Source organism: Paenibacillus rhizolycopersici (assembly GCF_014947195.2).
Taxonomy (GTDB): domain Bacteria; phylum Bacillota; class Bacilli; order Paenibacillales; family Paenibacillaceae; genus Fontibacillus; species Fontibacillus rhizolycopersici.
Genome location: NZ_JADCNN020000008.1, coordinates 56,177 through 171,519 on the forward strand (window position 1 = coordinate 56,177; position 115,343 = coordinate 171,519).

The window sequence follows — 115,343 nt, forward strand, 5'->3', positions numbered from 1 at the left end:
GCACGGCACAGATGCTGCATCATTACCAACCGGAGAAGCTGGCAGCCGCAGAAGGCTTGTTCGAGACGCAGGCCTACGCACCCTTGGCGATTGGCGGTGTTACGGACAAAGAGAATCGCACGATTCGCGGGGCGATCGAAATCCCGTGGGCCCTCAGCGTTCTGGCGGGCAATCGCTTCGATACGGTGGTGCGGGGGCTAAACGATTTCCCCGAGGAGGAATGGCCGCCGTTGTTCATCCATACGCTGTTTAATCTGATGGTCGGCATCGGCATGCTGCTGTTGGCGGCCGCGGCCGGAACGATCCTCTACCGGCTCGTCGGAAAACGCGATTATCCACGTTGGCTGCTTCAGGCGCTGCTTCTCGCCGGGCCGTTGTCGCTGATCGGCATTGAGACGGGGTGGATTTTTAGCTGCACGGGTCGGCAGCCATGGACGATCTACCATATCCAGACTACGGTGGAGGCGGCGACGAAATCGCAGAACCTCGGAACCCTGTTCGTCCTGTTTATCGGATTGTACGTATTCTTGCTGATCGTGACGGGATTGGTGTTGCGGTATTACTTCAACCGACATCCGGTGACGCCGGACATGCTGGAGGTCCGTTATGGATAAGGAGGCTATCATGTTATGAGCGACGCTACCATCGCCATCTCCATCTTATGGGGGTTTCTGTTCATCTATTCAATCATCGGCTCGGTCGACTTCGGCGCGGGATTTTGGTCTATGGTTTACAGTCGGAGAAATCCCCAGGCCGCCGGGATCGCAAACCGCTTTCTGTCTCCATCGTGGGAAGTGACAAATGTTTTTCTGGTGCTGCTGGTTGTGGCGTTGGTTGGTTTCTTCCCGCGTGCCGCCTATGTCCTTGGAACATTGTTGCTCGTCCCGGTCAGCCTCGTCATGATTCTGCTTCTGTTCCGCAGCGCGTTTATGGTTTACGCCTACTCCGTACAACGGGAGGTCCGGAGCCTGCGCATCGTGTCCGGCATCACCGGCTTATTAATACCGGGGCTGCTCGTGAGCGTGCTGCCGATTACGTTAGGCGGTTTTATTCGTCAGGAGAGCGGGTATCCGCAGCTAAAGTACGGCGATTTGCTGACTAGTCCGGCATTGTATGCCTATTTGGGCTTCGGTATCGCCACGGAGTTGTTTCTGTCTGCGCTGTTCCTCTCCGATTTCTCCAACGAGGCGGGGGATGAGAGCAGTTATCGTCAATACCGCCTGATAGCGGTGATCACCGGGCCGCTCGCCATGCTACTGGCTGTCGTCGCGACTTTCTCCGTGAATGAGGAGGCGATGTGGATGGTCCACCGGATGAAGGAGCAGGGACTGTGGTTTATGCTGTCGAGTGCCGCATTTCTTGCAGGGTACGGTTCCCTATGGGTTAGACGAAACGGCAGGCTTGGCTGGCCCCGTATGGCCTTTGTATTCGTGGTGCTTCAATTTGCAGTGGCAAGCTTTGCCTATGGGAAAGCGCATATGCCGTATATCGTGTACCCGTATTTGACGGTGACCGAAGGGATAACCAATCACTCGATGTTTATCTCCTTATTATGGGGTTACGGCATTGGAACGGTCATTTTGCTGCCGGTCTTCATGCTGTTTTGGTGGCTGTTCCTGAAGGACAAGCGTTATTTGCGCACAGAGTAGCTCACCCTGGCTAGAATGACAAAAGCCGCCCTTGAGAGGGGCGGCTTTTTGCTGCAATTGGATTCGCTTAAATTAACTTATGCGCGTACCATTTCTTCCCGCGGAACCGCCAGAGGAAGAGGGCCCCGCGCACGCCCCATTCGCTGCACATCGCCAGCCAGACACCCAAGATGCCAAGGCCAAGCACGATGCCGAGAATGTAACCGAGAATGACTCGGAACAGCCACATCGTCAACATCGAGGTGATTGAAGTGAAACGTGAGTCGCCCGCTGCCCGCAGTGCGGATGGCAAGATGAAGCTGATCGGCCAGAGAGGGATCTGGGCGATGGAGCTCACCAGGAGCACAAGGAAGATGTCGCCGACAATTTCGGTTGGCGGAGCGAAGATGCTTACGAGCGGTCGGAACAATGGCAGTAGAATCAAGCTGATGATAGCCAGCGACCCCGAGCCGAGCCAGAGGAAGGACTTGATGAACTTCCGCGCGTCGCCTACGCTTCCGCTGCCAATGCATTGGCCAACCACGGTTACGATCGTAAGCGACAGGGCGCTGGCGGGAATTTGGAACACCCCAGCAAGTGAACCGCCGATGGCATTTGTCGCAATGGCGTAGGTGCCTAGACTAACGATAAATACCTGAGTTAGCAGTTTACCGCCATTAAAGAACAGTTGCTCGGCTGCGAACGGAATCCCGATGAACATGATTTTGCGCAGCATTTCGAGCGGGAAGTGGAATAGGTCGCGTAGTTGCAGATGCAAGGAGGCTTCCATTTTGAACAGATAATACAGCGCGCAGATCGCGCCTGCAAACCGGGCGATATTGATCGCTAGCGTCATGCCGAAGACGCCCATATCCAGAAGGGTAATCAGCAGGATGTTCAGCAGCACGTAGAGCAGGTTCATGATCAGCGACAGGGTTAAAGAAGCCCGAGTTTTGCCGATGCCCCGCAGGGCGGAGCAGACGGCCTGGACCACAGCTAATCCCGTGTAGGAGATACTGCTGCCGATCAAATAGACGCGGGCGTTGTCGAATACATCCGCGGACGCGGCGCCGAACAGAAGCTTCAGAATCGGATTATGAAATCCGATCAGGAGCAGGGCGATCCCGACGGCAAGCAGGGACACCGAAGTGACCGTTGCCGCTGAAGCGCGGGAGACATTACGGTCGTTGCGGCTGCCTTTGTATTGAGCGACCACCACCGTACCCCCGGTCGCGACGGCGACAAACACGCTGATCAAGAAGATATTCAGCGAGTCGACGATGTTGACCGCGCTGACGGCGGCGACGCCGGACGAGCTGATCATGGCGGTATTGACTAAGTTGAGGCCGATGATAAATGCCTGATCGATCAGAATCGGTAGAAACAGAGCGAAGATCTGCCGGTAGTCCATGGACTCGCCGGACAGATGCTTTTCCAGGAAGACGTTATTTTGTAGACGCGCGAAAATGGGCTTCAATAGACATCACTTTCTTTTCTATATAGTTAGAAAACAGTTTACCCCTATTATCGGACATTTCGTCACAAGGCTAAAGCAACAAAGCAACCCCGGCTTTCTTGACCGGGTAGGGTTGAAGATACCATTATCGGAAGAACGATGTCAATGCGATTACGCATCCTTCTGGCGGGGCGGCAGCTGCAGGGCATGCGATTTGGAAAATGCGGTGGTAGGTGTTACCATGGAGGGGATTGGGCGAATTTGATTTGGGAGGGGATTGTTTTGAAAGCGCTATTTATCGGAGGCACCGGGACGATCAGTTCCGCGATTACGAGACAGTTGGCGGAGGACAGCTCCTGGGAGTTGTACCTGTTGAATCGGGGGAACCGCAGTAAAGAGTTGCCGTCCGGCGTACATGTCATTGAGGCCGATATCCATCAGGAAGCTGAGGTGGCTGCAAAGCTCGAGGGTCATACTTTCGATGTGGTGGCGGACTTCATCGCCTTTGAACCGGCGCAGTTGGAGCGGGATGTTCGATTATTCGCTGGGAAAACCAAGCAGTTTATGTTTATCAGCTCGGCTTCGGCGTATCAAACCCCTTTGTCGGATTACAGAATCACCGAAGGGACACCGCTGTCCAATCCTTATTGGGCCTACTCCCGCAACAAAATCGCTTGCGAGGAATATTTGATGCAGCAGTATCGCGAGCAGGGATTCCCGATCACCATCGTGCGGCCGAGCCATACCTATGATGAGCGTTCGATCCCGCTGGGCGTTCACGGCAACAAGGGTTCTTGGCAAGTGGCCCAGCGCATGCTGGAGAACAAACCGGTCTTGATTCATGGCGACGGTTCGTCGTTGTGGACGTTAACGCATAACAGCGATTTTGCCAAAGGCTTTATCGGGTTGATGGGCAACCTTCATGCCATCGGCGAATCGGTCCATATCACGTCGGACGAAAGCGTAACTTGGAACCAAATTCATGAAATCATTGCGGATGCCCTGGGCGTGAAGCTGCGTACGGTGCATGTCGCTTCTGACTTTCTTGCGGACAACGGGCCTTACGATTTCCGCGGTGGGCTGCTGGGCGACAAGGCGAATACGGTCGTTTTCGACAATGCCAAGCTGAAGCGGCTGGTACCTGGCTTTACGGCGACGGTTCGTGTGGATCAAGGCATCCGACGGACGGTGGAGCATATTCTGGCGCATCCTGAGCTTCAGGTAGCGGATCCTGAATTCGACGCTTGGAGCGATCGAGTTGTCGGAGCGATGGAAGCGGCAACGAAGCTGATGAGGGAATAGGCGGGAGGCCCCGATAAGCATGGCACGGCAACCCACGTTCGTGTTGGCGCCGGATTCTTTTAAGGAGAGCATGACGGCCAAGGAAGTATGTCTGGCGATGGAAGAAGGGCTGCGCAAGGCGTTTCCGGACGCGCGTTATGTTCATGTTCCGATGGCTGACGGCGGAGAAGGAACCGTTCAAGCCTTGGTTGACGCCACAGGCGGGCGGCTGTTCTCGCTGGAGGTGGTGGGGCCGCTCGGTGAGCCGGTTACGGCGCAGTACGGGCTGCTGGGCGACGGGGAGACGGCGGCCATCGAATTGGCTTCGGCCAGCGGTCTCCAGCAGGTGCCGCCTGATCGGCGCGACCCGCTGCATACCACAACGTACGGCACCGGCGAGCTGATCCGCGCTTGCCTCGATCAGGGCGTACGCCGGATCATCGTGGGGCTTGGCGGCAGCGCCACGAACGACGGCGGTGCCGGGATGGCCGAGGCGCTAGGCGCGCGGTTCCTGGACACGTCGGGCCGGTCGCTGCCGCGCGGCGGGGGCCGCCTCGGGGAGTTGGCGCGGATTGACGTATCCGCGCTCGATCCGCGGCTGCAGCAGACGCGCCTGATCGTGGCTTGCGACGTCGACAACCCGCTCTGCGGCGAGCGCGGCGCGTCCCGCGTGTTCGGGCCGCAGAAGGGCGCCACCGCCTCGATGGCGGAGCAGCTCGACGCCGCGCTTGCGCACTACGCTGAGACGGCGCGGACGCGCTGTACGCCGAAGGGATCGACGCGATCTTCGGCATCGCCCCCGGGGCGGCCGCCCTGCCGCTGGGTCCGGCCAGGCCAGCCCCGCTGCGCCCGCTTCGCCGCCCAAAAGGGAGAAATGTTGTATTTCCTACAACATTTCTCCCTTTTTTCTTGCCCCTGCGGGGCAAATGTTGCAAAAGCTGCAACATTTAAGCCCGCCCCGGGCCGTACCGCTGATAAATGTTGCACTTTATGCAACATTTCACTCCCCCGGCCTGCCAAGCAGCCCGAAATGTTGCACTTTATGCAACATTTCAGGCTGCGGGCACTGCCTCCGGCTGGCGCACCCGGCCGCCGCAAACTACTGCCGCCGCATCATGCCCTATTATGCTTAGGCCCAGGACGCCCACCACGCACCTCTCCACGCATATGAGGAGCCCGAAGCGTACAGTTTATGAACGACGGCGTCGCCGCGACGAGCTTTTCTTTTGCTCATATAACAAAAGTATAGTAAAATACAAAAATATAGTTAACTAGATGAAGCGGAGGAACAAATCATGGAAATCGGAATCAGCACGTTCGTGGAAACGACACCGGATGTCGTTACTGGCGAATTGATCAGTCATGCGCAGCGGCTGCGTGAGGTAGTAGAGGAGATCGTCCTAGCCGACAAGGTCGGGCTCGATGTGTTTGGCGTAGGGGAGCATCACCGCAAAGATTATGCCGCTTCTTCGCCGACGTTGGTGTTGGCCGCAGCTGCGCCGCAGACGTCGCGCATCCGGCTAACCAGCGCCGTTACCGTGCTGTCTTCCGATGATCCGGTTCGGGTGTTCCAGGACTTCGCGACGCTGGATGGCCTATCGAATGGGCGCGCGGAGATTATGGCCGGTCGGGGTTCTTTTATCGAGTCCTTCCCGCTGTTCGGGTACGATTTGAATGATTATGAGGAGCTGTTCGAGGAGAAGCTGGATCTGCTGCTAAAACTGCGTGATTCGGAAAAAGTAACCTGGCAAGGCAATCACCGTCCAGCAATCCATAATCTGGGCGTCTATCCGCGTCCTGTGCAGAATCCATTGCCGGTATGGATCGGCAGCGGCGGCAACACGGAATCTGTCATCCGTGCAGGGGTGCTTGGTTTACCGCTAGTCCTAGCGATTATCGGCGGTCGCCCGACTCAATTTGCCCCACTTGTCAAGGTCTACAAGCAAGCCGCTGCACAGGCTGGGCATGACGTCTCGAAGCTGACGGTCGCCTCCCATTCGCATGGCTTCGTTGGCGACCGCAATGACGTGGCGGTGGAGAAGTTCTTCCCCTCGACACAGGCGGCCATGAACGTGATCGGACGGGAACGCGGCTGGGGCCACTACGGCCGGGCCAGCTACGATGCCGCCCGCAGCCTGGAAGGTGCGCTGTACGTTGGTGACCCGGAGACGGTGGCGAACAAGATCATTTACCTTCGCAAGAATGTCGGTATCACCCGCTTCATGCTGCATTGCCCGCTCGGGACGATGCTGCATGAGGATGTCATGCGGTCGATTGAACTCCTCGGCACCGAGGTGGCACCTCGAGTACGGGAAGAAATCGCCCGTTGGGAAGCTGCCGGAGAGAAAACGGAATAAAGGACATGGCGTAGCGGCGTTAGATATACTGCCAAAACGGTGCATGATTTGCACCGCCCCGGGCCTGATCCTAGCGCGAATGGTGTGGCTCTTACTTGCAGCCCCCCTCACACCTCCGCCCGGAACGTCTTCCCTAACGGTTCGCCGAGGCCGAAGTAGTGGCGGAAGTTATAAATGAGCGGGCTCCACAGGCGAGGGTCGATATGATGTTCGCCGATGATGAGGTCACGGTGGGCGTGGACGGCCACGGCCCGGGTTTCGACGATCGCGAAGAAGGGGGCATAGGCTGGCGCTCGGAAGTCCTCCACGACCGCTTCGATTTGCAGCGGGCACTCGCGGATGCGTGCGGGCCGCACTTGCTGGGAAGGGATCGATGCCAACCCGCTGGCCGCAAATTTATCGCTTTGATACGTAAAACCCTGTGCTGCTTTTTCAGTTGGCACGGGGTTTTTTCCGGTTGTGGGGGCTAGCCGCTCGACTTGCTCCCACAAGGAGGGATCGGGTAGATTGATCACGCACTCTCGGTAGCGCTGCAGGTTTTCGGCGGCTTTTCCGCCTAGCCCGATGCCAAGAACAATATGGTTGCCGAGCGCCCAAGAAGAAGAGATCGGGCTAATATTCGTGCTTCCGTCTTCATTAAGAGTCGTGAGCAGAACGACGGGCGTACCGTAATACAAAATTTTTGGCTGAATCAGCAGTGTGTCGTCGGCTGACGGACTCGCCGCTTTCGAAGTTTGCATCGAAATGACCTCCCCGGTTTTATGTGTTTCCCGCTCATTGTATAATGGCAACAATACCATGGGGATCGAAATATGGATGACATCCTCAAAAAGGGGGAGTGAATCGTTATGGAAACACCGATGCATACGTCAGCGGCGGTCATCGCCTCGCTTGTCAGCGACCCTAGTCGGTCGGCGATGTTAACGGCCATGCTGGACGGAAGGTACCATGCCGCCGGGGAGTTGGCGCAAGCGGCCGGAATCCAGCCGCAAACAGCCAGCTTTCATCTGACCAAGCTGACGGAAGCCGGCCTCATTGCCGTCGAGAAACAAGGTCGCCACCGCTACTACGGAATCGCAGGCCCGGAGGTCGCCCGGGTGATGGAATCCCTGTTGTCCATCGCGCCGCCGACACCGATTAAGTCGTTGCGGCAGGCCACGGAGGATCAGGCACTGCGGTATGCCCGAACCTGCTATGACCATTTGGCGGGGAGTTTAGGCGTCCGGCTGACGCAATGCTTGGTTGGCCGAGGAATCCTCGCCGAAGGTGACGGAGGGTTTGATGTTACCACGGAAGGGGAAGCGTTTCTGGGTCGGTTCGGGGTCGACATCGACGGAGCCAAGCGCAAACGCCGCTCTTTTTCCCCCAAATGCCTGGATTGGAGTGAACGGCGCCATCATCTGGCCGGGGCGCTCGGCCATGCGCTGCTAGAGCGGCTGATGGAGCTGGGATGGGTAGAGCGAAATCCGCATAGCCGGGCCGTCAAGTTGACCGCGAAAGGGCGAGTAGGGTTAAGGGAAAGCTTGGCTTTGGACATGGACGTTGAGGAAGGAGTCGGCTAACTTCCGAATTCAAAGTTCAGGCATACGAAAAACCATCTCTCACTTGCAAGAGATGGTTTTTTGCCATTCTGCTATAACCGGCTGCGTCGCCGTTGTCTTCTTCGTCCGCGCAGCGTGACGTGAAGCGATCGGGCGCTCCGCCGCTTGGCCTTGCTGCGGGCATGAGCGGCCGCTTTACCAATGGAACTGCGAACCCAAGTTCGTGCCCCTTTCTTGCGCAGCGCCCCTTTGCGGATCGAACGTTTGCGACGCCGGCGGGACGAGGTTGGTTTCACCGAGTCAGGCCATAGACTCTGGCAGGCTTGCGTCAAGATTGCCTTGATTTGCTCCTGTTTATGCGGAGCATCCGGCTGGGTATAGATCTGGGTAGCCGCCATCAGCGCCGGCTTCAGCCCGTTCTTCAAAGCTCCGTATTCGGGAGCATCCGGCTGCAGATGAAAGAGGCGGGCGCCGTGAGCTAACGTACGCCGAACTTGTCGCGCGGCAGCACGCTCCGAAGCGTTCTTGCTGCTGCGCCACGATTTGAGGATACGCAGCGTATTTTTATACGCTTCCATCCCCTCGGAAGGGGGTAGGATGGCGAACAAGCTGATTTCCGGATCGGCGTAGCCATGGTTCTGGTAGATGATCCGCAGGTTCTCTCCTTGGGAATCCTCGCTCCGATGAAAGGACGGGTGCTCCTGGTGATAACCGACCACTTCCTCAATGCTAACGAAGGTGCAGCCGCGAAGGTGCAGTCGGTAGCCAAGTTCCCAATCTTCAAGGCCATGCTTCTGGAAGTTCTCATTAAAACCGCCGACCTCTTCAAATAGCCGTTTGGACAAAGAGAGGTTGCGGGTGACCGCCATGAGCCAAGGCGCCACATCGGTGGTCGGGAATTCGCGATAATTCCCCTGAACCGGCTCCCAAGGGGCGACGACCTTTTCCAGTTGGCCGGTTTGGCGGAGAATATCCTCGCGGGTAACGATCTCGATCAGATCCGGTGCTTGCCAATAGTCATTGTTCCACAGCCCGGAAGCTTGCAGAACCTCAGAGGCAGCGAGCTTCTCCTCCCCAGAGAAATCAGGGTACAGGTGGGGATACGCCTTGATGAACAAGATCGGAACCCCGGAGACGACAGCGTTTCGGTGCAGTTGATGATAGGTGTCGTGCGTCTTCACGAAGTCGGGAGTGACCAGGTAATCGGGATCACAAAAAATCAGGAAGTCGCCGGAAGCGGCCTCAACCCCGCGGTTCCGAGCCGCCGACCTCCCGGCCGTTTCCTCCAGGGTGACGGGAACGAGCTGGTAAGGGGGGCGGTACCGGCTTAGACGCTCCAGGGTGTCATCTGTGGAGCCGTCGTCGACCACCACCACTTCAAATTGATCAAGCGAATAGGTCTGGATTTCAAATGCCGTTAACGTCAGCATCAAAGACAACGCCTTATTATAGCTGGGGATGATGACACTATATTTCATTGGACAGGGATCACCTCGGGCATCATGATTTCGTACCCATTATACGAATCCCCAGCGGCGGCGAAAGGGACAAAGAACCACGCCCGGTTACTTTATTTTGATGCGCACTCTTTTTATCGTGGCCCATAGGATTCCCAGCGCAAGACCTGCTAGCAACAACGTACCCAGCAACGAACCCCAAACCGGCAAATGGCCTATATAGACGACGTTGTTAAGGAGGTCCTTGAGCTCCAAATCCCACATGGCCTCGGAAGCAAACAGAAGAATCAGGGCCAGAACGATATACAGCATGCCCCCCAGCTTGCCGAACCGGTAAAAGCCGGCACCGATCACATAACCCGCCAAATAATAAACGAGGGCGTTCAGGATGTAGACGATTACAGTAAGCAACCAGGAAGCATTCTCCCCCAGGAAGGATACCTTCTCAGGTGCAGGAATCAGCCAATGCTGCAAGCTGCCGAGGACGCCTGCACCCCCCATCAACACCAAGGCCACCATAGCAGCAGCCAGTGAGGACCCGCAGAAATAGGCTTTTCGCGTAACCCCAAATCTGGCGTAGAAGCTGAGGAAGCCGGACACCGAAATAATTCCGATGACGAGCATAAACACCTTGGACGGTTGAAAAGCGAACGTGATAAAGTTTTGCGCATTCACTTCAATTAGCGCATACGCCAGGGTGACGAAGCAGATAAACCAGGCGGCCCAGGTCAGCTGGAGCCAGGACATATCCGCAGCAACTCGAAGCGCGCGGCTTGTGTTATTGATCGGCTGGTTCTTAAAGCTCGGATTGGACTTCATGGGAACCCCCCTCCCCGGTTAAATGGATGAACAAATCCTGTAGCGGAACCGGTCCGATGTCGAGACCTTTATTCGCAGCGGCTCTGCGCCGAGCCTCGTCAATCTCCCCGTAGACCATCGCTGCCTTCGTGCTGCCAAGCTGTTGGACATTTAGCACCTTCATGCCGCGCACGAACTCGTCGACATCGGCAGCTGCTCCGGTGATAGATGCACCCCGTTCCAACAACTGGTCAATGGGCTCCTTCAGCAGCATCCGTCCTTTGTGCAAAATCACCACATCCTCGAACAAATAATCCATTTCCGAAACGAGGTGGGTGGATAGGATGATCGTACGCGGGTGGTTGGCATGATCCTCTAGCAGCTGCTTATAGAAAATCTCCCGGGTTGGCGCATCCATTCCGCGATACACCTCATCGAAGATCGTCACCGGTGTTCGGCTTGCCAGCCCGATCACGGCATTCAGCGCCGACTGCATCCCGCTGGAGAGCTTCTTCATCGGTACATCCGTCGGTAAACCGAACAACCGGACCAGTTCTTCGGCATACGCCCGGTCAAAATAAGGGCGGTATCGCTCGGCAACCTTCAGCATGCCGTTCACTTTTTCGCTTTCTTCACTGTAATTGGTCTCATAAACGAAGCTGACCTGGGCCATCGTCTCGGCATGCTCAAACGGGGGATGGCCGCCAATCCGCACCCGTCCTGCCGTTGGCTCCATATAGGAAGCCAGGAGGGAGAGCAGGGTGGTTTTGCCCGCGCCGTTTCGGCCCAGCAGCCCATAAATTTTCCCGGCCTCCAGCTCTAAAGTAATATCGATCAGTGCGGGGTGGCTGCCAAAATGGACACTCACCTGCTCAAGCGTAACGTCAAGGCTCATGTTTAATCCCTTCCTTTGCTTTAATGATCAGCAGATTCATTTCCCCTTCGGCAATGCCCAGCTTTGCAGCTTCCCGCATCATGGGAAGGACATATTCATCGAGAAATCGATCTTTACGTTCCGTCAGCAGCATTTCCTTTGCATTTTCGGCCACAAACATGCCAACCCCCCTCTTCTTGTACAAAATACCGGCGTCCACCAACAGATTGATCCCTTTGGCGATCGTCAGGTGATTGATTTTGTAAAATTGTACGAGCTGCGTCGTCGACGGAATTTGCTCATGCTCCTTCAGTTGTTCGTTCACGATCTGGTCTTCAATGAGCTCTTTGATCTGCAGAAAAATCGGCTTCTTGTCGTCAAAAGACGGACTCAACGGGAAATCACCTCCGTATCCCTTTGTTGTTAGTTATATGGTTATATAGTCTTGTATATAACTATATAAATAAAATTTCATCTCGTCAATCTTCTTTTCGCCTGGAGCGAGGAACGACGGCTTAGCACCTAACGCTTGCCACACGGCTAATATCCGCTAAAATCGCCGTTTTGCGGATCTAACGCGGATCACAGAGCTTATTTGCCATCTTCGGGGGTGAAATCGGGGGTTTTCCCCGAAATAGTGTTGCTCAGCGTCGTTAGAATTTCTAGAACGCCGAATTTGCCACATTAGCGTTCCTGGTCAGCGTTAGCGCTGGCACAGTATCCGTACAGCAAGAACCGCAAGCACTCCAAGCACTCAAAACACAAAAAAACGGGTCGCCCCAGCCAGTAACGACCGGGACAACCCGCTTCCATTTATTTTTTCTCCTGCAAAAAACCCTTAATCTTCTCCAGCGTTGCGGCGGGATCGATATTTTGCAGCAAATAGTCGGACTCTTTCTTGTAAACGACCTGCTCGGAGTAGTTCCTTAAATACTCCTCGATCACCTCGGGCGGGGCCCCCTCCCGTTCCTCGCGCAGCCGAATGTCCTCCTTTGTCACATAGAGGAAAATCCGAATCGCCTGCGACCCAAACCGTTTCCGGAACGCCTGCAGGCCATCATGATTCACGACGACGACCGCCGCACCATGTTGTTCCAGCGCCTCGTTTAGTTCATGCTCTGCGATTCCGTAGCTGCCGCGCTCCAGGCGTACGCTTTGGGTAAACGCCTGCCTGCCGAGCATCGCTTGAAAATCCGCATCGGAGATAAAACGGTAGTGCTCACCGTCCTTCTCCCCTGGGCGTTTCGCTCGCGTGGTATAAGGAAGGACATAAGGAAGGCCCAGGTCGGTGCTGAGCTGCTTGGCGATACTTTTGCGGCCCGAACCGCTCGTGCCGGTAATGACGATCACTTTGGGCTGCGGAGTGCGCTCCTCCTCCAGGCCCGCGTCATTGGGCTTGTCAGAAGATGCTTCAGCCTCGTTGCGGGCAAGGCCTTGGGTTGTTTTCGAGCCTTTCAGCCATTTCCACATCGCGTCTCCATGCGCGTTATCCGGGTTCGATTCCTATCCTCGCCGGCAGAACCGCACGGATTCACCTCCTTCGCCATGTCTATACTTCCTATGTCGGCAAAAAGAGGAAAAAATTGAATGATCCCGATTCGCTCCACCATTGATCTAAGCAGCTACCTCAAAACACCCGGCGTGCGGTCACGAACCGCTTTTTCCACTGGCCATCAAACGCCTCGATATGGACTCCTTGCTCTTTGGAATAGGTGTGCAGAATCTGATTGTCGCCAATATAGATGCCGACGTGGCCGATATCCAGACCCCGCGCGCTGAAGAACAACAGGTCTCCCTTGCGCAACTGATCCAGGCTGACTTCCGTACCTTCCTTGGCTTGATCATACGAAACGCGCGGAAGCTCGATCGAAAGAATCTCCTCGTACACCCGATTCACAAAAGAGGAGCAGTCGAACGTTTTCGTTTGGTTGGGAGATGCTCCGAATTCGTAAGGCGTACCTTCAAACGTTTTGCCGTAAGCGATCAGCTCGTCCGCCTGCTTGTCCGCAAGGGTGTCGCTCCGATAGTCGGTGTATTTCGGCTTGGCCGATACATAACCGGAGCGTCCGTCCGGGGTTCGCACCTCCAGCCAGAGCGCACCGGCTTCGCGAACGACATGTAGCTTGCTGCCGGTGGGCAGCAGCTCCTCACCGACCGTTTCGCTCCCGGCATCCGGCGCACTGCGCAGATTGACGCCCCAAGCGATGGTGGTTTCGTATGTAAACGCCGAAGTGATTCGCACCGTGTGGTGATCGCCGTCCCAGACGACATCGCTGCCGAGCGCTTCGCTTACGAACCGTAGAGGAACCAGCGAATAACCGTCCGCGATCTGCCCGGGTACCGGCAGCGTGAGGAGCTGGCCGTTCAACTGAGCCGTGGGGTCGCCAATGCGGTAAACGAGCGTCATTTGGCCTCGGGTGGCCGTGACGGTCTTGCTGGTATCGTCCCAGGCCAGCTTGGCGCCCAGCGCTTCAAACACGTCACGGATAGGGAGCAGGACGCTGCCGTTCACCAGCAAGGGGAGCGTCTCCGTTTGCAGCGGCCGCCCGTCGAGCTCAATCGTGATGCCGCCCTTAGAGGCGGTTTGGATCAACGGGGCCGCAGCCACCGCCCCCGAGGCTCCCAAGGCCGGATCTCCCACGGGCTCCGCACCGGCCGTTCCCGCTTGGGCGGACAATACGAGGGAGGCTGCCAACAGCCAGGTCAGTCCGAGTGTTTTATTGTTGAATGGTTTCGTCATTCTAAATCACCTATTTTCTGGATGGATTTATACTATTGGACGAAATCCAAGCAGATTTGTTGTGTGGAAAATGTTTCCTACCCCTCTGGATTCAACGAGGTCAACCGTTCCAATCCGTTCATATACTTACGCAGCGCATGAGGGATCCGGATGCTCCCGTCTTCCTCTTGATGATTCTCCAAGAGCGGGATCAGGATGCGCGGCGAAGCGACCATGGTGTTGTTTAACGTGTAGCAGTATTGCAGCTTGCCGTTTTGGTCCTTGTACCGGATATTCGAACGGCGGGCTTGGAAGTCGAGCAGTTGCGACGACGAATGGGTCTCCCCGTAGGCCCCACGGCTCGGCATCCACGTTTCGATGTCGTATTGTTTATACGTTTTTTGCGACATGTCTCCGGTGCACACCGCCATTACCCTGTATGGCAGCTCTAACAGTTGAAGCAGTTCCTCGGCGTTTTGGGTGATTTCCTGAAAGAGCTGTTCCGACAGCTCCGGGTTGTTTTCGCACAGCACCACTTGCTCGACCTTCGAGAACTGATGCACGCGATACAAGCCATGAACATCCCGTCCGGCCGAGCCAACTTCGCTGCGGAAACAAAGCGAGGCCGCGGCCAGCTTGATGGGATGGGTGACATCAACGATCTCATGGTCGTAATACGACACGAGCGGAACCTCGGCGGTTCCGACCAGCCAGCGATCGTCCTCGGCCATCCGGTACGTCTGATCCACGCCCAGCGGGAAGAATCCGGTGTTCACGAGCGCCTCCGAGCGTACCATTAAGGGAACCTCCAGCAGGGTGAATCCTTTCGCCGCAAGCAGATCCACGGCCAGCTGCTGTACCGCCCGGTGCAGCAGAACCCCTGTGCCGCTCAGGTAGTAGTTGCGGGCGCCAGCCGTTTTGACCCCGCGGGGAATGTCGATCATCCGATGCTGTTCACCGAGGGCGACGTGATCTCGCGGCGTAAATTCAAACGCGGGCGGTTCTCCGATCTGCTTCACCACGACATTGTCGAGGTCCGACAGGCCCTTGGGCGTATCCGGCGAGACCGGGCTCGGAACAAGCAGCATCAGTCGCCGATACTCGCGCCCCGCCTCCTCAAGCTCCTTCTCCAGTCCGCTCAGCCGCCGGTTCAGCTGTTTCACCTCTTCTTTCAAAGCGGCGGCGGCGTCCGGCCCTTGCTCCCGGATCTGTACCTCAATCTGAGGGGTAAGCCGGTTACGCTCCTGCCGTATCCGTTCCACTTCCTGCAGAAGGGCCCGGCGTTGGTCGTCCCAATGCAATAGCTCCGGGACCGATAACTCGATCCCTTTGTCCTCCGCCACCTGTTGAACTTGTTCTTGATGCTCCCGAATCCATTTACCGTCTAACATGGGTGATCCGCTCCTTTTTCGATGAGAATACAAAAAGCGCCCTTCGTCCGATTGGGACGAGGAGCGCTGTATGCTCGCGGTGCCACCCAAATTGATCAAACCGGCCGGGCCGGGTTGATCCCCTTTAGTTCCGCGGTAACGGGCGGACCCGGTTAGCTTAGGAGGAGATGATTGCGCGTTTGGCGCGCGGGTTCCCCTTGACGAAAACGCCTCCGAGTTGGATGCTCTTCATAGGCATGATTCCGAGATATGATTTGTAAAGCAGTATAACGTATATGACGTAGAATATTCAAGTGGGAGGGGACAGGAAAATGAGAAAATTGCTGCTCACCGGGTTTGAACCCTTTGGCGGTGAATCGATCAATCCGGCAGTTGAAGCGGTGCACCGGCTGCAGGGACGTGTGATCGGTTCCTATGAGGTTATAGGCTTGGAACTACCGACGGTGTTTGGCCAATCGATGGAGCGCCTGCTGGCCGGTATCGAGGAAACGGAGCCGGAGGTGGTGATCGCGTTAGGGCAAGCCGGCGGACGAAGGGGGATTTCGTTTGAGCGGATCGCCGTCAACCTAAGCGATGCCGCCATCGATGACAATGCGGGGAACCGGCCGGTGGATGTTCCTGTCGTGCCGGAAGGCCCGGCAGCGTATTGGACCACGCTGCCGGTCAGACGCATGGCCGACCGGCTGCAGGTCGAGGGGATTCCCGCGTCGCTATCGCTATCAGCCGGTACCTTCGTATGCAACCACTTGTTTTACGGGTTGATGCATCATCTCGCCGTCAGCGGCAAGCCCATCCGGGGTGGGTTCATCCATATCCCCTACCTCCCGGAGCAGGCGGAGCGACATCCCGGCGCCCCGAGTATGGCGTTGGAGCAGCTGGTTGCCGGCCTGGAGTTGGCGATCAGGGTGATGGGGGAGTAACAAAATGTTGTACTAATTACAACATTTCTCTCATAGGGCAGAGCCGCTAAGCGAACGCACCCCCTTCATGCTTCAGCAGCCAGCTTTTGCGGGACAATCCGCCGCCGTAGCCTCCAAGGTCGCCATTCGCGTTGATGACGCGGTGGCAAGGGATAACAAGGGCCAGTTGATTGGCCCCATTGGCCTGGGCGACAGCGCGAAAGGCCGACGGACGGCCAACTTCGGCGGCCAGCTCGGCATACGAGCGCGTCTCCCCTGGGGGGATTTGCCGCAGCCGGGCCCATACCTGCTGCTGAAACGGCGTGCCCAGCAGGCGCAGTGGGGTAACGAACTCGGTCAACCGCCCTTCGAAGTACAGGGCGAGTTCCCGCTCGATCGAGCGGATCGGGCCGGTGAATCCCGGGATCACCGCGGATTTTGTCCGCTTGCGGAGCCGCTCGACTTCGCGCTCCAGACCGCGGCGGTCCACGAACTCCAGCAGGTACAACGCTTCCTCATCGGCGATCGCGATCATCGGCCCGAGCGGGGTGTCGAGCCACGCCGCCCTTAGCACTCGGCTCTCTTCCAACCGGGTTGGTGCAGCCCCCATAATCCGGGAGAAGGCATCCCGGAATCCGCTGCTCGACTCATACCCCATAGCGAGCTGGGCGTCGATGACCGGTCGGCCCGAACGGATGTTACCGAGCGCCAGACCCATCCGGCGGGCGCGGGCGTATTCCACGAAGGTCATGCCAAAGCGCTTCTTGAACTGGCGGCGCGCCGTGGATGCATCGACGGACAGCTGCCGGAAGTCTTCGTCCTTCCAGCGCTTCTCCGGATGAGCCTCGACGGCTTCTACCAACTGCCGGACCAAATCGGACACGCGGCTCGGGTGGGATAACGGGCGACAGCGTTGGCACGGCCGGAACGAGGCGAGCAGCGCTTCTTTGGCTGTTTCGTAAAATTCGCAGTTTTCGAATTTCGGTTTTCGTGCCGGGCAGGTTGGTCGGCAGAAGACGCCGGTGGTTTTGACGCCAACGTAAAATACCCCTTCATACTCCGTTTTTTTCTCCAATAAAGCTTGATAATACTCTTCCTTCCGTTCGGCGAGAATCATTAAGGGAGGGTCCTCCTTGTCTTCAACTTTGTGTCCCCATTATATCGTTTGCAGCAAGGCGGTGCCGCCGAAAATCAGGCATTGATTTTCCGGTCAAGACTTCCATTGTGGGCAAGGGAGATTTGTTATATGATATCATGGTAAATTGGGTGAACGCGCTAGTATTTGGGGGCCATCCGCAGGTCTAACGCTTACCACAGCGCTTAAGTCGGCTCAAATCGCCGATTTTACATTTTAACGCTGCTCACCGTGCTTAAATCTTATTTTTGAGCCGGAATCAGGTGGTTTAATGGAAATAGTGATCCACAGCGTCGTTAGAAACGGTACAACGAGGAAATCCTTCAAATAGCGTTTCTCATCCGCGTTAGAGCAGTGGGAACATCCTAAGGGCATCCATGACATGGAGAATCACTAGGAGGCTGCCCCGAAATCTAGTTTGAAACGATAAATAAATCATATTTTTGAGCGTGGAGGAAACGATGTATCCTAAAGACTTCAACTATAAAATGCCAGCCGAATGGGCGGCACATGAACGCACCTTTATCTCCTGGCCGGTACAGGAGTCGATGGTTTATCCCGACCGGTACGCCGAAGTGTGCGACGGGTATGCCGAATTCATTACGGCGATCGCTGAATTTGAACCGATCACGGTGGTCGTGAATCCGGACGATTTACAAAAGGTGAAGGCCCGCTTTGAGCAGGATCCAAACACGGGTCGCATCTCTTATCTGCCGATTGAGCATAACGACGCTTGGCTGCGCGACAACGGCCCGACGTTCCTCGTCAATCCAGAAGGGGAGCTGGCCGGGGTTAACTGGGGTTTTAACGCCTGGGGCGGCAAATATTCGCCGTGGGATCTGGACGATGCGGTCGCGCCGCAAATCCTTGAAGCCCTCAAAGTGAAACAATTCGACGCGCCATTGGTGCTCGAGGGCGGCTCCATCCATGCGGACGGAGAAGGTACGCTACTGACTACCGAGGAGTGCCTGCTGAACAAGAACCGCAACCCGCACATGAGCCGGGAAGAGATCGAGGCGGCGGTCAAGAGCTTTACGAACGTCGACCAAATCATCTGGCTGAAACGCGGTCTGAGCGGGGACGAAACGGACGGACATATCGACAACGTGGCTTGCTTCGCCGCGCCGGGCAAGGTCATCCTGCAAGTATGCGACGATCCCAGCGACGAGAACTATGCCATTACGCAGGAAAATATCGCGATCCTTAGCGAAGCAACGGACGCCCAAGGCCGCAAGCTGGAGATCCTTCCGATCCCGCAACCGCCGCAGGCGTTCTACGAAGACAGCCGTCTGACGCTGAGTTATTTGAACTTTTATTTCGTCAACGGCGGCATTATTTTGCCGGTCTTTGGCGGGGCTGCGGCGGAAACCGACCGCCAGGCCGTGAAGGTGCTGAGCGAGGCGTTCCCGGATCGCAAGATCCGTACCGTCGACGGCATGGCCATCATCCGCGAAGGCGGCAACGTGCATTGCACGACGCAGCAAATGGCGGCAAGACGCCCATAAACTTTTAGCGAAAGGGGTTCGATCAACGACATGAGAAACGTCAAAGTGGCAGCAACGCAAATGAGCTGCTCGTCCAATAGAGAAGAGAACATCGCCAAAGCCGATCAACTGGTTCGACAAGCGGCGGCGCAAGGGGCACAGATTATATTGCTGCAGGAGCTGTTCGAAACCCCTTATTTCTGCCAAAAAGAAAAGTCCGACTACTACGTCTATGCGACGGAGATGGAGGAGAACGCAGCGATCCAGCATTTCCGTAACGTGGCCAAGGAGCTGGAAGTGGTTCTGCCGATCAGCTTCTATGAGAAAAAGAACAACGCCCGTTACAACTCGCTGGCCGTGATCGACGCCGACGGCGAGGTCCTCGGACGTTACCGCAAGAGCCATATCCCGGACGGACCGGGGTATGAGGAGAAGTTTTATTTTAATCCGGGGGATACCGGGTTTAAAGTGTGGAAGACGCGTTACGCGAAGATTGGCGTCGGCGTCTGTTGGGATCAGTGGTATCCGGAGGCCGCCCGCTGCATGGCGCTGATGGGCGCCGAGCTGCTGTTCTATCCGACGGCGATCGGCTCCGAACCGCAGGACGGCTCGATCGACTCCAAGGATCACTGGCAAATGTGTATGCTGGGGCATGCCGCTTCCAACCTGATGCCGGTGATCGCTTCGAATCGCGTCGGCACGGAAACCGACGAAGAGTCGAGCATCACCTTCTACGGCTCGTCCTTCATCGCCGGGCCGCAAGGCAACAAAGTCGCGGAAGCCGACCGTGCGGAGGAGACCGTGCTGGTGGCGGAATTTGACCTCGACCAGCTGGAGATCCAGCGGATCGAATGGGGGATTTTCCGCGATCGTCGGCCGGATCTCTACAAGATCATCACCTCTTACGACGGCGAGCTTCGCATCGACTAAACCGCATAAGCAACGCCAGATCGTGAAGCCCCCAATTCCACCGTATTTTGTGATTGGGGGCTTTTGCCGATGAGGCGAAGCCGGCGGGTCAAGGCGAGCCGGGTTGAGTGATGTCCGGGTTGGCATCCATGATGGCTTGCGCGATCCTCATCAGACGGGGCAGATAGCGATGTACCTCGTCCGCCCGGCGAAGCAATGCCGCCATCGATGAGACGCCAAGATCGGACAGCAAGGCAAGGAAATCCGGGGCGAGCTGCTCCCCGAGCTCCGGGGCGTCAGCCGCTAGAATCTTATGGCAGCGCGCAAATGTGGCGGTGATCCAGAACACCGCCTCCTGATGGCGCCCGTTCTGGATCAGTTCGCGGCTGCCGTCGATGGCGACCGGACGCGCGCCGGGAGTAATGTCGCTGCGGAAGGGGAACGGCGTTACGGCCCTCGCCGCAGCCATGTCGAATGTGAGGGCCAACGCTTCCAGATGTGACAGCGTCTGCGCAGCGGTGAGTTCCTCGCACCCGAGGAGCTGAAGCAGCTTGGCATATACCTCGCTGTGCCCATACGCCTCAAGCACCTCTCGGGCAGCTAGGTAACGAAGCCGCACCGTCGGATTGCGAAGGGCGGCGGTCAGCAGGACGTGGGTCGTGATCCCGGTCGGGAACAACCATCCCAAGATCTGATCTTGCCGTGGCGCATCGGGATCGATACTGCGAAGTCCGCGTTCGATTCGGTCAAGCGCATGCTTGCAGCGCCGCAGGACCCAAGGCTTCTCGGTGAAGCGAGAAGCCACTTCGGCCTGCAGTTGGCGAAGCCGACCTGTCGGGTCGGCGATGATCGTATCCGTCCGGAAGCTTCCGGCCAGATGGTAATCCGATAACACGGTTTCGGCCGAGGACAGCTGGTTCCAGGACAGATAGGTGACCTCAAGCAGCACCTGATCGACATGGAATTTCCCCGGTTTGGCCGGAGGTTCCTCTAAATCGGTGACGATGATGAGATCGACGTCGGAACTCACCGGCAGATCCGCTTCCTCCGGAAGTCCAACCGTTGAACCGCTGAAGTAAGCTCCCAGGAAATCGGCTTCCCGGCTGACATTTTGGCCGACCCACCGGGCCGCGGCCTTACGGGCTTCTACGATTTTCATCCGTACCTCCTCGTAATGATGCATGCATGTTTCGATGAGGCTCGAAGCATCCCCGTGATACAATCAGGATCACTAGAGTTCAGGGTGACTTTATTCATATGCCCGGACGTTCAAAGAAAGAAGGGATAAGAGTGGCACGATCGCTGTATTTTGCATTAATTCTACTTAGTTTGATTTGGGGAGGCTCCTTTTTCTTCATCAAAGTCCTGCTGCCCGACTTTGGTCCCTGGACCGTCGCGTTCCTGCGTTCTACCTTCGGGCTCGCAACAATTACGGGTGTGATGCTCGTCCTGCGCAAGCCGTTTGGGTTCCGCGCGATACCCTGGGTGGCCATGATCATTATGGCGCTGGTCAATACGGCGATTCCATGGGCGTTGATCGGATTCAGCGAGACGCGGCTGACGAGCAGCCTAGCGTCGGTGCTGAACGCAACAACCCCGCTTTGGACGCTGGTGGTAGGCGTCGTGTTCTTTCGCGTCGCCACGACCCGCATGCAGTGGGCGGGGATGGGCATCGCCTTCCTCGGCTTGCTCGTGCTTGTTGGTGTCAGCCCAACCGCACTCGCCTCGGTGGATCTGCTTGGGTTCAGCTGCATGCTGGCGGCAACGTTATGTTATGCCGTCGGCACGCATCTGTCGAAGCGACTGTCCGGCGGACTGTCGATGTATCAGGTCACCTTCGGCACGTTGATTAGCGCGATGGCGGGCAGCGGGCTCATGGCGCTGACCCTCGAGCGGGACTCGCTGGCGCCGCTGGCTTCCCTTCCCACGCTTGGCGCGGTGATCGGGTTGGGCGTGTTTGGTTCGGGGGTAGCCTATATTCTGTTCTACTTTATGGTGCAAAAAGGAACCCCGCAATTCGCCACTACCGTCACGTATCTCGTTCCGGCCAGTGCGATTATTTGGGGGTTCACGTTGCTGAACGAACCGGTAAGCTGGCGTTTGCTGGCCGGACTGGTGTTTATCCTCGGCGGGGTGTACCTCGCGAACCGGAGCGGCTCGCGCAGCGCCAGACAGGCAGCCAAGCGGTAGGAGAGCCCGGCTGGTTCTGGTTCTGGCGTTGGCGCCGAATCGGAAGCGGCAGTCCTCCCGGCCAAGCCGTCTCGTTAGCCTCCGACCCGCAAGGCGTGAGGCTCCGGCAAGCGAAACCATTTGTCCAGGTCGATCCGGGGTTCTCCACGTCGATGGTACCACTCGTTGGTTCGTGGATCATAAGTATAGTCCCTGGCCCAATTTCGACCTTGGGCGGCTACCTGACCAAGCGCATATCCAATATAGGCGACTTCGCCCGTCGTCATCATCGGATGCAAGGAGATTCGCACCCAGCCAGGTTTTACCGTGAAATCGCCGCCGGCGATTCGCCGGGCGATGCGCTGCGAGACGGTCTGATCGAGTCCAAGCAGATAATGGCCATACGTTCCCGCGCAGGAGCAGCCGCCGCGCGCCTGGATGCCGAAGCGGTCGTTCAGCAGCTTGACGGCCAGGTTATAATGGATCGGCTCCAAGGTGAAAGAGACAATGCCAAGACGCTCACGGCTGCTGCCGCCTAAGACGTTCAGGCCCGGGACGGCTTCAAGCTCCGTCAGCAGCCGATTCGTCAGCTCCCGCTCCCGGCGCAGCAGGCGGCCGATGCCCATCTGCTCCTTGAGTCGCAGACTTAATGCCGTACGGATCGCCTGCATCACCCCCGGCGTCCCGCCATCCTCCCGCGTTTCGGCGTCGGACAGATACTGGACTTCGCCCCACGGGCTGGTCCAGGACACGGTACCGCCTCCCGGGCGGTCCGGCGACGCCTCTGCGCACAGCCCCGCATCCATCACCAGCACCCCGCCCGTGCCGGGGCCGCCCAGGAATTTATGCGGGGAGAAGAGGATGGCGTCGAGCCGTTCCCCCGGCGCTCCCGGCGGGTGCATGTCGATCGGCGTATAGGGCGCGCTGGCGGAGTAGTCCACCACGCAGATGCCGCCATGCTGATGCATTACCCGGGCGAGCTCGTGAACCGGCGTAACAAAGCCGGTCACGTTGGAACAGGCGGTGAATGCGCCTATCTTGACGGGTCGGTCCCGATAGCGGCTCAGCAGGAAGTCTAGCCGGCTGGGGTCGACGCGTCCGTCCGCCCCTGGCGGGAGGCATACGACTTCGCCAATCGTTTCCGTCCATGAGATGTGGTTGGAGTGGTGCTCCATGTGTGTGACAAAAATAACCGGCCGTTCCCGCTCAGCCTTCCCGCTCCGGAATGGTTCACGCCACGGGGCAGGGGCCTTCAACCCAAGCAGGCGCTGCAGCTTGTTTACTGCTCCCGTCATCCCCGTCCCCTCGAACAGCAGGATGTCGTTTGGACCGGCGTGGACTTGGTGTTTGACGATCCGCTTGGCTTCTTCATAAGCGGTGGTCATGGCGGTGCCGGTAAAGCTGGCAGCGGTGTGGGGATTGCCTGCAAACGGACCAAACTCCTGGGCCAGCTTCGTTTCAATTGGCCGATACAGACGGCCGCTGGCTGCCCAATCGGCATACCGCAGCGTTTGGATCCCGTACGGCGTCACAAATGGATGCCGGTAGCCGATCGTATTTTCCCGGTAAACCTCGAATTCCAATTCCTCTGTCTCCAGCAAGCCGAGTCTCCCCCTATAGGTAATTGTAAATAATCACGCTTTAGGGTATGTGCATTCGCCTAGGGGCGTTAGGGGAAAGGGAGAGAGTTCGGAAAACGTCCACAAAGGGGACGGGCGGCTCGCAGAAGACAGCCTCGCATTCAAATAAACAGCTGTATGTCCGATTCCAGTGCATCGCGCAGGTACGTTTGCGCATCGATGATCTCCAGCTCTGGGAGGAACTCCTCCGGCTTGAAGCCCATGATGTCGACCGACAGCTTGCAGCCGTAGAACTTGATGTTCTTCTTACGGGCTCCTTTCAAGAAATGGATCAGCCGGGGGGCTTCCTGGTCTTCGATCATCTCGTTCAGCATCCATTTGCCCAGCCCGCTGTAATTCATTTTGGAGAGGGGCAGCTCCTCCGGCCCTTTGGGGGTCATCCAGGTCATCAGCTTTTCGTACAGCGTCTTGTCCTCCAGCGTCATTTTCTCCGGATCGCGCACGAGAAACAGGCCCCAGAAGGCAAAAAACATCGTCACCTCTACGCCGATATCCCGCGCGCTATTCGCCAGAATCAGTCCGGCCATCGCCTTATCGTAATCCCCGCTGAACATGAGCAGGTTCATCCTTCTTTGCGCCATCGCAACCAAGCCTCCATTATTTATTGTTTGGATAAAGCTGGTATTAGTATGGTTCAGGGGAGGCCGTCTATCCTTGGTTCATAAATCGCTCAAAATTTACTGCAATTTGGGGTCCACCGGGCGATGGCTGATTTCCAAATCCAGTCGTATTCCAAGGGATCAAACCCTCCATTTTTTTCTTGTTTTTCGTAACTTGCACATTCCTCGGCTTTTTATGCAATCCCCTTTTACTCTTGAGCCACTTCCAAAATCCACCGCTTATCTGTCCTCCTCATTTCCTGTACGATGGAAGGAGTCCAACTATTACATCTGCTAGGGGTTGACATCATGAGTAACAAGAAGTGGACACTGGGCATCGCTGGGGCAATCGCCGGCACCTTGTTATTTAGCAGCATATCCAGCGCAGCGCCTTACACGGTGAAATCAGGGGACTCCCTGTGGAAAATCGCAACAGCCTACCAAATCAGCACAACACAGTTAAAATCGATGAATCAGTTAACCAACGATTGGATTTATCCGGGTCAAGTGCTGCAGGTCCCTGGACCAACGGCTTATACAGTGCAAAATGGAGAAACACTTTGGTTGATCAGCTTAAAATTTAAGGTTTCGTTGAATTCGCTGATTTCAGCAAACCCGCAATTATCGAATCCCAATAATATCTGGGCCGGATTGCAAATCAATCTCCCGGCGGAAGCGAAATTATCCAATACCGTATCCAAGCCAGACCGGTTCGAAAATGGCTTCTTCCCGCTCGCCAAGGGGACGTATAACCCGATGACGAACAGTTATGGCGATGGACGGGCATGGGCTGAAGATGGTACTGCTCAGCGCACGCACGAGGGGATCGACATTTTCGCTGATGAAGGGACCCCCGTCTACAGCGCGATGGCCGGAGAAGTCATGAACTACGGCTGGAGCGAGCTTGGCGGCTGGCGGTTGACCGTGCGGGTCGACGGTTCTACCGCATTTTATTATGCGCATCTGTCGCGTTATGCGAAGGGGATTGGAACAGGCAGCAAATTAACGAAAGGTCAGTTGATCGGTTACGTTGGCAGCACGGGCTACGGCCCGGAGGGGACATCCGGTCTATTCCTGCCGCATCTGCATTTTGGTATCTACCAGACGTCGCCGTGGAAAGCCCTCAACGCCTATCCGTACCTAAGCTGGTGGGAAGCGAATCGTTCCTAGCAGGGCCGAAGGCCCTTGATTCCCGGGGTGCCTTTGAGGTACCCTTTCTTTACGCCGTCTACAACCAAACCGGCGAGACATGTTTTTTAGTTTGAGGTGATCGTTTATGAAGAAATCCGTCTTAGGATTAGCGGCGGCATTAGGACTGCTCTTGCTTGCCGGATGCAGCACGTTTGATCCGGTCGACCAGGCGCTGACCCGACTAAGACCGGCTGAAACCAAGGCGACCTCCGAGCATGCGGACGGCCCCTTCACTGTAGAGCTATCGGTTCCGAAACGCGCTGGTTTAGACGCGAAGTTTACGCTGATCGCTAGCCTGCACAATCTGTCAAAACAACGGTTTGAACTGCAGAGCAAGCCACGGGTGTTTCATTACCTGATTGTAGACAGTGCGGGGAACCGGGTGAACACGATCACCGAGGTGGACCGTGCGGTAGCTCGCAGCATGGGGGGCGAAACGGATATCAACGAGTTTTTCGAAACTCGAATCGATCGGATCGGCACGTATGAAATTTATGCGGTCGCTGAATTTTCGGTCAAAGAAGATGGCGTATACAAGGACCTCACGTACGAGACGGAACATCACCGCATCAAAATCGGCCCCTACAGCTGAAAAAGAGCAGACCCGAAGGATCTTAAGGATCCCCGGCATCTGCTCTTTTTGGTATGCTTAGAAATCGAAATGGTCGGGGTCCGGCCCGATCCGAAGGTTCTGGTTCAAGGCGCTGATCCGCGCCATATCCTCGGCCGTCAACTCAAAATCGAATACGCTCGCGTTCTCGGCAATGCGGTGCGGCTTGGTCGATTTCGGAATGGTGACCACACCGTTCTGCAAATCCCAACGGAGGATGATTTGCGCCACCGATTTCCCATAATGGCGGGCAAGCTCAACCAGTAAAGGATGGTCCAGCAATTGCCCTTGCATCAGCGGGGACCAGGCCTCCATTTGAATGCCGTGCTCGCGGCAAAAGGCTTGCACTTCTTGCTGCGTCAGACGCGGATGGTATTCGACCTGGTTGATCATCGGTATCGTCTCTGCGTCCGCCATTAAGTCCTTCAGATGATGAGCCTGGAAGTTGCTGACGCCGATCGCCTTGACCTTACCGGCTTGGTAGAGCGTCTCCAGCGCCCGCCAGGCTTCTTTGTATTTACCAGCCACAGGCCAGTGGATCAGGTACAGATCGAGATAATCCAAACCAAGCTTACGCAGGCTCGTTTCATAAGCGGCCAGCGTCTCTTCGTATCCGAGGTCGGCATTCCATACCTTCGAGGTGACAAACAAGGCTTCACGCGGGATACCGGTTTGCCGCAAGCCTTCGCGAATACCTTGTCCAACCCCCGTTTCATTCCCGTAGATCGCTGCCGTATCGATGCTGCGATAACCGTGGGCGATGGCGGATTTGACCGCGTTTACGAGTTCGGGTCCCTCCTCGACCTGGAATACGCCAAGACCCATCCTAGGCATCTTCACTCCATTGTGCAGCGTAGTGGTATCTTGTAAGTGGGTGATCATAATAGTTGAACCTCCTGTTGAAGTTTAGGATGAGCGTGCGTTTCTTGCCGATCTTTCTGTTCCAGAACGCGGCTCCAGCCGGTGAGAAGCACGGCAGCCGCGACCATTAGCGCGCCGATCCACGAGGTGTGGATGAGGCCGATCGAATCGGCGATGACCCCGCCCAGGTAAGACCCAAGGGCAATTCCGGCGTTGAAAGCCGCGATGTTGATCGCAGAGGCAACATCGACGGCGGACGGGACGAACCGCTCCGCTAACATGACGACATACACCTGCAACCCCGGTACGTTCATAAAGGCGAGCAGTCCCATGAGGAAAATGGTGACCAAGCCAGCGGCCTTAAACGGTGCCGTAAACAGTAAGGCGAGCAGGATGAGCGCCTGGATCATAAACATATAGAACAAGGCTCGGACCGGCTGGCGATTCGACAGCTTGCCGCCAACCATGTTACCGATGGCGATGGCGACACCGTAACCGAGTAAAATGACCGCAACGGCGCTTTCCTTAAATCCGGTAATCTCCAGCAGAATCGGCGACAGGTAGGTGTAGACGACAAAGGTGCCGCCATAACCCAAAGCCGTAATGGAGAACAACAGCAACAATCGGCCGTTCGTCACCAGCTTGACTTGATCGCGGAACGCGGTTTGTCCCCCTTTCCGCAAGCCGGATGGTATCAGCAGACTATTGGCGATGAAGCCAACCAGCCCCACGGTGACAATGACGATAAACGCGGCGCGCCAGCCGAGTTGTTGTCCAATAAAGGTGCCCAGCGGCACCCCGGTGACTGTCGCGACGGTCAAGCCGGTGAACATGATCGAGATCGCACTGGCTCGGCGGTGCTCGGGTACCAGATCGGCGGCGATCGTAGATCCGATCGACATGAACACGCCGTGCGAGAAGGCGGAGACGACCCGGGCAACGAGTAACATGCCGATGCCGGTCGCTGCAGCTGCCAGGGCATTGCCGATCATGAACACGACCATGATCCCTAGCAGCAGCGTTTTGCGTGACAACCGTGCCGTTAGTGATGTGAGAACCGGCGCCCCGAAAGTGACGCCCAAGGCATATAAGGAAACGGTCAACCCTGCCGTGGTTGTGGAGATGTGCAGATCCTCGGCGATCAAGGGTAGCAGCCCCACGCTAATAAATTCGGTAGTCCCGATCGCAAAGGCGCTAATCGCCAAGGCAAGCAGCGCGAGGGTACTTCGTTTTTTATCCATAAACCTGTCTTTAACCTCCCAGTGATGATGTTGATTTAGAGCGGCTGGCGTCTGCGAGATTTCTGCAGAAGCGAGCGACAAATGCTATTATGGGAGATAGGGTTTATTTTGAGAAGTACGCACTTTGAAGTGATATAGGTACCAAAAAGTAGGGTAGGCACATTTTTGTGCCTATGAAAAGGAGCAAAGACGATGAAAGAGAAGAAATACAATATTTCCGTAGAAGCGACGCTGGAGGTGATCGGCGGGAAGTGGAAGTGTGTAATCCTGTGCCACCTGACGCACGGACGGAAACGGACCAGTGAATTGAAACGACTGATGCCCGACATTACGCAGAAAATGTTAACCCAGCAGCTGCGCGAGCTGGAGGCAGACGGGGTTATTCGCCGGATGATCTACCAGGAGGTCCCGCCCCGGGTGGAATATGAGCTAAGCGAATATGGAGAGAGCTTACGCGGGATTCTGGATGCGCTCTGCGCTTGGGGAGAGCAACATATCTGCAAGGTATATGGCAGCTATGATGTTCTGGATGAGAACGTCTTAAACGAACATTTGAAATCGTGAAGCGTCATCGGTTATGCTGTCCATGAAAAGGAGCGATGGATCGATGAAACCCATCACGGTATTGATTGCAGACGACGAGGCGGAAATCGCCGACTTGATTGAACTGCACCTGGCCCGGGAAGGATACCGCTGCATCAAAGCGGCCGACGGACAGGAGGCGCTGGATGTCATCCGGACACAGTCCGTGGATCTGGCCATCTTGGATATTATGATGCCGAAGATTGACGGGTACGAAGTGACCCGGCAAATCCGCGAACAGCATCATCTCCCGATTATTTTCCTCAGCGCCAAAGCAACCGACCTTGATAAAATCACCGGCCTGGTTCGCGGGGCGGACGATTACATGACTAAGCCGTTTAATCCGATGGAGCTGGTGGCCCGGGTGAACGCCCAACTGCGGCGTTTTATTCAGCTGAATCCCTCGGTCGCCGCTCAGGTGGACGAGCCGGTGCTGGAGGCCGGTGGGCTCGTGATCCACCCCGAGCAGCGAACGGTGTTCCTGTACGGCGAACCGGTGGAGCTTACGCCAAAGGAGTTCGATATTTTGGTGCTGCTCGCCAGCCATCCGAAGAAGGTGTTCAGTTCGGAGCATATTTTTGAGAAGGTCTGGGGCGAGGCTTATTATGAAGGCGGGAATACGGTCATGGTGCATATCCGGACTCTGCGCAAGAAGCTGGGCGAGGATCAGCACAAGAACAAGTTGATCAAAACCGTCTGGGGAGTAGGGTATACGTTCAATGGATAACCACATGGATAAACCGAAGTTTCGCAGCTTCCGTTTTCAAATGATCCGGTTGTTCGGGCTGAGCATGCTGCTCTCCGCCGGGACGACCTTTCTGATTTACCTGGCGCTGCGGGGGTACTACCACACGCTGCTTCGCGAGGACCCGCTGTATGATGTCCGTCGGATCATGCGTGAGATCGGCGACATCAACGTATTTTTGATTATTTTCATCCCGCTCTCGTTCTTATACTTCTATCTGCTTACCCGGCGTTACGTCGCTTACTTTCGGGAGATTTCCCGGGGCATCAACCAACTGGCGGGAGGAGATTTCACGAATCGGGTCCATGTTCCTTCCGGCGACGAGTTCGGAGAGATTGCACGGGACATCAACCTGGCCAGTGAGAAGCTGCAGCAAGCGGTGGAACGGGGGGATTTTGCCGAGAACAGTAAGGAACAATTGGTGCTGAACTTAGCCCATGATCTTCGAACCCCGCTAACCTCCGTCATCGGATATCTGGACTTCATCTTGCAGGGCAAGGATTTAACCGCCGAGCAGATGAAGCATTACACGACGATTGCTTACACCAAATCGCAACGGCTGGAGAAGCTGATCGACGAGCTGTTCGAAATCACACGGATGAATTACGGCAAGCTGAGTATCCACCGCCGGCCGCTGGACTTGAGCGAGCTGCTGACTCAATTGACCGAAGAGATGTACCCGGTATTTGAAAAAAATCAGCTGACCGCCCGTCTGGAGACGGAGCCGCAGCTGATGATCTCCGGCGACGGCGATCTGCTCGCCCGCGTCTTCGAGAACCTGCTGTCCAATGCCGTTCGTTACGGCAAAGACGGTGAATACCTCGACGTCCGCGTGGCGCTGGACGGGGGAGAGGTTGTCGTGCGCGTCACCAACTATGGGGATTCCATTCCGCCGGACGAGCTGCCTCACGTGTTTGACATGTTCTTCACCGGCGATCGGGCGCGCACGCACCAGGAAGGCAGCACCGGGCTTGGCCTGTTCATCGCCAAGAATATCGTGGAGCAGCATGAAGGCACGATCTCGGTGCAAAGCGATCTGATCCGCACGGAGTTCGAGGTGCGTTTGCCGAAGCTTGGATCTCACGAAAAAACGCTTCGTCATGAAAAGCTGACTTAAGAAAAAGTTTAGGTTTACCCCACTTTTGATTTTAACAGTCCGCCTTATGCTTAAGAGCAAGAACGGCAGGAGGATTGGGAAATGAAAAAGTGGGGTTTTTTGCGTGCGCCAAAAAGCCAAGCCTCCTCGGGATTCGCGAGGTGGCGACGCGGGGATGCCGCCGCAGCCGGGTTGTTCCTGGCGCCGAGCGTGGCCGGGTTCGGGATCTTCTATCTGATCCCGTTTGGGATGAGTCTCTTGTATTCCTTCCAGAGCGGCATCCCCGGCGGAGGCTTCGCCGGATTGGCGAATTACCGCGAGCTTCTGGCCAGCGATTCGTTCCGGGAGGCAGCGGCCAACACGCTTTATTTCAGCGCGCTTGGCGTCCCCTTGATGCTGGTGCTGTCCTTGATTCTCGCACTGTTGTTAAATCGGCAGATCTACCTGCGGAAGTGGCTGCGCACTTCGTACGTGCTCCCGCTGGTTGTGCCGGTAGCGTCGGTCATCCTCATCTGGCAGATGATCTTTGACTGGAACGGCGTGCTGAATTATGCCCTCAGCCGCTTCGGGATGGAGCGCGTGGACTGGATGAAGACCGGGGCCGCTCGGTATGTCGTCATCGTGGTGTACTTGTGGAAGAACATCGGCTATAACGTGATTTTGTTTCTGGCCGGCCTGCAGCAAATTCCGAAGGACTACTACGAAACGGCACAGGTCGAAGGCGCAGGGCCGGTCCGCCGATTCTTCGGCATCACGCTCGTTTATTTGACGACCACCACGTTCTTCGTGGTCATCATGTCCATTATCAACTCGTTTAAGGTATTCCGGGAGACGTATTTGCTTGCAGGCGATTATCCGCACGACAGCATCTACATGCTGCAGCATTACATGAACAATATGTTTGTTTCGATGGACATTCAGAAGCTGACGGCTGCGGCGGTGTTAATGGTTGCCGCCATTCTGGCGATCGTCCTGGGCTTGTTCGGGCTAGAACGCCGATACCGACAATTCATGGAATAGAAGGTCGGCTTATCAGGACGAAGCGTCTCGGTCCTGCAAAGCCGACAAAAACGAGCATATTTAGGAGGTGCAGGACGTGCAGGCGTTCCAAACGATACGTAAGGTGTTGTTAACCGGGGGGATGAGTGTAGTCGCTGCGATGCTGCTGTTCCCGATCATCATTACGTTCACCAACTCGCTGATGAGCGAACAGGAGCTGGTCATCGATTACGGCAATATCGGGAAATTGACGGAGGCGACCTCAACCGGGGCCGAAACCTTCGTCAATTTGAAATGGGTGCCGGACCAGGTCACATTGGAGCAATACGGTCAACTGTTGGTACATACCCCCAACTATTTGCTGATGTTTTGGCATTCCGTGGGCCTGGTGCTGCCGATCATCGCCGGACAAACGGCGGTGGCCGCGATGGCGGCTTACGCGCTTTCGAAACTGCGGTTTCGCGGTCGCGACGCGGTGTTTCTGGTGTATTTGCTGTCGATGTTGATGCCCTTTCAGGTCACGCTGGTCCCCAACTATCTCATGGCCGATAAGCTGGGGCTGCTGCACCATTCGGGAGCGGTGATTTTGCCGGGGATTTTCGCCGCATTTGGGGTTTTTATGCTGCGCCAGTTCATGCTGCATATCCCGTACGCCTATATCGAAGCCGCCAAGATGGACGGCGCCGGTCATCCGCGGATCTTTCTGACGCTCATCCTTCCGATGGTCAAGCCGGGTCTCGCCGCGCTGGTGATTTTGCTGTTCGTGGATTATTGGAATATGGTCGAGCAGCCGTTAGTTTTCTTGGATCCGCTCCAGCAGCCTTTATCGGTTTTCTTGTCGAGATTAAGCGGCGAGTGGGGGACAGCTTTTGCTGCTTCGATGTTGTATATGTCGCCGATGGTGCTGCTGTTCCTTTATGCAGAGACGTATTTCATCGAAGGCGTGCAGCTGTCCGGGATCAAGGGGTAAGGAGGAGAAGCTTACGTCATGGAGCTTACGAAAGAACAAACCGATCGCAATAGGAAAAAGATGATTTTAATCGCCTTTATGGCTCTGATGGGAGGACTGCTGTTTTTCACCTTGTTCAGCAACACGCTACAATCGGTGACGCTACCGAAGGTCCGGACGGGCCAAGCCCAGCTCGGCGGACTTACCTACAAGCTGGAAGCCAGCGGCGTATTGCAGCCGGCCAAGCAAGCGGAGCTTCCCAATCCAGCGGGCTGGAAGGTTCGGAAGGTGCTTGTGAAGGAAAGCGCCCGTGTGAAGAAAGGTCAACCGCTGGTACTCTACGACAGCGCCGCTGCTGAGCGGGAGATGGAAGACGAGTCGGATCAACTCAAGAAGCAGCGGATTGCGCTGCAGACGATCCAGGACCAGTTCATTGAGGCCACGGTTGGCGGTGACGAGACCGGTCTTCGGGAAGCGAAACGCGAGATGGAAACGCGCAAGCTGGATCTCTCCATGCAGGAGCGAAAAATCGAGGGCCTAAAGGAGCAACTCGACCGCCAGCGCGAGCTCGTCGCCCCGTTTGATGGAGTCGTTGCAAAAGTGAATGCGGTAGAGGGTTTGGCTTCGGCCGGACAACCGGACGTGGTCGTATCGAGCGACATCGCGGGCTACCGCTTGGAGATGACCGGCGATGCCGAGCTGATCGGCCGCCTGCAGGTTGCGACCGGGCAGACGCTTGAGATCGCGGTTGCCGCCTCAGGCGATCAACCCGCTCGTACGCTAAATGGAACGGTTGAGGAAATCGCTGACGCAGGATCACGTATCGCCGGATCAGCGGAGGATCCTGCCGGAACGACGGCGGCGGTTCCGCTGAAACGGCTGCGCGTCCAGGTGGCCGATCCCGTACTGAAAGGGGGTGAGCAGGTCTCGATCAAGCTGGATCAGACTTCCGCGGACCAAGGTTGGCTCCTTCCGAACGAAGCGATTCATCGCGACGGCGATACGCGGTTTATTTTCAAGGTGGAGGAGCAGCGCGGGGCCTTGGGTAACGAGTTTATCGCTCGTAAGGTGACGATTGAAGCAAGCGCAGGGAATGAAGAAGAAACGATGATTCCGGCGGACCGCCTGTATGAGGGGGACCTAATTATTCTGGAAAGCAGTGAACCGCTGCAGGATGGGAACCGGGTTCGTTTGCAATAAATTTGATCTAGGGAGGCTTGACCCATGCAGAAACGGATGGGAATGACAATAGGATTGGCAATCATGATAATGATCGCATTAACCGCTTGCGGCTCCGGGACGGAGAGCGCCGGGGGGAAGACGGCTTCGGAAGGAGGGAAAGCCGCCCTTATCTTATCGGTTCAGGAGGCAACCCCGTTTTACGAGGCGTTGGAGCGAAAGTTCGAAGCGAAATACCCGGATATTGATTTAACCGTCCAAGCCTACAAACAGGCTGGGGAACAGTGGAAACCCGGAGAGATGGAGGAGTACAAGAAATCGATCAATACGGCGCTGCTCTCGGGGCAGGGGCCGGACGTCATTGAGATGAACAGCCTGCCGATCGGTGATTATGTCGCCAAAGGTCAACTACAGGACATGGATTCCCTGCTTCGCGAGGATACGTCGATTCAGAAGGAGAATCTTCAAGCGAATATCTTGGAGGCCACCAGGGTGAACGGCGGGTTGTACGCCATCCCAGGCGGATACTCGCTGCGGGCATTTATCGCTGACGGCCAAGTATTGAAAGACGCCGGCATTGCGGAAAAAACGTGGACTTGGCAGGATTTTGCGGAGAAAGCGAAGACGCTGACGCAGGGGAAAGACAAAGTGGTTGCGATGGCGGAGTATCCGCCGGATATGCTGATGCAAGAAATGACGGTAGATAACTATGAGACCTATGTGGATACGACAGCCAAGCAAGCCAAATTCGATTCCCCGGAATTCGTGGCCCTGCTGCACCAAGTCAAGCAAATGTACGACGATGGCGTGATGACCGCCGAATCGGCCGGCCCCGGGAAGCAATTGTTTTATTCCGCCGTGTTATTCGAGCCGGCTGACGTGATTAAGGTGCCGCATATGTACTTCGAGCATCCGATGCTGATGCAGAAGCCGCATCAACCGGAACAATCGGGCACGATGCGGATCGTACCCTCCTCCCAGTTTGGCATCCGCGCGAACACAGCGGTTCCGGACGAAGCGTGGAAGTTGATTAGCTTCCTCTTATCGGAGGAGGTACAAAAGTTGCCGGAGCACAGTGGATTTGCGCTGCTGAAATCGGTGAACGAAGAGAAGCTGGACGAGATCCAGAAGCAAGTCGCGGACGGCAGCTACAAGCTGCCTGACGGAACAACCGTGCAGGCGGGGGATGAAGAATTCGTCCGGTTCGGGCAGATGCTCGATACGGTCGACCAATTCTCGCAGCTTGACGGGAAAGTGATCGCTATCGTAGGCGAGGAGTCGTTAGCTTACTTTAGCGGGCAGAAATCCGCAGAGGAAGCCGCCAAGCTGATTCAGAACCGCGTAACTACCTTTTTGAACGAATAATACCTGCTTGAAGTCTGTATCTCTTGAACATTCTGGAATCCCTGCCTCGGAAGGAGGTGGGGATTTTATTGTTAATATTGTTTGTTGCCTATTGCTGGCGAATAAATAATAGTGTATGATGCATAGTATAAAACATATTGTATGACACACAGTATACGACAAATAGGATCAGACAATGAGGTGAAAGGATGAACGCCTTACTGAATTCATTGATCACGGAGCTCCGTCGCGGAACGTTGACCTTGGCCGTGCTAAGCCAATTACGGACGCCGCAATATGGGTATTCGTTGGTTCAGCGGTTGGAGCAGTCAGGGATCGTCATTGATCAAAGCACACTTTACCCGCTGCTGCGCCGGTTGGAGAAGCAGGAGCTGGTGACCAGCAGTTGGGACACGTCAGAGAGCCGACCGCGCCGCTATTATGTGCTGAGCGCATTTGGTTTGGAGATTTTCGAGCAGTTGAAGCAGGAATGGGAGAAGACCTCCCAAGAACTGTACACATTGTTAAAGGGGGAGAAGGATGATGAGTCCGTCGGAACTGATTGAGCTTTACATTTACGAAGTTACTCGCCGGTTGCCGGAACAGAGCCGGGGAGATATCGCGCTGGAGCTGCGCTCCACGATCGAGGATATGCTGCCGGAGGATTACGGCGAAGCCGAAGTGAAGGAGGCGTTAAGCCAATTAGGAGATCCGGCAGCGCTGGCCGCACAGTACCGGGATCAGCCGGCGTATCTGATCGGGCCGCGATATTTTGATTCCTATGTTCAAGTGATGAAAATGGTTATCCCGATTGCGGTCGTTATTGCCCTCCTTTCGTTGATTGCGAACCAAATCATCACGTATTCAGGTGAAGTGGCTCCGGTGGATGCCGCGGCGAGCTTGCTCAGCAAGGCCATACAGACGGTGCTTGGCATAGGTGTACAGACCGTATTTTGGATTACCCTGGTGTTTGTCATTCTAGAACGTACGGGAACCGGCAAGGAATTGCCGCTGAACGGCAAATTCAAGGCTTGGACGCCGAATGATTTGAAGGATGCCCGCTATGTCCCTAAGGAGAAAGTGATCAAGAAAAGCGAGGTTTTCTTCAACCTCATGTGGACGGCGATCTGGGGGTGCGTGTATTTTAATGCGGATAGGCTGATAGGCGTGTATGAGAACGGCCGGTTTGAAATGACAACGCCAGTCTTTAATCAGGAAGTGCTGCTATCCTATTGGCCGTTTATCGTACTCATTCTAGTTCTCGATGTCGCCTTGGCGATCTATAAATGGGTTGTCTCCCAATGGACCGTACCCATCGCGTTCTTCAACGTGGCGAATCATGTCCTCTCCGCTGTTGTGTTCGGGGTGATGATTCGCAATGCCGAACTGCTTGCCCCTGGTTTTGTTACGAAAATGGAGGAGATCTTCGGTCCGCAATCCTTAGGCGTGTCCGGCTTCAATTCCGAATGGGTCATGTGGTTGGCGTTGTTCGCCTATCTGTTAGCTGCGGCGCTCGACAGCTACCAAGGGTTCCGTAAAGCCAATATCTCCAAACCGGTGAAATAACACGACATCAAAAATCCCCGCTCTCTATGGTAAAGAGGGCGGGGATTATTCATTTGTGAGCTTGGCTTAAGCCGATGTTTTTCGGGATCGATAAAGCAGTATGCCTAACAGGACGGCGAAATACAAGAACAGTGCGGCGAAGGTGTATAAGTACATCACCGGCTGCTGTTGCAGGTACCCGACGATCGGGATGTTCAAAATCAGCAGCAGCGGGAACCCAAACATAATCGCGGTTGCGCTGCCCATAACCAAATTATCGGTCGTATTCGACTGGAATTTCGGATCGACGGCTTTGACAAGCGCGAGGCCCGTGGAGATCGTTCCGGTCAGCATCCCGTAGAAACCGAGGATATTCGGCAGCTTATCCTCCGGCAGTACACGCGGCACTAACCACACCATAAACCACACGGTGATTAACCCGCCTACGGTCGTCAGGATGAGCACCGGCGTCAGGTATTGCTTCAGCGAGTAAATCGAGATCGCGGCGATCGAAGCGGCGATCATGTAATCGAAAGAGAACCCGGAGATCCGCTGCAACAGGTAGTTGTTGGGCGAATGCTCCAATTGGAAGCCCGCCCGCTTCCAGCGATTCAGGATCCACCGGAACAACATCGCATACAGGCTGCCGATCAGGAAGTGGAAGCCGATCAGCAGTTGGGCCAGCGTCTCGCCGTACGTTCCAAGAGGCGTCAACACCGCTTCGAGCCCGCGTATCGTCAAGTAGGTGACGAGATAAATGAAGCCGATGAGCGCGATTTGGTACGTCAGCTTGTCAATCGCGTCGCTGAGCGGAATTTCGCCTTCCTCCGACTTTTCCGTAACCTCGGTTCGTTCTTTGCGGGAATGGAAGGCATTCTGCTTGTATTTGGGATGGCGGATCAAGTAATTCATCAGGATGATCCCCGGAATGACCGCCCAAATAAAGCCGAACCCGGCAATCGTCAGGCCAAGGTTTCCGCCGCCTTCGAGTCCGAGCGCCTCCCAGCGGCTGCCGATCGAATAGGCTTGTCCCGGACCTTGCCCGTAGCCCAGAGGAAGCAGCAGGCCGATGCCTGGGAACATGCCGGGATAGAAGAATTCCGTCAGCAGCAGGAAGAGCCCGAACCCCACCAATCCTTGAATGAGGTACGTTGATACGATTAACATGCCGGATTTCATGACCGCCGGACTGTTGGACACCTCCCGCTCTTTGAGGGAGAGCGCAATGAAGCCGATCGCCATTAAGTGGTAGACGAGCTGACCCAGGCGGTCGATATCAAATCGGAGCCAGTCGAGCAGCTCCGGGCCGACGATCAGACCGAGGATACCGGCGACCATAGAAGTCGGCACGATAATTTTGCGCAGCAGCGGAATACGGGCCTTGAGGATGGCTGACACGACCATCAGCAAAGAGAGAAGCGTAAAGTCGATCACGAAAGACCATGAATGATCCAATGGGGAACCTCCTAGTTGAGCCGTGGTGTACGCTGAACCAGCGCGGTAATAAATTTGAGCCATTTATAGGCTGAAGTTCTCGGTTGGTAAAACAAGAATCGGTACAGCTTGTCCCCCAAGTAAAATTCGAATTTGTGGTGAAGCTGCACATTCAAGCCCTCCAACTCGGCAAACGGAAAGGAATAGGTCTGCCCTCTCTCTCCCTGAAAGGAAAGGGCAGCTTCCTGATCTGCGCTCCATTGCAGTTGTCCCGTTCCCAGCGATTGAAAGGGCAGCTCCCCTTCCGAAACATACAGATGTACGGGATCGCGCATGACCTGCTCCCAGATTGCCAGATGTCCCGGTTCTTGTATCGCTTGCTCCAGGCGTTTCAGTTGCCAGCGGTTCCAGTCCCGAGTAGTTGAAAAACGTAAAGAGTGGGTGAACGGGGCTAACTTGCCCTGGTGCGTGTAACGCACGGTGTAGCCGCAATCCGTACAGCCGAACAGATCTTGTTCGGAGCGGAGGTGGCCTGGGGCCTCGCAGTGCGGGCAGATAAACAGCAGGCGCTCCAGATAATGTGCCGGAGCTTTGCCGTAATAAGCGGCTCCGGTATGAGACTGCCATTCCGCATCGTCATGAGCCAACGCCTCGGTCAGCATCTCATGAATCTGCTCCGGCGTGTGGTTCGTGAACGTGCCGGCTTCCCATTTTTTCACGAGGGATAAGCGAATGGGTCCCCTGCGGTGGCTTTCCGCCCAACGAGGGAACGAGAGATGCCCGCCGGAAATGGTCGCGACGACCACCGGAAGATCCAACAGCTTTACCAGCTTGGCAGTGGAGAAAATCAACGGTTCCGTCGTCCCATCCCAGTTCCGATTGCCTTCCGGGAACAAGCCGATAACCCGTCCGTGCTGCTTGGCCTTCAGCATGCCGCGGATCGTTCGCGTGTCGTTTTTATATTTGGTTTTGGGGATCGCCCCGGTATAATTCAGCAGCTTGGCGAGCATCGGGTTGCGGAACAGGGACGCTCCGGCCACAAAGCTGATGGGCTCATCCACGTAGCAGTTGATGTACAGCGGGTCCCAGTTGGTGACATGGTTCGCCAAAATCAGATAAGGCGGCTTCAGACCCACCGTGTCATTTCGCTCGATTTTGATCCGGGAACGGCTCCGGATGATCGCGTGCGCCACGGACAGCAACACCCGTTGCACGAGTTTTGCCGGTTTTTTCTCTATGCTCACTGGTTCACTTCCTGAAGGGTCATTTTCGAATAAACGCATTAATATTGTTATATCATATTTTGGTTTCATTCGTCGGCGAGAACCTATCGGCGCAGAAAAAAAGAACGGCCGGGGGCCGTTCTCGGGGGGAGGCTTAAATAGATGGGATTTGGATGCCCCCGTTTAGATCGATTGGATTGCCGGCATAATCGTTTGGTGCCAATGCAAGGATGCGGAACTTTCCGACGGAAGTCAGCTTAGCAATGGCGGAAGGCGTGAGGTTAATCCGGAATTGCTTGCTATTCAACACGGTTACGGTATAAGCGGCTTCAGAAGGGAAGGGCTCGCTATCGGTGAAGTCCCCGATTGCAGAATAATCCAGCGTGATGCTCGGCGCATTAATCTCGATAGGCATGTCTTCACTGAAAGTCAAGGTGATCGATCCATCTGTATAGGTGGCAGCGGTTACGGTTGGCTTGATTTTGTCGAATATAATGGGAACCTGTACACTGCCTAAGTTACCTCCGTGATTATCCCAGAGCGTGAAATCAAGGGAGGCGACACTATGCTCATCCGCGGCCGCTACGGGTATGACGATGGGGCCTAAATTGTTCGGATCTTCGCTCCATTGAAGCAAGTCGCTTGATGAATCGATAACAAGGTTTGCTACCGGATTGTTATTTGAATCCACAACGGTGAAGCAATTTGAGCCTAAATAGTTACCAATCTGCAAAGGGGTTGATCCATTCGTAATTTCAATCAAATTGTTCATATTCCGAGTGTTTGGGCTAGAAGAGTCAGATGTACTATCCAAAAGGGTAGCTCCGCTGTTCAGCCAAAGCTTCGCTCCCGATTTCAGCGACAGGGTTAAGGGGGAGGAAGCTTCAATAAGTTCAATTCCAGAGGAGGGAGCGGATACATTCCCTGCAGCATCAACCGCAAAAATCCGATAATCGCCTGTAGCCAGTCCGGTTGTCGGAATATTTGTGTTGATATTGGCCGAAGCGGCAGCGACACCCCGACCGGAGCTGAGAGAATCCAACTCTGACTTCGTCCGCGGCGTGTAGTTCGCAGAAATGAGATAGAGCGTACCTGACTCACTGCTTCGGGCAACCACAGTATCACCGATCGTAACGGGCGAAGAAGACACGAGTGTCACCGTCGGTGCAGTCGTATCAGGCTGAGGAGAACTGCTTCCTCCGCCGCTGCTTCCTCCAGAACTAGGTGTCGATGGTGTCGTTGGTATCGTTGGTATCGTCGGCTTGTCCGGCTGGGTTGGAGCGGGCGTATCGCCCGGGGAAGCTGGATTGCCGCCTTCGTTTTGCTTCTTGATTTCTTCCGATTTCTTCAGGAAGTTGCTGGCGACCAAGGCAACGGCTTGTCTTTCCGCCGTTCCGGTTGGGTTAAACTGACCATTCCCAGCGCCTGCAATTAAACCGAGTTCTACCGCTGCGGCAACCGCGTCCTTGGCATAATCAGCAATCTGGCCAGCATCGGAGAACTCCAGGTCGGCACCCTTGCCGGTGGCATCAACACCGAGGGCACGCACGAAAATGACTGCCATATCCTGCCGCGACAGACTATTCCCAGTCCCAAATACACCATTACCATAACCGGTGATTAAGCCAGCTTTCGCAGCCGCTTCGACATAATTAAATGCATAGTGACTTGTAGGAACATCCGTAAATGTCGTAGATGCCGGGACTTGATCCAACTCCAAACCCAGGGCTTTAGCAAGAATGATCGCGAAATCCTGTCGCTCGATCTTCCCTGAGGGATCGAATTTTCCATCCCCTTTTCCATTTAGGATTCCTGCGTTGACCAGTTCTTGGATGGCATCCTTCGCATAAGAACCATTGATGTCCGTCAAATCGGTTGCTGCTTGGGTTGGCAACGCGATTGCACTGAGCAAGGCGGCGCTGGTCATGACTTTGATGTAAAGCTTTTTGTTCATTAATACTCCCCTTTCATTCCCTGGAAATGTACAATGATGTCTCGGTTTTTGTCTAAAATTAATATATATTAAATTTGAAATCATGCAATCAAATTTTGATCCATCTATTTGCGAGTACTAAAAAAGCCCTACTGCGAAAGGCAGAAGGGCATAAAGGGGAAGAAGAAGGAGAGGGTGCCTCTAACGAACTATCGTTATCGGAAATCCGGCGGAACCCTCCGGGCCACGCCGGTGGCAATGGCCGCGTCAATGACCGCTTTACGCACAAGCGGAACGACCTGATCGTTAAAAATACTCGGGATAATATACTGCTCATTCCGCTCTTCATCCGTGACGGCGGAGGCGATGGCTTCCGCAGCGGCCAGCTTCATCGCTTCGTTGACCACACGCGCCCGGCAATCCAGAGCGCCTCGGAACACGCCGGGGAACACGAGCACGTTGTTGATCTGGTTCGGGTAATCACTCCGTCCGGTCGCGAATACAGCTGCATGCGCCAACCCTACCTCGGGATCCACCTCGGGCTGCGGGTTGGCGAGCGCAAACACGATGGGCTGCTCGTTCATGGACCGGAGGTGTTCACCGTTCAGCAGGCCGCCTGCCGAAACGCCGATGAACACATCGGCACCGGGCAAGATGTCTTGCAGCGAGCCGGGCTGACTTTCCACCTGCGGCTGCTCGGCCAGCCATTGCCACATCGGGTAGCGGTACGTTCCGCCTCGGACAATCGCCCCCTCCTTGTCCACCGGGGCGAGCTTCGTCACGCCGGCGGCGAGCAGCATTTTGCATATGGAGACACCCGCTGCGCCGACACCGCTCACCACGACCCGAACTTCGGATATCGACCTACCGATGACCTTTAGCGCGTTGATCAACCCCGCGATCACGACAACCGCCGTTCCGTGCTGATCGTCATGGAAGACCGGGATGTCCAGCTCTTCCGCGAGCCGCTGCTCAATTTCGAAGCACCGCGGTGAGCTGATATCCTCCAGATTAATTCCGCCAAAAATCGGGCTAACCGCTTTAATGGTACGAATGATCTCCTCCGTATCGCTCGTATCGAGGCAGAGCGGGAACGCATCAACCCCGGCGAGCTGCTTGAACAGCATCGCCTTGCCCTCCATCACCGGCGCAGCCGCATACGGGCCGATATCGCCGAGCCCCAGCACGGCAGTGCCGTCCGTGATGACCGCCACGGTGTTGCGCTTGATCGTCAGCGAGAACGCCTTATTCTGGCTCTCGTGGATCGCCGTGCAGACTTTGGCGACCCCTGGCGTGTACACCTGCGACAGATCGTCACGGTTACGAATGGGCATCGTTGGCTCAATCGTGATTTTTCCGCCGAGATGCATGAGGAACGTGCGATCGGAGACGTTGATCAGCCGGACGCCATGCAGCTTGCGCAGCGCCTTAACGAAATCCGTTTCCTCACGATCTCCGGTATCGACGGTAATGTCGCGCACCGAAGACCCTTTGGCCGAGGAGATGACATCGATCGACGTAATATCGCCTCCTGCACCGCTCACCGCAGCGGCGACATCGCCGAAGCTGGCCTGCTTATGGTCGAGCTCCAACCGGATAATAATTAATGTACGTGCCATTGCTTAAATCCACCCCCGCCATTTTACCGCTTCGGTCATTCGCTTCAGCCCGACGATATATGCGGCAAGACGCATGTTCACCCGGCGAGTTGCCGAGGTCTGATAGACCTTGTGAAAAGCGTCCACCAGCAGTTGCTCCAGCTTCGCGTTCACTTCCTCAAGCGGCCAGTAGTAACCCTGATTATTTTGCACCCATTCAAAATAGGATACGACCACGCCGCCCGCACTCGCTAGGACATCCGGCACAATCAGAACCCCGCGGTTGGACAAAATTTCGGTTGCCGCATAGGTCGTTGGCCCATTGGCCGCCTCAACGATCAGCTTCGCTTGGATGTTCGGGGCATTTTGCTCGGTGAGCTGGTTCTCGATCGCTGCGGGTACGAGGATATCGCATTCCTTCACGAGTAGTTCCTGATTCGTGATCCGGTTAGGATAGAGGTGGGTTACCGCGCCAAAAGAGTCGCGCCGATCCAGCAGCTCGAGAATATCGAGCCCATTCGGATCGTATAGCGCGCCTCGAGCATCGGCAATGCCAACGATGACTGCCCCGGCGTCGTGCAGAAACTTCGCCAGGTAGCTGCCGGCATTGCCGAAGCCCTGGATGATGATACGCGAGCCGCTCACCTCCATGCCGGCCATTTTTGCGGCCTCCTTCAGCACGATGGTCACGCCGAGCGCCGTCGACGATTCCCGCCCATAGGAACCGCCAAGCACCAGCGGTTTTCCGGTAATGAAGCTAGGCGAGTCGAATTCGCGGATCCGGCTGTACTCGTCCATCATCCAGGCCATCACCTGCGAGTTGGTGTACACGTCAGGCGCCGGGATATCCTTGGCCGGCCCAACCATCTGGCTGATCGCCCGGACGTAGCCGCGGCTTAACGCTTCCAGTTCCCGCATCGACATCGTCCGCGGGTCGCAGGCGACCCCGCCTTTGCCGCCGCCGTAGGGCAGCGCCACGATGCCGCACTTGATGCTCATCCACATCGACAACGCCTTCACTTCCTCGGCCGTGACATCGGGGTGGAACCGCACGCCGCCTTTGGTCGGCCCGATCGCGTCATTGTGCTGCGCGCGGTACCCGGTAAACACTTGAACCGAGCCATCGTCCATCTTCACCGGAATGCGCACGGTCAACATCCGCAGCGGCTCCTTGAGCAGGTCGAACATGGCCGGCGGCTCGTTCATGGTCTCCAGCGCCATCCGGATGACCTGCTGGGTGCCGGTCAAGACGTCCGTATTTTCCGAAAGTTTGCGTTTCCCGTTCATGATCATGGGTTACCCTTCTTCCGTCCCGTGTTGGGGCAATTTTTAAGGTGGTTCAGCAAACAGCTCATTGCCATGAAGTCTACTAACTCGTTGTTGGAGCTCTAGCGCTTGCCATAAATCTTAGGTTTGCTAACTTGCCGCCGTAGCTCTAACGCTTGCCATAAATCATAAGTCTGCTAACTCGCCGCCGTAGCTCTAACGCTTATCACAAACCTTAAACCGACTAAAATCGCCGCTTCTCGATTCTAACGCTGATCACAGAGCTTATTGCTCGATTTTGCAGGCGAATATAGGTGTTTTCGCTGAAATAGCGTGTCTCAGCGTCGTTAGAATTTGTGTCACGTCGAATTTGCTACAATAGCGTTCTTCATCAGCGATAGAGCAGGGAGGGCAGTTGGGAAGCGAGCAAGAGGCACTCAGCCCAGCGAGCAAGTTACCAAGCAGGAAATGATCACCGCTTCAGCGATCAAGCCACCGTTCGGCTGTCCGATCATACGTTCAGCACGCCCCGTGGAGGCCGGGCTATTTAACGCCTCCCTATAACTTCCGCGAAGTCAGCTTGGCTTGGGTGAACAGCAGCAGGTAGTCGTAGCCGCCGGCCTTCGAGTCAGTTCCTGACAAATTAAAGCCGCCGAACGGGTGGGCGCCGACCAACGCCCCGGTGCATTTGCGGTTGATGTACAGGTTGCCGCAGTGCATCGTTTCCAGCGCTTCACCTATCCGGTCCTCCTCCCGGGAAAAGAACGCCCCCGTCAGCCCAAACTCGGTGTCGTTGTACATCGCGATCGCCTCGCGCCAATCCTTCGCTTTGCCGATAGCCAGCACGGGCCCGAAGATCTCCTCCTGCATGATGCGGGCCTTGCCATCGACGTCAGCGAATACAGTGGGTTCGATGTAGTAGCCGTTACCTTCGGCTTGCCGCCCCCCGACGAGCAGCTGCCCTTCCTGTTTGCCAATCTCGATGTAATCGAGGATTTTGCGGAAGGAAGCTTCATCAATCACCGGTCCGACCGCCTTATTCTCCTCGGGTAAGCCGATCTCAAGCTGCTTCGTGAATCGCACGACTTTCTCCACGACTTCGTCATGGACGGACTCTACGATTAAAGCACGCGAACCGGCGGAGCATTTTTGCCCCTGGTAGCCAAAAGCCGAAGCGACGATCGCCTGCGCAGCCGCATCCAGGTCCGCGGTTTCATCGACGACGATGCCGTCTTTCCCGCCCATTTCGGCGACGAGCCGCTTGATCCAAATTTGCCCGGAGGCCGTCTCAGCCGCCAATTTGCTGATGCGAAGCCCAACCTCCTTCGAACCGGTGAAACTGACAAACCGGGTTTTTGGGTGCGTGGTCAGATAATCGCCAACCTCGGCGCCGCTGCCTGGTATAAAGTTCAGCACCCCGGCCGGTAACCCGACTTCCTCCATTAAAGTGGCAAACTTGTAGGCAATGACCGGTGTGTTGGAGGCGGGCTTGAGCAGCACGGTATTCCCGGCAACAATCGCCGCCGAGGTCATGCCAACGCAGATCGCCAGAGGGAAATTCCAAGGCGGAATGATGACACCCACGCCCAGCGGGATGTAGGTCAACCGATTATGCTCCCCAGGGACCGGAGTCAGCGGCATCGTTTCGTTGATCTCGCTCAGACGGATCATTTCGCGCGCGTAGAAATTCAGGAAGTCGATCGCTTCCGCCGTATCGGCGTCGGCCTCCGCGTAGTTCTTGCCGGCTTCCAGGACCATCATGGCGGAGAACTCGTGTTTCCGCTCGGTCATGAGCGCGGCGGCCTTCAGCAGGTACTGCGCGCGTTCGCGGGGAGTGACCTTTTTCCATGACTCAAACGTATCGAGAGCAGCCTGCATGGCTTGCTCGGCCAGCTCCCGATCGGCTTTGCTGACCCATCCAATCGTTTCATCGAGATTGCCGGGGTTGATCGAGCGGATTTTTGCATCCGTAAAAATATCCCTGCCGCCGATCCTCAACGGGATCTCCCGTCCCAGCTCTTCCGATTTCATGCGGAAGATTGCTTCCTCCATCGCCAGCAGGGCCGACTTCTGACGGAAGTCAGTAAACGGTTCGTTGCGGAAATCCTCCAGTTTTGCCATTGTGCTCATAGGGCGTGCTCCTTTACAGGTGGATTTTCGGATTACTTAAATAAGTTCTTCAACACAAACCACACATTGGCGGGACGCTCGGCGAGGCGGCGCATAAAGTAACCAAACCAGTCGCTGCCAAAAGGGACGTACACGCGCACCCTATAACCTTCGTGGACGAGCGTAAGCTGCAAATCCTCGCGGATCCCATACAGCATTTGAAATTCGTAGCGGTCAGGCGGTACAGCTAATTCTTGAATCGTTTGCTGGGCATAGTCGATGATCTGGGAGTCATGAGTTGCAATGGCGGCATAACCGCCGTTCTTGAGGTGGGTAGAAATGAGGCGTTTGAAATTTTCGTCGACGTCCGGCTTGGCCGGATAGGCGACCGTAGGCGATTCCTTGTAGGCCCCTTTAACGAGGCGAAGGTTGGGCTTCAAGGACTTGAGCTCTTCGATGTCGTCTAGGGAGCGATAAAGATAAGCTTGGATGACGATACCTACGTTATCGATTTGCTCGCGCAGGCGTTTGTAGAGGGAGATCGTTTTTTCACATTGGGCAAAATCCTCCATATCGATGCGTACGAACAAGCCGTGCAAGCGAGCCCGGTTCAAGATCGTGGTCAGGTTGTTCAGACATATCTGTTCACTGATCCCAAGCCCCAGCGATGTGAGCTTCAGCGAGAGGTTGGCTTTAACGCCGGCATCGGCGATGGCATCTAGCGTCTTCAGGCACATCCGCGTAGACAGTTCAGCTTCGGCCTCCGTGGAGACGAATTCGCCGAGATGATCGAGGGTGGCCTCTCGGCCGGTCGCATTCAGCGCGCGCACTGCATCGATCGCACCTTCGATGGTCTCCCCGGCCACAAACCGGCCGGCACCGAAGCGGAGGCCGTATCGGCGAGCCATGCGGCCCACGGATTGGCTTTTGGCGAAGGATTGAAACAGGGTTCGGAGTAACGCATCCATAGGCATCCATCCTTTTCCATTTCTCATTGTACACAAAATATACAATATTTTAGATTTTTGAACAATATAAATTGAAAAAATGAACAAAAAAGTTTTTAAGTAACGCAAATATGTTCATTATTGAACACTTTCATAATAAATTAGTCTGTATCTTTAGGGTTGGAATATTGAACCCCGCCTGCTTTCGTGTTAGATTTACAAGTAAAATTTCACAACGTGCGAGGTAATTATGTTCAATCATGAACGAATATTGATCCGGCGGGAGCTGACCCGTTTCGAGCCGGACGAGAAGATGAGTGTGCTGCTGGCGGCGCTGCAAGGCGGCCAGGCGTCGACCGTTGAGTTGGGCCGGATCCCCTATTTGTTGACGCCGGATGACGCCGGGCTGCTTGAAGCTTTTGGCGGGGGGAGTATCGGCGAAGGTCTGCGGCTTGACAGAACGAGATTCGCCGTTTCGACTGTGTTTCGGGAGTCGGACCTGGCTCTCCCGGTCAATGAACTGGCGTCACGGTGGTATGGTGCTGATGCGAGTGGGCGACCCGCGTTGGTCGTAAATGACGAGTTGGAGCCGATCGGTTATCTCCCGCTGGTGGACCTGCTGAAGCTGGCGGCAGATCGGCAGCAGCGAGCAGAGGCGTATTTCGATGCGCTGCTGGAGACGGTGAGCGATGCGGTGACCGTGGTTGACCGGAACGGGACGGTGATCGGCTGGAACGCGGTGGCGGAGGAGGTGTACGGCATCGCCAAGACGGACATCGTTGGCCGCACGATCGGCGAGCATTTTGATCCGGACGCGCTGGTCGTGTTAAGCATATTGGACGAGGGCCGTCGGCTGCGCGGGGCTTACCACCGTCCGCGGGAAGGCACGCATGTACTGATTAATGCGTCGCCGATCGTAAAGCCGGGCGGCGGAATTATCGGGGGCGTGGCGACCGAGCAGGACATCACGCATCTCGTGAAGTTGAACGACGAGCTGACGGTTGCGGCATCCCGTCTGTTAACCCAGCGGGCCCATGATGAGGATCCGTTCGCCTTGATCAGCGGTCGCGGGGAGAGTATGGGCAAGGTGATCAAGCTGGCCAAGAAGCTAGCGGAGAACGACTCCGCCGTGCTCTTGATCGGGGAGACTGGGGCGGGCAAGGAGCAGTTGGCGAAAGTCATCCATCGGGCCGGCGCGCGAGCGGAGGGACCCTTCTTGTCTCTAAGCTGCGGGGCCGTGCCGGCGGGCCTAGCCGAAGCTGAGCTGTTCGGCTATCAGGGCGGCGCCTTCTCGGGACAGCCATCGGGGCAAGCCGGCCGACTGGAATCTGCGGATGGGGGCTCTATTTTCCTGAATGAAATCGAATGCTTGCCGCCGGACGTGCAGGAGAAGCTGGCTCAATACATCAAGCGGCATAAGGTGACGCGAATTGGAGCTTCGGAAGCGGTGCCGGTCTCGGTGCGGATCTTCGCGGGCACCAGTCAGGATCTGGAGCAGCTTGTGCGGGAGGGCAAATTCCGGACCGATTTGTATTACGCGCTGAACGTGGTGTCGCTGAAGGTGCCCCCGCTGCGCGAGCGGAGGGAGGATCTGGGCGCGCTCGTGCAAATGTATTTGCGCGTTTTTTCGCTTCAATATCAGAAAGCTCTGCCGACCGTTTCGCCAGAGGTGATGTTGGCGTTCGCGAATTACGACTGGCCGGGAAACGTGAGCGAGCTGCGGGCGGTGATCGAGCGTTGCGTGATCTTAAGCGACAATGAGCAAATTACGTTGGAGCATTTGCCGGAGGTACTGCAGCGGCGGCAAGCGCAACTGGAGTACGCGGCGACGGGAAACGCGGATACGATGTTTGTGGGTACCGCGGACGGTTCCGCCGCGACCAAGACGGAGCAAACGGATCGGCTGGACAAAATGCTGCGTCCGCGGATCACCCCCGAAGAAGAGATGGAACTTATGAAGGAGGCACTGGAGCGAACGTCGGGCAATAAGAGCAACGCAGCCAAACTGCTGGGCATTTCCCGTGGGACGCTCTATAAAAAAATCCGCGACTATAATTTAGTTTAGAAGACGAGACTTCCGCCACGTCATGGGCCGAACCCTTGCTTGGGCTCCTGCATAGCATATAGCACATTTGCAGGAATAGGGGCGTGACTCCATGATAGGGATAGAGTTGTCGGCGATTCATTATGTATACCTGGCGTTTATCGTCTTGATTATGGCATTGCTGATCAAGCGGCGCGACACGACGATGATTTGCGTGGTGGGGATTTTTACACTGGGGCTGCTGGCGACGGAAACGCTCAGCGGATCGGTGTCAGGGATCTTCAACTCGTTTATCTACGCAACCAAAGAGTTAATGGGTACGATCATGATTATCTCAATTATCGTGGCCATGAGCCGGGTGCTGATTCGCACGGGCATCAATGAGACGATGGTTTCGCCCTTGACGCGGTTCATCCGAACGCCAACGATGGCTTATTGGGGCATTGGGATCATTATGATGGTGACTTCTTTGTTCTTCTGGCCTTCGCCTGCCGTTGCGCTGATCGGGGCCGTCCTGCTGCCCGTGGCTATTCGCGTGGGGCTGCCGGCACTGGGGGCGGCGGTGGCGATGAACTTGTTCGGGCACGGCATTGCCTTGTCCGGGGACTATATTATTCAAGGAGCGCCGAAGTTGACGGCGGATGCCGCGGGCCTGCCGGTGAGCAGCGTCATGACGGCCAGTGTGCCTCTGGTTCTTGTCATGGGCTTGGTCAGCACGGTGACCGCCTTTTGGCTGATGCGCCGCGATCAGCGGAACGGGACGTGGCGTGACGGCTTGGTCGCCGGGAAGGGCACGGGCGGCGTGCTTGGCGAGGATCATCCAGCGAGCAAAGAGGATCGCGCAGCCATCTCTTCCCGGGCCAAAAAATGGCTGGCCATCCTGATTCCATTGCTCTTCGCCGTCGATGTCGTCGCCATGTTCCTGCTGGATTTGCAGGGTGGCGATGCGACGGCGCTGGTGGGCGGCACGGCGGTATTGATCCTCATCGGCGTGACGCTGCTGGCTCACCGGAACCGGGGCCTGGAGAAGGTCACCACGTACCTGATTGAAGGGTTGACCTTCGGCTTTAAGGTGTTTGGCCCCGTGATTCCGATCGCCGCGTTCTTCTATCTTGGCGACGCGGCGTTTAAGGAGCTGTTCGGGCAGGTACTCCCCGAAACGTCGCACGGGATCGTGAACGACCTCGGCGTGGCCCTGGCCGACGTCGTTCCGCTGAACGGCATCGTCGGCGCTGTGACCCTCGCCGTCACAGGAGCGATCACCGGCCTGGACGGCTCCGGCTTCTCGGGCATTTCGCTGGCCGGCTCGATCGCCCAGCTGTTTGGCACCGCCATCGGCTCCGGCACGGCCGTATTGACGGCGCTGGGGCAGGTCGCCGCCATCTGGGTCGGCGGCGGCACGCTGATCCCGTGGGCGCTCATCCCGGCCGCCGCCATCTGCGGCGTGAGCCCGTTCGAGCTCGCCCGCCGCAACCTGAAGCCGGTGCTCATCGGCCTCGCCGTAACCACCGTGGTTGCGATGTTCTTGGTGTAACGAGCAGAACTAGGAGGCGGGTTTCCGCCTCTTTTTTGTGTGGAAGGTCCTCTCTCTCCGCTGACGGTTGTTAAACTAATTTACCTCCAAAATCTACTGTTAATTTCTAAAGTTCGATCTAAGATAACAAATTACATGTAAAACCTACCGTTAATTTTGTATGTTTCTCACCATGCCGCCATTTTGACCTAATTAACATTAGGTTTTACCGTTAATCTGGACAAATCTATGCTGACCTCCTAAATTAACAGCAGTTTTTACCGTTAATTTATTCCAACACCCCCGCCTACCTCAAATCCCGCTAAATCCAACCCCGTCCCCGTCACAAATAGTCCATCACCCCCCGAGCCAGCTCATAGCAGACGATTCGTTCTCCTTTCCCGCGGTGAACCGGCTTCATCCACCCTTTAGCGGTAACCCTCTGCAGCATAAGGACTGCTGTTTTATGATTCAACTCAAAATGTCTTTCAACATCCACCGGCCGAATCGGCCGCGCGAGCTGCACGGCGAGCCGGATGAGCTCCTTCTCTGCCAACAGGCCGCGCGACACGGGAGCGCGTTCTGGGTGGTAGCGGCTGAACACCATGCGCAGCAGGTTGATGCAAAGTTCCGGGCGCTGCTCCACGTCGTCGTAGGCGAAGGAGATCACCTGGTAACCCATGGCGTGCAGGAAGGTTTCGCGATTGAGCTCATGGCAGTACTTTTGCCGGTCCATGTCGCGAACGTGCGCGGCGTAGCCTTTAATCTCGAACAGCAACTTCAACTCGCCGTCCCCCGGCAGCCAGGCGAAATCGGCAAAATACGACCGCCCCCGCCAATCTCTGACCTCGTACTCCGGATGGAGGCCCTCGAAGTCACCGTGCAGCGGCCACCAGACATTTCGCAGGAACTGGGACTCCGCATGGGCATGTCCACGCTCCAAACGTCCTCGTCGTTCCCCTGATCTCTGTGCCAAATGGGACTTCAGAAACACCGCATAATTTTCCTCAAAACGCATCGAACTCATCCTCCTCTACCTTCCCTAATTAAAGTAAAACGCCCCGCATTCGCTCCTTAAAGTTTGGTCCTCAATCGCTTGGGAGCGCCATTAACCTAAAGGTTAGGGTGCCCGCCATGGATGATCATCCAAACCGGAGTGGTACGGGACGTGCTTCGTCTTAGGTCCAGTATAGTGCCAGCTGCCGGGTCCGTCCAGCGTGGAGGACCAATCGAGAGTGAATACGCCCGCCGTGTACAGAGAGCTTCCCGCGCATTTTGTCATTGCTTTTCCTATGCAACGGACGTAAGCTGATGGGAGGATTGTGGAAGAGTTTGCCAAATTTATAGAATGACGGCTTGTCCGGGAAACTCATGGCGTTCCTTATGCTAGAGGCATCCCGCTTCCCCGCTCATTCCCTCTTTCTCCCTGCACAAAGGATGAAACTATGCGGGAACCGATGCGTAACATTACTTAGTGTGTACATGGAAAGGGTGAAATGCATTGGACAACGGCTTGAGCGTCAAGTTGTACGAAAAGCTGCCGGATGGCGAGCTGCGGGAATTGGAAGAGCGCGTTTGGAGCGCGAATATGGTGGCCGCGTTGGAGCATGTGAACTACCTGGTCGTCGGCAACCGGGAGTTTGAAACCGTGGAAGGCCGACTCAACGTCGACGAGGGCAAGCTGGAGCTGCTGCTCGTTCCGATCGTGCATGAATAAGAGGTTTTTTTCGTAAGGAGGGAATCGGTCTTGGCAAAAGAAGACGAAGTAACACGAACGGACACGGTCGCTGCGAAAGAGGCAGCCCCGGTGAAAGAACCGTTCGCATCGAAGTTTTTTACTCCGGAAGGCAAGCCCATCCGCGTCTTGTCGACGTCGCTTGGCATCGCGCTGCTGGCTAACGCTTTCCTGATTCCGGGTGCCGGAGCAACGGCCTCGGGGAACGGTTCGTCGGCGGATGAACCGAAGCTGGTCGCCTGGTCGACGGAAGAAGTGAAACAGTACTTCGACAAGAATGTGGACTGGAACATCCCACTTCCGTTGGAGGAGGATGGAGAGGGCGCCGAGGGGGCTTCCGGTTCCGGCGGCTCGGGTAGTTCGAGCAGCTCGGACGGCTCGGGTGGCACCACCGTCATCAACCATTACGGCGGCGGTTTCGGTTGGGACGATATGCTGTTGTACCACCTGCTGTTCAACAACGGATCCAGCTATTCTTCTGGCCGGTGGTACGACAATCATCGTGGTTACTATGCAGGTTCGTCGACGCCGTATAAACCGAAATCGTATTCCAGCGAGACGTTCCAAAATAAACCGATGTCCGGTTCGGTCGTTCGACCCAAAACCTCGACCTCATCCACCGGCTCGATCGTTCGGCGTTCCACTTCATCGAAGGCTGGGGGCATCGGCGGGAAATCGAGCTCGCTTGGCTCGTCGTCTTCGAGTTCGTCGTCCAAATCCTCGAAGAGCTCCTTTTCCGGATCGAGATCCAGCGGGACCAGTAAGGGGTCTTTCGGCGGATGACGGACGGAAACGGCATTTTCGAAGTCGTGGGCCTGCCGCATCCCGACCGGAGCGAGCGGGTCGCGAAGTTAGCCGAGCTGGGGTTCACCTGGGCGGATCTCGAGGAAGAGGAGTACTGGATCGACCAGCTGGTGTTGATGCCGAAGGCGATCTACGAGGAGCTGGAACAGGCCGCCACGGCGCTATGGCGCATTCTCGATAAGGCCGTGCGCTATGTTCATCGCCGGCCTGATTTGTATGAGCTGATCGGCATCCCGCCGATCCTCTGGACGATGCTCGATCAGTTCCCGTTGCCGGAGCCGGGCATGATCAGCCGCTACGCGCGTTTTGATTTTGCCGTGGCGAACGACGGCACCATCAAGCTGCTGGAGCTGAACGCCGATACGCCGACCGGTTATGTCGAAGCTTCGATCGCCACCCCGTGGCTGATGGAGCAGGCGGGGTACGCCTCGCCCAATACGCGGATGAAGGACCTGGTGGCCGAAGCTTGGGCGCTTGAGCGGCCGGATACCGCTGCCTGCGTCGATTACGGCTGGCATCTCGAGGATTCCGGCACGATCGAGGCATTAGGACGTCACAGCGGACTGGATCTCCACTATGAAGATTGCTTGGAGCTTTGGGTTGACGAGGGGACACTGAAGAATAAAGATGGGCGTATCATTGAGCGAATGTTTGCGTTATATCCGAAGGAATGGATGGCGGTGGACGATGCCGGCGAAGCGCTGAGCTATGCCATTGAAACCGGTCGTCTGACCCTTTTCAACGGGCCGCATAGCATTTTGCTGCAATCCAAAGGATTGCTTGCCGCGGTCTGGGGGCTTTACGAGCTGGGTTTGCTCTTTGATGAAGACGAACGCCAGGCCATTGCCAAATACGTGCTGCCGACCTACAACAAGCCGGTCTTCTCCGGTGATTTCGTGTCCAAATCGATGTTTGGTCGCGAAGGCGGTTCGGTGCGCCTCTTCGATGAGGAGGGCAGGCTGGAGCTGGAGGATCAAGAGGGCTTTGACAGCAGCGTGTTGTTCCCTACGGTATATCAAAAAAGAGCCGATTTGGCGCGAATCGACACGATCGTTGGCGAGCGCCATTTGCTGACCGGGATGTTCGTACTGAACGGGACCCCTTGCGGCCTGCTGGGGCGGGCCGGCGGACCGATTACCGGCAATACCAGTCATTTTATCGCGTTAGGAGTGAAATAAATGCAATATTCGAAGCAGCCTTGGGCGCGGCGATTCCTCGTTACGCTGATGCTGGTGTTGTCCGTGGCGGTACTCGGAGCCTGCGGCAATGCGACCAGCGTCTTCTCCACCGTTACCGGTTCGGAGTCGGAATTAGCGACCGCCCGAGTACCTTGGGATTATAAAATCGTGGAAGCGACGGTCGGCGATCTGGTGGGCAGCGACATGACGATTTTGCCCGATAACGACTTGCTGCCCAACGACAACAATTACGCCACCGGGGACAAAATCTGGATCCTGCAATTCATGGATGCCGAGATGACCACGGACGAGAACCAGAAGAACGAGGTACGCTTGTCCTCCTGGACGACGTTGAAGTCTTATCCGGATCAGGCGTCCGCCGAGAAGGATTTGGCCGAGCTGAAGGTGTCGGTCACGACCGATGTCGATCTGGTTGGCGTGTACAAAACGGAGTACCAAGGCAAAACGCGGAATTTCGCCGTCTTGGAGCTGCCGACCGGGAACCGGATCAAGCAGCCGATCGACGATACGCGATACACTGCGTTGGAGAAAGCGAAGACGGCAACGGTCGTGCTGGAGGAAGTGCATGATTTTGCCGATTATGATTTGGCATTTGCGAAATTTCGGGGGTGGGCGAAGTGACGATCGTAGTGAATATTGTAGTTAGTGTCGTTGTGATGATTTTGCTGCAACTGCTGGGGATGGTGGTCTTCAATTGGATGACCCCGTACCGCGATATGGAAGAGCTCAAGAAAGGAAATGTCGCCGTAGCCCTCGCGCTGGGCGGCAAATTCCTGGGCACGGCCATCATTCTGGGGGTATCCGCCTTCACGAACACCTCCATCTTGCATATGATTCTGTGGTTCGCTGTCGGTTACGTGTGCCTCGTGGCGTCTTACTGGATCTTTGAGTTGGTGACGCCGGGATTTAATATCTCTGACCAGCTGAAGAAGGGGAATGTCGCGGTAGGCACTTTGCTCTGCTTAGTGTTTATTGGTATGGCGTTCGCCGTCAGTAGCCTGATTATCTAGTCAGAGGTAGTTCAAAAAGTCATCTTCCCATCACGGAGCTCATGCAGGAAGTAGGTTCGGCGTCGAATCTTGAATTCACCCGGGCCAAGCATACGCTTTCGAAGCATGTTTCCTGCGGAACCATTTCAGTTGCTCACGTAGGCACACCTACGCTGCGCTACTCAGTCCCTAGCTTCATCCAACCTAAAGCGTTTTGAAAAAACGCACATCGGAAGCTTAAGCTTCGGTGCTGATAACCTGACTTTTTGAACCATGAATTTGAAAAAGGGGCAGTCACATGCACTTTTTACTCAAAATCACGACGCGCTTGATGCGTTTACGCAAAACGTCAATCGGACTGATTATCCTATTATTTGTTACGCTAAGCGCAACGGTGGCTTACGGCCTGGAGCCCGCAACGTTCGGCAATTGGTTTAACGCGCTATATTGGGTGATGACCACCATGGCCACGGTGGGTTATGGCGACTATTTTGCGGAGACCGTCCAGGGTAAAGTATTTACGATGTTTTTGTACATTTTCGGAATTGGGCTGCTGAGCTTGGTGATCGGGAAGGTCATCGATTCCATCGGAACCCTTCAACGGCAGAGAGGAGCGGGGGCTTTGAACTTTCGAGGCGAAGACCAGATCATTCTGATCAATTGGAGCAAAAAAGCGCACTCGGCGGTGGAGGAAATCCTGTGTTATTCTCCCAAGTGCCGCATCGTGATCATCGACGAGATGGATCGACATCCGCTGGAGTCGATGCATCAAGTCCATTTCGTCAGCGGCGATCCGGCCTCGGACGAGATTTTGATGAAAGCCGGCATCGACAAGGCGAAGGCCGCCATCATTTTTGCGGATGCGCGGATTGAGGAATATTCGCTGATTGACGGCAAGTCTCTGTTGATTGCTTCCAGCATTGAACGATTGGCGCCGCAGGTACATACAACCGTAGAAATCATGCAGGAAAAACATATCCAGAATTTCCGCCACGTTCAAGTGAATGAATTTGTATTGTCTCACGACGCCATCTCGCGATTGGCGGTTCGCTCCGCGCTGCAGGAAGGCAACTCTGAGGTGATTCGCCAACTGCTCAGCCGTCAATACGGCGACGATATTTACGAAATCCCCGTGCAGCACGGGTGGCACACGTATGGAGAAGCCTTTGAAGCCCTGCTGGGGCAGGGGGCAACCTTGCTGGCAGACCGTGGCGATTTGGGCATCAACCGCAAGCTGAATCAACCGATTCCCCCAGAGGCACGGCTCTACGTCGTAGCCGATGACGCTACGTATCGGCGGATAGCCGGCTTATCGTCTTAAGCCGCAAGCTGCGGCACTAAGGCGTTGCGTTACACCCACTAATGATAGGCCCTCAGAGGTAACTCCCCCGGGCCTTTTTTTATATCGAGGGGGGCGGCGCGTCCGACCGGGTGCACAAAATATTCCCCGGGGAATTAATGATCCGGGAATCGACTATAAGTATAGATTCTCAAAATTAAAAGAAACCCCCGTATTTCGCCGACGGATATCGCTTGGCGGATACGGGGGATTTTTGCGAAGAGCCTGGTGATGTGCGAGCGCGGCTCCGTTACAGCAGTTCGTTGCGTTTGCGCAGATAGCCGTACAAAATGACGCTGCATACCGCACATAACAAGGCGCACACGCCAATGAAGGCGTAACCGGCTTGCAGGCCGCGCAGCAAGCCCAGTCCGGTGTCGGCACCGCCGGCAACCAGCTCTTTGATCCCGTCGGTGATCGCGCCGATCAAATAATTGCCGATGACGCTGCCAACCCCCATCAGCGTAACAATGAAGGTGATGGCGGAATCGCTGGAGGAGCGGTATTTCTTGGCGATCAGCGCCATGACCGTCGGGTAGATCGGGGCGATGCCGATGCCGGCCGCCGCGAACAGAAAGGCCCCGGATTCGCCGACCGCTATGGCGATCAAGGTGCAAATCCCCGAGAAGGCGGAGAACAAAATCAGCGAGAGCGTGAAGCCGATTTTATCCGTGATGGGTCCCAGCGCCAGCCGCGCGAACGTAAAACACAAGAAGAAGGCGGACAGCATGCCGGAAGCGTTGGTAGTGTTCCAGTGGTAGGCCTTCTCCAGGAAGTTGACCAGCCAGCCGCCAACGGCCATCTCGGATACAACGCCAAAGGAGAGCACCAGGACGATCAACCAGATGGCCGGGTCGCGCATCAGCCGTGTGAACGGAACCCGCTCGCCACCGTGTTCTTCTTCGCCCGGAAACCGACTAAGCAGCGTTGGGATCATCGGGATGACGGAGAGGGATAACATGATCAGGTACATGCCGCGCCAATCGAGCACATGCCCGCCGATCGAGACGGTCATGAGCCCTGAGGCGATCATCGGCGCTACCGTGGAACTCAGCCCATAGAAGAAATGGGACAGGTTCATCATCGTGCCGGTGTTGCCGACGAAGATGCGGGCAGCCAGAATAGCCAGCGCGATTTCAAGCATCCCGTTGCCGATGTACATCAGGAAATAGGAACCCGACAACGCCTGGAAGCTGCGCGAAGCGAAGATCAGTACGCCGGACGCGGCCATGGAGCCGAACGCAAGCATCGTCACCGTTTTGGCGCCCCATTTGCGGGTCAGGTAAGCCGTAAAGGAACATGCCAGCAGGTACCCCAGCGAGTTAAGCGACAGGAGCGTGCCAATCTGCATCTCATCGATCCCGAAGTCGGTTTGGATGCGCGGGATGGCGGGTCCTTTAATATTTTCCGAGAAGCCGAAGATAAAGAATCCGATAAAGACGGTTAACAATTGGAAGACATAATTTCGTTTGGCAAAAGCGGAACGGGCGGCGCGGACTTCCGTCGTCTCCGCTCCAGGTTGAGATGGCGATTTCAAGGCATATCCTCCTGATGTCCTAAAGTGAATAAGAGCCGAACAGCCAAATCGTAACACACTTTCGGGCCCCTATCTATCCTCCGGACAAAAAAACACCCGCTGCCTGCGCGCTTGTCTAGCGGCATAAACGGGTGCCTTTCCTCTTAATGGTTGATGTCACATTTGTTCATGATAAACGCGATTTGGTTCTCAAGCCGGTTGATTTGCTCCTGCGTTTCCGGATCGGCCTGGCCCATCCCCCGCATCGAGGCTAGTTCTTGCTTTAGTCGGTGTAAGTCCTCGCCTGCGTTGGCGCAGTTATAGTTACTCTCGAGATTATCCAGCATGCTGATTCTCCTCCATTGATTACTCCGTGCTTCTTCCCTATTATGGAGGATTTAGGGAGGAGTTATTCAGGCTGTTCAGGCTGGGTAGAGCTGCCGCCGCCGATTTTGTGCATGAATTCGTTGATCTGCCGATGCATGGCGGTGATATCCTCTACCTCGGCACCGGTTCCGGCAAACAGCCGCATCGGTACGGTGCAGGCTTTGTCCCGCAGGGCTTTGCCCTCATTGGTCAGTTCGATGATGACGCTGCGCTCATCCGCTTTGTCTCGCGTCCGAGTGACCAGGTTCATCTGCTCCAGTTTCTTGAGCAACGGAGTTAATGTGCCGGAGTCTAGGTATAGCATGGCGCCCAGCTCCTTGACGGTGACGCCGTCCCGCTCCCATAACGCGAGCAGCGTGATGTACTGCGTGTAGGTCAATCCGAACTCGGCCAGCAGAGGCCGGTACAATTTCATGATCTCCCGGGAGCACGTATAGAAAGCAAAGCAAAGCTGATTATCCAGTTTCATCAATTCTTCCGTGTTCATCTATATCCACCTGCCAATTAATTGTATGCAATTTATTTTGCTGTTGAGCTATTATAGCATTGCTTTCCTTTTCGCGTAAAGTGGCCTGGGATGGGGGGGAGGAAGTCTAGCGATGGCCGATGAATCGAAATTGACACTCCGATAAAGATTGTATACAATTAAATTACACTTAATTTAAAAAGGTGCTGGAGGTGCCGTGAATGTCATTATTCGATATTGAAGTCAAAACGATTCAAGGCCAAGTGCAAACGTTGGAGCCCTACCGCGGTCAGGTGATGCTGATTGTGAATACGGCGACCAAATGCGGGTTTGCTCCGCAATTTAAAGGGTTGCAGAAGCTGCACGACACATACAAGGACCAAGGATTTTCCGTGTTGGGCTTCCCCTCAAGCCAATTCGCGAACCAGGAGCTGGGGACGGACGAGGAAGTAGCGCAAGCTTGCGAACTGAATTTCGGCGTGTCGTTCCCGTTATTTTCGAAGATTGATGTGAATGGGAAAACCGCTCATCCGCTGTTCAAGCACCTGACGAAAGAAGCGCCCGGCCTGCTTGGCTCCCGGCTGATCAAATGGAACTTTACGAAGTTCCTCGTAGATCAGGAAGGCAAGGTGGTCAAACGCTTCGGTCCGACGGACGAACCCGAGAGTATCGAAGGGCAAATTCGCGAGCTGTTTGGGGTGTAAGCAGAGCGCGGGATATTGTGGCATAACGCGGCACAATGCAGCGTAATGCGGCATAACCCGGCACAATGCGGAAGAGCAATTCGGTGTAATGGACGGCCGCACAGGTTCCTATTGCGCTAACTTTTCTCATGTGTCACACTAGGAGTATCATACAGCAACTGACGTGAGGCAAAGCCTGCCCCGCTTCCTTTCCAGGATGGAGAGGAGCGGGGCTTTTTGTTTTTCACTATGAAATTGTGGAGGGAGTTGTAACATGGGGTTTCAAAGGGAGCACGATACGTGGATTCAGGAGCATATGAAACGAAGAGCCGGTGAGCGTCTGGATGCGCTTCGGCGAGGACATGGGTACGGCAATCAGTTGTTCGTCGAGCTGATATGGTGGCCGCTGGTGGGGCACTTTGACGGATTGCATCCAGAATATGAAGTGAAGGATTGGCGGAGGAGGTCCTATTTTGTCGATTTTCTATGGGTGGTTGGAGGTGCGCGGATTGTATTCGAGATTATGGACTATGGCTCCCACGGTACAGATCGGACCAAATATCGAATGGATTTGAACCGGGGGCTGTTTCTGCAATCCCAGGACTGTCTGATCTACTACATAGCATTGGATGAGTTGAAGGAGAACTCCACGTTTATTCTCTCATCCTTGCGGAGTATTCTGTCACCTTACTTGTCTATCGTTCAGGGGAGGTCTGTACGAACCTATACCAAGATGGAAAGGGATCTGTTGCGTGCCGCCATTCGCCATCAACGGATACTTCGCCCAACGGAGGTGGCGAGGGAGCTGGAGCTGCACACAATGACGGTCATTAAGTACTGCCGCATCCTCGTGGAAAAGGGCAAGCTCCGCGCAATAGCGAAAGGGGCTTCCGGCCGCGTTACTTCTTATGAGTATGTGGGCTCGGTATTGAGCCCGGATTTGGTTTGAGTGCTAGGTGCTATGAATATATTCGAAATTTCATATACAATGAGCCATTTAGCGATGAATCGTCGTAATGTATTCGAAAAATCATATACATTTGCTCCTCTGAGGGAGGAAAAGGCCCATTCTATATGAAAAATCATATAGAATGGGTCGCCTTAGGGCCAAAGTAGCTCATTCTATTCGAAATTTCATATACAATGAGCCATTTAGCGATGAATCGTCGTAATGTATTCGAAAAATCATATACATTTGCTCCTCGGAGGGAGGGAAAGGCCCATTCTATATGAAAAATCATATAGAATGGGTCGCTTAGGGCCAAAGTGGCTCATTCTATTCGAAATTTCATATACAATGAGCCATTTAGCGATGATTCGCCGTAATATATTCGAAATTTCATATACATTTGCTCCTCGGAGGGAGGAAAAGGCCCATTCTATATGAAAAATCATATAGAATGGGCTGCCTTAGGGCCAAAGTGGCTTATTCTATTCGAAATTTCATATAGACTGAGCCGATTGGCGATGATTCGCCGTAATGTATTCGAAAAATCATATAAAATGCGCCGCGTGTTGGTGGAGCAGCGGGGTTAAACGAGCTTTTTCCGTAGAAAACCGGATATCCAATCCACGAGGGTGATCATCACGATAATACCGAGCAGGATGATGCCGACGCGATCCCAATCCCGCGAGCCGAGGGCAAAAATCAGCGGAGTACCGATACCGCCGGCGCCGATCACGCCGAGGATCGTGGCGGAACGCAAGTTGATCTCGAAGCGGTAAAGCGTGTAGGACAGAAAGCCCGGAAGCACCTGGGGCAGCACGGCAAACCACAGAATTTGCAGGCGGCTCGCCCCCGCAGCGACAAGCGCTTCGGTTGGGCCGTGATCCATGTTCTCGATCTCATCGGCAAACAGCTTGCCCAGCATCCCAACCGAATGCAGCCCCAGCGCCAGCACACCGGCAAAGGCGTTTGGCCCTACAGCCTTGATAAACAGCAGCGCCATCACGATCTCCGGGAAGGTGCGGATAAAGCTGAGCAGCATTTTGCCCGAACCGGAGACGAAACGGGGCTTACTCCGATTGGCTGCCGCCCAGAAGGCGAACGGCAGGCAGACCAGCGTGGATACGAAGGTGCCCAGAATCGAGATGGTCAACGTCTCGAGCAGTCCCCGCAGCAAATCCTCGCCGTCCGGCAAATAAACGTAATCCCAATCGGGCGAGAACAACCCCGAGAGGATCGATTTCGTAATTTGGCCGGCCGTTTCCTTGATTCCGTCAAACGGGATGCCGGCAAACGCCCATATATATAAGAGAAGGAGCAGCAGATAGATTAGCCAGCGATAACGGTTCTTTTTGGGCTTCTGTACTTTGTGCCGTAAAGTCGTAGCATTTGTCGTCATAATAATTTCTCCCGCAATTTGGTGCTTACATAGTCGATCAGTAGTACAACCGCGAGCGTGAACAAAATGATCATGCACGTCTTGTCATACTCCAGGAAACCCAAGGTAACTTCATAGTAATGGCCGATCCCGCCGGCCCCAACCAGACCCAGCACCGCCGCGGCGCGCACGTTAATTTCGAACGTGTACAACACGTAGGAAATGAAGTGGGCCTGAATTTGCGGTACGACGCCAAAGATGATGCGCTGAACCGAGGTGGCCCCGACGGACGTCATCGCCTCCAGCGGTCCGCGGTCGATCGTCTCCAGCGCTTCGTAGGTTAGTTTGGCGATCAAGCCGAACGAGAACACCGTCAGCGCCATCATGCCGGGTAGCGGACCGAGTCCAAAGATGGCAACGAAGATCGCCGCCAGCAGCAGGTCCGGAATCGTCCGCACAAGATTCAGCAGGAAGCGAACGGGCTGGTAAATCCAGGCGCTGCTGCTAAGGTTGGAGGCGCAAAGCAGCGCCACCGGTACGGCGAGAATCGCGCCGAAGGTCGTGCCGATCAACGCCATGCGGATCGTCTCCAGCATCGCCGGGACGATGTTGTCGAAGTAGCTCCACTTCGGCGGGAACATCTCCCGCAGCAGGTCAAGCATGTTCGGCGAGCCTTGGATCAGCTTGCCCAGCGAGGCCTCCGTGTCCACGGAGCTGCCCCACAGCAGGAGCAGAATGATCACGGCGGTCAAATAATGCTTCAGCTTGCCGGGAGCTTGAGGGCGATTCCGGTGCAAATCGCCTTGACCGGCGGCGTTAACATTGGCATTGGGTTTGGCACCTCGATGTGAATTCGGGTTCAAGTTCATCAAGCCTGCGCCTCCAGCACCCGTGGTCCCGGGAGTCGGGTAGCCAACAGCTCATCCTGGTCGATGGCGCGGCCGTAGATCTGCGCGAATCGCTCGTCGGTTGCCTCCGATACGGGGCCGTCGAAGACCACTTGACCCGCGCGGAGCCCGATGATCCGGGTGGCATAACTGCGCGCCAGATCGATGAAATGCAGGTTCACAATCGTCGTAATGCCAAGCTCGACGTTAATGCGCTTCAAATCATCCATGACCTGCTTGGTTGTCAGAGGGTCTAGCGATGCCACCGGCTCGTCTGCGAGGATAATTTTTGCCTCCTGTGCGAGTACGCGGGCAATCGCTACGCGCTGCTGCTGTCCGCCGGAGAGTTGGTCGGCCCGAGCGTACGCTTTTTCCACGATGTTCACGCGCTCCAGCGCCTGGAAGGCCAGCTCCACGTCGGCCTCAGGGAATCGGCCGAACAGGGTGCGCAGCGTGGAATGGTAGCCGACCCGACCGGCGAGTACGTTGCGCAGCACGGAGGAACGCTTCACGAGATTGAAGCTTTGGAAAATCATGCCGATGTCGCGGCGAATCATCCGCAGCGATTTGCCGGAGGCTTGCGTGATCGACTTGCCGTCGATCCGAATATCGCCTTCGGAGATATCGTGCAGCCGGTTCATGGACCGCAGCAACGTCGATTTGCCAGCACCGGACAAACCAACGATGGCCACGAATTCACCGGGCTCAATCTTCAGGTTGATTTGGTCCAGCCCTTTGGTGCCATTCGGGTACGTTTTGGATACATTGCGCAGTTCTATCACGTTAGGACTCCTTTTGAGAAAAATATTCTGGAAAAACGCACAGCCAGCCGGGAGCGCAGGGCGCTTCGACTGGCTTGCAGGGGGGTTATTCGTCAAATTTCGTTCAAAGCCTATTCCGTTTTGACTTTCTCGTTATATTCGCGGACGATGTCGAACACACTGTCGTTTGATTCAACATAACCTTCATGCGTGTAGATATCCGCAATGATTTGATGGCCTTCCGTATCCTTGCCAATCTCGATGAAGGCATCCTTCAGCTTCTGAACCCACTCCGCGTTCATGTCGGAACGAACGGAGATCGTATCGTTTGGAATCGGCTCTGTGTAGGCCAGTACGCGAGTATCCTCGAATACCTTAGGATAATCCTTAACCACGGTGTTACGGGCATCTTGGAAGATGGCAGCAGCGTCTACATCGCCATTAAGAACCGCGATGACGCCTTGGTCATGACCTTTCACCGTGATTGGTTCTACGTCAGACAGCGGATCTAAGCCAGCTTCTTGGAGCTTGGCGGCCGGCCATACATAGCCCGCGGAAGATGTTACGTTTTGGTAGGCGATTTTTTTGCCTTTCAGGTCCTCGACGGATTTGATGTCGGAATCCTTCTTCACGATGATCATCGATTTGTAGAAATCAACCAATTGATCCGTAGGTGCGCCGGTATCATCTTGCACCCCAAAGCGCTGCGCTTGCAAAATAACCTCAGCTGCGCCTTTCTCCTTTGCCAACACATAGGCCGTTGGAGGCAGGAAGCCAACGTCTACTTGCTTGGAAGCCATGGCTTCGATAATCGTATTGTAGTCGGTCGACACGCTGACCTTCACGGGAATACCCAGGCGGTCGGACAGCAATTTTTCCAGCGGCTTCGCTTTTGCCTCGAGCGTGTCGGCATTTTGCGAAGGCACAAATTGTACGGTCAGCGTTTCTGGTACGTAGCCTGTTTCAGCAGGGGTTTCGGCAGCATCGGAAGCTGCGTTAGTACCCGCGTTTGCAGCGGTAGCATTGGTTTGGCCGGATTCGGCCGATGCGTTCCCGCTGGTGTTAGCTGGAGCGTTGTTTCCGCAAGCACTCAGGATGACGGAAAACGTCAAGAATAAAGGCAAAACAAACTTGGCAATCTTGTTCAAGCGTATGACCTCCACTTAATCTCATTTTTGGATTACGTGATTACTATAAAAGAGTTTTATTAACCTGCCGTCAGAGGTAAAGTTGAAGTTTGTAAAATCCTAATTTTCAGGAGTTTACAAAACTTTCGATATTCGTTGCTAGAATGGAAAGCAATAAGATGAAATCAGAGGTGGATGACATGGATAAGGTTAGGGAGGAAGCAGTCTGCAAAATTTTGATCACGAGCGACGTACATGGCTTCATCTATCCGACGGATTACCGCTCGTCCGAGGAACGTCCAATCGGTCTGGTCAAGTTGGCTACGCTCATTCGGCGCGAACGCGAGCAGACGCCCAGCCTGCTGCTGGTCGACAACGGAGATATCATTCAGGGCACCCCGCTGTGTACCTTTCACATCAAAAACGATCCGGGTGGCGTTCATCCGTCGATCGCGGCCATGAATCTTCTGAATTATGATGCAGCGGTGCCGGGCAATCACGAATTCAATTACGGACAGGAGCTGTTGCACAAGGTCATCAACGATTCGCGTTTTCCGTGGCTGTCGGCGGGGATTGTGAATGCGGGAGATGAGAGAGAGCCGGCGTTTGGCAAGCCGTATATTGTAAAGACAACCCCAGAAGGGGTCAAAATCGCCATCTTGGGCGTTACGACCCATTACATTCCGCATTGGGAGCATCCCCGGCACATTGCGGGCTGGGCGTTTCGAGACGCGTTGGATACGGTGAAGACCTGGGTTCCCCGCATTCGGGAGGAAGAGCGGCCGGATTTGATGGTGGTCAGTTACCATGGCGGTTTCGAGCGAGAGTTGGCGACAGGAGCAGCGACGGAACGGCTGACCGGCGAAAATCAAGGTTATGCGATGTGCCTTGAGGTTCCGGGCGTCGACGTGTTGATTACAGGCCATCAGCATCGGATGATCGCAGGCGAGGTTGGCGGGGTGACGGTGATCCAGCCGGGGACGGGGGGACAAGCTTTAGGCAAAATCACCGTCTGTTTCCAACGCGGGGCCGACGGCCGCTGGGCCGTCCGCGAGAAAACGGCCGAGTTACTCGTTCCCGATGCCGTCGTGGCGGCCGAACCCGAGGTGCTGGAGCTGGTGCGGCCAATGGAATCGGCCACGCAAGCGTGGCTGGACCAGCCAATCGGCCTTGTTGACGGGGATATGACGATCGAAAGCCCGTTCGCTTGCCGCTTGGCGGACAATCCGTTTATGGAATTCGTCAATCAGGTGCAGATGGAGGCGGCCGGCGTGGACGTCTCCAATGCAGCTTTGCTGAGCGAACAATCCAAGGGGTTTGCCGGCAGGATTACGCTGCGGGATGTGCTGACGAACTTTATGTACCCGAACACGTTGACCGTCCTGCGTCTGGCCGGGCGGGACATCCGAGAGGCGCTGGAGCAGACAGCAAACTATTTTGTATTGGGAGAGGATGGCGTAATCACGGTTAATCCGATTTATCTCGAACCTAAGGCGCAGCATTACAATTATGATATGTGGGAAGGGATTGAATACGAGCTGGACGTCGCCAAACCCGTAGGGCAGCGGGTCGTGAAGTTGATCCGGAACGGGGCGCCGCTGCAAGACGAGACGGAGGTCGATGTCGTTATGAACAATTACCGCGCCGGCGGGGGCGGCGATTATGACATGTACCGGGGCAAGCCGGTGGTTAGGGAGATCCAGGCCGATATGGCGGATCTGGTGGCGGAGTACCTCGAGCGGCACGGGACGATTCGGGCTGCCTGCGACGGGAACTGGAAGATTGTCAACGGCGTGTCCGGGCTATAAATTACCAGAAATTCATCCGGGGAACCGTTTGGGAATGTCGTTCGGGTCAGGCACCTATCGGACATTATTAATCGATCCATATCACTCCTGGCGACCCTCATGGAGCGTAGCGACAGGGTCTGTTACAATAAGAAGATCCAGATCACCACGAGGAGATGTCCCCATGCCCGCTTTCGCTACCCCGATCCTGACCGCCGTCTTGCTGATCTTCCTGCTAGTTGCGGCCGTGATGATCGTCTATTGGAGCTGGAGAAACGGGATTTCGCCGATGCCTGCATCTGCCGCCGTCCGGCGGACGGTCGTTCGGGAGCTTATGCGGTTGGAACGTACTGCCGCCCCTAATAGGGCGGCTTCGCTCGTTCCTGTCAGCCCCATCGTCGAAGCGGGAGCAGGTTGGGGAACCTTGGCTCTGGCCATCGCCGGGGCTGATCCCCGCCTACGAATCGTCGGGATCGAGAACTCGATGGTTCCCTGGTTGTTTTCCCGATTGGCCTTGCGGATGGGGTCTTATTCTCAGGTGCAATTTTTGCGAGGAGACTTATACAAGTTCCCTTACGAAACTGCGGGTACGGTCATCTGTTACCTGTACCCTGAAGCGATGCGGCGGCTCGATCCCCTGCTTCGGGCGCAGTTAACCCCGGGGACGCGGGTGATCAGTGTGTGTTTTGCCCTACCGGGTTGGCAGCCGACGGAGGTCGTCACCTGCCGAGATATGTACCGTACTAAAATTTACATCTACGAGACAGACTAGGAAACAAATTGAACCCAATATGGCAGGAGTGAACGATTGTGAGCGATCAAATCAATGAACAGGAGCTGGTCCAGTTTATCGCCGACCGGTCGAAATCGAGTCTGGACAGCATTCGCTTGGTGCTGAAGCATGAAGCGGATTTCATCAATCAAGCCCAGCAAAATGCCGATGGCGAGGTAGAGATCGACGGGGACGAATTGGTGGATTATGTCCTGAGCCGGAGCGACGTGAAGCTCGACGAATTGACGGTGGAAACCATCCTCGATTTGGAAATGGATTATTTGACGGAGCATGGACTCGCCGGATACATCGATTAGTTAGCGGAAAATAAATATGGCCCAGGCCCCTAAATACTGGGGGCGCTGGGCTTTCCTTTTCTACACAAAACCTACGGGGCCCCTTATGATTTAGTGAAAGTTGTAAGGAGGCGAAAACTATGCGTATTCGAAGCATCGGGACAAAAATTAATCTGATTGTGGTCGGCATTTTAGTGGTCGTGTCAGGAACAATCGGCTATGTAGCGGTTAAACAAATGGAGAGCGGCATTAAGACGTTCGCTACGGCCAAAGCGCGAAGCGATTTGGAGCTGGTCAACCGCTATCTGGACAGCAAGTACCCCGGTGCTTGGCGCATTGAGGGAGACCGGTTCTACAAAGGCGAAACCGTGATTAGCGGGAATTTCGAAATCGTGGATGAAATCGGGGGATTAACGGAGGACACGGTGACGATTTTCCAAGGGGATACGCGCGTGTCGACCAACGTGATGGTTGATGGAGAACGGGCCGTGGGTACGAAGGTGTCCGATAAAGTGGCCGATGTCGTCCTCAAGGGTGGCAGCAGCTACTACGGGGAAGCGGTGGTGGTCGGCCAAACGTATCAGGCTGCGTATCAGCCGATCCAATCGAAGAGCGGCGAGGTTATCGGCATCTTGTACGTGGGGGCGTCGCAGCACTTAATGGATACCATCCGCGGAACATTTATTCAGCGTTTTGCCGTTGTTTTTGCGGGGGCGCTCGTCATCTCTATCGCGTTGATCTTGGGATATATGCGTGGCATGAAAAAACGGCTTAGCCGGTTGGCCAAAGCGATGGAACAAGCCGGTGCCGGTGATTTTACGGCGACTATCCGCGATGATTCGCGGGACGAGATCGGGTTGCTGAGCGCCGGGTACAACCAGATGGGCGCAAATCTGCAGCAGCTGGTGCAGCAAGGGCTGCTCGCCTCGGACAAGGTGACTGAAGCTGCCCGGAGGCTGCTGACGATCGCGGAGCAAACCAACGATGGCTCGGCTCGGATCGCGGCCTCGATCGAGCAGGTTGCCGCAGGGGCGGAGAGCCAGACGATGAGCACGGCGGAGAATGCCCGCGCCATGGAGGAAATTGCGATCGGCGTGCAGCATATCGCCGAGCATGCCTCCGAAGCCGCCGAACTGGCGGGGCAGTCCAGACAGCAGGCGGTTGACGGCGGCGAGCAAGTTCGCAGGACGGTCGCACAGATGGAATCGATCGACCGTTCTGTTCAGGCCAGCAGTTCGCTGGTCCGTCTGCTGAACGACAAATCGCAGGAAATTGCCTTGATGGTAGAGGCGATCCGCGGGATTTCCCAGCAGACGAATCTGCTCGCGCTCAATGCGTCGATCGAGGCGGCTCGTGCCGGCGAGGAAGGGCGCGGCTTCGCTGTCGTCGCCTCCGAGGTCCGCAAGCTGGCTGAGCAGTCGGAGGCTTCATCGGAACGAATTGTCGAGGTCATGTCGCAGATCGATACGGACATCAAACAGTCGCTGGAAGCGATGGACCTTGTGATCGGAGAGGTCGAGTCGGGCCTTGCGTTAACGCAGGAAACGGATCGCAGCTTTGCGGATATCTCCGCTTCGAACGGTCAAATCGCCGACCAAATCGAGCAACTCGCCGCGACGGCCCAACAAATGTCCGCCGGGATTGAGGAAGTCACGGCTTCCGTCCACGTCATCGCGGATATCGCCCAAAGCTCGGGCGCTGCCGCGCAGGAAGTGAGCAGCGCTTCGGCGAGTCAACTGGCGGCCATCGCAGACATCAACGCCGCATGCGCCTCGCTTTCAGCGGTATCGGACGAGCTCCAGCAGGTGTTGGGCAAGTTTCGAGTGAAGGGATAGACAGGACGGTCTCGCCTGCCGTTTCGCCGCTGCGCGGCCTGCCGAATATAGCTTGAGCGAAACCGGGTCTCCTCTTTGGAGCCCGGTTTTGGTGTCTATTGGCGGCTCCTCAGGTTTCCTAACGCATACCCGGTGTTACACTTGGAGAACGGTGATCCCTCGCTCCTGAAATGGCTTGACGTCGAAATCCGTAGCCTCATTTCCCGTAATCAGGGTATGGATGGAACTATTAGGGGCGACGGTATGCAGGGAGAGCTTACCGATCTTCGTATGGTCGCAGACGACGACAATTTCACCGGCCGCCTTGATCATTCCCTGCTTGGCAGGTACCAGCAGCGCCTCAGGATGCATCAGACCGTGCTGGGGATGCAACGCCGGCGTTCCGATAAACGCCTTCTCCACATGTAAAGACTGTAGTACATGATCCGTGAACATCCCGTTGAGCATGTAGCTTGACGGATACAACTCTCCTCCCGTGAGAATGACCTTAACCCCCGGCGCATCGCGCAGCTCGACAGCTACGTTCATATCGTTCGTGATGATCGTGACATTAGAGCGATTGACGAGATGGGTCGCGATGTGCAGCGTGGTTGTCCCGGAATCAATGATAATGTTCTCTCCGTCTTCCACCAATGATGCCGCATGACGGCCGATGCGGATCTTCTCCTCCAGATGTTGATTTCTTCGTTCTTGAAAAGAGGGCTCATCGTGCGTCCATTGCTCCATAATAACGCCCCCGTGCGTTCTTCTCAGCGCGCCCTCCTGCTCGATCTCCGCCAAATCCCTGCGAATGGTCGCGCTATGCACGTTAAATTCCGCAGCCAGCATCGCCACCGTAGCGGTCCGGTACTGTCTGACATACTCCACAATGCGTCGTTTTCTATCCGCAGCCAGCAAGCTCCATCTTCCTTCCTCAAGATCAAATGCGCAAAAATGCGCAATTCTTCAAATAACTGATTTGATTTTCATAGGGATACTCCCCTTGATTCTAACGAATAAATATTTTCTGCGTGTTAACAAACAAGAGGGATTCCGGGGAAAGTACGGCTATATTTTTCGACGATTCAGGGAATTTACTGGAGTTCTCACAAGGCATTCCGTTACCGGCAGTCATCTTCCTTCCTATTAAGTGAGGGCTTATTTCTTCATTCTACGAATCCGCCAAAGCCATCTAGATCATATTTACATCCCCTTGAATTTGGTCTTATACTCCCCAAACGAATGATCCTTACAATCGAGATAAGCTCAAGTGAGCAAAAAGAAGCGAAATTTGCGCATTATCTGCTCACTTCTATACACATCAACAATTTGGATAAGGGGGATGACACTTGGCATCCATACAATTTGTGAACGTAAGCAAAGCTTTTGAGAAAAATGCAGTCATCCAGAATCTCAATTTGACGATTGAGGATGGAGCGTTTACCGTGCTCGTTGGCCCGTCCGGCTGCGGCAAAACCACGCTGCTGCGCATGATCGCAGGGCTGGGCCCGCAAACCTCCGGACAGGTGCTGATCGACGGCAAGGACGTTTCTCGCATACCACCAGGCCAGCGCGGCGTGGCGATGGTATTTCAAAACTATGCGATTTATCCCACGATGTCGGTGCGGGAAAATATTGAGTTTGGTCTGAGAAACAACAAGATTCCCAAGGCGGAACGGGTACAGCTTGTGGAGAGCATTAGCGAAACCGTTGGTCTGCTAGACTATTTAGACCGAAAGCCATCCGCTCTGTCCGGCGGACAGCGACAGCGCGTCGCCTTGGCCCGGGCGATGGTCAAGAAGCCGTCCGTTTTTCTCATGGACGAACCGCTGTCCAATCTCGATGCCAAGCTACGGGTGCAAATGCGCATTGAACTGATCGAACTACATAAGAAGCTGGGCACGACCTTCGTGTACGTAACGCACGACCAAGTGGAAGCCATGTCGATGGCCGATACGATCGTGCTGATGAATCAGGGGGAAATCCAGCAGGAGGCACCGCCGCATGAGATCTACCATCAGCCGAGCAATTTGTTTACGGCGCAGTTTATCGGCGTTCCGTCCATGAACATCGGCGATCTTGGTGTGGACGGCGTGAAATTCGGATTCCGGCCCGAGAACGCCGGTTTGTCGGCAGCAACGGCTGCACGGGAACATTCGGGGCTAACGCCGCACTATTCCCTTCAAGGGACCATCGTCACCCGCGAGATGCTAGGAGCCGAAACGATCTACCAAGTTAGATCGAGAGACTTGTCCTTTATGGTGAAATCCCCGGAAGACGCGTATCACGTCGATCAAGAGGTCGTACTTGGCGTTGAGGCCTCCAAGCTGCATTTCTTTGGAGCCGATGAGTTGCGTATCCCCGCTAACGATCCAGGCATTGCTGGTTATGTGGAGGCGCTGAAGGGGAAAAGCCATGGATAAACGACCATTGTGGGAGCGGCTCCGGCCTTATGTGTTGATAGCGCCTGCAATGGCGGGCATCGGTTTGTTTGTCATTTACCCTGTCCTGTATCTCGTCTATCTGAGTTTCTACAAATATAACCTGATGAACAAAGCCAAAAGCAAGTTTATCGGCTGGGATAACTTTCAGCAAATTTTAACGCGTGGCGATTTTTACAAAGCATTAGGGAATACCGCCATTTACACCGCCGGCGTCGTCACGTTGACGGTTGGGCTATCCCTGATCATCGCGGTTTGGCTGAACAAAAAAAGCCGCATTAACTCCCTGGTGCAGGCCGGGATTTTCACGCCGCATATCGTTTCTATCGTCTCCATATCGCTGGTTTGGCTGTGGTTGATGGACCCTGAACAGGGGCTGCTCAATTTTATGTTGGAATCCTTTGGACTGCCCGCTTCCGATTGGCTGCAAAGCTCCAAGACGGCGCTCTTATCCGTCATTATCGTTTCGGTATGGCAAAATATCGGCTACTACACGCTCATTATTGTAGCAGCGCTGCAGAGCGTACCACCCAGCATATACGAAGCGGCTGCGCTCGATAACGCGAGCAGGTTCAAGGTGTTTACCAAGATTACGCTGCCTATGATTTCGCCGCAGTTATTTTTCATCCTGGTCATTATGACGATTGGGTCCTTCAAAGTGTTTGATACGGTCAAAATCATGACCGGAGGCGGCCCCAACAATGCGACCAATACGCTGGTTTATTATATCTACGGATTCCGGACGACCAACATCGGTTATTCGGCAGCGACCGGGACCGTTCTGATGGCGATCATCGGCGTGCTGACTCTGATCTATTTCAGACTGCTGGCTAAGAAGGTTCATTATCAATGAGGAAAGGGAGCCCGCTTGTGAAAATATTTGATTGGAGAAGCCTGGCCTCAGTGTTGGGCGTATTGCTGAAAGCAGCGGTCGTCATGGTATTTATTTTTCCATTCCTATGGATGATCTCTACCTCGCTGCAGACGTTTCGGGAGACGCTGGCCTTTCCGCCGACCTGGATTCCAGCAATCCCACAGTGGAACAACTTTGTAGAAGCAATGAGCGCGGGGCCGTTCTTGATGTATGCGAGAAACTCGGTCGTTATTACGGTGTCCATCATCGTGCTGCAGTTTGCGGTGATGATTCCAGCCGCGTATGCCTTTGCTAAATACCGTTTTCGAGGGAAAAGCGTTCTATTTGGTTTCGTCCTCCTAGCGTTCATGATACCAGGACAAATCACCTTTATCCCGGTATATCTGTTGATGGCCGACTTTGGGCTGATCCATACGTTATGGCCGCAGATCATCCCGTTTATGTCCAATGCGTTCGGGATTTTCTTACTACGCCAATATTTCATGCAGATTCCGGAAGAGATTATTGAAGCGGCTAGATTGGATAATGCCGGGGAAATCAAAGTGATTTGGAGAATCATGCTTCCTATGGCGGGGCCAGCGCTGGCGACCATTGCCTTGTTCAGCTTCGTCAGTCATTGGAACGAGTATTTCTGGCCGCTCGTTATGACGAACTCTGAGGCGATCCGGCCGCTAACGCTGGGAATCGCCATGCTGCGGGAGACGGAGGGAATCAGCAACTGGCATATTATCATGGCCGGTAACGTTGTGCTGGTTGTTCCTATTCTGCTCGTTTACGCATTCTGTTCACGTCACATCGTCAAAGCATTCGTATACTCAGGGATTAAATAGGCCAAACGGTCTCGGTCCCTTTCAAATACAACAACAACAATTCATTCATTGGAGGGAAACGAAAAGATGAAAAGTAAAGGGAAATTCATTGTGATCTTAACGCTGTTATTGGGGATCTTAGCCGGCTGCGGAGGAGGGAACTCCACCGCTAATTCAGGAAACTCGCAGAGCGGAACTGCCGCGGATCCGGCGACGACGGGAACGGAAACGGCAGCTGCAAACGCCGGCGGTAAAACGACCGTACAATTCTGGCATTCGCTGGGGGGTAAAAACGGGGAGTACATGGATGCGTTGATCCAGCGTTTCAACGAATCTCATAACGATATTGAAGTCGTAGGGACTTATCAAGGCGGCTATGACGAGACCGTAACCAAGCTGCAGCAAGCGGTCGCTTCCAACACCGCGCCGGATGTGAGCATGCTGGAACGCGCCTATGTGCTCATGTTCGCTGACTCGGACGTGTTGGAGGATCTGACGCCATTTATGGAGAAGTCGGGGCTGAGTGCGAACGACTTTACCTCAGGACTAATGGGCCATTCCTATTTCAACGACAAGCTGGTTTCGCTGCCTTTGAACCGCTCGACCCCCATTTTGCACATCAACAAATCCATGCTGGATGAGCTCGGGTTGGCGGTTCCAACGACCTGGGAAGAGTTAAAAACCGTGGCAAACGCACTGGTCGTTAAAGAGGGGAAAGAAGTGACGCGTTACGGGTTGTCGATGCCTTACGATACCTGGTATCCGATCGCCATGATTTCTCAGTCCGGGGGGAAGTTCTTTAACGACGAAAATACCTCGACCGGGTTCATCGATAACGGTATCGGCAAGGAAGTATTTAGCTACCTGAAGGATCTGCAAGGCACGGGAGCGTTGTATTATCCGCCGGCGCAGGATTCCGGGAACATCGTCAACAGCATGTTCGTGGAAGGCAAGATCGGTATGATGTTTCAATCCACGGGTTCGATCGGGGGGTTGAGCAGCTCCGTGGACTTTGATTATGTTACGGCGTTCCTGCCGAAAAAGGATGTTTACGCGAATCCTACCGGAGGCGCAAACGTTGCTTTGATGGCCGGTTCTTCGAACAAAGAGGCCGCTTGGGAATTTATCCGCTGGATGGAAACCGATCCGCAGGGCGGGCTGCAGTTTATTTTGCAATCGGGTTACCTCCCCTTCACGAAGAAAATGGTGGAATCGCCGGAAATTCAGGATTTGTGGGCAAAGGAACCCAACCGGAAAGTGGCGTACGACCAGTTGCAATATGCCATCGATACCAACAATGATGTTGCATGGCCTGAAGTGATGCACGAGTTCTTTTCGACTATCGAAGCAATCATGTATGACAGTCAGGACATCCAGGCTGCACTGGATGCGTTCAACAAAGAGACAGAACGGATTTTGGCGGAGTAAGGGAGGGAGAAGCGACAATGATCGAGCGTTTAAACCAGGATGCGTCAGTGATGATCGCGGGACACCGTGGATATAAATCCGCTTACCCGGAAAACACGCTGCTGGCCTTCCGCGAGGCCTTGGATTTGGGCGTCGATATGATGGAATTCGATCTTCGCCTGTCCAAGGACGGGGAGATCATGGTGATTCATGATGCTACAGTTGACCGGACGACAAACGGGTCCGGTGCGGTCGGCGATTATACTTGTGAGGAGTTAAAGCGGCTGGATGCCGGAGGCTGGTTTGGCCGAGAGTTTGCCGGGCTGCAAATTCCGACGCTCGCGGAGCTGATCGCGCTGCTGGCGGATTATCCCGATGTACTGCTTAATGTCGAGATCAAGCCAGCGGCAAACGCGAAACAAGCAGCGGACCTGACGATCGCTTTGTTGGATGGAACAGGCTTCCTGCCGCGCGCGGTGTTCACCTGTTTTGACGCTGAAGTATTAACGTATATTCACGATTCGTACGGTCTGAAGACGCAAGGATTTCCTGCGGAATTGATGTCGGGGTTCGTGTATGGGGAGGGCGGAACTTACTCCAAGATGTGGGCGTTAGGGTTGGAAATGAAGCTCCTCACACCGGAGCGCGTTCAGGAGTTCCGTGAGCTTGGTTTGCTCGTTTGGAGCTACTGTCCGGACGAACCGGAACAGGTGCGGTACAGCGTTGAATGTGGCGTTACCGGCATGACCTGCAATAATCCGCTACCCGCGCTGCATCTCCGCCGGGGTATGCAGATACTGACGTCAGAGATAGGAGACAGGTCCCGATGGTAGAGATGATCGAGGGACTCGTTATTGACTTGGACGGTACAGTGTACCGAGGGAACGAGGCCATCGAAGGTGCCGTTGAGACGATTAGCAGGTTGAAGACCGCGGGAACAAAGGTTGTATTTCTCAGTAACCGCGGGAATATATCCCGGAAAATGTGCCGGGAGAAGCTGAGCGGCATGGGACTGGACGTGAGCGAGGAGGAGATCCTCCTCGCGTCCACAATTGCTGCACGATATTTGCGGGCCCATGGCGAGGGACGCAAGGTTTGGGTGCTGGGTGAGCAGGGATTGATTGACGAGCTGTGCATCGCGGGCGTACCTCTGGCCGAACGGCCCGAAGACGCAGGCTGGCTGCTGATTACGTTGCATGAACGGCTAACGTATCAGGACTTGAATCTGTCATTTCGTGCGGTGCGGCGCGGGGCGCGGATCATCGCTACCAATAGCGACCGGATGTTTCCTGGAGAGGGGGGCGACTGTATTGACGTGGCCGGGATGATTGGTGCGATCGTGCATGCGACGGCTCAAGATGTGGAAATTGTGGTTGGCAAACCCTCTTCTTTAATGGCGGAAGCCGCGCTTGAAACGTTGGGGTTGCCGCCAGAACGCTGCCTGGTGATCGGCGATAGTCTGGAGTCGGATATCCGGCTTGGGCATGCGGCCGGAATGAGGACTGCCTTGGTCCTTACGGGTTCAACCGATCTTGGGGCTGTGAGATTAAGTCCGATTCAGCCGGAGTATATCTGGAATTCGATCCGCGATGTGAGTTCCGTGTTAGGGATTGAACGTTCGAAAATGAATTAAGGGAAGAGAAGGGAAGCCACTTATGACCGATATTTTGAATCGCATCAGGGAACTCGCGGCTGGACTGGGAGAGCCTTACCGTCAGGCAATCGACCTGGACGAAATCCGGGTTGAGACGGGGGCGCTTCAGCTGGCAGCACACTATGTCACGAAAAAAAACTACCGCAATGTGATTGTTGCGGTGGATCAAAATACGTATGAAGCGGTTGGAAAGCAATTGGTAATGCTTTTGGAAACGGAGAAGGAACGCGGATCTGGGGAAGTGGACGTTTATACCACGATGATCCAGCCTGATGCGGAAGGTGACGTCATCGCCGATGAAGCCTCGCTGATCGAACTGATCTTGGATGTTCAGCGGTGGGAGGCGAATGTCATCGTAGCCTGCGGGGGAGGCACGCTGCATGACATCTGCCGGTACGCCGCTTACACCACGGGTATTCCATTCGTATCCGTTCCGACGGCACCCTCTGTCGACGGGTTTAACTCTAAGGGGGCTCCGATCCTTCTGCGGGGGGAGAAGAAAACGATCCCGGCCATCGGTCCGAAGGCGATTTTCGCCGATCTCGATGTCCTTGTGCAAGCTCCGCCGGAGCTGGTGGCGGCGGGGTTCGGCGACATGTTGGGCAAATACACCTCCTTGTTTGATTGGAGGTTTGGCTCGTGGACGGCTGATGAACCTTATCTGGAGCTGGCAGCGGAGATTACCCGAAAGGCATTGGATAAATGCGTCGCCTCGGTAGATGCCATCGCAGCGCGAAGTGAGGAAGGGATTTGCCTCTTGATGAGCTCGTTGATCGAATCCGGTCTGGCGATGCTGCTGTTCGGGCAGTCTCATCCGGCTTCCGGCGCGGAGCATCATTTATCGCATTATTGGGAGATGGAGTATCTGCGTTTAGGTCGCCGCCAACTGCTGCACGGAGCGAAAGTAGGAGTGGCCAGTATGGAGATCGCGGGCCTCTACCACCGGCTTGTTAATGAGGGCTTTGGGGCGCAGGGGATACATCCTGCTGCGGCGGTTCCGCCGCAAGTCACCGCCTGCTGGGAGCAGATCTGCCAGGAGATCCAACTGATCCCCGATCCGCACCAGCTTGGCGAATTGTTGGCTGCCGTTGGCGGCCCCAATACCATGGAGCAGCTTGGTGTAGAACCGGGTCTGCTGGAACGCAGCTTGCGGGAGGCGCATCGGGTACGCCCGGGTCGGCACACACTGCTGCGCGCATACAACGAGATCAACGAAACGTTTGCGGAGGAATCACCCGGCAGCGAATAGGGCGCCTATACGAGCGCCTTCTCCGCCCCAAATTGCCGGATCAGCGTCGCGCGGGTCATGACCAGCTTCAGCGGAATCAGCTTGTCCGTATGGCCATCGATCCGTTTGCGGCTGCTTGGATGGAAGACGGTGAGAAGTAATCGGAGGTAGGAGGTCGTCAACGTACGGAAGGCACCTTGTTCGACGCGATGTGTCTCGAAGCCTAGTCCGTGTGTGATGCCCCGATGCAATAAGGTAATCCCCTGCAGCGCCTTCACTTGGCTGAGCTGCGGGTTTCTTTGCATTTCGGCGCATATTTGGCGCATCGCGCTTCTGGCGAGGCGGGCAGTCATCAGTGCGACGCGGTTCGCCTCGTTCGATTGCAGCATGGCGAGGATTTGGCGATTGTCCAAATGGAGCTCTCCAATCCAATCGCCGTCTTGAATCCATGTGCCATCCTCGCATTGCATGCTTTTTCCGCGATATTTGGTGACGAACATTTTGCAGATGCCGAACTCTCCGGCGTAGTTGGAGCGCATTCGGCTGAACAGATCGAACACTCGCTCCCAGCTCATCCAAACTCCTTGGATGACTTGCTTGATTATCGTTTGGGCTTGCATCGATATCCCAGCTTTCTCTATAGAATGTGAAGCGCTTACATCAGAATATCCGGCAGTGTGCCGTTCTCCCCCAAGTTTACGGTAGAAAGGTGCAACATTCTAGGGCGGTATGAACGATGGGTGGAGAGAATGTTGCCATTTCTACAACATTTTGAGGCTTAGACCGAGATCGGTTCGTAAAATGCTGCAGGAAATACAACATTTCTCTGAGAGATCCTCGGACAGAGGACGGATTCGCACCAAGCGGCGAATCGTTACAGGCTCCCCGGCCATGCACGTCCTACTTTACTGGCTAAGCCTTCCGTACCTTTTAGCTAGGCCAGACCTGCGCTCAAGACAACGAGGAGAGCTGTTACGGCTCCAACCAGGCCGCCGGCCAGAACGTCGGAGGGATAATGGACTCCGAGATAAATTCGTGACAGGCCTACGATGAAAGCGAGCGGGAGTAGCACTTGCACCAGACCGGGGGCCGCGAATAGGAACGGGATCAATGTGGAGAACGCTGCTGTCGTATGTCCGGACGGGAACGAGTAGTCCTTGAGCGGATGGATGGAGATCCTCGCGTTCTGCAGTGCTTCGTAGGGGCGGGTGCGCTGGAACCGCTTCTTGATCAGGACTGCCAGCAGATGACTGAGAGTCAAGGCGATCAGGCTATGCCAACCCGCCCGTTGCCAGGAACCGGTAGCGAAGACGACCACGGAGATGGTTAACGCGATCGTAAATGCGGCGCTCCCTAGATGGGTCACACCCTTCAGAATCCGATCCAGCCACGGATGACTCAGCGAATGATTGCACCACAGAAACAGCCGGTTGTCGTATTCGCGCAGCCGAAGATAATAGCGATGTCTCATTCCAACTCCTCCACTTCCCTAAAAATGATGGGCATCTATCGGCCCCTCGTCCTTCAACCGGGGTAACGTTTACCACGGAGACCGAACCAACGAGCGTCTTTGCTAGCCATGTTGCCGCTGCTGCGCGGGCGGATGCTGGCGTACCGGGCGGATCCAGTAAAATAACATGATGCCAAACAACAGCATGGCGCTAATCCCGACCGTAACCGTTACGTCGAAGCTCTCCGCCATCCAGCCGCCCAGAATCGGGCCCAGGATGACTCCGATGCCTTCGATGCCGGAGAGGACTCCCCAGCCGGTTGCTTTCTGCTCATCGGGAACAAAATGGGACAGGATCGCGTTCCATGCCGGCAGTACGGCAGCATATGCCGCGCCAAGACAGACAGCAAGCAGCATCGTGCTGAACATCTGCCGGGAGTAGATCAATAGTCCAAGGCAGGCGGCCAAGACGCCGAATCCGGCGATCAACAGCCACTTGTGACCCCATTTGTCGGCGAGCCGGCCCATCGGGATGAGCAATAATACGGTCATACAGCCTCCGGCCATCAACACGATGGAATATCCCGAATAATCCAGCGCCAAATATTCAGAAGCAAAACTCGGTAGGACGGGCACCAGCAGGCCGGCTGCTAATGTCTGTACGATCATGCCGGGCACGAGCGGCTTCATCTGAGTCAGCTTACTCCCGATTTGCCGCATTTGCTGCTTAAACGGAACCGTGTCTCCCAGCAATCGGCGGGATGAGAAATCCATCCGTTTCAAGGCAGCTAGCAGCCATCCGGCCGTCCAGCATCCGGCCAACAGCCAGAAAGATAAGGTATAACTGCGATCCATCAGAAAGTTGACGGCGACCGGGCCGAGACCCAGCGAAACAAGCCAAATGGTGTAGATGGATCCCATCTGTGAGCCGCGACTGTCCTCCCGAATTTCGGATAGGCAGAGCAGCCAAACGGGCGACACCCCGATCCCGATCAGACCGGCCCCAAGCACGATGGCCCACGGGGCGCTGACCCCATAGGAGACAAACAGGCCTAGCAGTCCCAGCAACAGAAAGATATTCAGGATCAGCCGAGCCGGGAACCGGTCCAGCACGTAACCCGCGAGCACTTTAATCAGCGTGTCGGCTAAATAGTGGACCGAGATGGCTACGCCAACTGCCGCTAAGGTAATGTGGCGTTCCTTGGCATAAGCGGGTAAAAACGAGATGAGAAAGGCGCTGCGGGCGATTTCCGTCATAAACAAAATGGCAGCGCAGTGCAGAAATGCAGGTGTCAAATGATTTCCTGATATCCAACGAGCAGTACGTTTCATATGGGCGTAGCTCCTTGCTTCATATTCGTGTGCCGGCGGCTGTGCGGCAGGGATAGATTTAATGTCCGTCCGCCAACGCCGGCAGACGGCCCGCCAGGCGCAGCACATCCCGGACGATCGTCTCGGTGGCGCATCCTGCAGCAAGTTCGTCATACTGCTGGAGCATCCGGGCGCGGCGGACTTCAGAATCGAGAAGCTCATGCACTTGCTCCGTCAAAGCCCGCGGCGAAGAGGCTACTACTGCCGCACCTTTACGCTCGAGGTATTTCGCGTTCTCCCGCTCCTGGCCGGAGAACGGTTTGTAGACCACGATAGGGGTACGGATTTGGATCGCCTCCGACAATGTGATGCCCCCGGCCTTCGTCACGATGCAGGAAGCTTGTCGCATACGGTCATGAATCGCTTCGACGTAACCAAACAAACGCAGCCGTTCGTGATCGGCAAACCGCCGCTCCAAGCGACGCCGCAGCTTATCGTTGCCGCCGCAGACGATGTCCACTTGAACATCCGGCAGTGCCAGAAGTTTCGCGGTGATGAGCTGGATGTCCGGTAAAGGAATATGTGCGCCCATCATAACCAGGACGGATCGAGATCCACCTGCGGATCGAAGTGGTTGCGGACTCATTGAGCGCGTCAGCTCATAAAACGGTTCCCGAACCGGGATGCCGCTGACGACAATCGATTCCGCAGGCACGCCGCGTTCGATCATCTCCCGCTTCAAATCCGCTGTCGCCACGAAATAGCGGTCTGGCCTCGTGAACAACCAGCGGTTGTGCAGGCTAAAGTCGGTCACAACCGTGAATACCGGCACCCGAATGCCGTGTTTTCGCAGCTGATCCGTGATGCCGCCGAAAGGAAAGGTGCTGATGATCGCGTCGGGCCGTTGTTTTTGGAGCAGGTTGACCAGCTTTTTCATCCCTAGCTGATTCCCCCATTTGGCCAAGGCGCTCGTCTGCTGGAGGTCCCGGGTCGCGTAGTAGCTCCACCCGTAATAGTCCAGGCCATATGCGGAGAACCACGGGCTATACAAATAAAGCTGCCGAGAGACGGAATTCATTCCCGGATGGGCCTCGCGGTACAGATCGATCACACGGACTGTACAAGCGCCCGAGAGGGTAAGGGATTGCTTCAGCGTCCTTGCCACCTGGATATGGCCGTTGCCGTATCCGGCGGTCAGGATGACGATGTGCATGTTTTGCTTCATGGGTAGCTGCCGCCTTTCCACCGAAATAGAAACGCACGGGTTCTTCCGTCGAATCATTCCGAGTTCCAGTATATAGGAAGCCTGGAAGAATCAAACCGGCCGTGCGGCGTGATTTGGTTCCGACCTTGGTCCAGTTTGTAGGCCGGACCGCTTGCGAGTTGATCGGGTCCTTTCTCGCACTCGTCAAAGTTTAACGTATCTTCACTTTAGGGCACTAATGTTAACGTTTGTTTAAAAGGGAGGGCAATCTGTGTAAAACGGGTGGGGGGCGAAGACGCAGCGCATTCGTTTTTTTACCTGTGGCATTCGGGATGACGGATTAGGTATAATTAGAAAATGACTTGAGTTTGTTTAGAAAGAGGATACGCATGAATAAACAATCCATTTATGGTTTGACGAAGGATCGGCTGGCCGCTTGGCTGCTGGATCGTGGACATAAACGAGGCCGGGCTGAGAGGGTCTGGGACGGCTTGTACCGCAAACGGGTTACCGATTACGAAAAGATGGAGGGTGTTCATCCAGAATGCCTCTCCCTGCTTGAAGGGGAATTTGCCATCGAAACATTGGAGGAGCATATCCGCCAGGAGTCGGTCGACGGGACGATCAAGTTTCTGTTCCGCCTGCAGGATGGCAATCTGATTGAAACGGTGCTTATGCGCCACAAATTTGGCCAGTCGGTATGCGTGACTACGCAGGTCGGCTGCAATATCGGCTGTAGCTTCTGTGCCAGCGGACTGATGAAGAAGAGTCGGGACCTGACGAGCGCGGAAATTGTGGAACAGGTGATGAAGGTGCAATTGCACCTGGATCGACTGGGAAATGGTGAACGGGTAACTCACATCGTTGTGATGGGAATCGGGGAGCCTTTCGATAATTACGACAATATGGCCGATTTCCTGAGGGTTATCCAGGACCCTAAAGGGCTTGCGATTGGCCCGCGCCACATTACCGTGTCGACTAGCGGACTGGCGGACAAAATCATCGAATTTGCCGATTCCGACCTGCAGGTGAATTTGGCCGTGTCCCTGCATGCGCCAAATAATGAGCTGCGCACGCGGATCATGAAGATCAATAAGGCGATTCCGCTCGAGAAGCTGATGGCGGCGATCGACTATTACTTGGAGCAAACGAACCGGCGGCTCACGATTGAGTATATTTTGCTGAAGGGCGTTAACGACGGGACCGAGCATGCCCAGGAACTAGCCGATCTGCTGGGCGATCGGTTTGTGAACGTCAATCTGATCCCTTATAACCCGGTGGATGAGCACAGTCAGTATCAACGGAGCGAGCAGGATTCTGTGCTGGCCTTTTACGATGTGCTGAAAAAACGCGGTCTCAGCGTCAGCGTTCGATTGGAGCATGGTGCAGATATCGATGCGGCCTGCGGACAGCTGCGCAGCAAGCAATTGAAGCGGCCGAGCTGAGCGAACGAAAAGGCGGAAATTTTGAAAGAAAAGGACTTGGAGCATTGCTCCAAGTCCTCTTCTTTTCCGGTTGCCGGAGGCGGCGGGATTGGCATCCAGAGGTAGCATTGCGACACAACTGCCGCGTCCCTATAGGTGGCTTGCGATCACGTTCTCCAGCAAGGCAGCCACCGCCTGAGGTCCGCGTTGGAGCTCCTCCTTCGACAGAGGGACCCGCACGAATCGTTCATCCAGCTCCATCGCCTCGGCGAATAAGCCGCTTAAGCCTCGGGCACGGCGATCGACCTGGAGCACCAGCTCCAATGACTCCCCCCGCGGGAAGAACAGGATCTCCAGCTCGTCGAGATACCCGCGGAACTTCGTACCCGGAACATATTCGAATTCCTGCACGAAAGGCAGGGCACCGCCAAGCCTCGGAGCATAGTCGTTTGTCACTTCGCGCAAGCGAAAACCAAGCAAATCGACGGCGTCTAACACGGTTTGCATTTTCGCATCCGGCAAAACATGGATCAGGTCCTCGTCCTTGGGATCCACGGCCAGATCGATGTCCAGCCCGCTTTCCACCCAAATGGGCACGTTGTACAGCGTCACGGGCATTTGATCCGGAAGCCGGAATCGGAATGGAAACTGCCTGCGCTCGCCGGCCCGCAGCTGGAAACCTTCGGTGACGAGGGATTTGGCGATCGTGCCCGTTGCTCTAATTTTGCGGTCGTTTGACTCGCGTAAGTAGTTGGTTTTCAGCTTTACATAAATGTTGCCGATGGTTTGGTCGGTCTGCCCACCTTCCACATATAGGGTACCGCTGATTTCGCCGCCCAGCCGGACTTCGATCGCATCCAGTTCCGTATTGACCTGCGCCGAACCGATCCCCGCGCTGGCTAGCATCTTCTTGAAAAAGGACATCGCTCCACCCTTCCTTCACTATGTATTCGTAATGAATGACTGATTTATCAAGCCGAGGATTTACGGAAATTATATACGTCCATGGGGCGGTTTCGGTTTCGTTTATGCTAACATATGACGTATAATCGGATCACTGATAACAAGGAGGTTTCCTGATGTTTCTGGAGGTCATAGCAACCTGTGTGGAGGACGCCATCGTCGCGGAGGCAAACGGGGCGGACCGGCTGGAGCTGATTACGGCGATAACGGAAGGCGGACTCACCCCTGGCATTGGTATGGTCCGACAAGTGGTAAAGGCCGTGGACATTCCTGTCCACGTGATGGTACGTCCGCATAGCCGGTCTTTTGTGTACGGGGAAGCCGACGTGCTTACTATGGAGGAGGAAGTCCGGGCCATTGCCGATGCAGGGGCGGCGGGCATCGTGTTTGGGGCGCTAACTGCCGAGCGCAAGATCGATGAGGCTGCGTTAGAACGGATCTTAGCGCTGGCAGTCGGGCTCAACGTAACGTTCCACCGAGCGTTTGACGAATTGGCGGACCTGCCCTCCGGATTGCGTACGCTGATGCAATACCCGCAGGTAAATCGGGTACTGACCTCGGGCGGAACGCGGCCGGCCCCGCAGGCGGTTCCCGCAATCCGGGAGCTGATGGCGATCGCTAATGGCAGCTCGCTGCGCATTTTAGCCGGCTACGGTTTGACTCTGGAGACCGTCTCGCAGTTCGTCGCTGATACAGGCGTTACCGAGGTGCATTTCGGCTCCGCCGTGAGGCAAGGGGGGGACGGGCTGGCTCCCCTAGATCCAACCAAGCTGTTGAGCTTGTCCCGTTTGCTGCACGACCGCAATCAATAGGAAACCCCATAATATACCATATATATACTGGATACCAAACCTTTACTGGAGAGAAAATGTCATTATACTCCATGACGAGGAGAGTTATCCAGAACTTATGCCAACTGATTTGGAGAGAAAACAGACATTGGCTTTACGGCTTCTATCCATGTTCTTATGTACTTTGCTGTTGCTTGAAACGGTTCGTGTTCCTGCGCCAGCATCGGCGGCGAGCGAGACCCCACCTTCCGCACCCTGTGGAACGGGCTGTAATGGATACGATGTCGTCGTGATCGGCAGCGAAATCGAAGGGGTGTTATTGGCGAGGGAAGCGCATGCTGCGGGTTTGAGCGTGCTGATTCTTGATCCGCGCGAGAAGCCGGGCGGGGAGCTGATCCAAGGGCAGATGCTGGTCTTGGACGAGCCCAACGACAACCGCAAGCGCAGCCTGGTCCAAGGCGAGTTGAAGCCCCTGTACGATGGCTATAAGGCCGGGAACATTCGCAAGTTGCCCGCCTTTGAAAGCTATTATCGCAAGCTGATTCGCGAGATCCCCTTGCGCAGCGGCATCACCATCGATGGGGTGGAGATCGAAGATACCGACGGGCAAGGGACAGAACAAAGGAAAACGCTGAAATCCGTAACTTACCTGGCCAATGACGGCAAGCTGTATCAGGTGCAGGCGGGGTATTTTGTGGAAAATACGGATTTTAACGCACTGACCGTTCATCTTGGCAATCTACGCATCCCGGGCATGGAAAGCTTGTATAACGGCACGAAGCCGGATTATATGGCGGCTACCTACATGCTGCGGTTTAAAAGCGTGAACTGGAACAAACTGCATCAAGCGGTGCTAGAAGATTATCCGTTAACGAACGTCGTCAAGAAATACGGCGCCAACACTTATGTGGATTGGGATTTCGCCACCGGTTTCAGCAATCTGACCTATAATTACAGGCCACGGGATTCCCATCTGATGCTCCGGGGCTTAAACGCGACGTATCAAAAGGACGGCGAAGTGATCATCAACAGCTTGCTGGTGTACGATGTAGATCCGGCAGATCCGCAATCCGTTCGTTCCGCCGTCGCAAGGGCGAAGGCGGAAGCCCCATATATCGCCAAATACTTGCGCAAGCATATCCCCGGCTTCGGTAAAGCCGAGCTGAACGGGTACCCCGATTATTTGTACATCCGCGACTATAATCGATATGAAACGGACTATGTGTTGAACTATAAAGATGTGATGTCGGGCCGGATGTTCTGGGACAACGTGACGGTTGGGGGTTATACCGTCGATTTGCAAGCCACCCGCGTCGTGAAGAAAGGCATTGGCTACGGCAAGCCGGACCGATATGGAATCCCGCTTCGTTCCTTTGAGCTGAAATCGTACGACAACGTGCTGGTGGCTGGCAAGAATATCGGCGCGGAGATCAAAGCTTACGGAAGTGCCCGCATCATTCCCACCACCGCGTTGGCCGGGGAAACGATGGGCATCCTGCTCGGGCGGGAATGGAAACAGGGCCACAAGCGCTTGAGCGAGTTGACCCCGGGCGATTTTCGAAGAATCCATCGGTACTTGAAGAAGGATTACGACATTCGAATCGACCAATGACGGGAGCTGAAGGTCAATGAAGATAGGGTGACCAAGCCTGGTATAGCCGGGATACGCCTTCGTCAATCCGTTCCATTGCAATACCGCCGAAACCTAGCATAAACGACTTCTGCTCCGTTTCCGGCGGCGCGTTCCAGTAGAAGGCAGCGGAGGCGATTCGCACGCCGGCCTCCTGAGCCAGCCGCAGCAGCTCCTTCTCCGGCAGGCTGGATTTCACGCTTAAGAGGAGATGCAGACCGGCGCTATCGCCCGTAACGGCAGCCCGCTTCCCGAAATGATTCGTCAGGGAGGCGACGAGCTGCCGATTTTTTTTGCGATACAGGTTCCTCATCCGGCGGATATGCCGCTCGAAATGTCCCTCCTGCATAAACCGCTGCAGGGTGCGCTGGTGAATCCCCGACGCGGACGCTTCAAACAGGGTGTGGCGCCGTAAGGCGTGAAAGCGGGGCACCAGATGCTCAGGCAGCACGAGATAATGGATGCAGAGATCAGGCGCGAGTACCTGGGAGAAGCCGCCGAGATAGATGACGAGGTCGTTCGGGACGAGCCCTTGCAGCGCCGGTACCGGCTTGCCCTGATAGCGAAGCTCGCCGCCGTAATCGTCTTCGATCAGGTAGCCGTCGACGGCCTTGGCCCATTCCAGCAGCTCCAGCCGTCGGGATAGCGGCATAATGATGCCGGTCGGAAACTGATGGGACGGCGACACGCTGGCGATTCGCGCTCCGCTAGTCCTCAGCAAATCCGGGCGCAGGCCGTGCTCGTCGAGGGGAATCGGGTGCACCGTGAAACCGAGCGCAGCCAGGGTAGCCGGAACGATTCGATACCCGGGTTCTTCAACGGCGACGGCGTTGATCTCTGCGTTCAACATCTGCCCTAGCAGCAGTAGCAGCAAATGCTGTTCCGCTCCGATGATGATCCGATCCGGGGAAGCATGGACCCCGCGGAATCGGCTTAAATATTCGGCGACTTCCCGCCTTAGTTCCGGATCGCCCTGAGCGTCCCCATAGAATAACAGTTCGGCGGTTTCCGGGCGGAAGAGCTGGTTATATAGCCTTTTCCATATCTTAAAGGGGAACAAGCTAAAATCATTTTTAGATAGATGGAAGTCGTAGAGAGGTGGTAGGGGGCTCCTCGGATTTGGTTCTGAATCTGGCTTTGGCATAGGAGTATCCGTATGGGGCGGGAGCTCGCGTTCCGGATTTCTGCCGGTCAGCGCAAACGACGGATAGGGCTCCGGCAGCTTAACGACGAAATATCCCCGTTTTGGACGGCTCTCGATAAACCCCTCGGCGATGAGTTGCTGGTACGCCAACTCGACAGGGGTTGTGCTGATGCCCAGAAACTCCGCCAGTTTGCGGATCGAGGGCAGTCGTTGTTCCTCGCGGAGCGATCCGGCGATAATCTCGCGCTTAAACATTTCGTAAATCTCGACATATCGGTAGGACCGCCCGGCCAGACTGCCGTCGTGGGGCTGCGGTAAAATATACATTGGTTAGGATCCCTCCCGTCACTTATCATCCAAACTGTCCTTTAAATTTAGATTTATTTGTATATTTTTAAGTATACAGTACCGTGTTAAGATGCGAAAAGAGAGATGGAAAAGGAGATTATTACGATGAGTTACGCAGGATTTTTAATGGGGGACAAGGTGTATTTGCGCCCGATGAACGTGGAGGATGTCGATTGGTATTATCAAAATTTGCATGAGCCGGAAATGAGAAGATGGACGGGGACAAAGCGCCACTTCACCAAGGAGTTCATCGCCGCCTATCTGGAGCGGAAAGGCCAGGACGATTCCAGCGTATTGCTGGCCATCGTACGGCGGGAGGATGACCGGCCGATCGGGGATATCGCTCTCCAGGACATCGACCCGAGTAACCGCTGCTGCAACATTCGAGTTGCAATTAACCAGACGGCGGACACGGGGAAGGGTTATGGCAGCGAGGCGATGAAGCTAATGCTGGATTACGGATTTGGCGTACTGGGGCTGCACCGGATCGAACTTAATGTTTTTGACTATAATGGGCGGGCTATGCATGTTTACGAGAAGTTAGGGTTCAAACGCGAAGGCGTGCAGAGGGAAGCGTTGTTCTACGATCATGCGTACCATGATTCGATTCTGATGAGCATACTGGAAGACGAGTTTCGGGCGATCCACGTTCGTCGCTAAGCTTATCTAGGCTGCGCCGCCGTAGATAGCGATCTGTCATTCGTCATGGTATACTAATGGAACAAATGTTCTCCAAGAGTATCGGCGGTGACAAACAGCAAATGGCAAATGAATCCATGGTAAATATCGCGGTTCGTCCTCTGGTGGAGTATGTGTTCCGCAGCGGCAGCTTGGAAAGCGGCTTCCGCACGGCGGTCTCGCTGACGGAAGGCACGAAGGCGCATCAGCAGGTGCAGAAGCAATACGGCGAAGGCGATCAGAAAGAAGTGTACTTGAAGGCGGAGATTCCCTGTGGGGATCTCCTCTTCGTTGTAGACGGGCGATGCGATGGGCTGTTAGTTGGCGGGGACGGCGGATGGACGATCGACGAGATTAAATCGACGGCTGGCGATTTGGCGGCGATCCGTGAAGATACGTACCCCGTACACTGGGCGCAGGCGAAGTGCTACGCCTATATGTACGCCAAAGCCAACGGGCAACGCGAGATGGGAGTACAGCTGACCTATGTGCAGCTGGATACGGGGGAGCGCAAACAATTTCGGATGCGGGCCGGGTTGGACGAGCTGGAGACGTTCATCCATGACGTCGTAAGGCACTATGCTCCGTACGCCCGTTTGCTTCGTGACCATCGGCGCGAGCGCAACCGGAGCATCGCGGAGCTGGCGTTTCCGTTTCCGGGTTACCGGACCGGGCAACGGAAACTGGCGGGCGCGGTATACAAGACGATCGAGGAAGCGGTGGGTTTGTTTGCCCAGGCGCCGACCGGCATCGGGAAGACGATTTCCACCACATTTCCGGCGCTCAAGGCGATGGGCGAAGGTAAATTGAATCAACTGTATTACCTCACGGCCAAGACGATTACCCGAACCGCCGCGGAGAACGCCTTCGCGTTGATGGAAGCACAGGGGCTGCAAGCTTGGGTGGTGACCCTAACGGCCAAGGAGAAAATCTGCTTCAGCGAAGGAGTCCGCTGCAACAAAGAAGACTGTATCTATGCCGATGGTTACTTCGACCGGATCAACGGGGCCATCCTGGATATCTTGGCGAATGAGACACAGCTCACTCGCCCGGTGATCGAGGCGTACGCCCGCAAGCATCGGGTGTGCCCGTTTGAATTTTCGTTGGACTTGTCTTATGCCGCCGATGTCACGATTTGTGATTACAATTATGTATTTGATCCCAAAGTGTCCCTGCAACGCATGTTCGCGGAGCAGAAGAAGGAAACCACCCTGCTGATCGACGAGGCCCATAATTTAGTCGACCGGGCGAGGGAGATGTATTCCGCCGAGCTGCGGAAATCCGGCTTCCTGGCGCTGCAGCGAGCGTACAAAGAGAAGAGCCCGTCCGTTGCGAAAGCAGCCAAAGCCGTTAACGCCTTGTTTATCGAGCTGAAGAAGCGGGCCGAAGGATCGTCGTTCCAGACCGATTTAGCCGCGCCAGAGCTGTTGCTGGAGCGGGCGGAGGCTTTTGCCGAAGCGGCAGAACGGGAACTGGCACTCGAACCGTCCGCCGCCGGGCAGACCGGCTCTCCGGGGAGTTTGGAGGCAGACGCGCGGGAGCTGCTGCTCCAGGCATATTTCGAGGCCCTGCATTTCGGCCGGATCGGCAAGCTGTACGACGAACGGTTCGTGACCTATACGGAGGTCACCCGGGAGGACGTGCGGATCAAGTTGTTTTGCCTGGATCCTTCCCATTTGCTGCAGGAGATGGGCAAGGGGTTCCGCTCGCGCATTTATTTCTCGGCGACGTTATCGCCGATGGCTTATTACCGCGATATGCTGGGGGCGGGGCCGGACGATTATACGGTATCGCTCTCCTCGCCGTTTTCTCGCGACCAGCTGGAGGTGGTTGTGCTGCCGCTTTCGACAAGGTATCAGGATCGGGAGCAGACCCGAGTTCCTCTGGTTCGCGCTTTGCAGGAAGTAACTCGTGGCCGGCCGGGGAATTATCTGTTCTTCTTCCCTTCCTACGCTTACATGAACATGATTTACGAGGACTTTGCCGCTGTCGCGGAGGAAGGGACAGAGCTGCTCTTGCAGCAATCCGGGATGACCGAGGAGGATCGGGAGCGGTTTTTGGCCGCCTTTATGCCTAACCCGGCTCCGGGTCGGACCTTCATCGCTTTTGCCGTGATGGGCGGCCTCTTCTCGGAGGGGATCGATCTTGTGGGCGATCGACTGACAGGAGTAGCGATTGTGGGCGTCGGGTTGCCGCAAATCGGCCCGGAGCGTAATTTGATCCGCGACTACTTCCAGACGTCCGGGAGAAACGGCTTCGATTATGCCTACGTATTCCCCGGCATGAACAAGGTGCTTCAGGCCGGAGGACGCCTGATCCGCTCGGAGACCGACCAGGGCCGCCTCGCCCTGATCGACGACCGTTACCTTCAGCCGCATTATGCGCGATTGCTGCCGGAAGAGTGGCGCTAGAACCTAGAAGCTCTTCGAATATTCCCCTCCATTGTGACATATTTTGAACATGTAAGGATAACTTGTTCCTATTGGAGGGGGCGTCGGGTATGGGGATTACGTATCTTAAGGTTTCAGTCGTTTATTTTGTCATCGGTGTATTGCTAGGCATGTACATGTCCATGCAACATGACTATACATTAGCGGGCGTGCATGCCCATGTAAATCTTTTAGGTTGGGCATCCTTCGCACTAGCTGGCGTGATTTATGTGTTGTTTCCAGGGGCAGGGGAGAGCCTGCTGAGCAAAATCCAGTTCTGGACGTACTCCATCGGACTTCCGGTCATGATGATCAGCTTATCGCTGGTACTGACCGGTTCGGAACAGTTGGAGCCTTTGGTGGCGATCGGCGGAACGCTTGTCGTGATCAGCGTTATCGTATTCGCGGTCAACGTCCTGACGAACGTGCGGACTAGTGCGTCAATGCGGGGGAAGAAATAAGGCCGCTGCGAAAAATAAGAGGAGGGATCGACGCCGATATCGGCGTCTTTTTTTTCATGCGATGGTAAAGAATAGGTTAGGGAGTTGACGAAGGTTGCTAGAAGAAGTACTATGATAGTGAAATTGTTAAGAGGTATTAATTATTCAAATGTAATAATTATTAATTATTAACTCATAAGGAGGGGATCCGTGCTGAATAAGCGGGAGCGGTTATCGCTGTTAATGTCGATGCAAATGACCCGATTCGTCGTTGGATACGCCAAAATACTCGATCCAGAATTGACGGCTCCCCAATACTTGATTCTCCAAATTTTATCCAGAGCGGGTCAGCAGAATTGCTCTGATTTGGCCGAGATGCTGGAGGTCTCCCTGCCGGCCGTCACCAATCTTGCGAATAAATTGGCGGCTAAAGGGCTCATTGAACGTGTGATCCCGGAAAGCGATCGGCGTAACGTTCTCCTATGCATCACGGAGGCCGGTCAGGAAGTTGAGGAACGCATGGTACAGAAATATAAAGAAATGACGCGTGAACTTTGGGAGGATTTTTCGGAGGAAGAAACGGACTTATTGCTGCGGGCATTCGAGAAAATGCTGGTACAATTCGATCCGAATGAGCATGCTATCTGCTGACATAGAACACAATGTCCGGCCGTATGGGCCGATCAAGGAGGAGTCTAAACATGGGAAGATTGGACAATAAAATCGCGATAATTACCGGCGCTGCCGGGGGGATGGGCAAAGCTGACGCGCTGTTGTTTGCGAAAGAAGGCGCCAAAGTCGTCATTACAGACATTCAGGACGAAAAAATTCAAGCCGTTGCCAAAGAGATTACGGATCAAGGCGGGGTAGCGGTAGCTTTAACGCAGGACGTTACGTCGGAGGAAGATTGGGCGCGGGTTACCGAAACAGCCCTGACGCGGTTCGGCAAAATCGATATCCTCGTCAACAATGCGGGGATCTCCAGCGCAACGCCTTTTTTGGAGACCGACCTGGAGCTGTGGAACAAGGTGATGAACATCAATGTCACCAGCGTATTTCTCGGTCAAAAATACGTCATCCCGCACATGATCAACGGTGGGGGAGGCTCCATCGTTAATATTTCCTCGATTGCCGGACTGACCGGCGGCAGCGGCACGGGGCCTTATACGGCCAGCAAAGGGGCCGTCCGCCTGCTTACGAAAGCGACGGCGGTGGATTATGCGAAGCATAACATCCGGGCCAACTCCATCCATCCGGGATACATCGAAACGCCGATGACCAAAGATTTGATGGCTGACGAGAACATGAGAAACTGGTTCTTGTCGCAAACGCCGATTCCGCGCCTTGGACAAGCAGAGGACATCGCCAAGGGCGTGTTGTTTCTTGCCTCTGACGAATCCTCATACATCACGGGTATTGAGCTTCCCATCGACGGCGGGTACTCTGCCAAATAAGTTGGTTTCCGCTCATCGCCATGACTTAACGGTCGCTCCAGATGCGTTAGTTGCGCATTGCTGGGGTGGCCGTTTTCATTTAGGGTTGACATTTATCTCGATATCATTTATCTTAATATTAAGACAAACGACATTGAGAGTTACCGAAGTCATTTAGGGTTAACCTATGATATACTTTCGGAACAATCAGGGGGGTGAGTGGATATGACGAATCAAGCGAAGAGTGACGACGCGCTGCATTTGTTCGTCGTATTGTCCCGGGCTAGCGAGTGGGTTCATGCGCATAGCGACAAGGGGATTCGGCAATACGGATTAACCCGGACCGAATTCGGCGTACTGGATCTGCTATATCATAAGGGCAGACAACCGATTCAGCAAATCGGCAGCAAGGTGCTGATGAGCAGCGGCAACATTACGTATGTCGTAGATAAGCTGGAGAAGAAAGGATACGTGACTCGTCAGGACTGCCCGGAAGACCGGCGATTGGTGTACGCGGAAATCACCGAGCAAGGACGCCAGTTCATCGAAGAGGTGTTCCCGCAGCATGCCCGCCTTATTGAGGAGGCGGTCAGCGGACTTACTCCGGAAGAGATGGAGATCGCCGCGATGCTGCTGAAGAAGCTGGGTAAATCCGCACAGGAAGGCTTCAAGTAGTGACTTAACCATTCCGAAGCTCTGATAGGCGGCGGGAAGGGCGTCGGAAGACGTCTTCTCAGCTCTGATATCTTAATATAAAGATTCTCTAAATTCACATAAAAAGGAGTCATGAACATGACATTAGCATTGGCCTTATTCATTATACGTTTGGTGTTGGGATTCACGATGATGGCGCATGGTGCGCAAAAGCTGTTTGGCTGGTTTGGCGGCTACGGCCCCAAAGGAACCGGAGGTTGGATGGAATCGCTGGGAATTAAACCCGGAGTGCTGATGGCGGTATTAGCCGGTCTCGCAGAATTTGGCGGGGGATTACTGGTGGCGGCAGGGCTGTTTACGCCGTTTGGAGCGGCGCTGCTGATCCTCACGATGATCGTGGCGATCGTCTCCGTTCACGCCAAGAACGGATTCTGGTCGACCGCAGGCGGGTACGAATACAATCTGCTGCTGATCGCTGTTTCGGTTGGGTTGATCTTGTCTGGCGCAGGGGCCTACTCCCTCGACGCGCTGCTTTGATCACCGTTGCAAAACGACGATTTTTCTAATCTGGAAGGAGCCCTAGTCATGAACTCGAATGAACATGATTTTACTACTATCGTTAAATCCCGCCGTTCGGCGAATAAATTCATCCCCGGCGTGGAAATCCAAGACAAGGAACTGGAAGAAATCTTCAATCTCACGAAGTTCGCGCCATCGGCGTTTAATTTGCAGCATACCCACTATGTGGTGGTCAAGGACCCCGCATTGAAGGAACAAGTATACGAGGCTGCGGCCAAGCAATACAAGGTCCTGACAGCCTCGGCGGTGATCCTGGTACTGGGTAAACGGGATGCCCATAAGGACGCAGGAGCGATGAACGAAGGAATGCTGAATTTGGGTGTGCTCAGCAAACAGGAGTACGACCAGCTTGTGTCCGATACGATCGGTTTCTATGAGAACCGGGGCGAGGCGTTCATGCGGGAGGAAGCGATCCGCAGCGCCAGCCTGTCGGCCATGCAGATGATGCTTATCGCCAAAGACCGCGGCTGGGAAACATGCCCAATGATCGGGTTTGATCCTGTGGCGATGCGTCGGTTGCTGAATGTCCCGGACAATTACGAGCCGGTGATGCTGATTGCCATCGGCAAGGAGGATACCTCCAGCTTCCGCCCGCGCGGCTACCGTAAACCTGTCGGAGAATTCGTCAGCTATAACCGATTTTGAATCGATTTTCCCAAAAATAAGGAGGAGTTACACATGGTACATCCAACTTCAGGAATTCATCATATTACTGCATTTGCTACTGATCCGCAAGCTAACGTTGACTTTTACGCAGGGGTGCTTGGACTCCGACTGGTTAAAAAAACCATCAACTTCGATGCGCCAGAAGTGTATCATCTCTACTTCGGTGACGAGGACGGGAATCCGGGTACCATCATGACCTTCTTCCCAACACCGGGAGCCCGTCGCGGCCGGGTCGGAGCCGGTCAGGTAGGGATTACCACCTTCGCTATTCCGGTTGGTGCCTTGGCTTTCTGGCAGGAACGGCTGCATCAATTCGGCATCTCCACCACTGTGGCAAACCGTTTCGGCGAAACGTATCTCCATTTCCGCGACAAGGACGGATTGCAGCTGGAATTGGTGGAACGTACGGCCGGCCCGCAAAGCACATGGTCGTTTGGCGGCGTCCCAGCTGACAAGGCGATCAAAGGGTTTGGCGGTGCGGTGCTCTACAGTGTCGCCCCGGAGAAAACCGCTACGTTGCTCGAAACCGTCATGGGTTTGAAGAAGCTCGGTGAGGACGGCGACTACGCCCGTTTTAAAGCGGAAGGCGACCTCGGCGACGTGATTGACGTAAACGTGAAACCGATGGAATACGGGGCGGGCGGCGCCGGGACGGTGCATCATATCGCCTGGAGAGCCCGGGATTTCGCGGAACACGAGGAATGGAGAACATGGGTTGCTGAACACGGCTACCATCCGACGCAAATCGTCGACCGGCAGTATTTCCACGCGGTCTATTTCCGGGAAGAAGGCGGCATTTTGTTCGAAATTGCTACCAACCCGCCGGGATTCGCCAATGACGAAACGCCGGAGCATTTGGGCGAAAAGCTGATGCTGCCAGCCTGGTATGAACCGCACCGTGAAGCGATCGAACAAAATTTGACCCCGTTTGAGGTCCGGGTGCTGAAGGAGGATCAGCAGGGATGAAGCATATCTTCAAGCCGGGTTCGGCAAGCGGAGAAGCGGCGGCTCCAACGCTGCTTCTCCTTCACGGGACAGGCGGCACGGAGCAGGACCTGCTTCCGTTGGCCGAGATGATCTCTCCGACGTCGGCGGTGCTAAGCGTCCGCGGCAACGTGCTGGAGAATGGGATGCCGCGCTTCTTTCGGCGGCTGGCGATGGGCGTGTTCGATGAGGAGGACCTGGTACTGCGCACGAAGGAGCTCCATGACTTCCTGGACGAAGCGTCCGAGCAATACGGCTTCGATCGGGGCCGCGTCGTCGCGGTGGGTTATTCCAACGGAGCAAACATTGCGGCAAGCCTGCTGTTCCATCATGCGGGTGCGCTGAGCGGGGCGATATTGCATCACCCGATGGTGCCGCGGCGGGGCGTTTCTTTGCCGGTGATGGCGGGGCTGCCCGTCTTCATCGGGGCGGGACGGAATGACGCCATGTGCCGTCCGGAGGAAACCGAGGAGTTGAAAGGGCTGCTTAGCGGGGCCGGAGCCCAGGTGCATGTGCATTGGGAGCCATATGGCCATCAATTGACCGAAACCGAAGTTCAAGCTGCGGCGGAATGGTATCGAAATCATCTGTTGAACACTTAATAGATTCAAGGAGGTGCCGTCAATGATATCCATTAACCCGGAGCAGCAAACGGAGAGGGACAATTACAAGCTGCTGATCGGCAGCGTCATCCCGCGGCCAGTTGCGCTGGTGACGACGATGTCGTCTGAGGGTGTGCTCAATGCAGCCCCATTCAGTTATTTTAACATCGTGACGGCCGATCCGCCGATGGTGTCGTTGGCGGTACAGCGGAAAAACGGCGCGTCGAAGGATACGGCCCGGAATGCCGCGGCGACGGGGGCCTTTGTCGTGCATATCGCGGATGAAGCGTACATTCGCGAGTTGAACCACACTGCGGCGCCGCTCCCTCCAGAGAAGAGCGAGGTGGAGGCGGCAGGACTCACGCCCATCGCCAGCGAAGCGATCGCGGTCCCGGGGGTTGCCGAAGCCAAGATCCGTATGGAGTGTGTGTTGGAACGATCTATCCCCTTAGGCGGTAAAGAGCAGGGCCCTTCGGTCGATTTGCTGATCGGCCGGGTGGTTCGATTTCACATCGAAGAGGAGCTGTACGAGTCTGGACGAATCGACCCCCATGGATTGCAGCCGATCAGTCGATTGGCGGGGAACAGCTACGCCCGGCTGGGAGACATTTTTGAACTGGAACGGCCAAGGTAAGTTCTGGGGAAAGTTATTCCCTCCGCGGCAACAGAGGTAAGGAAGTCCGTGATATATCGGGTTCAGGAAAGGCAGTTCGGAGCAGACCGCTCTAGGCTGCCTTTGTTTGTTGGATAAATTAAGTTTCCACGAGAGGAGAAATTATGCTAGCATAAAAATGAGTACGCTTACATGCCAAGTTTAAGCATTGATATAAATAGGGGAAATCGCGTGAGGGGGAGGGATCGCGGCCATGCGGCAAGTGCTTCTGGTGGATGACGAGCCTTGGGTGCTCGAAGGGCTTCGGACTATGGTGAACTGGGAAAAGCACGGCTTTCAAGTATGCGGCGAAGCGCTGGATGGTCCCGAGGCGCTGGCCAAAATGCAGGAGCTTCGGCCGGATCTAGTCGTCACCGATATTCATATGCCGGTGATCAGCGGCTTGGAGCTTATTGAACGGAGCAGACGGTTGTTGCCGAAGCCGCCCAAATTCGTCATCTTGAGCGGGTACGATGATTTCAATTATGCGCTAACGGCCATGCGGCAGCGGGTTGCGGAGTATTTGCTGAAGCCGATCGATGAAGATGAGTTCGAGACGATTCTGGCTCGTCTGGGTCAGTCCATCGCGGAGGAGATGGAAATGGAGCAGGCCTCGTCGCGCAAGCAGTTGCTGTTTAAGAATAACATCTTGAACCGCTTGATTCAGGGGGAGGAAGGAGACCGGTTGGAGCAAGAAGCAGCCGTCGCTCTGCAGTTGGGAGGAGAACCGGAGCTGCTGTGCATGTTGATCGACGCCGGCGCCGGCGGTTATCCATCGGATTTAAAGCTGAGGGTGTCGACGTACTTCTCCAAGAATACCGATCGATTGTTCCTTGACGCCCTAGGCCGGGTCGGGGTGATCGTCCGTACGGACGAATTGCCGCCGCCGCGGCTGGAGGAGATTGGGCTGGCGATCAGCGGCGAGCTATCCGATCTGGATCGGCCGGTGGTTATTGCCGTCAGTGAGGTCGGGAAGGGCATTCGCTCGATTCGAGAGTTATACCTGCAAACGCTGGAGACCGTCAAAGTGAAGCGTGAACGGGGGAAGACCGGCTTCTTTCTACCTTGTCCTCACCCGCAGCCCTCAAATACGGAGGACGCGTTCAGGGGGAAATTTGACCTCCTGCTTGAAGCCGTGTTAGAAGGTGACCCCGTAGCAGCTGGGGCGGCGGTGGAGGAAGCTTTTAGTTCTCTCGCCTGCAGCCAGATGAGCGTAGATTCCATCCGGGTATTTGCAGGCAACATGGAACTGACGTTATGCCGCAAGATCAAGAGAGCGGGCGGCGACGCCGACGCCTTTATGGTTCACATGCAGGAGGATGCAGGAACTCCAGACGGCATGAGTGATTACCCGGCATTGAAGGGTTATTTGCACAAGCTGTGCCGGGAGGCTTCGTTGCTGCTCGCCGGGTTACGGCAGAAGAACGAGAATAATACGATGTTTCAGGTCATTCAGTACGTGGACGAGGAATATCGCAGTAAATTGAAGCTGCAAACCCTCGCCAAGAAGTTCCACATGAACCCGACTTATTTGGGACAGGTGTTCAAGAAAGAAACGGGAAAACCCTTCAACGAATATCTGAACGAGAAGCGAATCGAGGAGGCCAAACGCCTGTTAAAACGTACTCCGATGAAAATTTCCGATATCGCGCTTCAGGTCGGTTATCCGAATACGGACTATTTTATTAGCAAATTCAAACAGGCGACGGGGATGTTGCCTTCTGTTTACAAATCTGAGTTTCTCAATGACGGTTCCAAGAACGAGGCAGGGACAAAGCCGGCCGAATAAGCCCGAGGTGGTGCAAGCATGAGAAGATGGAGATTCCGGAGGACGGTTAACGATATTCCGCTAAACACAAAATTTTTGCTGATCTACCTCATTGGCGTCCTATTGCCGATTTTGGTCATTAACTTGCTGCTTATGGGACGGATGACGGACTTCATCAAAGAGCGCGAGGAGCAGAACCTGGACATTTCCATGGAGCGTGCCCGAAAGGATATTCTTGATTTTATCGATGGCGGAGTAGCCGTCAGCCATGCCCTGAATACGGATAAAACGCTGTACGAGAAGATGGAAAAGACGTACGCCGATCCGCTCGATTTCTATGAGACGTTTGACGAGCAGCTGCGCAATCGGGTCACCAGCTACATTCCGGTCAACAACCAGATATTGCGGATCGGCATTTACACGAGCAATCCCACGGTTGTTCCTGGCGGTAATTACCACATGATCGATGATGAGGTGAGGGGCAGTGAGTGGTACCGGATTTGGCAAAGCTCGACGGATCCGGTGGTCATCGCGGCCTACCGGGCTTCGCAGGTCAATAACCTAGCTAATATCGAATCGTATTTCAGCGTGATCGAGCAGATGGATTACTATGATTCGTATAACATGTTCGAAAAAGTGTTGCGGATCGACATTGACCTTAGCAAGATTTACGACGTCATCATGCGGGAGCGGGACTATCTGGATTTGTATTTGGTCAACGGAAACGACGAGATCATCGTGTCGGCCAACAGTGGGTACCGGCAAGGGCAGAACGACGGCTATCCCCGATTCGAACTGACCGCGGCGAATGAGGAAAAGGGCGTGGAAAGCGTAGCGATCGGCAACGCGCGGTACGTCAAAGGTTGGCGTCTCATCGGCATCCCGCAAGGGACGCGGGTTTCGAAGGCGATGTTCGAGATGAGGCTATTCGTGGGGATGCTGGCGGCCGCGATCACCTTTTTCACGTCGATCTTTATTTACGTGATGCTCCGTTCATACCATTACCGGGTGAAACGCTTATCCCGCCATATGCAGAAGGTAACCAACGAGAAGTTTGATCTGATCAACATCGACGAAGGCCGTGACGAAATCGGCGGCTTGATCCGTAATTTTAATATGATGACCGCCCGGATCAATGCGTTGATCAACAACGTTTATAAGCTGGAAATCCAGCAGAAGAGCCTGGAAGCCGAGCGGGTACGGGCGGAACTGAACTTTTTGCAGAGCCAGATGAACCCGCATTTCCTGTTCAATACCCTGAACGCGATTTTGGTCGTCTGCACGAAAAACAATTATTCCGACGTGACGGACATCATCAAGAACCTGTCCAGACTGCTGCGCCGGCTGCTGCGCTGGAAGGAGGATCTGGTTACTTTGGGGGAAGAGATCATGTTCATCGACATGTATTTGAAAATCGAAAAGTTCCGTTTCCGGGATAAGTTCGAATATAAATTCGATATCGAACCGGAGGCGTTGCACTATAAAATTCCGAAGATGAGCATCCAGCCGCTGGTGGAGAATGCCTGCAAGCACGGGATCCAGGCGGTTCAGGGGACAGGTCTCGTTACTGTCAAAGCAAACGTGGCGGACGGTTGGCTGCGCATCGTCATCTCGGATAACGGTAAAGGCATCGAACCCGAGCAGCTGAGGGAAATATTGCTCTCCGTACGCAGCGAAAACACCTCAGGAAACAGCATCGGCATCCGCAACGTTTATCGCCGATTCGAGCTCTATTACAACGACCAGGTTCGATTTAATATCAGTAGCAATTCGGGACAAGGGACGGTGGTGTCTGTCGAGATCCCGATCCGGCTGCTTGAACACCAGAAAGAGATGGACAGGGAGGGGCAAGCATGAAATTCAAGGTGTTACTGGTGGATGATGAGCCGGCAGCGTTGGAAGGCATGCAGCTGTGGATCAACTGGCCGGAGCTCGGCTTCGATATTTGTGGTATCAGCAGCAACGGCGCGGAGGCGCTGGAGCAGATCGAGAAACTGCAGCCGGATCTGGTCGTGACGGATGTGCGGATGCCGGTGATGGACGGTTTGGAAATGATCGAGACCTGGCAGAAGCGAAATATCCGTCCGGTCAGCTTTGCCATCGTCAGCGGGTACAGTGAATTTCAATACGCCCAAAGGGCTCTGCGCTTCGGTATTACCCGGTATCTGCTGAAGCCGATTGATGAGGAGATGGCTGCCGAGGAACTGGGGGCGATATATAAAGAGCTGGTGGAGGAACGAGGGCGTCAGCGCATCAACCGCATCGCTTCTTACGAGGAGACGGTTAACTTGCTGAAGGTGTTGTTGAATCAACCGACGAGCCTCCCCGGGGATACCCCGCGGATCGATGTGCTTTCAAGTCTTCGAAAGGCATGGAATGTCTGTCTCATCCAACCCAGAAGCAGCAGTTCGGCGGAGACACGAGAGGGAGTCTCGACTTTTGCCGAAGAGCGGGAAGCGATGTACTTGATCGACTTGGAATCCGGCAGCTTTGCCTTGGTATACGGGTTCGATCCTGACACTGACGGCAAGGATGGGCTTGCTCGAATGAGGGATTTGGAGAACTGGTGCCGAACTCTAGGCGCCTTTGCAACCGTGGGAGCAGGTGCGGAAGGTCTGCTGGAGATTTCAGAAACGTACCGTCAGGCCCAGACGGCATTGATCCACCGCTTTTATACGGATGACTTTGCCGGGATTACGGTTTACCGTGATGTAGCCGGGTTCACATTCCGCAGCCAGTACGATCAAACGGAGCTCGTGGATCGGATCATGGGAGCGCTGCAGTTGTTGGACAAATCCGGCTTGGAGGAAGGTTTGTCCCAAGCGGAAGACCGTTTCCGGGAGAATTCACTTGCACCGGACATCGTGCGTAAATTCGTGATTCACTTGTTCTACCTGATGCTGGAGCACTTGGACGAACTCCCGGACAAGGCGTCGGAGCTGCAGAGTCGATACGATATCCCCGGAAAGGCATCCGCCGTTTATACCATGCGGGAGTTGGTGGACCTTATTCATTCCGTGGGTAAGGAGATCATCGATCTGCTCCTTGAAGTCAAGTCTCAGCGTTCCCAAGGGGTCGTCCAGAACATCAACGCCTATATTCAGGAGCATTTCCGCGAGCCGCTAACGATTAAGAAATTGGCGGAGGTCTTTTACCTGCATCCGGTCTATTTGGGCCAGCTGCTGCAGAAGAGAAACGGCGTTCATTTTAACGAGATGATCCATAATTTGCGGATTGAAGAAGCCGTAAAGTTGCTCCGGGACGGAACCCTGAACAATGGCGAGGTTGCCGAACGGGTCGGTTACGCTAACTACGGTCAATTCCTCAAGCAATTTGAAAGAAGATTACAAATGTCGCCTAATGAATACAGAAACAGGAACTGAGATTTTGAAGGTTAAAACTTTAATTGTGAACTAGTTACGGTTTGGTAGCGCTTTTACAATAAAGATAAGTTGATGAAAGGGCTTACAAAACGCCTGAACATCAACAAATCATGACGGAGGTGCTTTACATGGGGGGCAAGACAAAATCAATGCTCCGGCTCAGCGTGATTCTGTTGTTATCGCTCAGCGTCATCCTTGCGGGATGCGGCGGGGGCAAAAACAACGCTACCAAAGCCGACAACAACACCGGCAATCAGGCAGCAACAACCGGAAACAACGCCGGGGATAAGGTTGAACCGTTTGAAATTACCGCATTCATCGGGGAAGCCGGTCAGCAGCCGACGGCCGACAACAAGGTCTACAAGAAGATCAAAGATGAGCTTGGCGCAACGTTCAAATTCGAATTCCTCGCCGGGGACATCAACCAAAAGCTCGGCGTTATGATCGCAGGCTCCGATTACCCGGATATCATGACGGGCAATACGAAATTGACGGCGGCGGGCGCTTATATCCCACTGGAAGACCTCATCGAAGAACACGCTCCAAATTTGAAAAAGCACTATGAAAAATACTGGAACATGATGAAGGACCCGAACGACGGCCATATCTACATTCTTCCGAACTACGGGGCTTATAACGGGGAAGTCAGCACGACCTGGTATTCGGGACCGGCTTTCTGGATTCAAAAGGCCGTTCTGGCAGATGCCGGTTACCCGCAAGTGAAGACGCTTGACGAATATTTTGACCTGATCGCGAAGTACAAGGAAAAGAATCCGACCATCAACGGCAGCCCGACGATCGGTTTCGAAATTTTGAACTACGACTGGAGAAACTGGGGCTTGTTCAATGCTCCTCAGCATCTGGTCGGCCATCCGAATGACGGCGGCGTTATCGTTAAAGACGGGAAAGCCGAAATCTTTGCGGACAAAGATATCGCGAAGCAATATTATCAAAAGCTGAACGAAGTCAACGCGCAAGGCTTGATCGACAAAGAAACGTTTACGCAAAACTACGACCAATATATGGCTAAACTTTCCAGCGGTACCGTACTCGGGATGTTTGACCAGCACTGGAACTTCCAAGACGCCGAGAACGTGTTGATTACCGCGAAAAATCACGAAAGAACCTATGTTGGCTTACCGCTGGTCTATGATACAAGTATCAAGGACCACTATTTGGACCGCCCAGCGCTGAATCTGAACAACGGCTTCGGTATCAGCGTCAATGCCGGCGAAGAGAAAGCAATCAAAATTCTCAAGATGTGGGACCGCCTGATTCAGGAAGATTGGCAAAAAGTTATGTCCTGGGGTATTGAGGGCGAAGACTACATCGTCACCGAAGAAGGCCGCTTTATGAAAACCCAGGATCAACGCGACAAGTTTACGGATGCCACCTGGAAGTTGGCTAATAAAGCGGATGCGCTTCACAAATTCAGTCCGAAAATGGAAGGCTATTTCAGCGACGGTAATGCGACCGATGCGGCCGCACAACCTGAAGAATACCAAGCAGGTTTGGAAGAATACGACAAGAACTTCCTGGCAGCCTACGGCTACAACAGCTATGTTGACTTCTTCAGCCCAGCTCCGGAAAATGAGGTTTCTTACCCGGCATGGTCCGTTGACTTGGTGGAAGGCTCTGATGCCAAGATTGTCAACACCAAACAAAACGATCTGTCTACGAAATATCTGCCTAAAGCTATTTTGGCCAATCCGGCCGACTTCGACAAGGTTTGGTCTGAGTATACCGGGGAGATCGGTAAACTCAACATCAAAGCTTACGAAGACCGCATCAATGAAGTGCTGAAATGGAGAATCGACAGCTGGACAGTGAAATAAGGTAATTATTAAATCGGAGAATGGAAGGCGCTGAGCCTTCCATTTTCCGAAAAAATAGGCTTTGTGGGGAGAACAATTATGGATGAGACCTTAACGAAGGAACGCGTCGTCCCGAAAGCAAAAAAAAGAAAAAAACAGCAAATAACCTGGTCCCTTGTCAAGAGTCAGCGGCAGTTGATTTTTATGTCGGTCCCGTTATTGGCTTATATCATATTATTTGCTTATTACCCGGTATGGGGCTGGACGATGGCATTCCAAAATTACAAACCAGCAAGGAGCTTTGCTCAGCAGGAATGGATCGGCTTCAAACAGTTCAAATTTCTGTTTACGGATGACAGCTTCCTCCGGGTGCTGCGCAATACAGTGGCAATGGGTTTCATTAACCTGGTGCTAGGTTTTATAACCGCGATTATACTAGCTTTGTTGCTGAATGAAATCAAAAAAATATTTTGGAAAAGAACCGTCCAAACGATTTCATATCTTCCGCACTTTTTGTCCTGGATCATCGTTACCGGGATCGTCGCGACGTCCCTTGCTTCGGACGGGATTATCAACGATGTCCTGATGAAGCTGCATTTGATCAAGGAACCCATTTTATGGTTAAGTGAAGGCAAATATTTCTGGGGTGTCGTTGGCGCTTCCCACGTCTGGAAAGAGGTTGGCTGGAATACAATCATTTATTTGGCCGCCATGGCCGCGATCGACCCAGCCCTTTATGAAGCCGCGGATATTGACGGAGCGAGCCGGTACCGGAAAATGTTCCATGTCACGCTTCCCGGCATTAAACCAACGATCGTCATTCTGCTGATCATGTCCATCGGTCATATCCTGGAGGCCGGCTTCGAAGTTCAGTACCTGCTTGGTAACGGTCTGGTCGTCGACTGGGCGGAAACGATCGATATCTTCGTTCTGAAATACGGGATTGCTCAAGGCAACTACTCACTGGCAACCGCCGGCGGTATATTCAAAACGGTCGTTAGCATAACCATGCTGCTCCTCGCGAACTGGATGGCGAAGCGACTAGGGGAAGAGAGGTTGTTATAGAGATGGCGAACCAATCGATCAGCCCAGAGCGAGTATCTGCTGCTGCATTCAATCGAAGAGTAGGAAGAAGCCGGATAGAGCCGATTCTTTTTAATACAATTAATACGATTTTCATGATTTTCCTGGTCATTGTCACCCTATATCCTTTCTTGAACACGATTGTTGTATCCTTGAATGCTGGCAATGACACGATCCGCGGCGGGATCTACCTGTGGCCAAGAGAGTTTACGCTGCAGAACTACAAAGCGGTTTTCGTATCCGGCACCATCTATGATGCATTCCTAATCTCGGTAGCGAGAACGGTATTGTCGACGATCTTGAATATCTTTCTGACGACGATGCTGGCTTATACGTTAAGCCGGCGGGAATACGTATTCCGCAAACCGATTACGACGATCTTTGTCTTGACGATGTATTTTAACGCCGGTTTGATTCCGGGGTACTTCCTGATGAAGGACCTGCATTTGCTCAATAACTTCCTGGTTTACGTTCTGCCTTCTATGATCAGTGCATTTAACTTAATTGTCATCCGAACTTACATCGGGACGATTCCTGAAAGTTTGGTGGAGTCGGCAAGAATTGACGGCGCAGGCGATTTCAAAATCTTCTGGACCATTATTTTCCCGCTTTGTAAGCCGGTATTGGCTACAATCGCTTTGTTCGTTGCCGTTGGAGCCTGGAATTCCTGGTTTGATGCTTTTATCTACACCTCTTCGAAACAGGAGCTCAGCACCTTGCAATACGAACTCATGAAGTTGTTGTCTTCCAGTATGAACGCGAACAGTAACCCGGCCGTTGCGGCAGGGGTGGGTATGACCCAAGATACGGCCGCGGCGAGGGTAACTCCGTTATCCATCCGAGCGGCGGTCACCGTCGTCGCATCCGTGCCGATCCTGCTTGTGTATCCATTCATGCAGAAATATTTCGTTGTAGGACTTAACGTAGGGAGTGTCAAAGAATAATGGTGAAATCCCCAATCTCTTACACGAATCCGATTTTACCCGGATTTTACCCCGACCCGAGCATCACTCGGGCCGGGGATGATTTTTATTTGGTGAACAGTTCGTTTGAATACTTCCCCGGCGTACCGATCTTCCACAGCCGGGATTTAATCCATTGGAAACAGATCGGCCATGTGCTGGACCGGCCAAGTCAATTGGATCTTCGGGATCGGTTAAGCTCGGACGGTATCTATGCGACAACGATTCGCCATCATGACGGCGTGTTCTATATGATCACGACGGATGTGAGGGGAATCGGTAATTTTTACGTCACGGCCACCGATCCCGCAGGCCCTTGGTCCGATCCGATCCGCATCCCGTATGGCGGGATCGACCCGTCGCTGTTCTTCGATGAGGACGGGAAGGTTTACGTGACGGCGCAGCAAGGTGCAGATTACGACTCCCACGCGATCCAATATGAAATCGATATTGCGACCGGGGAAGCGTTAAGTGAGCCGGTAGTTATTTGGCACGGCGATGGGGGGCCTTGGACGGAAGGTCCGCATTTGTATAAGATTCGCGGCATGTACTACATCATGACTGCCTCGGGCGGTACCGCCAAGGACCATCGGGAAATCATCGGCCGCGGCACCAGTCCATATGGACCGTTTGAGCTGTACCCGGAGCCGATCTTAACTCACCGCAGCCTCGAGCATCCGATTCAATATCTCGGTCATGCCGATCTGATTGAAGACCCGAACGGCGATTGGTGGGCTGTCTTTCTTGGGGTGCGGTTAGTTAGTTCGGGTTATAGCGTGCTGGGACGGGAAACCTTCCTTGCTCCGGTTACCTGGAGTGAAGATGGCTGGCCGATGATCGACAACAACGAAGGTTTGGTCCAGCTCCAAATGAGCGTGCCGCGGGTGCCGGGGAATGGATCGGAGGACGCCGTGGATCCCGCCTTGGTAGGGAAAGACGATTTCGATGGGGATACGTTGTCCCCGGCCTGGACGTTCCTTCGTAATCCGGTGGAGGGCAGCTGGTCGCTTAGCGAACGTCCGGGTTGGCTGTCTTTACGCGGGCAGGCTGCGGGGTTAAACGATGTGGCCCCGGTAGCCTTCGTTGGCAGAAGGCAGCAACAAGTCCAAGCGGAATGGAGCACGTTGCTACAATTCAAGGGGATCCAGGATGGCGAAGAAGCCGGTTTATGTGCTCGCCGGGATGAAGCTGCTCATTACGAGGTGTTTCTAACTAGGGACGACGGTCAGAACAAGGTTGTTGCCCGAGTGACCGTCCGCGGGGAGACACGAATTGCGGTCATCGTGCCGGTGTATACGGACGCGGTGCATTTGAAGATCCGCTCGGACGAGAGCAAGTACACGCTCTGTTATTCCTTGGACGGCCGTCAGTGGACCGAATTGGCTTCGGAGACTGCGTTAGCTTTGTCTCCCGAGGATTATGTCTCAAAGATGTGCTTTACCGGCGTTGTCGTTGGTTTATACGCGGCGGGCAATGGTGCGGCATGTGAGGCTCCAGCCTGCTTCGATTGGTTTGACATCCAGTAATGACACAGGTTGCGAGGAGGTTGCGAGATATGAATCAGAGATCCAGTGCCGAACCGGCATTAAAACAATTGTTCGCAGACGATTTCAAAATCGGTGCAGCGGTCAATCCGGCAACGATCCGGACGCAGGATTCCTTGCTGGCTTATCAATTTAACAGTATTACTGCGGAAAACGAGATGAAATTCGTCAGCCTGCATCCCGAGGAGCAGACGTATACGTTCGAAGCTGCGGATCGGCTAGTTGAATTCGCCCGATCATACGGCATGGCGATGCGCGGACATACGCTGGTCTGGCACAACCAGACGTCAGATTGGCTGTTTCGAGATGGCCAAGGTGGGACGGTTAGCAAGGATGTGCTGCTGGAGCGGGTCCGGGAGCATATTCATACCGTGGTGGGCCGGTACAAGAACGACATCTACGCCTGGGATGTCGTTAACGAGGCGATTGCGGATGAGGGGGAGGCGCTGCTGCGCACCTCGAAGTGGACGGAGATTGCGGGCCCCGATCTTATCGCCAAAGCGTTTGAATATGCGCATGAGGCTGATCCGCAGGCCTTGTTGTTTTATAACGATTACAACGAATCCAACCCCCAGAAGCGCGATAAGATCTATGCACTCGTCCAATCGTTGCTGGAGCAAGGGGTGCCGATTCATGGCATCGGCTTGCAGGCCCACTGGAACTTGTACGACCCGTCGCTGGATGAGATTCGGGCAGCGATCGAGAAGTATGCCTCCCTTGGGCTTCAATTGCAATTAACCGAACTGGATGTCTCGATGTTCCGTTTCGAGGATCGGCGAACCGACTTGACCTCTCCCGATCCGGCCATGCTGGAGCTTCAAGCCGAACGTTATGAGGCGGTGTTCCGGCTGCTGCTGGAGTATCGTCAGATCATCAGCGGGGTAACCTTCTGGGGGGCAGCGGACGATTACACATGGCTGGATGATTTCCCGGTCCGTGGACGGAAGAACTGGCCGTTTCTATTCGATGCGGCGCATCAGCCGAAGCTTGCGTTTGAACGCGTCGCGGCTCTTGTTAAGGAGAAGCGATCATGAACGACAGCACGCTATATAAAGCATGGCTGCAGTATGAAAGGAAGCCGGAAGGCGAACCCTTCGACCAGTATCGTCGACTGCTGGGGCGTATTGTCGTCAAAGGGGAGCAGCACGGCAGGGTGTTCAACACGGCGGTCGCTGAGTTGATAGATGGTGTGCAGGCGATGCTGGGAACGAGACCGGAGGTGCTGCACGAAGTTCCGCTTGCCGATTCCTGCCTTGTGTTGCGTGCAGCGGCGGAGCCTGCGTCTGGGCTTGCTCCTGAGGCGCCGAGCTGGGATAATGGGCGGGATGCTTTCGCGTTGAGATGGGTTTCGGTGGACGGGATAGAACGGCTGGAGCTGGACGGCGGCTCCGCGAGCGGCGTGTTGTATGGCGTATTCCGGTTGCTGTTCGGTATCGCGCAGGGCTGGGAGCCGGCTCGTCTGGCCACCGAGGAACAACCGGCAAACCAACTGCGGATGATCAACCAATGGGATAACGCCGACGGTTCGATCGAGCGTGGATATGCGGGGGCATCGATATTTTATCGAGATGGCGAGATCGTCCGGGATTTACAGCGGGTTCGTGATTATGCGCGTTTGCTTGCTTCAGTAGGGATCAATGCGATCTCGATCAATAACGTGAATGTGCATGAACGGGAGACGCGGTGGATCACCGAGGAATACTTGCCAGAGGTGGCCCGCGTAGCTGAGGTGTTTCGCGATTATGGGATTGCCTTGTTTCTGAGCATCAATTTTGCGGCGCCGCTGTCTCTGGGTGATTTGGAGACAGCGGATCCGTTAGATTCGGGAGTTCGCCGGTGGTGGGCGGAGGCCGCGATCCGGATCTACCGGCATATCCCGGATTTCGGCGGATTCGTGGTGAAGGCGGATTCCGAGCATCGTCCGGGCCCGTTCGCTTACGGACGGGATCATGCCGACGGCGCGAACATGTTGGCGGAAGCCTTGGCCCCATTCGGCGGACTGGTGATTTGGCGCTGCTTCGTTTACAACTGCATGCAGGATTGGCGGGATCGTTCGACAGATCGGGCCCGCGCCGCGTATGACCATTTCAAGCCGCTGGACGGGAAGTTCCACGACAACGTGCTGCTGCAAATCAAGAATGGACCGATGGATTTTCAGGTGCGGGAGCCGGTATCTCCATTGTTTGGCGCGATGCAGCACACGAACCAAATGATCGAATTCCAAATCACGCAGGAATACACGGGTCAGCAGCGTCATCTGTGTTATCTGGTCCCGCAGTGGAAGCAGGTGCTTGATTTCAATACGCATGCGGCGAACGCGGGGGCAGAGGTGAAGCATGTCGTGGACGGATCATTGTTCGGCATGAAATTCAGCGGCGTGGCAGCGGTGTCCAATATCGGCGATGACGAAAATTGGACCGGACATCCGTTGGCACAGGCTAACCTGTACGGTTACGGCCGGCTGACCTGGGATCCGGAGCTCTCCTCGGAGCAGATTGCCGAGGAATGGGCCGACATGACCTTCGGCAGCGACCCGGAGGTAACCGGACCGATCCGCGAGATGTTGATGGCCTCCTGGCCGATTTATGAGAGTTACACGGCACCGCTAGGTGTGGGCTGGATGGTTGTGCCGCACTCCCATTACGGGCCGGATGTCGATGGGTATGAGTATTCGCGTTGGGGAACGTATCATTTTGCCGACCGGGACGGAATTGGGGTCGACCGGACGATGGCCACGGGGACGGGATATACGGCGCAGTATTTCAGCCCAAACCAAGAAATGTACGATTCGCTGGAGAGGTGTCCGGATGAGCTTCTATTATTCTTTCACCACGTATCTTACAGTTACCGGCTGCATTCTGGAAATACGGTGATTCAGCACATCTATGACACCCACTTTGCAGGAGCCGAGGCGGCGGAGGAACTGACGCATGTCTGGGATGCACCGGTGCTTCGGGATCGGGTGGATCCGTTGCGACATGCCGCGGTGGCGAGCCGGCTGGCCGAGCAGGCCGAACACGCCAAGCATTGGCGTGACGTCATCAACACGTATTTTTATCGTAAATCCGGGGTGCCTGACGAACGGGGAAGAACGATTTACTAAGCGGAGAATCGGAAAAAGGGAAACGCTTTATTCTACGGGCGTTTTCGGTGTAATATAGAAAGAGGTCCTTCTGTTGAAGGGCCTCTTTTGAAGCGTGTAGAACCTATTGGAGACTTAGACACCACCAAACCTTAGGAGGGAAGACCGATGAAATATCGGGAGCTCGGAAATACGGGACTGCAAGTCAGCGAAGTCAGCTTTGGCACATGGGCCATCGGCGGGAGCTGGGGGAATACCAATGATGATGAGGCCTTGAAAGGCTTGGATAAAGCGATTGGAGAAGGCGTCAATTTCTTCGATACGGCAGACGTGTACGGCGACGGGCATGCGGAGCAGCTACTCGCCAAAGCGACCAAAGGGAAGGAAGACGACATTCATGTCGCGACGAAATTTTGCCGCGCCGGCGATATTCATGACCTCGAGACCTATTCGGAAGCGCGGGTGCGGGCTTACTGCGAAGCCAGTCTGAAACGGCTGGAGCGCGAGCGCATCGACCTGTACCAAATCCATTGCCCGCCGTTGTCCGTGCTGAAGGACGGTCGGGTGTTCGAGGTGTTGGACAAGCTGCAGGCCGAGGGTAAAATCCGCCACTATGGCGTCAGTGTAGAGACGGTGGAAGAAGGTTTGTTCTGCCTTGGCGTTCCCGGGGTTAAAGCGTTGCAGGTGATTCTGAACCTGTTCCGCCAAAAACCGCTGACGCAGCTGCTGCCAAAGGCACAGGAAGCGGGTGTCGGCATCCTCGTGCGTCTTCCGCTGGCCAGCGGCCTGCTGACCGGCAAGTTCAAGCCGGACACGACGTTTGCGGCGGATGATCACCGCAGCTTTAACGCCAACGGCGAGCAATTTAACGTCGGCGAGACGTTTGCGGGCTTGCCGTTCACCAAGGGCGTCGAGCTGGCGGCGCAGCTGGACTGGATCGCCGAAGGGCGCGGTGACATGGCCCGCGCGGCGATGCGCTGGATTCTCGATCAGCCGGAAGTGACCTGCGTGATCCCTGGCTTCCGCAACGTGCGCCAAGTCGAGGACAACCTTGGTGCGATCGGCGTGCCTTCGTTCAGCGAAGCGGAATTGATGCGACTGGCGGCTTTCTACCAAAACGAAGTGGCTCAGCATATTCGCGGGGCGTATTGATACGGGGCTGTGCCTGGTGCCTGATGACGGGTCCCTGGTGCTGGGACGCTCGGTGACCGAGTTAGCAGCGAAATAAGGTGAAGAATGGGTCTTATTTCGCACGATTCGCGTCCGGCAGCCCCAATAGAGGTACAAAATCACCTTATTTATCGGTTGTGGCCGTATTACGGGCACTTTTCCAGGGAATAAGGTGATTATATGGCGTTATTTTTGGCGATTGGGTCAAATACAACGAAATAAGGTGAAAATTTACCGCTATTTCGACCATAGCTAAAGAGAAAGCCTCCCATCAGCCTGGAATCAGGCTTGATGGGGGGCTTTTGCGCGTTCTGCGGCGACGGCCTGCTCCAGGCGCAGCGTATCGCGCCAACTGCAGTAAGTCGCCCACGGGCTGCCGTCGTCCAGCAGCGCTTTGCAGGTATAGATGCCCTCCTCGACGGAGTCGACACGCCCGGCAAGCTCCAGGCGAACCGCCCCGTTCAGCAGCACCTGATTCACGTAAGCCGGATGGGCCTGGCCTTGCAGCACCTGTTCGGTGATCTGGAGCTGCTTGGTCACAGTCCAGGCCGTATCGTCCTCTTCCGGCAGCGGGGTGTCTAAACCGTAGGTCTCCGGGTCGACTAATTGCAACCTGGCCTCGCCGCCTCCCACCACATAGGTACGCGTCGGGCGGTCGATAAACAGATCCTCTGAGCCCTGAGCGCCTTGGACGATCAACGCCCTCCGGTAATCCAACTGCTCGATAAGCTGGGCCATCCGGTCGAACACCGTGTTGTGGTATACACCGTATACCAAATAAGGCGAGTCGCTGAAGTCCAGGAGCTTCTCGATCGTATTCAGGATCGTCCGCAAGCCCAGCTCCTCGCGGATCGGGCGAAGCTTCGCAAGCGGCGGGCACCAGACCTCCGCCGGCACGAAGCGGACCCCGGCAAAATCGGCTGGACGCGCAGCCGGTGCCCATTCCATCAATCGGCTGTCGACGCCTAACCCGCCAAGCAGATCGGTTAGAGTCACCCCCCATTTCGGCGGGAGTGACGGGGTGCCGTGCAAGGTGACGGGTAATCCCCCTGCTGCCAGCAGGAAGGAGGTAGCGAACGTTGCCATAAAGGAGGTGGTTCGGCCGTCGTAAGGTCCGGCGCAGTCCAATCCCTGCGGAATAGGTGAGCGGTGGGCATGCTTACGGAAGGCGATCACGAACGCCTTCAGCTCCTCAACACTCTCCAGCTTGATCCGCTGTGCCATGAAGAAGGCACCGATTTGCGCCGGTGTCGCTTGGCCTCCGATCATCAGATCGGCAGCCACGCTTGCCTCCTCGTAAGTCAGGTCGCGGGCGCCTCTCTTGCCTCGGCCTACTTCCTTCAGGATTTCTGTCATCGTCATCGAGAGCCCTCCTTTATTTGCAAGCAAATTAAAAGTTCAAGTGTTTAGCGCCGAGAATCCTCTCAAAATTTCAATTGCTGGTGAGCTTTGACGACCGAGGTCGCCACATCCACCATCCGTTTACGCTCGTTCATCGCTCGCTTGCGCAGCAGATCATAAGCCTCGGCTTCGGATACTTTGTTGACGTCGCACAGGATGCTCTTGGCCATGTCGATCCACTTTCGTTCCTCCAGCCGGGAAACCAATTGGGCCCGTTCATCCTGCCACGTCCGGCGCTCGAAGAAATGCTTGGCGCTGAAGTGAAGCGCCCAATGCAGTTCAGACGCCGTCATGGTTGGGGATAGCAGGCCGTCGACGGGGACCTCGGTTTCGCAAGCCTCCAGTGAGGAACTCGCCGTTTCGGGGCTGCACCACCATAAGAGCGGGAGCGGCCTCCACCTAAGCAGCAACGTGCCCCAGCGTTGCATGCCCTCGATCGGCATATCCAGCACCGCGGCGTCAAATTCCTTGATCCGCTTGCGGATTAACGGTTCCTGACAGGAGGCAAACACCTGATACCCGCTGGTTTTGAGGAGGGTTTCGGGTTCAGCCAAGGGCAAAGACTTCGAGGAATCTGTCGGAGCAGTCCCGGGTAATACAGCTTCGCGAATGACCAATAAGAAGCGCATCGAGAGGTGATCCCTCCTATCCATAACGGTGTGTTTCCAGATCTAAGCGGGTGCTTGGCTTTAAAGCGGTAAAGGAAAGGGCATCGCTGTCTGGTTGCAGGGAAAGAAAACCTAACATTGAATTTTAAATTTAAAGGGATAAGTGTATTTTCGCGCCTTTTTTCTGAAAAATCAATACATATGTCACATTAACTTACATTAAAAATTTCGATAACTCAATTTTATGTAATATATATTGACATCGTCACCATCCTCTTATATAGTAAATGACAACCAAACGCTGGATTCACAAGAATGTCATTCAAAATTCCATAAAGGAATGCCGGGCACAATGAGGTGCCTGCAAGAAGCGGCAATGGAGCCTGTCTTCGCAACCCAAGGAAAAACGCAAAAGTGCGTCTTTCTAGGGGCGAGACGGGCTTTTTGTGTTTTTCGCGATTCGAGAAAGGGGAGACGGAGATGAACCGAAAGAAAAAAATGGTGCTGATCGGGAATGGAATGGCGGGGATGCGAACAATAGAGCATGTATTGAAGCTGGCTCCGGAAGCGTACGAAATTACGGTTTTTGGCGCGGAGCCGCATCCGAACTACAACCGTATTATGTTGTCCTCGGTGCTGGCGGGAGGGGCTGACATGAAGGAGATCGTAATCAACGATTTGGCCTGGTACGAGGAAAATAAGATTCGGCTGCATCTAGGCGATGCGGTCGTCCAGATCGATACGAAGGAGCGCAAGGTCGTGTCGGCATCCGGATTGAAAGCCGATTATGACACGCTGATTCTGGCTACGGGTTCCAATCCGTTCATCTTACCGATCCCCGGGGCACGCAAAGAAGGCGTGATCGGGTTTCGAGACATCAAGGATTGCGAGTTGATGATGGAGGCGTCCCGCAAATATAAGCAAGCCGCGGTCATCGGCGGCGGCTTGCTTGGATTGGAAGCTGCCCGCGGTTTGCTGCATCTCGGCATGGATGTCTCGGTCGTGCACATCCATCCTTATTTGATGGAACGCCAGCTCGACGAACCGGCGTCGCGGATGCTGCAGCGCGAGCTGGAGGCACAGGGTATGAAGTTCCTTCTG

Annotated in this window: 107 protein-coding genes (2 of these 107 running past the window's edge); 67 read left to right on the plus strand and 40 right to left on the minus strand. The window is 55.1% G+C overall.

The window, feature by feature from the left end; translation table 11 throughout:
• Both IM700_RS10785 and IM700_RS10790 read left to right on the plus strand, forming a co-directional pair.
• A protein-coding gene (locus IM700_RS10785; protein ID WP_193416933.1) for a cytochrome ubiquinol oxidase subunit I crosses the window boundary here: on the plus strand, positions 1–614 show its final stretch. Its footprint begins 718 nt before the window's first position; the window shows 614 of its 1,332 coding nt (coding positions 719–1,332); its start codon lies beyond the left edge, outside the window; it ends in the stop codon at positions 612–614.
• A gap of 15 nt (positions 615–629) precedes the next feature.
• The gene (locus IM700_RS10790) at positions 630–1,649 is read left to right on the plus strand and encodes a cytochrome d ubiquinol oxidase subunit II (protein WP_193416934.1); all 1,020 of its coding nucleotides are present in this window, start codon (positions 630–632) and stop codon (positions 1,647–1,649) included.
• 67 nt (positions 1,650–1,716) lie between these two features.
• Here IM700_RS10790 and IM700_RS10795 read toward each other — a convergent pair whose 3' ends face one another.
• Positions 1,717–3,039: an MATE family efflux transporter gene (locus IM700_RS10795; RefSeq protein WP_239483812.1), complete on the minus strand. Its 1,323-nt coding sequence runs from the start codon at positions 3,037–3,039 to the stop codon at positions 1,717–1,719.
• 327 nt (positions 3,040–3,366) lie between these two features.
• Between IM700_RS10795 and IM700_RS10800 the strand changes: the two genes are divergently transcribed.
• From IM700_RS10800 to IM700_RS10810, 3 genes are all read left to right on the plus strand, one after another.
• Positions 3,367–4,386 (plus strand): SDR family oxidoreductase, encoded by a 1,020-nt coding sequence (locus IM700_RS10800; protein WP_193416936.1) that lies wholly within the window; start codon positions 3,367–3,369, stop codon positions 4,384–4,386.
• Between the two features lie 19 nt (positions 4,387–4,405).
• Positions 4,406–5,536: a glycerate kinase gene (locus tag IM700_RS10805; RefSeq protein WP_193416937.1), complete on the plus strand. Its 1,131-nt coding sequence runs from the start codon at positions 4,406–4,408 to the stop codon at positions 5,534–5,536.
• 124 nt (positions 5,537–5,660) lie between these two features.
• Entirely contained in the window at positions 5,661–6,722 is a 1,062-nt protein-coding gene (locus IM700_RS10810; protein ID WP_193416938.1) for an LLM class flavin-dependent oxidoreductase, read from the plus strand.
• Between the two features lie 107 nt (positions 6,723–6,829).
• On the opposite strand, the gene IM700_RS10815 is transcribed toward IM700_RS10810, so the two are convergent.
• Positions 6,830–7,462 carry a flavin reductase family protein gene (locus tag IM700_RS10815; protein ID WP_193416939.1) on the minus strand — a complete coding sequence of 211 codons (633 nt, stop codon included), beginning with the start codon at positions 7,460–7,462 and terminating at the stop codon, positions 6,830–6,832.
• A gap of 108 nt (positions 7,463–7,570) precedes the next feature.
• Here IM700_RS10815 and IM700_RS10820 point away from each other — a divergent pair, with 108 nt between their 5' ends.
• The gene (locus IM700_RS10820) at positions 7,571–8,284 is read left to right on the plus strand and encodes an ArsR/SmtB family transcription factor (RefSeq protein ID WP_239483797.1); all 714 of its coding nucleotides are present in this window, start codon (positions 7,571–7,573) and stop codon (positions 8,282–8,284) included.
• A 71-nt stretch (positions 8,285–8,355) separates the two neighbouring features.
• Here IM700_RS10820 and IM700_RS10825 read toward each other — a convergent pair whose 3' ends face one another.
• The 7 genes from IM700_RS10825 to serS all read right to left on the minus strand — a co-directional run bounded on the left by IM700_RS10825 (position 8,356) and on the right by serS (position 15,502).
• Positions 8,356–9,741: a glycosyltransferase family 2 protein gene (locus IM700_RS10825; protein ID WP_193416940.1), complete on the minus strand. Its 1,386-nt coding sequence runs from the start codon at positions 9,739–9,741 to the stop codon at positions 8,356–8,358.
• 87 nt (positions 9,742–9,828) lie between these two features.
• Positions 9,829–10,539 (minus strand): hypothetical protein, encoded by a 711-nt coding sequence (locus tag IM700_RS10830; protein ID WP_193416941.1) that lies wholly within the window; start codon positions 10,537–10,539, stop codon positions 9,829–9,831.
• Positions 10,517–11,413 carry an ATP-binding cassette domain-containing protein gene (locus tag IM700_RS10835; protein ID WP_193416942.1) on the minus strand — a complete coding sequence of 299 codons (897 nt, stop codon included), beginning with the start codon at positions 11,411–11,413 and terminating at the stop codon, positions 10,517–10,519. The genes IM700_RS10830 and IM700_RS10835 overlap by 23 nt, the downstream gene beginning before the upstream one ends.
• The gene (locus tag IM700_RS10840) at positions 11,403–11,786 is read right to left on the minus strand and encodes a GntR family transcriptional regulator (protein ID WP_193416943.1); all 384 of its coding nucleotides are present in this window, start codon (positions 11,784–11,786) and stop codon (positions 11,403–11,405) included. Before IM700_RS10840 ends, IM700_RS10835 begins: the two co-directional genes overlap by 11 nt.
• A 419-nt stretch (positions 11,787–12,205) precedes the next feature.
• Positions 12,206–12,862: a guanylate kinase gene (locus tag IM700_RS10845; RefSeq protein ID WP_193416944.1), complete on the minus strand. Its 657-nt coding sequence runs from the start codon at positions 12,860–12,862 to the stop codon at positions 12,206–12,208.
• A 157-nt stretch (positions 12,863–13,019) separates the two neighbouring features.
• A complete protein-coding gene (locus IM700_RS10850; RefSeq protein WP_193416945.1) occupies positions 13,020–14,132 on the minus strand; it encodes a C40 family peptidase in 1,113 nt (370 codons plus the stop codon).
• 77 nt (positions 14,133–14,209) lie between these two features.
• On the minus strand, positions 14,210–15,502 hold the full coding sequence (serS, locus tag IM700_RS10855) for a serine--tRNA ligase (RefSeq protein ID WP_193416946.1): 1,293 nt from the start codon (positions 15,500–15,502) through the stop codon (positions 14,210–14,212).
• A 311-nt stretch (positions 15,503–15,813) separates the two neighbouring features.
• Here serS and pcp point away from each other — a divergent pair, with 311 nt between their 5' ends.
• On the plus strand, positions 15,814–16,422 hold the full coding sequence (gene pcp, locus IM700_RS10860; RefSeq protein ID WP_155604741.1) for a pyroglutamyl-peptidase I: 609 nt from the start codon (positions 15,814–15,816) through the stop codon (positions 16,420–16,422).
• Between the two features lie 46 nt (positions 16,423–16,468).
• Here the strand turns inward: pcp and IM700_RS10865 are convergent, their stop codons facing one another.
• Positions 16,469–17,518 carry a bifunctional transcriptional activator/DNA repair enzyme AdaA gene (locus IM700_RS10865; RefSeq protein ID WP_155604742.1) on the minus strand — a complete coding sequence of 350 codons (1,050 nt, stop codon included), beginning with the start codon at positions 17,516–17,518 and terminating at the stop codon, positions 16,469–16,471.
• 479 nt (positions 17,519–17,997) lie between these two features.
• On the opposite strand from IM700_RS10865, the gene IM700_RS10870 reads away from it, so the two are divergent.
• Together IM700_RS10870 and aguB are read left to right on the plus strand one after the other, a co-directional pair.
• Positions 17,998–19,041 carry an agmatine deiminase family protein gene (locus IM700_RS10870; protein WP_155604743.1) on the plus strand — a complete coding sequence of 348 codons (1,044 nt, stop codon included), beginning with the start codon at positions 17,998–18,000 and terminating at the stop codon, positions 19,039–19,041.
• A gap of 30 nt (positions 19,042–19,071) precedes the next feature.
• A complete protein-coding gene (gene aguB / locus IM700_RS10875) occupies positions 19,072–19,950 on the plus strand; it encodes an N-carbamoylputrescine amidase (protein WP_155604744.1) in 879 nt (292 codons plus the stop codon).
• Positions 19,951–20,038: 88 nt separating this feature from the next.
• Here the strand turns inward: aguB and IM700_RS10880 are convergent, their stop codons facing one another.
• A complete protein-coding gene (locus IM700_RS10880; protein ID WP_193416947.1) occupies positions 20,039–21,088 on the minus strand; it encodes a hypothetical protein in 1,050 nt (349 codons plus the stop codon).
• Positions 21,089–21,219: 131 nt separating this feature from the next.
• Between IM700_RS10880 and IM700_RS10885 the strand changes: the two genes are divergently transcribed.
• On the plus strand, positions 21,220–22,119 hold the full coding sequence (locus IM700_RS10885) for an EamA family transporter (RefSeq protein WP_193416948.1): 900 nt from the start codon (positions 21,220–21,222) through the stop codon (positions 22,117–22,119).
• A 74-nt stretch (positions 22,120–22,193) separates the two neighbouring features.
• Here the strand turns inward: IM700_RS10885 and IM700_RS10890 are convergent, their stop codons facing one another.
• Together IM700_RS10890 and IM700_RS10895 are read right to left on the minus strand one after the other, a co-directional pair.
• Positions 22,194–23,699, minus strand: a complete 1,506-nt coding sequence (locus tag IM700_RS10890) for an aminotransferase class V-fold PLP-dependent enzyme (protein WP_193416949.1) — start codon at positions 23,697–23,699, stop codon at positions 22,194–22,196.
• A gap of 140 nt (positions 23,700–23,839) precedes the next feature.
• Positions 23,840–24,319 carry a DsrE/DsrF/DrsH-like family protein gene (locus IM700_RS10895; protein ID WP_193416950.1) on the minus strand — a complete coding sequence of 160 codons (480 nt, stop codon included), beginning with the start codon at positions 24,317–24,319 and terminating at the stop codon, positions 23,840–23,842.
• A gap of 327 nt (positions 24,320–24,646) precedes the next feature.
• Between IM700_RS10895 and IM700_RS10900 the strand changes: the two genes are divergently transcribed.
• Together IM700_RS10900 and IM700_RS10905 are read left to right on the plus strand one after the other, a co-directional pair.
• Positions 24,647–25,507, plus strand: a complete 861-nt coding sequence (locus IM700_RS10900; RefSeq protein ID WP_193416951.1) for a M23 family metallopeptidase — start codon at positions 24,647–24,649, stop codon at positions 25,505–25,507.
• A gap of 106 nt (positions 25,508–25,613) precedes the next feature.
• Complete coding sequence (locus tag IM700_RS10905; RefSeq protein WP_193416952.1) at positions 25,614–26,120, plus strand: hypothetical protein; 507 nt, start codon at positions 25,614–25,616, stop codon at positions 26,118–26,120.
• 57 nt (positions 26,121–26,177) lie between these two features.
• On the opposite strand, the gene IM700_RS10910 is transcribed toward IM700_RS10905, so the two are convergent.
• Entirely contained in the window at positions 26,178–27,020 is an 843-nt protein-coding gene (locus IM700_RS10910) for an aldo/keto reductase (RefSeq protein WP_193416953.1), read from the minus strand.
• A complete protein-coding gene (locus IM700_RS10915) occupies positions 27,017–28,240 on the minus strand; it encodes an MFS transporter (RefSeq protein WP_193416954.1) in 1,224 nt (407 codons plus the stop codon). The genes IM700_RS10910 and IM700_RS10915 overlap by 4 nt, the downstream gene beginning before the upstream one ends.
• A 192-nt stretch (positions 28,241–28,432) precedes the next feature.
• Here IM700_RS10915 and IM700_RS10920 point away from each other — a divergent pair, with 192 nt between their 5' ends.
• From IM700_RS10920 to IM700_RS10960, 9 genes are all read left to right on the plus strand, one after another.
• Positions 28,433–28,804 (plus strand): winged helix-turn-helix transcriptional regulator, encoded by a 372-nt coding sequence (locus tag IM700_RS10920; protein WP_155604753.1) that lies wholly within the window; start codon positions 28,433–28,435, stop codon positions 28,802–28,804.
• Positions 28,805–28,847: 43 nt separating this feature from the next.
• Positions 28,848–29,549 (plus strand): response regulator transcription factor, encoded by a 702-nt coding sequence (locus tag IM700_RS10925; protein WP_193416955.1) that lies wholly within the window; start codon positions 28,848–28,850, stop codon positions 29,547–29,549.
• Between the two features lie 4 nt (positions 29,550–29,553).
• The gene (locus IM700_RS10930) at positions 29,554–30,684 is read left to right on the plus strand and encodes a sensor histidine kinase (protein ID WP_193417139.1); all 1,131 of its coding nucleotides are present in this window, start codon (positions 29,554–29,556) and stop codon (positions 30,682–30,684) included.
• 81 nt (positions 30,685–30,765) lie between these two features.
• A complete protein-coding gene (locus IM700_RS10935; RefSeq protein ID WP_193416956.1) occupies positions 30,766–31,683 on the plus strand; it encodes a carbohydrate ABC transporter permease in 918 nt (305 codons plus the stop codon).
• Positions 31,684–31,804: 121 nt separating this feature from the next.
• Positions 31,805–32,632 carry a carbohydrate ABC transporter permease gene (locus IM700_RS10940; RefSeq protein ID WP_193417140.1) on the plus strand — a complete coding sequence of 276 codons (828 nt, stop codon included), beginning with the start codon at positions 31,805–31,807 and terminating at the stop codon, positions 32,630–32,632.
• A gap of 18 nt (positions 32,633–32,650) precedes the next feature.
• Entirely contained in the window at positions 32,651–33,811 is a 1,161-nt protein-coding gene (locus IM700_RS10945) for an efflux RND transporter periplasmic adaptor subunit (protein WP_193416957.1), read from the plus strand.
• A gap of 24 nt (positions 33,812–33,835) precedes the next feature.
• Complete coding sequence (locus IM700_RS10950; RefSeq protein ID WP_193416958.1) at positions 33,836–35,155, plus strand: ABC transporter substrate-binding protein; 1,320 nt, start codon at positions 33,836–33,838, stop codon at positions 35,153–35,155.
• A 188-nt stretch (positions 35,156–35,343) separates the two neighbouring features.
• Positions 35,344–35,700, plus strand: coding sequence for a PadR family transcriptional regulator (locus tag IM700_RS10955; RefSeq protein ID WP_155604759.1), 357 nt, complete (start codon positions 35,344–35,346; stop codon positions 35,698–35,700).
• Entirely contained in the window at positions 35,678–36,700 is a 1,023-nt protein-coding gene (locus IM700_RS10960) for an HAAS signaling domain-containing protein (protein ID WP_193416959.1), read from the plus strand. The genes IM700_RS10955 and IM700_RS10960 overlap by 23 nt, the downstream gene beginning before the upstream one ends.
• A gap of 66 nt (positions 36,701–36,766) precedes the next feature.
• Here IM700_RS10960 and IM700_RS10965 read toward each other — a convergent pair whose 3' ends face one another.
• From IM700_RS10965 to IM700_RS10995, 7 genes are all read right to left on the minus strand, one after another.
• Positions 36,767–38,134: a sodium/glutamate symporter family protein gene (locus IM700_RS10965; RefSeq protein WP_193416960.1), complete on the minus strand. Its 1,368-nt coding sequence runs from the start codon at positions 38,132–38,134 to the stop codon at positions 36,767–36,769.
• An 11-nt stretch (positions 38,135–38,145) separates the two neighbouring features.
• On the minus strand, positions 38,146–39,357 hold the full coding sequence (locus IM700_RS10970) for a 1-acyl-sn-glycerol-3-phosphate acyltransferase (RefSeq protein ID WP_193416961.1): 1,212 nt from the start codon (positions 39,355–39,357) through the stop codon (positions 38,146–38,148).
• Between the two features lie 133 nt (positions 39,358–39,490).
• Positions 39,491–41,290, minus strand: a complete 1,800-nt coding sequence (locus IM700_RS10975) for an S-layer homology domain-containing protein (RefSeq protein WP_193416962.1) — start codon at positions 41,288–41,290, stop codon at positions 39,491–39,493.
• 194 nt (positions 41,291–41,484) lie between these two features.
• Complete coding sequence (locus IM700_RS10980) at positions 41,485–42,888, minus strand: NAD-dependent malic enzyme (protein ID WP_193416963.1); 1,404 nt, start codon at positions 42,886–42,888, stop codon at positions 41,485–41,487.
• A gap of 3 nt (positions 42,889–42,891) precedes the next feature.
• Positions 42,892–44,160, minus strand: a complete 1,269-nt coding sequence (locus IM700_RS10985) for a Glu/Leu/Phe/Val family dehydrogenase (RefSeq protein WP_155604765.1) — start codon at positions 44,158–44,160, stop codon at positions 42,892–42,894.
• Between the two features lie 531 nt (positions 44,161–44,691).
• The gene (gene pruA / locus IM700_RS10990; RefSeq protein ID WP_193416964.1) at positions 44,692–46,263 is read right to left on the minus strand and encodes an L-glutamate gamma-semialdehyde dehydrogenase; all 1,572 of its coding nucleotides are present in this window, start codon (positions 46,261–46,263) and stop codon (positions 44,692–44,694) included.
• Between the two features lie 32 nt (positions 46,264–46,295).
• The gene (locus tag IM700_RS10995) at positions 46,296–47,210 is read right to left on the minus strand and encodes a proline dehydrogenase family protein (protein ID WP_193416965.1); all 915 of its coding nucleotides are present in this window, start codon (positions 47,208–47,210) and stop codon (positions 46,296–46,298) included.
• A gap of 229 nt (positions 47,211–47,439) precedes the next feature.
• Between IM700_RS10995 and IM700_RS11000 the strand changes: the two genes are divergently transcribed.
• Together IM700_RS11000 and IM700_RS11005 are read left to right on the plus strand one after the other, a co-directional pair.
• On the plus strand, positions 47,440–49,254 hold the full coding sequence (locus IM700_RS11000) for a sigma-54 interaction domain-containing protein (protein ID WP_193416966.1): 1,815 nt from the start codon (positions 47,440–47,442) through the stop codon (positions 49,252–49,254).
• Positions 49,255–49,348: 94 nt separating this feature from the next.
• Complete coding sequence (locus IM700_RS11005) at positions 49,349–50,767, plus strand: hypothetical protein (protein WP_193417141.1); 1,419 nt, start codon at positions 49,349–49,351, stop codon at positions 50,765–50,767.
• Between the two features lie 322 nt (positions 50,768–51,089).
• Here the strand turns inward: IM700_RS11005 and IM700_RS11010 are convergent, their stop codons facing one another.
• Entirely contained in the window at positions 51,090–51,764 is a 675-nt protein-coding gene (locus tag IM700_RS11010; RefSeq protein ID WP_193416967.1) for a PDDEXK family nuclease, read from the minus strand.
• A 102-nt stretch (positions 51,765–51,866) separates the two neighbouring features.
• Entirely contained in the window at positions 51,867–52,028 is a 162-nt protein-coding gene (locus IM700_RS11015) for a hypothetical protein (RefSeq protein ID WP_204801144.1), read from the minus strand.
• 219 nt (positions 52,029–52,247) lie between these two features.
• On the opposite strand from IM700_RS11015, the gene IM700_RS11020 reads away from it, so the two are divergent.
• From IM700_RS11020 to IM700_RS11045, 6 genes are all read left to right on the plus strand, one after another.
• Entirely contained in the window at positions 52,248–52,463 is a 216-nt protein-coding gene (locus tag IM700_RS11020) for a hypothetical protein (RefSeq protein ID WP_155604771.1), read from the plus strand.
• A gap of 90 nt (positions 52,464–52,553) precedes the next feature.
• Positions 52,554–53,264 carry a hypothetical protein gene (locus IM700_RS11025; RefSeq protein ID WP_193417142.1) on the plus strand — a complete coding sequence of 237 codons (711 nt, stop codon included), beginning with the start codon at positions 52,554–52,556 and terminating at the stop codon, positions 53,262–53,264.
• Positions 53,261–54,463 (plus strand): glutathionylspermidine synthase family protein, encoded by a 1,203-nt coding sequence (locus IM700_RS11030; protein WP_193416968.1) that lies wholly within the window; start codon positions 53,261–53,263, stop codon positions 54,461–54,463. Before IM700_RS11025 ends, IM700_RS11030 begins: the two co-directional genes overlap by 4 nt.
• Positions 54,464–55,105 (plus strand): hypothetical protein, encoded by a 642-nt coding sequence (locus IM700_RS11035; RefSeq protein WP_193416969.1) that lies wholly within the window; start codon positions 54,464–54,466, stop codon positions 55,103–55,105. It abuts the gene before it with no gap.
• Positions 55,102–55,494, plus strand: a complete 393-nt coding sequence (locus IM700_RS11040) for a DUF350 domain-containing protein (RefSeq protein WP_193416970.1) — start codon at positions 55,102–55,104, stop codon at positions 55,492–55,494. The genes IM700_RS11035 and IM700_RS11040 overlap by 4 nt, the downstream gene beginning before the upstream one ends.
• Before the next feature lie 277 nt (positions 55,495–55,771).
• Entirely contained in the window at positions 55,772–56,794 is a 1,023-nt protein-coding gene (locus tag IM700_RS11045) for a potassium channel family protein (RefSeq protein WP_193416971.1), read from the plus strand.
• 268 nt (positions 56,795–57,062) lie between these two features.
• On the opposite strand, the gene IM700_RS11050 is transcribed toward IM700_RS11045, so the two are convergent.
• From IM700_RS11050 to IM700_RS11060, 3 genes are all read right to left on the minus strand, one after another.
• Positions 57,063–58,262: an MFS transporter gene (locus tag IM700_RS11050; protein ID WP_239483816.1), complete on the minus strand. Its 1,200-nt coding sequence runs from the start codon at positions 58,260–58,262 to the stop codon at positions 57,063–57,065.
• Between the two features lie 230 nt (positions 58,263–58,492).
• A complete protein-coding gene (locus IM700_RS11055; protein ID WP_155604780.1) occupies positions 58,493–58,675 on the minus strand; it encodes a DUF2524 domain-containing protein in 183 nt (60 codons plus the stop codon).
• A gap of 62 nt (positions 58,676–58,737) precedes the next feature.
• Entirely contained in the window at positions 58,738–59,202 is a 465-nt protein-coding gene (locus IM700_RS11060; RefSeq protein ID WP_193416973.1) for a MarR family winged helix-turn-helix transcriptional regulator, read from the minus strand.
• Positions 59,203–59,402: 200 nt separating this feature from the next.
• Between IM700_RS11060 and IM700_RS11065 the strand changes: the two genes are divergently transcribed.
• Positions 59,403–59,885, plus strand: coding sequence for a glutathione peroxidase (locus IM700_RS11065; RefSeq protein WP_193416974.1), 483 nt, complete (start codon positions 59,403–59,405; stop codon positions 59,883–59,885).
• A gap of 253 nt (positions 59,886–60,138) precedes the next feature.
• The gene (locus IM700_RS11070) at positions 60,139–60,813 is read left to right on the plus strand and encodes a hypothetical protein (protein WP_193416975.1); all 675 of its coding nucleotides are present in this window, start codon (positions 60,139–60,141) and stop codon (positions 60,811–60,813) included.
• A gap of 583 nt (positions 60,814–61,396) precedes the next feature.
• Here the strand turns inward: IM700_RS11070 and phnE (IM700_RS11075) are convergent.
• The 4 genes from phnE (IM700_RS11075) to IM700_RS11090 all read right to left on the minus strand — a co-directional run bounded on the left by phnE (IM700_RS11075) (position 61,397) and on the right by IM700_RS11090 (position 64,984).
• A complete protein-coding gene (gene phnE / locus IM700_RS11075) occupies positions 61,397–62,209 on the minus strand; it encodes a phosphonate ABC transporter, permease protein PhnE (protein WP_193416976.1) in 813 nt (270 codons plus the stop codon).
• The gene (gene phnE, locus IM700_RS11080) at positions 62,206–63,057 is read right to left on the minus strand and encodes a phosphonate ABC transporter, permease protein PhnE (RefSeq protein WP_239483801.1); all 852 of its coding nucleotides are present in this window, start codon (positions 63,055–63,057) and stop codon (positions 62,206–62,208) included. Before phnE (IM700_RS11080) ends, phnE (IM700_RS11075) begins: the two co-directional genes overlap by 4 nt.
• The gene (phnC, locus tag IM700_RS11085; RefSeq protein WP_193416977.1) at positions 63,057–63,857 is read right to left on the minus strand and encodes a phosphonate ABC transporter ATP-binding protein; all 801 of its coding nucleotides are present in this window, start codon (positions 63,855–63,857) and stop codon (positions 63,057–63,059) included. Before phnC ends, phnE (IM700_RS11080) begins: the two co-directional genes overlap by 1 nt.
• Positions 63,858–63,967: 110 nt before the next feature.
• Positions 63,968–64,984, minus strand: a complete 1,017-nt coding sequence (locus IM700_RS11090; RefSeq protein WP_193416978.1) for a phosphate/phosphite/phosphonate ABC transporter substrate-binding protein — start codon at positions 64,982–64,984, stop codon at positions 63,968–63,970.
• A 179-nt stretch (positions 64,985–65,163) separates the two neighbouring features.
• Here IM700_RS11090 and IM700_RS11095 point away from each other — a divergent pair, with 179 nt between their 5' ends.
• The 4 genes from IM700_RS11095 to IM700_RS11110 all read left to right on the plus strand — a co-directional run bounded on the left by IM700_RS11095 (position 65,164) and on the right by IM700_RS11110 (position 69,653).
• Positions 65,164–66,771, plus strand: a complete 1,608-nt coding sequence (locus IM700_RS11095) for a bifunctional metallophosphatase/5'-nucleotidase (protein WP_239483802.1) — start codon at positions 65,164–65,166, stop codon at positions 66,769–66,771.
• A gap of 163 nt (positions 66,772–66,934) precedes the next feature.
• Complete coding sequence (locus tag IM700_RS11100) at positions 66,935–67,522, plus strand: class I SAM-dependent methyltransferase (protein WP_193416980.1); 588 nt, start codon at positions 66,935–66,937, stop codon at positions 67,520–67,522.
• Positions 67,523–67,560: 38 nt separating this feature from the next.
• Entirely contained in the window at positions 67,561–67,839 is a 279-nt protein-coding gene (locus IM700_RS11105; RefSeq protein WP_193416981.1) for a hypothetical protein, read from the plus strand.
• 119 nt (positions 67,840–67,958) lie between these two features.
• Entirely contained in the window at positions 67,959–69,653 is a 1,695-nt protein-coding gene (locus IM700_RS11110; RefSeq protein WP_193416982.1) for a methyl-accepting chemotaxis protein, read from the plus strand.
• A 135-nt stretch (positions 69,654–69,788) separates the two neighbouring features.
• Here the strand turns inward: IM700_RS11110 and IM700_RS11115 are convergent, their stop codons facing one another.
• Positions 69,789–70,550 (minus strand): DeoR/GlpR family DNA-binding transcription regulator, encoded by a 762-nt coding sequence (locus tag IM700_RS11115; protein ID WP_193416983.1) that lies wholly within the window; start codon positions 70,548–70,550, stop codon positions 69,789–69,791.
• A 431-nt stretch (positions 70,551–70,981) separates the two neighbouring features.
• On the opposite strand from IM700_RS11115, the gene IM700_RS11120 reads away from it, so the two are divergent.
• From IM700_RS11120 to IM700_RS11150, 7 genes are all read left to right on the plus strand, one after another.
• Positions 70,982–72,055 carry an ABC transporter ATP-binding protein gene (locus IM700_RS11120; protein ID WP_193416984.1) on the plus strand — a complete coding sequence of 358 codons (1,074 nt, stop codon included), beginning with the start codon at positions 70,982–70,984 and terminating at the stop codon, positions 72,053–72,055.
• Positions 72,048–72,926: a carbohydrate ABC transporter permease gene (locus IM700_RS11125; RefSeq protein WP_155604791.1), complete on the plus strand. Its 879-nt coding sequence runs from the start codon at positions 72,048–72,050 to the stop codon at positions 72,924–72,926. The genes IM700_RS11120 and IM700_RS11125 overlap by 8 nt, the downstream gene beginning before the upstream one ends.
• 83 nt (positions 72,927–73,009) lie before the next feature.
• Positions 73,010–73,777, plus strand: a complete 768-nt coding sequence (locus IM700_RS11130; RefSeq protein ID WP_418888780.1) for a carbohydrate ABC transporter permease — start codon at positions 73,010–73,012, stop codon at positions 73,775–73,777.
• Positions 73,778–73,843: 66 nt separating this feature from the next.
• On the plus strand, positions 73,844–75,184 hold the full coding sequence (locus IM700_RS11135) for an ABC transporter substrate-binding protein (RefSeq protein WP_193416986.1): 1,341 nt from the start codon (positions 73,844–73,846) through the stop codon (positions 75,182–75,184).
• Positions 75,185–75,201: 17 nt separating this feature from the next.
• On the plus strand, positions 75,202–75,996 hold the full coding sequence (locus tag IM700_RS11140; RefSeq protein WP_193416987.1) for a glycerophosphodiester phosphodiesterase family protein: 795 nt from the start codon (positions 75,202–75,204) through the stop codon (positions 75,994–75,996).
• Entirely contained in the window at positions 75,990–76,796 is an 807-nt protein-coding gene (locus IM700_RS11145; RefSeq protein WP_193416988.1) for an HAD-IIA family hydrolase, read from the plus strand. Before IM700_RS11140 ends, IM700_RS11145 begins: the two co-directional genes overlap by 7 nt.
• Positions 76,797–76,818: 22 nt before the next feature.
• Entirely contained in the window at positions 76,819–78,066 is a 1,248-nt protein-coding gene (locus IM700_RS11150) for a sn-glycerol-1-phosphate dehydrogenase (RefSeq protein ID WP_193416989.1), read from the plus strand.
• A gap of 5 nt (positions 78,067–78,071) precedes the next feature.
• Here IM700_RS11150 and IM700_RS11155 read toward each other — a convergent pair whose 3' ends face one another.
• The 4 genes from IM700_RS11155 to IM700_RS11170 form a co-directional block, all read right to left on the minus strand.
• Positions 78,072–78,665: a YkoP family protein gene (locus tag IM700_RS11155; protein ID WP_155604797.1), complete on the minus strand. Its 594-nt coding sequence runs from the start codon at positions 78,663–78,665 to the stop codon at positions 78,072–78,074.
• Between the two features lie 314 nt (positions 78,666–78,979).
• Positions 78,980–79,516 carry a phosphatase PAP2 family protein gene (locus IM700_RS11160; protein WP_155604798.1) on the minus strand — a complete coding sequence of 179 codons (537 nt, stop codon included), beginning with the start codon at positions 79,514–79,516 and terminating at the stop codon, positions 78,980–78,982.
• A gap of 102 nt (positions 79,517–79,618) precedes the next feature.
• The gene (locus IM700_RS11165; RefSeq protein WP_155604799.1) at positions 79,619–80,827 is read right to left on the minus strand and encodes an MFS transporter; all 1,209 of its coding nucleotides are present in this window, start codon (positions 80,825–80,827) and stop codon (positions 79,619–79,621) included.
• Between the two features lie 58 nt (positions 80,828–80,885).
• Positions 80,886–82,031, minus strand: a complete 1,146-nt coding sequence (locus tag IM700_RS11170) for an MGDG synthase family glycosyltransferase (RefSeq protein ID WP_193416990.1) — start codon at positions 82,029–82,031, stop codon at positions 80,886–80,888.
• Positions 82,032–82,399: 368 nt separating this feature from the next.
• Here IM700_RS11170 and rlmN point away from each other — a divergent pair, with 368 nt between their 5' ends.
• Complete coding sequence (gene rlmN / locus IM700_RS11175) at positions 82,400–83,455, plus strand: dual-specificity RNA methyltransferase RlmN (protein ID WP_193416991.1); 1,056 nt, start codon at positions 82,400–82,402, stop codon at positions 83,453–83,455.
• A 129-nt stretch (positions 83,456–83,584) separates the two neighbouring features.
• Here rlmN and IM700_RS11180 read toward each other — a convergent pair whose 3' ends face one another.
• Positions 83,585–84,358, minus strand: a complete 774-nt coding sequence (locus IM700_RS11180; RefSeq protein ID WP_193416992.1) for a sporulation protein — start codon at positions 84,356–84,358, stop codon at positions 83,585–83,587.
• Positions 84,359–84,513: 155 nt separating this feature from the next.
• Here IM700_RS11180 and IM700_RS11185 point away from each other — a divergent pair, with 155 nt between their 5' ends.
• Together IM700_RS11185 and IM700_RS11190 are read left to right on the plus strand one after the other, a co-directional pair.
• Positions 84,514–85,209: a copper homeostasis protein CutC gene (locus IM700_RS11185; protein ID WP_193416993.1), complete on the plus strand. Its 696-nt coding sequence runs from the start codon at positions 84,514–84,516 to the stop codon at positions 85,207–85,209.
• Positions 85,210–85,306: 97 nt separating this feature from the next.
• Positions 85,307–86,800: an FAD-dependent oxidoreductase gene (locus IM700_RS11190; RefSeq protein ID WP_193416994.1), complete on the plus strand. Its 1,494-nt coding sequence runs from the start codon at positions 85,307–85,309 to the stop codon at positions 86,798–86,800.
• Positions 86,801–86,813: 13 nt separating this feature from the next.
• On the opposite strand, the gene pdxR is transcribed toward IM700_RS11190, so the two are convergent.
• Positions 86,814–88,289, minus strand: coding sequence for a MocR-like pyridoxine biosynthesis transcription factor PdxR (gene pdxR, locus IM700_RS11195; protein WP_193416995.1), 1,476 nt, complete (start codon positions 88,287–88,289; stop codon positions 86,814–86,816).
• A 126-nt stretch (positions 88,290–88,415) separates the two neighbouring features.
• Here pdxR and IM700_RS11200 point away from each other — a divergent pair, with 126 nt between their 5' ends.
• From IM700_RS11200 to IM700_RS11300, 21 genes are all read left to right on the plus strand, one after another.
• A complete protein-coding gene (locus IM700_RS11200; RefSeq protein WP_239483804.1) occupies positions 88,416–88,970 on the plus strand; it encodes a GNAT family N-acetyltransferase in 555 nt (184 codons plus the stop codon).
• A 101-nt stretch (positions 88,971–89,071) separates the two neighbouring features.
• The gene (locus tag IM700_RS11205) at positions 89,072–91,399 is read left to right on the plus strand and encodes an ATP-dependent DNA helicase (RefSeq protein ID WP_193416997.1); all 2,328 of its coding nucleotides are present in this window, start codon (positions 89,072–89,074) and stop codon (positions 91,397–91,399) included.
• An 89-nt stretch (positions 91,400–91,488) separates the two neighbouring features.
• Positions 91,489–91,878: a heme-copper oxidase family protein gene (locus tag IM700_RS11210; protein ID WP_155604807.1), complete on the plus strand. Its 390-nt coding sequence runs from the start codon at positions 91,489–91,491 to the stop codon at positions 91,876–91,878.
• A 189-nt stretch (positions 91,879–92,067) separates the two neighbouring features.
• Complete coding sequence (locus IM700_RS11215; protein ID WP_336244894.1) at positions 92,068–92,508, plus strand: MarR family winged helix-turn-helix transcriptional regulator; 441 nt, start codon at positions 92,068–92,070, stop codon at positions 92,506–92,508.
• A 50-nt stretch (positions 92,509–92,558) separates the two neighbouring features.
• A complete protein-coding gene (locus IM700_RS11220; RefSeq protein ID WP_155604808.1) occupies positions 92,559–93,311 on the plus strand; it encodes an SDR family NAD(P)-dependent oxidoreductase in 753 nt (250 codons plus the stop codon).
• A 204-nt stretch (positions 93,312–93,515) separates the two neighbouring features.
• Complete coding sequence (locus tag IM700_RS11225; protein ID WP_155604809.1) at positions 93,516–93,965, plus strand: MarR family winged helix-turn-helix transcriptional regulator; 450 nt, start codon at positions 93,516–93,518, stop codon at positions 93,963–93,965.
• Between the two features lie 117 nt (positions 93,966–94,082).
• Positions 94,083–94,481 (plus strand): DoxX family protein, encoded by a 399-nt coding sequence (locus IM700_RS11230; protein WP_155604810.1) that lies wholly within the window; start codon positions 94,083–94,085, stop codon positions 94,479–94,481.
• Between the two features lie 48 nt (positions 94,482–94,529).
• Positions 94,530–95,168, plus strand: a complete 639-nt coding sequence (locus IM700_RS11235; RefSeq protein ID WP_193416998.1) for a nitroreductase family protein — start codon at positions 94,530–94,532, stop codon at positions 95,166–95,168.
• Positions 95,169–95,201: 33 nt separating this feature from the next.
• Positions 95,202–96,155, plus strand: a complete 954-nt coding sequence (locus IM700_RS11240) for a ring-cleaving dioxygenase (RefSeq protein WP_193416999.1) — start codon at positions 95,202–95,204, stop codon at positions 96,153–96,155.
• Positions 96,152–96,775 carry an alpha/beta hydrolase gene (locus IM700_RS11245; protein WP_193417000.1) on the plus strand — a complete coding sequence of 208 codons (624 nt, stop codon included), beginning with the start codon at positions 96,152–96,154 and terminating at the stop codon, positions 96,773–96,775. Before IM700_RS11240 ends, IM700_RS11245 begins: the two co-directional genes overlap by 4 nt.
• A gap of 22 nt (positions 96,776–96,797) precedes the next feature.
• Positions 96,798–97,409, plus strand: coding sequence for a flavin reductase family protein (locus IM700_RS11250; RefSeq protein ID WP_155604814.1), 612 nt, complete (start codon positions 96,798–96,800; stop codon positions 97,407–97,409).
• Between the two features lie 232 nt (positions 97,410–97,641).
• A complete protein-coding gene (locus IM700_RS11255) occupies positions 97,642–99,216 on the plus strand; it encodes a response regulator transcription factor (protein WP_193417001.1) in 1,575 nt (524 codons plus the stop codon).
• Between the two features lie 18 nt (positions 99,217–99,234).
• Positions 99,235–101,052 (plus strand): sensor histidine kinase, encoded by a 1,818-nt coding sequence (locus tag IM700_RS11260; protein ID WP_155604816.1) that lies wholly within the window; start codon positions 99,235–99,237, stop codon positions 101,050–101,052.
• Positions 101,049–102,578: a response regulator gene (locus IM700_RS11265; RefSeq protein ID WP_155604817.1), complete on the plus strand. Its 1,530-nt coding sequence runs from the start codon at positions 101,049–101,051 to the stop codon at positions 102,576–102,578. The genes IM700_RS11260 and IM700_RS11265 overlap by 4 nt, the downstream gene beginning before the upstream one ends.
• Positions 102,579–102,706: 128 nt before the next feature.
• On the plus strand, positions 102,707–104,413 hold the full coding sequence (locus IM700_RS11270; protein ID WP_155604818.1) for a type 2 periplasmic-binding domain-containing protein: 1,707 nt from the start codon (positions 102,707–102,709) through the stop codon (positions 104,411–104,413).
• A gap of 78 nt (positions 104,414–104,491) precedes the next feature.
• The gene (locus IM700_RS11275; RefSeq protein WP_155604819.1) at positions 104,492–105,457 is read left to right on the plus strand and encodes an ABC transporter permease; all 966 of its coding nucleotides are present in this window, start codon (positions 104,492–104,494) and stop codon (positions 105,455–105,457) included.
• 2 nt (positions 105,458–105,459) lie between these two features.
• Entirely contained in the window at positions 105,460–106,419 is a 960-nt protein-coding gene (locus tag IM700_RS11280) for a carbohydrate ABC transporter permease (RefSeq protein WP_155604820.1), read from the plus strand.
• Complete coding sequence (locus tag IM700_RS11285; RefSeq protein WP_193417002.1) at positions 106,419–107,963, plus strand: glycoside hydrolase family 43 protein; 1,545 nt, start codon at positions 106,419–106,421, stop codon at positions 107,961–107,963. The genes IM700_RS11280 and IM700_RS11285 overlap by 1 nt, the downstream gene beginning before the upstream one ends.
• Positions 107,964–107,992: 29 nt before the next feature.
• Positions 107,993–109,015, plus strand: coding sequence for an endo-1,4-beta-xylanase (locus tag IM700_RS11290; protein WP_193417003.1), 1,023 nt, complete (start codon positions 107,993–107,995; stop codon positions 109,013–109,015).
• Positions 109,012–111,084: an alpha-glucuronidase family glycosyl hydrolase gene (locus tag IM700_RS11295; RefSeq protein ID WP_193417004.1), complete on the plus strand. Its 2,073-nt coding sequence runs from the start codon at positions 109,012–109,014 to the stop codon at positions 111,082–111,084. Before IM700_RS11290 ends, IM700_RS11295 begins: the two co-directional genes overlap by 4 nt.
• A 147-nt stretch (positions 111,085–111,231) precedes the next feature.
• Positions 111,232–112,215, plus strand: coding sequence for an aldo/keto reductase (locus IM700_RS11300; RefSeq protein ID WP_193417005.1), 984 nt, complete (start codon positions 111,232–111,234; stop codon positions 112,213–112,215).
• Between the two features lie 300 nt (positions 112,216–112,515).
• Here IM700_RS11300 and IM700_RS11305 read toward each other — a convergent pair whose 3' ends face one another.
• Positions 112,516–113,595, minus strand: a complete 1,080-nt coding sequence (locus IM700_RS11305; protein WP_193417006.1) for an anthranilate phosphoribosyltransferase — start codon at positions 113,593–113,595, stop codon at positions 112,516–112,518.
• A gap of 62 nt (positions 113,596–113,657) precedes the next feature.
• Complete coding sequence (locus IM700_RS11310; protein ID WP_193417007.1) at positions 113,658–114,263, minus strand: ANTAR domain-containing response regulator; 606 nt, start codon at positions 114,261–114,263, stop codon at positions 113,658–113,660.
• A gap of 459 nt (positions 114,264–114,722) precedes the next feature.
• Between IM700_RS11310 and nirB the strand changes: the two genes are divergently transcribed.
• Positions 114,723–115,343, plus strand: the start of a protein-coding gene (gene nirB / locus IM700_RS11315; protein WP_193417008.1) for a nitrite reductase large subunit NirB. Its footprint extends 1,818 nt past the window's final position; the window shows 621 of its 2,439 coding nt (coding positions 1–621); the start codon lies at positions 114,723–114,725; its stop codon lies beyond the right edge, outside the window.

Excerpts from the sequence above, each read along its gene's own strand:
- IM700_RS10980 (WP_193416963.1), bottom strand. The coding sequence starts at position 42,888 with ATGGCACGTACATTAATTATTATCCGGTTGGAGCTCGACCATAAGCAG.
- IM700_RS10905 (WP_193416952.1), top strand. The coding sequence starts at position 25,614 with ATGAAGAAATCCGTCTTAGGATTAGCGGCGGCATTAGGACTGCTCTTG.
- IM700_RS11000 (WP_193416966.1), top strand. The coding sequence starts at position 47,440 with ATGTTCAATCATGAACGAATATTGATCCGGCGGGAGCTGACCCGTTTC.
- pruA (WP_193416964.1), bottom strand. The coding sequence starts at position 46,263 with ATGAGCACAATGGCAAAACTGGAGGATTTCCGCAACGAACCGTTTACT.
- IM700_RS11100 (WP_193416980.1), top strand. The coding sequence starts at position 66,935 with ATGCCCGCTTTCGCTACCCCGATCCTGACCGCCGTCTTGCTGATCTTC.
- IM700_RS10935 (WP_193416956.1), top strand. The coding sequence starts at position 30,766 with ATGAAAAAGTGGGGTTTTTTGCGTGCGCCAAAAAGCCAAGCCTCCTCG.
- IM700_RS11220 (WP_155604808.1), top strand. The coding sequence starts at position 92,559 with ATGGGAAGATTGGACAATAAAATCGCGATAATTACCGGCGCTGCCGGG.
- IM700_RS11245 (WP_193417000.1), top strand. The coding sequence starts at position 96,152 with ATGAAGCATATCTTCAAGCCGGGTTCGGCAAGCGGAGAAGCGGCGGCT.
- IM700_RS11270 (WP_155604818.1), top strand. The coding sequence starts at position 102,707 with ATGGGGGGCAAGACAAAATCAATGCTCCGGCTCAGCGTGATTCTGTTG.
- IM700_RS10925 (WP_193416955.1), top strand. The coding sequence starts at position 28,848 with ATGAAACCCATCACGGTATTGATTGCAGACGACGAGGCGGAAATCGCC.
- IM700_RS11275 (WP_155604819.1), top strand. The coding sequence starts at position 104,492 with ATGGATGAGACCTTAACGAAGGAACGCGTCGTCCCGAAAGCAAAAAAA.
- IM700_RS11165 (WP_155604799.1), bottom strand. The coding sequence starts at position 80,827 with ATGAAACGTACTGCTCGTTGGATATCAGGAAATCATTTGACACCTGCA.
- IM700_RS11010 (WP_193416967.1), bottom strand. The coding sequence starts at position 51,764 with ATGCGTTTTGAGGAAAATTATGCGGTGTTTCTGAAGTCCCATTTGGCA.
- IM700_RS10870 (WP_155604743.1), top strand. The coding sequence starts at position 17,998 with ATGTATCCTAAAGACTTCAACTATAAAATGCCAGCCGAATGGGCGGCA.
- aguB (WP_155604744.1), top strand. The coding sequence starts at position 19,072 with ATGAGAAACGTCAAAGTGGCAGCAACGCAAATGAGCTGCTCGTCCAAT.
- IM700_RS11060 (WP_193416973.1), bottom strand. The coding sequence starts at position 59,202 with ATGAACACGGAAGAATTGATGAAACTGGATAATCAGCTTTGCTTTGCT.
- IM700_RS10795 (WP_239483812.1), bottom strand. The coding sequence starts at position 3,039 with ATGGACTACCGGCAGATCTTCGCTCTGTTTCTACCGATTCTGATCGAT.
- IM700_RS11285 (WP_193417002.1), top strand. The coding sequence starts at position 106,419 with ATGGTGAAATCCCCAATCTCTTACACGAATCCGATTTTACCCGGATTT.
- IM700_RS10910 (WP_193416953.1), bottom strand. The coding sequence starts at position 27,020 with ATGATCACCCACTTACAAGATACCACTACGCTGCACAATGGAGTGAAG.
- IM700_RS11180 (WP_193416992.1), bottom strand. The coding sequence starts at position 84,358 with ATGTCCTTTTTCAAGAAGATGCTAGCCAGCGCGGGGATCGGTTCGGCG.
- IM700_RS11185 (WP_193416993.1), top strand. The coding sequence starts at position 84,514 with ATGTTTCTGGAGGTCATAGCAACCTGTGTGGAGGACGCCATCGTCGCG.
- phnE (WP_193416976.1), bottom strand. The coding sequence starts at position 62,209 with ATGACGACAAATGCTACGACTTTACGGCACAAAGTACAGAAGCCCAAA.
- IM700_RS11300 (WP_193417005.1), top strand. The coding sequence starts at position 111,232 with ATGAAATATCGGGAGCTCGGAAATACGGGACTGCAAGTCAGCGAAGTC.
- IM700_RS11055 (WP_155604780.1), bottom strand. The coding sequence starts at position 58,675 with ATGCTGGATAATCTCGAGAGTAACTATAACTGCGCCAACGCAGGCGAG.
- IM700_RS10940 (WP_193417140.1), top strand. The coding sequence starts at position 31,805 with ATGAGTGTAGTCGCTGCGATGCTGCTGTTCCCGATCATCATTACGTTC.
- IM700_RS11135 (WP_193416986.1), top strand. The coding sequence starts at position 73,844 with ATGAAAAGTAAAGGGAAATTCATTGTGATCTTAACGCTGTTATTGGGG.
- IM700_RS10945 (WP_193416957.1), top strand. The coding sequence starts at position 32,651 with ATGGAGCTTACGAAAGAACAAACCGATCGCAATAGGAAAAAGATGATT.
- IM700_RS11150 (WP_193416989.1), top strand. The coding sequence starts at position 76,819 with ATGACCGATATTTTGAATCGCATCAGGGAACTCGCGGCTGGACTGGGA.
- IM700_RS10805 (WP_193416937.1), top strand. The coding sequence starts at position 4,406 with ATGGCACGGCAACCCACGTTCGTGTTGGCGCCGGATTCTTTTAAGGAG.
- IM700_RS11280 (WP_155604820.1), top strand. The coding sequence starts at position 105,460 with ATGGCGAACCAATCGATCAGCCCAGAGCGAGTATCTGCTGCTGCATTC.
- IM700_RS10975 (WP_193416962.1), bottom strand. The coding sequence starts at position 41,290 with ATGAACAAAAAGCTTTACATCAAAGTCATGACCAGCGCCGCCTTGCTC.
- IM700_RS11125 (WP_155604791.1), top strand. The coding sequence starts at position 72,048 with ATGGATAAACGACCATTGTGGGAGCGGCTCCGGCCTTATGTGTTGATA.
- IM700_RS11110 (WP_193416982.1), top strand. The coding sequence starts at position 67,959 with ATGCGTATTCGAAGCATCGGGACAAAAATTAATCTGATTGTGGTCGGC.
- IM700_RS10930 (WP_193417139.1), top strand. The coding sequence starts at position 29,554 with ATGGATAAACCGAAGTTTCGCAGCTTCCGTTTTCAAATGATCCGGTTG.
- IM700_RS10820 (WP_239483797.1), top strand. The coding sequence starts at position 7,571 with ATGGAAACACCGATGCATACGTCAGCGGCGGTCATCGCCTCGCTTGTC.
- rlmN (WP_193416991.1), top strand. The coding sequence starts at position 82,400 with ATGAATAAACAATCCATTTATGGTTTGACGAAGGATCGGCTGGCCGCT.
- IM700_RS10985 (WP_155604765.1), bottom strand. The coding sequence starts at position 44,160 with ATGATCATGAACGGGAAACGCAAACTTTCGGAAAATACGGACGTCTTG.
- IM700_RS11290 (WP_193417003.1), top strand. The coding sequence starts at position 107,993 with ATGAATCAGAGATCCAGTGCCGAACCGGCATTAAAACAATTGTTCGCA.
- IM700_RS10825 (WP_193416940.1), bottom strand. The coding sequence starts at position 9,741 with ATGAAATATAGTGTCATCATCCCCAGCTATAATAAGGCGTTGTCTTTG.
- IM700_RS11030 (WP_193416968.1), top strand. The coding sequence starts at position 53,261 with ATGACGGACGGAAACGGCATTTTCGAAGTCGTGGGCCTGCCGCATCCC.
- IM700_RS11240 (WP_193416999.1), top strand. The coding sequence starts at position 95,202 with ATGGTACATCCAACTTCAGGAATTCATCATATTACTGCATTTGCTACT.
- serS (WP_193416946.1), bottom strand. The coding sequence starts at position 15,502 with ATGTTAGACGGTAAATGGATTCGGGAGCATCAAGAACAAGTTCAACAG.
- IM700_RS10950 (WP_193416958.1), top strand. The coding sequence starts at position 33,836 with ATGCAGAAACGGATGGGAATGACAATAGGATTGGCAATCATGATAATG.
- IM700_RS11260 (WP_155604816.1), top strand. The coding sequence starts at position 99,235 with ATGAGAAGATGGAGATTCCGGAGGACGGTTAACGATATTCCGCTAAAC.
- IM700_RS11210 (WP_155604807.1), top strand. The coding sequence starts at position 91,489 with ATGGGGATTACGTATCTTAAGGTTTCAGTCGTTTATTTTGTCATCGGT.
- IM700_RS10960 (WP_193416959.1), top strand. The coding sequence starts at position 35,678 with ATGAGTCCGTCGGAACTGATTGAGCTTTACATTTACGAAGTTACTCGC.
- IM700_RS11045 (WP_193416971.1), top strand. The coding sequence starts at position 55,772 with ATGCACTTTTTACTCAAAATCACGACGCGCTTGATGCGTTTACGCAAA.
- pdxR (WP_193416995.1), bottom strand. The coding sequence starts at position 88,289 with ATGTATATTTTACCGCAGCCCCACGACGGCAGTCTGGCCGGGCGGTCC.
- IM700_RS10810 (WP_193416938.1), top strand. The coding sequence starts at position 5,661 with ATGGAAATCGGAATCAGCACGTTCGTGGAAACGACACCGGATGTCGTT.
- IM700_RS11095 (WP_239483802.1), top strand. The coding sequence starts at position 65,164 with ATGGATAAGGTTAGGGAGGAAGCAGTCTGCAAAATTTTGATCACGAGC.
- IM700_RS11065 (WP_193416974.1), top strand. The coding sequence starts at position 59,403 with ATGTCATTATTCGATATTGAAGTCAAAACGATTCAAGGCCAAGTGCAA.
- IM700_RS11035 (WP_193416969.1), top strand. The coding sequence starts at position 54,464 with ATGCAATATTCGAAGCAGCCTTGGGCGCGGCGATTCCTCGTTACGCTG.
- IM700_RS11130 (WP_418888780.1), top strand. The coding sequence starts at position 73,010 with ATGGTATTTATTTTTCCATTCCTATGGATGATCTCTACCTCGCTGCAG.
- IM700_RS10915 (WP_193416954.1), bottom strand. The coding sequence starts at position 28,240 with ATGGATAAAAAACGAAGTACCCTCGCGCTGCTTGCCTTGGCGATTAGC.
- IM700_RS10920 (WP_155604753.1), top strand. The coding sequence starts at position 28,433 with ATGAAAGAGAAGAAATACAATATTTCCGTAGAAGCGACGCTGGAGGTG.
- IM700_RS11235 (WP_193416998.1), top strand. The coding sequence starts at position 94,530 with ATGAACTCGAATGAACATGATTTTACTACTATCGTTAAATCCCGCCGT.
- IM700_RS11255 (WP_193417001.1), top strand. The coding sequence starts at position 97,642 with ATGCGGCAAGTGCTTCTGGTGGATGACGAGCCTTGGGTGCTCGAAGGG.
- IM700_RS10830 (WP_193416941.1), bottom strand. The coding sequence starts at position 10,539 with ATGAAGTCCAATCCGAGCTTTAAGAACCAGCCGATCAATAACACAAGC.
- IM700_RS11170 (WP_193416990.1), bottom strand. The coding sequence starts at position 82,031 with ATGAAGCAAAACATGCACATCGTCATCCTGACCGCCGGATACGGCAAC.
- IM700_RS11200 (WP_239483804.1), top strand. The coding sequence starts at position 88,416 with ATGAGTTACGCAGGATTTTTAATGGGGGACAAGGTGTATTTGCGCCCG.
- phnE (WP_239483801.1), bottom strand. The coding sequence starts at position 63,057 with ATGAACTTGAACCCGAATTCACATCGAGGTGCCAAACCCAATGCCAAT.
- IM700_RS10865 (WP_155604742.1), bottom strand. The coding sequence starts at position 17,518 with ATGATTCTCGCCGAACGGAAGGAAGAGTATTATCAAGCTTTATTGGAG.
- pcp (WP_155604741.1), top strand. The coding sequence starts at position 15,814 with ATGAGAAAATTGCTGCTCACCGGGTTTGAACCCTTTGGCGGTGAATCG.
- IM700_RS10790 (WP_193416934.1), top strand. The coding sequence starts at position 630 with ATGAGCGACGCTACCATCGCCATCTCCATCTTATGGGGGTTTCTGTTC.
- IM700_RS11145 (WP_193416988.1), top strand. The coding sequence starts at position 75,990 with ATGGTAGAGATGATCGAGGGACTCGTTATTGACTTGGACGGTACAGTG.
- IM700_RS10880 (WP_193416947.1), bottom strand. The coding sequence starts at position 21,088 with ATGAAAATCGTAGAAGCCCGTAAGGCCGCGGCCCGGTGGGTCGGCCAA.
- IM700_RS11310 (WP_193417007.1), bottom strand. The coding sequence starts at position 114,263 with ATGCGCTTCTTATTGGTCATTCGCGAAGCTGTATTACCCGGGACTGCT.
- IM700_RS11140 (WP_193416987.1), top strand. The coding sequence starts at position 75,202 with ATGATCGAGCGTTTAAACCAGGATGCGTCAGTGATGATCGCGGGACAC.
- IM700_RS11015 (WP_204801144.1), bottom strand. The coding sequence starts at position 52,028 with ATGACAAAATGCGCGGGAAGCTCTCTGTACACGGCGGGCGTATTCACT.
- IM700_RS10900 (WP_193416951.1), top strand. The coding sequence starts at position 24,647 with ATGAGTAACAAGAAGTGGACACTGGGCATCGCTGGGGCAATCGCCGGC.
- IM700_RS10895 (WP_193416950.1), bottom strand. The coding sequence starts at position 24,319 with ATGGCGCAAAGAAGGATGAACCTGCTCATGTTCAGCGGGGATTACGAT.
- IM700_RS10815 (WP_193416939.1), bottom strand. The coding sequence starts at position 7,462 with ATGCAAACTTCGAAAGCGGCGAGTCCGTCAGCCGACGACACACTGCTG.
- IM700_RS11295 (WP_193417004.1), top strand. The coding sequence starts at position 109,012 with ATGAACGACAGCACGCTATATAAAGCATGGCTGCAGTATGAAAGGAAG.
- IM700_RS10845 (WP_193416944.1), bottom strand. The coding sequence starts at position 12,862 with ATGTGGAAATGGCTGAAAGGCTCGAAAACAACCCAAGGCCTTGCCCGC.
- IM700_RS11230 (WP_155604810.1), top strand. The coding sequence starts at position 94,083 with ATGACATTAGCATTGGCCTTATTCATTATACGTTTGGTGTTGGGATTC.
- IM700_RS10835 (WP_193416942.1), bottom strand. The coding sequence starts at position 11,413 with ATGAGCCTTGACGTTACGCTTGAGCAGGTGAGTGTCCATTTTGGCAGC.
- IM700_RS11225 (WP_155604809.1), top strand. The coding sequence starts at position 93,516 with ATGACGAATCAAGCGAAGAGTGACGACGCGCTGCATTTGTTCGTCGTA.
- IM700_RS11070 (WP_193416975.1), top strand. The coding sequence starts at position 60,139 with ATGGGGTTTCAAAGGGAGCACGATACGTGGATTCAGGAGCATATGAAA.
- IM700_RS10850 (WP_193416945.1), bottom strand. The coding sequence starts at position 14,132 with ATGACGAAACCATTCAACAATAAAACACTCGGACTGACCTGGCTGTTG.
- IM700_RS11190 (WP_193416994.1), top strand. The coding sequence starts at position 85,307 with ATGCCAACTGATTTGGAGAGAAAACAGACATTGGCTTTACGGCTTCTA.
- IM700_RS11155 (WP_155604797.1), bottom strand. The coding sequence starts at position 78,665 with ATGCAAGCCCAAACGATAATCAAGCAAGTCATCCAAGGAGTTTGGATG.
- IM700_RS10955 (WP_155604759.1), top strand. The coding sequence starts at position 35,344 with ATGAACGCCTTACTGAATTCATTGATCACGGAGCTCCGTCGCGGAACG.
- IM700_RS11205 (WP_193416997.1), top strand. The coding sequence starts at position 89,072 with ATGGCAAATGAATCCATGGTAAATATCGCGGTTCGTCCTCTGGTGGAG.
- IM700_RS10995 (WP_193416965.1), bottom strand. The coding sequence starts at position 47,210 with ATGGATGCGTTACTCCGAACCCTGTTTCAATCCTTCGCCAAAAGCCAA.
- IM700_RS11265 (WP_155604817.1), top strand. The coding sequence starts at position 101,049 with ATGAAATTCAAGGTGTTACTGGTGGATGATGAGCCGGCAGCGTTGGAA.
- IM700_RS11305 (WP_193417006.1), bottom strand. The coding sequence starts at position 113,595 with ATGACGATGACAGAAATCCTGAAGGAAGTAGGCCGAGGCAAGAGAGGC.
- IM700_RS11250 (WP_155604814.1), top strand. The coding sequence starts at position 96,798 with ATGATATCCATTAACCCGGAGCAGCAAACGGAGAGGGACAATTACAAG.
- IM700_RS11160 (WP_155604798.1), bottom strand. The coding sequence starts at position 79,516 with ATGAGACATCGCTATTATCTTCGGCTGCGCGAATACGACAACCGGCTG.